Source organism: Pseudomonas sp. KB_15, from assembly GCF_052114525.1.
Taxonomy (GTDB): Bacteria; Pseudomonadota; Gammaproteobacteria; order Pseudomonadales; family Pseudomonadaceae; genus Aquipseudomonas.
Map to the genome: position 1 here is coordinate 57333 of NZ_JBFREX010000014.1, position 92019 is coordinate 149351.

78 protein-coding genes, 1 tRNA gene and 2 rRNA genes (1 of these 81 cut by a window edge) are annotated in these 92019 nt (G+C 60.0%); 32 read left to right on the plus strand and 49 right to left on the minus strand.

Annotation, left to right across the window (positions count from 1 at the left end; all coding sequences use genetic code 11):
• The 3 genes from AB4Z35_RS14365 to AB4Z35_RS14375 all read left to right on the plus strand — a co-directional run.
• On the plus strand, positions 1 to 316 hold the end of the coding sequence (locus AB4Z35_RS14365; RefSeq protein WP_007999735.1) for a methionine ABC transporter permease. It extends 329 nt beyond the left edge of the window; the window shows 316 of its 645 coding nt (coding positions 330–645); the start codon falls outside the window, past its left edge; the stop codon is at positions 314 to 316.
• A gap of 521 nt (positions 317 to 837) precedes the next feature.
• Positions 838 to 1176, plus strand: coding sequence for a DUF6124 family protein (locus AB4Z35_RS14370; protein ID WP_442097696.1), 339 nt, complete (start codon positions 838 to 840; stop codon positions 1174 to 1176).
• Positions 1177 to 1372: 196 nt separating this feature from the next.
• A complete protein-coding gene (locus AB4Z35_RS14375; protein WP_442097697.1) occupies positions 1373 to 2002 on the plus strand; it encodes a class I SAM-dependent methyltransferase in 630 nt (209 codons plus the stop codon).
• Positions 2003 to 2099: 97 nt separating this feature from the next.
• Here the strand turns inward: AB4Z35_RS14375 and AB4Z35_RS14380 are convergent, their stop codons facing one another.
• Genes AB4Z35_RS14380 through AB4Z35_RS14390 form a run of 3 tightly spaced genes read right to left on the minus strand, consistent with a single transcriptional unit; the run spans position 2100 to position 7311 of the window.
• The gene (locus AB4Z35_RS14380; protein ID WP_442097699.1) at positions 2100 to 5150 is read right to left on the minus strand and encodes an efflux RND transporter permease subunit; all 3051 of its coding nucleotides are present in this window, start codon (positions 5148 to 5150) and stop codon (positions 2100 to 2102) included.
• Positions 5147 to 6211: an efflux RND transporter periplasmic adaptor subunit gene (locus tag AB4Z35_RS14385; protein WP_442097700.1), complete on the minus strand. Its 1065-nt coding sequence runs from the start codon at positions 6209 to 6211 to the stop codon at positions 5147 to 5149. Before AB4Z35_RS14385 ends, AB4Z35_RS14380 begins: the two co-directional genes overlap by 4 nt.
• On the minus strand, positions 6208 to 7311 hold the full coding sequence (locus tag AB4Z35_RS14390; RefSeq protein ID WP_442097702.1) for an efflux RND transporter periplasmic adaptor subunit: 1104 nt from the start codon (positions 7309 to 7311) through the stop codon (positions 6208 to 6210). The genes AB4Z35_RS14385 and AB4Z35_RS14390 overlap by 4 nt, the downstream gene beginning before the upstream one ends.
• Positions 7312 to 7488: 177 nt before the next feature.
• On the opposite strand from AB4Z35_RS14390, the gene AB4Z35_RS14395 reads away from it, so the two are divergent.
• Positions 7489 to 8685 (plus strand): AAA family ATPase, encoded by a 1197-nt coding sequence (locus AB4Z35_RS14395; protein WP_442097704.1) that lies wholly within the window; start codon positions 7489 to 7491, stop codon positions 8683 to 8685.
• A 479-nt stretch (positions 8686 to 9164) separates the two neighbouring features.
• Here the strand turns inward: AB4Z35_RS14395 and AB4Z35_RS14400 are convergent, their stop codons facing one another.
• The 8 genes from AB4Z35_RS14400 to AB4Z35_RS14435 all read right to left on the minus strand — a co-directional run bounded on the left by AB4Z35_RS14400 (position 9165) and on the right by AB4Z35_RS14435 (position 17625).
• Complete coding sequence (locus AB4Z35_RS14400) at positions 9165 to 9947, minus strand: MetQ/NlpA family ABC transporter substrate-binding protein (protein ID WP_007972924.1); 783 nt, start codon at positions 9945 to 9947, stop codon at positions 9165 to 9167.
• A gap of 162 nt (positions 9948 to 10109) precedes the next feature.
• Positions 10110 to 11042, minus strand: a complete 933-nt coding sequence (locus tag AB4Z35_RS14405) for a sigma 54-interacting transcriptional regulator (RefSeq protein ID WP_442097706.1) — start codon at positions 11040 to 11042, stop codon at positions 10110 to 10112.
• Positions 11043 to 11097: 55 nt separating this feature from the next.
• Complete coding sequence (locus AB4Z35_RS14410) at positions 11098 to 11679, minus strand: alpha/beta hydrolase (protein ID WP_007999757.1); 582 nt, start codon at positions 11677 to 11679, stop codon at positions 11098 to 11100.
• A gap of 290 nt (positions 11680 to 11969) precedes the next feature.
• Positions 11970 to 12371 (minus strand): ExbD/TolR family protein, encoded by a 402-nt coding sequence (locus AB4Z35_RS14415; protein WP_007999758.1) that lies wholly within the window; start codon positions 12369 to 12371, stop codon positions 11970 to 11972.
• Position 12372: 1 nt separating this feature from the next.
• On the minus strand, positions 12373 to 13098 hold the full coding sequence (locus AB4Z35_RS14420; protein ID WP_204934118.1) for a MotA/TolQ/ExbB proton channel family protein: 726 nt from the start codon (positions 13096 to 13098) through the stop codon (positions 12373 to 12375).
• A gap of 44 nt (positions 13099 to 13142) precedes the next feature.
• Positions 13143 to 13952: an energy transducer TonB gene (locus tag AB4Z35_RS14425; protein WP_442097709.1), complete on the minus strand. Its 810-nt coding sequence runs from the start codon at positions 13950 to 13952 to the stop codon at positions 13143 to 13145.
• Between the two features lie 258 nt (positions 13953 to 14210).
• Positions 14211 to 16571: a TonB-dependent receptor gene (locus AB4Z35_RS14430; protein ID WP_442097711.1), complete on the minus strand. Its 2361-nt coding sequence runs from the start codon at positions 16569 to 16571 to the stop codon at positions 14211 to 14213.
• A gap of 133 nt (positions 16572 to 16704) precedes the next feature.
• On the minus strand, positions 16705 to 17625 hold the full coding sequence (locus tag AB4Z35_RS14435) for a TauD/TfdA dioxygenase family protein (protein WP_442097713.1): 921 nt from the start codon (positions 17623 to 17625) through the stop codon (positions 16705 to 16707).
• 183 nt (positions 17626 to 17808) lie between these two features.
• Here AB4Z35_RS14435 and AB4Z35_RS14440 point away from each other — a divergent pair, with 183 nt between their 5' ends.
• Positions 17809 to 18729 (plus strand): LysR family transcriptional regulator, encoded by a 921-nt coding sequence (locus tag AB4Z35_RS14440; RefSeq protein ID WP_007999768.1) that lies wholly within the window; start codon positions 17809 to 17811, stop codon positions 18727 to 18729.
• Positions 18730 to 18852: 123 nt separating this feature from the next.
• Here the strand turns inward: AB4Z35_RS14440 and AB4Z35_RS14445 are convergent, their stop codons facing one another.
• On the minus strand, positions 18853 to 19866 hold the full coding sequence (locus AB4Z35_RS14445; protein WP_442097716.1) for an ABC transporter substrate-binding protein: 1014 nt from the start codon (positions 19864 to 19866) through the stop codon (positions 18853 to 18855).
• Between the two features lie 402 nt (positions 19867 to 20268).
• Here AB4Z35_RS14445 and AB4Z35_RS14450 point away from each other — a divergent pair, with 402 nt between their 5' ends.
• The 3 genes from AB4Z35_RS14450 to AB4Z35_RS14460 are packed head-to-tail and all read left to right on the plus strand — an operon-like array spanning position 20269 to position 24305.
• Positions 20269 to 21867 (plus strand): ABC transporter permease, encoded by a 1599-nt coding sequence (locus AB4Z35_RS14450; protein WP_442097718.1) that lies wholly within the window; start codon positions 20269 to 20271, stop codon positions 21865 to 21867.
• Positions 21864 to 22679, plus strand: coding sequence for an ABC transporter ATP-binding protein (locus tag AB4Z35_RS14455; protein WP_442097720.1), 816 nt, complete (start codon positions 21864 to 21866; stop codon positions 22677 to 22679). The genes AB4Z35_RS14450 and AB4Z35_RS14455 overlap by 4 nt, the downstream gene beginning before the upstream one ends.
• A 15-nt stretch (positions 22680 to 22694) precedes the next feature.
• On the plus strand, positions 22695 to 24305 hold the full coding sequence (locus tag AB4Z35_RS14460; RefSeq protein WP_442097721.1) for an arylsulfatase: 1611 nt from the start codon (positions 22695 to 22697) through the stop codon (positions 24303 to 24305).
• 133 nt (positions 24306 to 24438) lie between these two features.
• Here AB4Z35_RS14460 and AB4Z35_RS14465 read toward each other — a convergent pair whose 3' ends face one another.
• Positions 24439 to 25512: a fatty acid desaturase gene (locus AB4Z35_RS14465; protein ID WP_442097723.1), complete on the minus strand. Its 1074-nt coding sequence runs from the start codon at positions 25510 to 25512 to the stop codon at positions 24439 to 24441.
• A gap of 100 nt (positions 25513 to 25612) precedes the next feature.
• Between AB4Z35_RS14465 and AB4Z35_RS14470 the strand changes: the two genes are divergently transcribed.
• Complete coding sequence (locus AB4Z35_RS14470) at positions 25613 to 26617, plus strand: AraC family transcriptional regulator (RefSeq protein WP_442097724.1); 1005 nt, start codon at positions 25613 to 25615, stop codon at positions 26615 to 26617.
• Between the two features lie 221 nt (positions 26618 to 26838).
• On the opposite strand, the gene AB4Z35_RS14475 is transcribed toward AB4Z35_RS14470, so the two are convergent.
• Positions 26839 to 27525 (minus strand): Crp/Fnr family transcriptional regulator, encoded by a 687-nt coding sequence (locus tag AB4Z35_RS14475; RefSeq protein ID WP_442097726.1) that lies wholly within the window; start codon positions 27523 to 27525, stop codon positions 26839 to 26841.
• An 84-nt stretch (positions 27526 to 27609) separates the two neighbouring features.
• Between AB4Z35_RS14475 and AB4Z35_RS14480 the strand changes: the two genes are divergently transcribed.
• Positions 27610 to 28134, plus strand: coding sequence for an Mpo1 family 2-hydroxy fatty acid dioxygenase (locus tag AB4Z35_RS14480; RefSeq protein WP_442097728.1), 525 nt, complete (start codon positions 27610 to 27612; stop codon positions 28132 to 28134).
• Positions 28135 to 28256: 122 nt separating this feature from the next.
• Here AB4Z35_RS14480 and AB4Z35_RS14485 read toward each other — a convergent pair whose 3' ends face one another.
• From AB4Z35_RS14485 to dibA, 6 genes are all read right to left on the minus strand, one after another.
• Positions 28257 to 29246 (minus strand): sulfate/molybdate ABC transporter ATP-binding protein, encoded by a 990-nt coding sequence (locus tag AB4Z35_RS14485; RefSeq protein WP_007999787.1) that lies wholly within the window; start codon positions 29244 to 29246, stop codon positions 28257 to 28259.
• 3 nt (positions 29247 to 29249) lie between these two features.
• Positions 29250 to 30119 (minus strand): sulfate ABC transporter permease subunit CysW, encoded by an 870-nt coding sequence (cysW, locus tag AB4Z35_RS14490; protein ID WP_007972954.1) that lies wholly within the window; start codon positions 30117 to 30119, stop codon positions 29250 to 29252.
• A 13-nt stretch (positions 30120 to 30132) separates the two neighbouring features.
• Positions 30133 to 30951, minus strand: a complete 819-nt coding sequence (gene cysT, locus AB4Z35_RS14495; protein WP_007972956.1) for a sulfate ABC transporter permease subunit CysT — start codon at positions 30949 to 30951, stop codon at positions 30133 to 30135.
• 181 nt (positions 30952 to 31132) lie between these two features.
• On the minus strand, positions 31133 to 32146 hold the full coding sequence (locus AB4Z35_RS14500; protein ID WP_442097730.1) for a sulfate ABC transporter substrate-binding protein: 1014 nt from the start codon (positions 32144 to 32146) through the stop codon (positions 31133 to 31135).
• A 75-nt stretch (positions 32147 to 32221) separates the two neighbouring features.
• On the minus strand, positions 32222 to 32404 hold the full coding sequence (gene oscA, locus AB4Z35_RS14505; protein WP_007975618.1) for a sulfur starvation response protein OscA: 183 nt from the start codon (positions 32402 to 32404) through the stop codon (positions 32222 to 32224).
• A gap of 286 nt (positions 32405 to 32690) precedes the next feature.
• Positions 32691 to 34631, minus strand: a complete 1941-nt coding sequence (gene dibA, locus AB4Z35_RS14510) for a phosphodiesterase DibA (protein ID WP_442097731.1) — start codon at positions 34629 to 34631, stop codon at positions 32691 to 32693.
• Between the two features lie 147 nt (positions 34632 to 34778).
• Here dibA and desA point away from each other — a divergent pair, with 147 nt between their 5' ends.
• Both desA and AB4Z35_RS14520 read left to right on the plus strand, forming a co-directional pair.
• Positions 34779 to 35963, plus strand: coding sequence for a delta-9 fatty acid desaturase DesA (gene desA, locus AB4Z35_RS14515; RefSeq protein WP_442097732.1), 1185 nt, complete (start codon positions 34779 to 34781; stop codon positions 35961 to 35963).
• Between the two features lie 252 nt (positions 35964 to 36215).
• Positions 36216 to 37205 carry a GGDEF domain-containing protein gene (locus AB4Z35_RS14520; protein ID WP_442097734.1) on the plus strand — a complete coding sequence of 330 codons (990 nt, stop codon included), beginning with the start codon at positions 36216 to 36218 and terminating at the stop codon, positions 37203 to 37205.
• Positions 37206 to 37330: 125 nt separating this feature from the next.
• On the opposite strand, the gene AB4Z35_RS14525 is transcribed toward AB4Z35_RS14520, so the two are convergent.
• The 3 genes from AB4Z35_RS14525 to gabD all read right to left on the minus strand — a co-directional run bounded on the left by AB4Z35_RS14525 (position 37331) and on the right by gabD (position 41589).
• On the minus strand, positions 37331 to 38545 hold the full coding sequence (locus AB4Z35_RS14525; protein WP_442097736.1) for an HDOD domain-containing protein: 1215 nt from the start codon (positions 38543 to 38545) through the stop codon (positions 37331 to 37333).
• 136 nt (positions 38546 to 38681) lie between these two features.
• Positions 38682 to 39959, minus strand: coding sequence for a 4-aminobutyrate--2-oxoglutarate transaminase (gabT, locus tag AB4Z35_RS14530; RefSeq protein ID WP_007994487.1), 1278 nt, complete (start codon positions 39957 to 39959; stop codon positions 38682 to 38684).
• A gap of 187 nt (positions 39960 to 40146) precedes the next feature.
• Positions 40147 to 41589, minus strand: coding sequence for an NADP-dependent succinate-semialdehyde dehydrogenase (gabD, locus tag AB4Z35_RS14535; protein WP_442097738.1), 1443 nt, complete (start codon positions 41587 to 41589; stop codon positions 40147 to 40149).
• 348 nt (positions 41590 to 41937) lie between these two features.
• Between gabD and AB4Z35_RS14540 the strand changes: the two genes are divergently transcribed.
• A tRNA-Arg gene (locus AB4Z35_RS14540) sits at positions 41938 to 42014 on the plus strand.
• A gap of 71 nt (positions 42015 to 42085) precedes the next feature.
• Here AB4Z35_RS14540 and AB4Z35_RS14545 read toward each other — a convergent pair.
• The 4 genes from AB4Z35_RS14545 to AB4Z35_RS14560 are packed head-to-tail and all read right to left on the minus strand — an operon-like array spanning position 42086 to position 43696.
• A complete protein-coding gene (locus AB4Z35_RS14545) occupies positions 42086 to 42394 on the minus strand; it encodes a type II toxin-antitoxin system RelE/ParE family toxin (protein ID WP_007994483.1) in 309 nt (102 codons plus the stop codon).
• A complete protein-coding gene (locus tag AB4Z35_RS14550; protein WP_442097740.1) occupies positions 42391 to 42810 on the minus strand; it encodes a type II toxin-antitoxin system Phd/YefM family antitoxin in 420 nt (139 codons plus the stop codon). Before AB4Z35_RS14550 ends, AB4Z35_RS14545 begins: the two co-directional genes overlap by 4 nt.
• Positions 42807 to 43079, minus strand: a complete 273-nt coding sequence (locus AB4Z35_RS14555) for a hypothetical protein (protein WP_442097742.1) — start codon at positions 43077 to 43079, stop codon at positions 42807 to 42809. The genes AB4Z35_RS14550 and AB4Z35_RS14555 overlap by 4 nt, the downstream gene beginning before the upstream one ends.
• Positions 43080 to 43135: 56 nt before the next feature.
• Positions 43136 to 43696 carry a YbhB/YbcL family Raf kinase inhibitor-like protein gene (locus AB4Z35_RS14560; RefSeq protein ID WP_442097743.1) on the minus strand — a complete coding sequence of 187 codons (561 nt, stop codon included), beginning with the start codon at positions 43694 to 43696 and terminating at the stop codon, positions 43136 to 43138.
• A 141-nt stretch (positions 43697 to 43837) separates the two neighbouring features.
• Between AB4Z35_RS14560 and AB4Z35_RS14565 the strand changes: the two genes are divergently transcribed.
• The gene (locus AB4Z35_RS14565; RefSeq protein WP_442097744.1) at positions 43838 to 45367 is read left to right on the plus strand and encodes an FAD-dependent oxidoreductase; all 1530 of its coding nucleotides are present in this window, start codon (positions 43838 to 43840) and stop codon (positions 45365 to 45367) included.
• 58 nt (positions 45368 to 45425) lie between these two features.
• Here the strand turns inward: AB4Z35_RS14565 and AB4Z35_RS14570 are convergent, their stop codons facing one another.
• The 7 genes from AB4Z35_RS14570 to AB4Z35_RS14600 all read right to left on the minus strand — a co-directional run bounded on the left by AB4Z35_RS14570 (position 45426) and on the right by AB4Z35_RS14600 (position 52931).
• Positions 45426 to 46931, minus strand: coding sequence for a YdgA family protein (locus AB4Z35_RS14570; protein WP_442097746.1), 1506 nt, complete (start codon positions 46929 to 46931; stop codon positions 45426 to 45428).
• 238 nt (positions 46932 to 47169) lie between these two features.
• Entirely contained in the window at positions 47170 to 47805 is a 636-nt protein-coding gene (locus tag AB4Z35_RS14575; protein WP_007994475.1) for a hypothetical protein, read from the minus strand.
• 93 nt (positions 47806 to 47898) lie between these two features.
• Positions 47899 to 49347 (minus strand): efflux transporter outer membrane subunit, encoded by a 1449-nt coding sequence (locus AB4Z35_RS14580; protein ID WP_442097747.1) that lies wholly within the window; start codon positions 49345 to 49347, stop codon positions 47899 to 47901.
• Positions 49344 to 50231 carry an efflux RND transporter periplasmic adaptor subunit gene (locus AB4Z35_RS14585; RefSeq protein WP_008002380.1) on the minus strand — a complete coding sequence of 296 codons (888 nt, stop codon included), beginning with the start codon at positions 50229 to 50231 and terminating at the stop codon, positions 49344 to 49346. The genes AB4Z35_RS14580 and AB4Z35_RS14585 overlap by 4 nt, the downstream gene beginning before the upstream one ends.
• Entirely contained in the window at positions 50228 to 50437 is a 210-nt protein-coding gene (locus tag AB4Z35_RS14590) for a DUF1656 domain-containing protein (protein ID WP_007987399.1), read from the minus strand. Before AB4Z35_RS14590 ends, AB4Z35_RS14585 begins: the two co-directional genes overlap by 4 nt.
• Positions 50434 to 52506 (minus strand): FUSC family protein, encoded by a 2073-nt coding sequence (locus tag AB4Z35_RS14595; RefSeq protein ID WP_442097749.1) that lies wholly within the window; start codon positions 52504 to 52506, stop codon positions 50434 to 50436. The genes AB4Z35_RS14590 and AB4Z35_RS14595 overlap by 4 nt, the downstream gene beginning before the upstream one ends.
• A complete protein-coding gene (locus tag AB4Z35_RS14600; protein ID WP_008001616.1) occupies positions 52503 to 52931 on the minus strand; it encodes a MarR family winged helix-turn-helix transcriptional regulator in 429 nt (142 codons plus the stop codon). Before AB4Z35_RS14600 ends, AB4Z35_RS14595 begins: the two co-directional genes overlap by 4 nt.
• Positions 52932 to 53130: 199 nt before the next feature.
• Here AB4Z35_RS14600 and AB4Z35_RS14605 point away from each other — a divergent pair, with 199 nt between their 5' ends.
• Positions 53131 to 53388, plus strand: a complete 258-nt coding sequence (locus AB4Z35_RS14605) for an antitoxin of toxin-antitoxin stability system (RefSeq protein ID WP_116264419.1) — start codon at positions 53131 to 53133, stop codon at positions 53386 to 53388.
• Positions 53389 to 53392: 4 nt separating this feature from the next.
• Here the strand turns inward: AB4Z35_RS14605 and AB4Z35_RS14610 are convergent, their stop codons facing one another.
• Together AB4Z35_RS14610 and AB4Z35_RS14615 are read right to left on the minus strand one after the other, a co-directional pair.
• The gene (locus AB4Z35_RS14610; RefSeq protein WP_116264418.1) at positions 53393 to 53638 is read right to left on the minus strand and encodes a DUF2789 domain-containing protein; all 246 of its coding nucleotides are present in this window, start codon (positions 53636 to 53638) and stop codon (positions 53393 to 53395) included.
• Between the two features lie 137 nt (positions 53639 to 53775).
• The gene (locus AB4Z35_RS14615) at positions 53776 to 54237 is read right to left on the minus strand and encodes an aminoacyl-tRNA deacylase (protein WP_008001619.1); all 462 of its coding nucleotides are present in this window, start codon (positions 54235 to 54237) and stop codon (positions 53776 to 53778) included.
• Positions 54238 to 54436: 199 nt separating this feature from the next.
• On the opposite strand from AB4Z35_RS14615, the gene AB4Z35_RS14620 reads away from it, so the two are divergent.
• On the plus strand, positions 54437 to 54970 hold the full coding sequence (locus AB4Z35_RS14620) for an NfeD family protein (protein WP_442097751.1): 534 nt from the start codon (positions 54437 to 54439) through the stop codon (positions 54968 to 54970).
• Positions 54971 to 54972: 2 nt separating this feature from the next.
• On the plus strand, positions 54973 to 55731 hold the full coding sequence (locus tag AB4Z35_RS14625; RefSeq protein WP_442097752.1) for a slipin family protein: 759 nt from the start codon (positions 54973 to 54975) through the stop codon (positions 55729 to 55731).
• A gap of 18 nt (positions 55732 to 55749) precedes the next feature.
• Here AB4Z35_RS14625 and AB4Z35_RS14630 read toward each other — a convergent pair whose 3' ends face one another.
• The 9 genes from AB4Z35_RS14630 to AB4Z35_RS14670 form a co-directional block, all read right to left on the minus strand.
• On the minus strand, positions 55750 to 57333 hold the full coding sequence (locus AB4Z35_RS14630) for a glycosyltransferase family 39 protein (RefSeq protein ID WP_442097754.1): 1584 nt from the start codon (positions 57331 to 57333) through the stop codon (positions 55750 to 55752).
• Positions 57334 to 57450: 117 nt separating this feature from the next.
• Entirely contained in the window at positions 57451 to 59028 is a 1578-nt protein-coding gene (locus AB4Z35_RS14635; protein WP_442097756.1) for an efflux transporter outer membrane subunit, read from the minus strand.
• Positions 59025 to 60089, minus strand: coding sequence for an HlyD family secretion protein (locus tag AB4Z35_RS14640; RefSeq protein WP_442097757.1), 1065 nt, complete (start codon positions 60087 to 60089; stop codon positions 59025 to 59027). Before AB4Z35_RS14640 ends, AB4Z35_RS14635 begins: the two co-directional genes overlap by 4 nt.
• 26 nt (positions 60090 to 60115) lie before the next feature.
• On the minus strand, positions 60116 to 61648 hold the full coding sequence (locus tag AB4Z35_RS14645) for an MFS transporter (protein ID WP_442097759.1): 1533 nt from the start codon (positions 61646 to 61648) through the stop codon (positions 60116 to 60118).
• 218 nt (positions 61649 to 61866) lie between these two features.
• The gene (locus tag AB4Z35_RS14650) at positions 61867 to 62784 is read right to left on the minus strand and encodes a LysR family transcriptional regulator (RefSeq protein WP_442097761.1); all 918 of its coding nucleotides are present in this window, start codon (positions 62782 to 62784) and stop codon (positions 61867 to 61869) included.
• A gap of 120 nt (positions 62785 to 62904) precedes the next feature.
• Entirely contained in the window at positions 62905 to 63771 is an 867-nt protein-coding gene (locus AB4Z35_RS14655; RefSeq protein WP_442097763.1) for an ABC transporter permease, read from the minus strand.
• A gap of 21 nt (positions 63772 to 63792) precedes the next feature.
• Positions 63793 to 64653, minus strand: coding sequence for an ABC transporter ATP-binding protein (locus AB4Z35_RS14660; protein ID WP_442097765.1), 861 nt, complete (start codon positions 64651 to 64653; stop codon positions 63793 to 63795).
• Positions 64654 to 64658: 5 nt separating this feature from the next.
• Entirely contained in the window at positions 64659 to 65684 is a 1026-nt protein-coding gene (locus AB4Z35_RS14665; protein WP_008003470.1) for an ABC transporter substrate-binding protein, read from the minus strand.
• A gap of 18 nt (positions 65685 to 65702) precedes the next feature.
• Positions 65703 to 66590 (minus strand): TauD/TfdA dioxygenase family protein, encoded by an 888-nt coding sequence (locus tag AB4Z35_RS14670; protein WP_442097766.1) that lies wholly within the window; start codon positions 66588 to 66590, stop codon positions 65703 to 65705.
• 646 nt (positions 66591 to 67236) lie between these two features.
• Here AB4Z35_RS14670 and bcsE point away from each other — a divergent pair.
• From bcsE to AB4Z35_RS14720, 10 genes are all read left to right on the plus strand, one after another.
• Positions 67237 to 68781, plus strand: a complete 1545-nt coding sequence (gene bcsE / locus AB4Z35_RS14675; protein WP_442097768.1) for a cellulose biosynthesis protein BcsE — start codon at positions 67237 to 67239, stop codon at positions 68779 to 68781.
• A gap of 56 nt (positions 68782 to 68837) precedes the next feature.
• Complete coding sequence (locus AB4Z35_RS14680) at positions 68838 to 68978, plus strand: hypothetical protein (RefSeq protein ID WP_238541700.1); 141 nt, start codon at positions 68838 to 68840, stop codon at positions 68976 to 68978.
• Positions 68965 to 70608, plus strand: a complete 1644-nt coding sequence (gene bcsG / locus AB4Z35_RS14685) for a cellulose biosynthesis protein BcsG (protein WP_442097769.1) — start codon at positions 68965 to 68967, stop codon at positions 70606 to 70608. The genes AB4Z35_RS14680 and bcsG overlap by 14 nt, the downstream gene beginning before the upstream one ends.
• The gene (gene bcsR, locus AB4Z35_RS14690; RefSeq protein ID WP_008003476.1) at positions 70578 to 70841 is read left to right on the plus strand and encodes a cellulose biosynthesis protein BcsR; all 264 of its coding nucleotides are present in this window, start codon (positions 70578 to 70580) and stop codon (positions 70839 to 70841) included. The genes bcsG and bcsR overlap by 31 nt, the downstream gene beginning before the upstream one ends.
• A complete protein-coding gene (gene bcsQ, locus AB4Z35_RS14695; protein WP_442097772.1) occupies positions 70838 to 71557 on the plus strand; it encodes a cellulose biosynthesis protein BcsQ in 720 nt (239 codons plus the stop codon). Before bcsR ends, bcsQ begins: the two co-directional genes overlap by 4 nt.
• Positions 71554 to 74148, plus strand: coding sequence for a UDP-forming cellulose synthase catalytic subunit (bcsA, locus tag AB4Z35_RS14700; RefSeq protein ID WP_442097773.1), 2595 nt, complete (start codon positions 71554 to 71556; stop codon positions 74146 to 74148). Before bcsQ ends, bcsA begins: the two co-directional genes overlap by 4 nt.
• The gene (gene bcsB, locus AB4Z35_RS14705; RefSeq protein ID WP_442097775.1) at positions 74145 to 76445 is read left to right on the plus strand and encodes a cellulose biosynthesis cyclic di-GMP-binding regulatory protein BcsB; all 2301 of its coding nucleotides are present in this window, start codon (positions 74145 to 74147) and stop codon (positions 76443 to 76445) included. The genes bcsA and bcsB overlap by 4 nt, the downstream gene beginning before the upstream one ends.
• Positions 76435 to 77559 carry a cellulose synthase complex periplasmic endoglucanase BcsZ gene (bcsZ, locus tag AB4Z35_RS14710; protein WP_008003482.1) on the plus strand — a complete coding sequence of 375 codons (1125 nt, stop codon included), beginning with the start codon at positions 76435 to 76437 and terminating at the stop codon, positions 77557 to 77559. The genes bcsB and bcsZ overlap by 11 nt, the downstream gene beginning before the upstream one ends.
• 35 nt (positions 77560 to 77594) lie before the next feature.
• The gene (bcsC, locus tag AB4Z35_RS14715; protein ID WP_442097777.1) at positions 77595 to 81104 is read left to right on the plus strand and encodes a cellulose synthase complex outer membrane protein BcsC; all 3510 of its coding nucleotides are present in this window, start codon (positions 77595 to 77597) and stop codon (positions 81102 to 81104) included.
• Positions 81105 to 81217: 113 nt separating this feature from the next.
• Positions 81218 to 81583 carry a tryptophan synthase subunit beta gene (locus AB4Z35_RS14720; protein WP_442097779.1) on the plus strand — a complete coding sequence of 122 codons (366 nt, stop codon included), beginning with the start codon at positions 81218 to 81220 and terminating at the stop codon, positions 81581 to 81583.
• A gap of 153 nt (positions 81584 to 81736) precedes the next feature.
• On the opposite strand, the gene lapD is transcribed toward AB4Z35_RS14720, so the two are convergent.
• Both lapD and lapG read right to left on the minus strand, forming a co-directional pair.
• The gene (lapD, locus tag AB4Z35_RS14725; RefSeq protein WP_108231398.1) at positions 81737 to 83683 is read right to left on the minus strand and encodes a cyclic di-GMP receptor LapD; all 1947 of its coding nucleotides are present in this window, start codon (positions 83681 to 83683) and stop codon (positions 81737 to 81739) included.
• 14 nt (positions 83684 to 83697) lie between these two features.
• Positions 83698 to 84390, minus strand: coding sequence for a cysteine protease LapG (gene lapG / locus AB4Z35_RS14730; RefSeq protein ID WP_008003942.1), 693 nt, complete (start codon positions 84388 to 84390; stop codon positions 83698 to 83700).
• Between the two features lie 194 nt (positions 84391 to 84584).
• Between lapG and AB4Z35_RS14735 the strand changes: the two genes are divergently transcribed.
• The 5 genes from AB4Z35_RS14735 to AB4Z35_RS14755 all read left to right on the plus strand — a co-directional run bounded on the left by AB4Z35_RS14735 (position 84585) and on the right by AB4Z35_RS14755 (position 91599).
• Positions 84585 to 85295 (plus strand): GntR family transcriptional regulator, encoded by a 711-nt coding sequence (locus tag AB4Z35_RS14735; RefSeq protein ID WP_442097780.1) that lies wholly within the window; start codon positions 84585 to 84587, stop codon positions 85293 to 85295.
• A 687-nt stretch (positions 85296 to 85982) separates the two neighbouring features.
• Positions 85983 to 86759, plus strand: coding sequence for a DUF3050 domain-containing protein (locus AB4Z35_RS14740; protein WP_442097782.1), 777 nt, complete (start codon positions 85983 to 85985; stop codon positions 86757 to 86759).
• Positions 86756 to 87685 (plus strand): diiron oxygenase, encoded by a 930-nt coding sequence (locus AB4Z35_RS14745; RefSeq protein ID WP_442097783.1) that lies wholly within the window; start codon positions 86756 to 86758, stop codon positions 87683 to 87685. The genes AB4Z35_RS14740 and AB4Z35_RS14745 overlap by 4 nt, the downstream gene beginning before the upstream one ends.
• 12 nt (positions 87686 to 87697) lie before the next feature.
• Entirely contained in the window at positions 87698 to 91108 is a 3411-nt protein-coding gene (locus AB4Z35_RS14750) for an amino acid adenylation domain-containing protein (RefSeq protein ID WP_442097785.1), read from the plus strand.
• A gap of 23 nt (positions 91109 to 91131) precedes the next feature.
• On the plus strand, positions 91132 to 91599 hold the full coding sequence (locus AB4Z35_RS14755) for an SRPBCC family protein (RefSeq protein ID WP_442097786.1): 468 nt from the start codon (positions 91132 to 91134) through the stop codon (positions 91597 to 91599).
• A gap of 105 nt (positions 91600 to 91704) precedes the next feature.
• On the opposite strand, the gene rrf (AB4Z35_RS14760) is transcribed toward AB4Z35_RS14755, so the two are convergent.
• Positions 91705 to 91820: ribosomal RNA gene (rrf, locus tag AB4Z35_RS14760) — 5S ribosomal RNA — on the minus strand.
• 110 nt (positions 91821 to 91930) lie between these two features.
• A 5S ribosomal RNA gene (gene rrf / locus AB4Z35_RS14765) occupies positions 91931 to 92019 on the minus strand; the annotation flags it as partial.

A 92019-nucleotide genomic window follows, 5' to 3' on the forward strand; every position in this document is an offset into this window, starting at 1 on the left:
CGAGGTCGACCACGGCTTGATCGAAGCGGCGCAAGCCATGGGCTGCCGGCGCTGGCACATCGTTTGGCATGTGTTGTTGCCGGAGGCGCTGCCTGGGATTGTCGGTGGGTTCACCATTACCCTGGTGACGATGATCAACTCTTCCGCCATGGCCGGGGCGATTGGTGCGGGTGGACTCGGAGATATTGCCTATCGGTATGGGTATCAGCGCTTTGATAGCCAGATCATGCTGACGGTGATTGTGCTGCTGGTGGCGTTGGTGGCAGTGATTCAGTTGGGTGGGGATCGGTTGGCGCGGGGGTTGAACAAGCGCTAGGAATGTTGCGAACACTCTTTGTGGCGAGGGGGCTTGCCCCCGTTGGGCTGCGAAGCGGCCCTAAAACCATTCAATGAGGTGTGTCAGAAAAACGAGGCAGCAGGTTTTGCGACTGCTGCGCAGTCGAACGGGGGCAAGCCCCCTCGCCACAGGTGATCACCGACTCTGGCAGGGAAGTTTTCGTACAGGGAAATCAGCAGTTTTGCAGGCCTGTTCCCTTTCCTTTGCAGGACATTTCCTAGATCATTTCGCTCGCTTGCGCCTGCCATTTTCCGTGGCTAGTCTCGGTCCGTCACTGCTCATCAGTGATCGGGTTTAGTCGCCCGGATACCATCGGGCGCACAGCGCCACCTTTTCTCAGGTGTTTTTTATTGCCTGAATTTTATGGTGGCTGTGCGCAGGGCACCCTAGGGTGCGCCGGTGTTGCCTGGTGGCCGGTCGACTAACCTGTGTGCAGCCGCCACCCCTATTCGTTTAGTCGCGATGACGGTTGGCTCCTACTAATATCAGGAGTTTTACCAATGGAAAAATCCGTACCCGATCCCCCCGAAACCTCCACCGACGACCCACTCAGGGATCGCTCAGCGCTTTACCGTGCCATCGATTTCCACCTCACCGGCAAACAACCCGCACCACCCGATGAAATGCGCTTCTACAACGTCAGCAAGGACGTGAGCTTCGAAGACACCCAACTCTATGTCGCCGACCTGCTGCGTTGCGCTTCGGTCACGGCGTATCAGTGTGGCGATCAACTCAAGGGGGCCGACCGGGCGATGGTGTACTCGATCTGGCATTTGCTGGAGATTGCCAAGGCGATGGTGGATCACTCCATTGAGTGTTTGGGGATGAAAAAAAGTTGAGTCGGACTTTAGTAATCCGTTGTCAGTGATACCGCTTTCGCGAGCAAGCCCGCTCCCACACTTGGTCTCTGGCGTACACAATCCATTTGTTCGACGCGGTTAAGTGTGGGAGCGGGCTTGCTCGCGAATGGCTGCGCAGCAGCCCCATACCTGATGGCGTATATTCGGTACATCCCACTTGCCTGCGCAGCCGACCATGAAGCAAACACCCGACGACCTCGAACAGATCACCGCCACCACCCTGGGCCATTACAACGCAGTGGCCGAAGACTTCCGTGAAGGCACGCGCGATCACGACGTCAGCCAGAACATCGAGGCCCTGTTGCGGCATATTCAGGGCGATGCGCCTTTCGACATTCTCGATTTTGGCTGCGGACCGGGTCGTGATTTGCAGACGTTCACCCGTATGGGCCACAAGGCTGTCGGCCTCGACGGTTCGGAAAAATTCGCGCGGATGGCCCGTGAGGACAGTGGTTGCGAGGTCTGGCAGCAGGACTTCCTGAAGCTTGATCTGCCGGCCGAGCGTTTTGACGGAATTTTTGCCAACGCGGTGCTGTTTCATGTTCCGCGTCAGGAGTTGCCACGGGTGTTGAAGCAGTTGTGGGGAACGCTGAAACCGGGTGGGGTGTTGTTCAGTTCCAATCCCCGTGGCGAGAATCAGGAAGGCTGGAACGGGCCGCGTTACGGGGCATATCACGACCTGGCAGCCTGGCAGCAATTGTTGACCGAGGCGGGGTTTGAGGAGCTTGAGCATTACTACCGGCCGGCAGGGCTGCCGCGGGAGCAACAGCCTTGGTTGGCGAGTGTGTGGCGTAAAGCTGTGTAGTCAGTCCCGACGCCATCGCGAGCAAGCTCGCTCCCACAGTTGACCGCGTACTCCTGTGGGAGCGAGCTTGCTCGCGATGAGCGCGCAGCGCTCGCCTCTACTGCACCTCTTTCTTCGGCTCGCGAATCTTGTACCAGGCCACATACAGCGCCGGCAAAAACAGCAGCGTCAGCAAGGTGGCGATGACGATCCCGCCGATCATCGCGTAGGCCATCGGCCCCCAGAACACTTCCCGGGCAATCGGGATCATCCCCATGCTCGCCGCTGCCGCGGTCAGCAGGATCGGCCGACGTCGATGCTCGGTGGCCTGCACCACCGCATCCCACGGCGCATAACCCTTCAGTTCGTACTCCTCGATCTGGGTCACCAGGATCACCGAGTTACGGATGATGATACCGATCAACGCGAGAATCCCGAGGATCGCCACGAAGCCCATGGGCGTACCCGTAGGCACCAGCGCGATCACCACGCCGATCAGCCCCAACGGCGCGACGCTGGCCACCAGGAACAGCTTCTGCACGCTGTGCAACTGGATCATCAGGAAGGTCGCCATCAGGAACAGCATCAGCGGCACTACCTTGGCAATCGGTCCCTGGGCCTTGCCGCTTTCCTCCACCGTACCACCGGTGGCGACCTTGTAGCCCGCCGGCAGCTTCGCAGCGAAATCGTCAATGGATGGCTTGAGGATTTTCACCAGGTCCGTCGGCTGGATCTCGTCGCGGATCGCCGCCTTGATGGTGATGGTCGGCAGGCGATCGCGACGCCACACCAGCGGCTGCTCCAGTTCGTAGCGCACCGTGGCGAACGCCAGCAGCGGAATCGACGTGCCGCCAGGCGTGACGATTTGCAGGTTCTGCAGGGTTTCCGGCGTACCGCGCTCGGAGTCCACCGCACGACCGACCACGTTGATCAGGTAAATGTCGTCGTCGACCTGGGTCACCGCCTGGCCGCTGACGATGCCGTTCATCAGGTTGGCCACATCCTCGGAAGACAACCCCAACTGCCGCGCCTTGTCCTGGGCGATGTCGATGCGCAGCACTTTGCCCGGTTCGTTCCAGTCGTAGATGATCTCGCCAATGTGCGGGTTCTTGTCCAGCTCCGTGGCCAGGTCAATGGCATGTCGGCGCACCTGGTCGATGTCTTTGCCGCTGATCCGGTACTGGATCGGACGCCCTACCGGCGGGCCCATTTCCAGTGCCTGGACATAACTGCCGATGCCGACGAAGTCGTTGCGCAAGCGCTCGCGAAGCTTCTGCATCATGGCTTCACGGGTATGGCCTTTGCTGACGATCACCAACTGCGCATAGAACGGGTTCTGCAGTTGCTGGTCCAGTGGCAGATAAAAACGGATTGCACCCTGCCCGATGTAAGTGCTCCAGCGCACGATGTCCGGATCGTCCTTGAGCGTGGCTTCGAGGCGATCGACGGCCCGGCGGGTTTCGTCGATCGAGGCGTTTTGCGGCAGGTTCAGGTCCACCAGGATTTCCGGGCGATCCGAAGACGGGAAGAACTGGTTCTGCACGTAACGCATGCTGAACACCGCCAGCACAAAGCACAGCACGGTGATGCCAATGGCCCACCAGCGATTGCGCATGCACCACAGCAGCCCGCCGTTGAAGGCCTTGCCGATACGCCCCGGTTCACCTTCATGGGGTTTCACCTTGGTGCTGAGAATGTGCACGCCAATCACCGGCGCAAACAGAACCGCCACCACCCATGACACCAGCATCGCGCAGGCAATCACCGCAAACAGCGTGTAGGTGTATTCACCGGCGGAGCTGGCGTTCAAGCCGATCGGCACGAAGCCCGCCACCGTCACCAGCGTACCGGTGAGCATCGGGAACGCCGTGGAGGTGTAGGCGAAGGTCGCGGCCTGCTCCTTGGTCTCGCCCAGTTCCAGGCGCGTGACCATCATTTCCACGGTGATCATCGCATCGTCCACCAGCAGGCCGAGGGCGATGATCAGTGCACCCAGGGAAATCCGCTGCATGGTGATGCCGCTGTACTCCATGAACACGAACACCATCGCCAGCACCAGCGGGATCGAGCAGGCCACCACCAGTCCGGCGCGCACGCCAAGGCTGACGAAGCTGACCAGCAGCACGATCACCACCGCCTCGAACAACGCGCTGGTAAAGCCACCGACGGCCTCCTCGACCACCACGGCCTGGTCGGACACGTTGTAAATGCCAACGCCCACCGGCAGGTCGGCGGTCAACTGGTCAATACGGGTGTGCAAGGCCTTGCCGAACGCCTGGACGTTGCCACCCTTCTGCATGGCAATCGCCAGGCCGATGGCCGGTTTGCCGTTGAAGCGGAATTCCGGCGAAGCCGGATCGACGTAGCCTCGGCTGATTTCGGCAATGTCGGCCAGACGATAGTAGCGGTCATTGAGCTTGAGGTTGACCTCGGCCAGGTCTTTCTCCGAAGCGAACTTCCCTGAAGTGCGTACCGAAATCCGCTCCGGCCCGGCCTCGATGACACCCGCCGGGGTCACGGCGTTCTGAGATTGCAGGCTCTGCACCACCTGACGCTCATCGATGCCCAGCGCTGCGAGTTTGCGCGTGGAGAAGTTCAGGTACAGCACTTCGTCCTGCTGGCCGACCATTTCGATCTTGCCCAGGCCCGGCACACCGCGAATTTCCATGCGCGCCTGTTCCACGTAGTCGCGCAACTGACGCAGGGTCAGGCCGTCGGCGGTGAAGGCGTAGATCGACCCGAAGACGTCACCGAACTCGTCGTTGAACGACGGCCCCTGTATGCCTTGCGGGAACTGGTATTTGATGTCGTTGATCTTTTTGCGCACCTGGTACCAGATTTCCGGGATGTCCTTGGCACTGGTGGTGTCGCGCAGGTACACGTACACCGTCGATTCACCGGGGCGCGTGTAGCTTTTCACGTAGTCGAGGGAGTCGAGCTCTTCAAGCTTTTTCTCGATCCGGTCGGTGATCTGCTTGAGGGTTTCCTCCTGGGTCGCCCCCGGCCATTTGCTCTGGATCACCATCGTCTTGATGGTGAACGAAGGGTCTTCTTCGCGCCCCAGGTTGAAATACGAGAACACACCCATCAGCAATGCGACGAACATCAGATACCAGATGAACGACTGATGCTTGAGGGCCCATTCCGAGAGGTTGAAAGGCCCTTTCATTGACTGTCCTCGTCGATTTTCACTTGCTGCCCCGGTTTGAGGCTGTTCACACCGGCACTGACCACCCGCTCGCCGTTCTTCACGCCGCCGGCCAGTACCACGGTGCTGTCGGTGCGGCTGATCACCTGGATTTCACGGGGGGAGACGGTTTTACTCTGCGCATCGATCACCCAGATACGTGGCTTGCCATCGACCTCTTGCAGCGCGGTGACAGGCAATTCGATGCGCGGCTTGATCGCCGAGCTCAGGGTGACGCTGATGGCCGTACCCAAGCGAAAACCCTGTGGCGTTTCGGCCAGGGACAGGCGGGCGCGACGGGTGCGTGTAGCGCTTTGGGCCTGAGGTTCGATTTCGCGAATGACGGCGGTGGTGTTGATGCTCGGATCAAGTTGCGCAGCGACCAGAAACACCACATCGCTGGGCAGTTGATCGACCAGGGTATCCGGCAGGTCAATCACCGCTTCCTTGATGTCCGGTTGTGCCAGGGTCACCACTTGCTGACCCGCCGTCACCACTTGCCCGGCCTCGGCGCTCCATGCGGTGACCACGGCTTTATGGTCGGCGCGCAACTCGGTGTAGCCCAGTTGGTCCTTGCTCTGGTTGACGGCCGCCCGGGCCTGATCGAGGGAGGCCTGGGTGGTTTTCAGGTACGTATTGGCCTCGTCCAGTTGCGCTTGCGCACCGACCCCGCGATCAAACAAGGCTTGCTGACGCTGGGCACTGGCCTTGGCATTGATCAGTTGCGCCTGGATTTTCGACAGGTCGCCCTGGGCCGAACGCAACTGGTTCTGCTGATCGGAAGGATCGAGGGTGGCGAGCAGCGTGCCCTTGTCCACCCCGGTTCCGACATCGACGTTACGACTGGCGATGCGCCCGCCCACGCGAAAGCCGGTATTGCTTTCATAGCGTGCCTGGATGCTGCCGGCGAAGCGGCCCAGGTCCTCTTCGCTCAAGGCCTGAATCTTGATCGACAACACAGGCCGTACCGGTGTCGGCGGCGGTTCGCTCTTGGAACAGGCGCTCAGCACCAGCCCGATGGACAACGCCCATAAAGGCTTCATGGCTTAGCTCCCCAGGTCAGATCCTTGTAAGTGTTTTCGGCAATTTCGACTTCCATGTCCGGGTGCAACAACTGTCCGCCCGCGACAATGACTTTCTCCCCGCCCTTCAACCCGTCGCTGATGATGACCTTGCCGGTCAGGTAACGGCTGACAGTGACCGAGTGCAACTGGGCCTTGCCCTTGTCATCGACAATCCAGACCGCAGGTTCACTGATGTTTTTGGTCAGCGCCGACCATGGCAACTCGATGACCGACTTGCCCGACCCCCTGGCCGTGGCACTCACCACCGAGCCCAATTGCATGCCTTCGGGCAGGCTGTTGAGGCCGACCTTGACCTGCACGGTACCGGATTGTGCCGACACCGACGGGGTGATTTCGCGCACGGTGCCGGTGGTTTTGATCGCCGGGTTGTCGAGCAGGCTCAGGACAATGGTTTCATCGCTCGGCTTCTCGGCCAGCAGCGATTCATAGACATTGAACACCGCATCCCGGTCGCCGTCCCGGGCCAGGCTGAAGATCGGCATCGTCGCCTGAACCACCTGGCCGACTTCCGCCTGACGTTCGGTAATGATCCCCGGTGCATCGGCGATCAGCGCCGTATAGCTCAACTGATCCCTGGCATTGGCCAACTGCGCCTGGGCGGCGCTCAAGGCGCTCTGGCTGCTGCGCAAGGCTGCCTGGGCCGAGTCGAATTCACTCTGGCTGGTGTAGCCCTTGGGCAAGAGCTTTTGCTGGCGCACGAACGCCGCTGCGCTCTGCTTTACCCGCGCCTGTTCGGCGACGACTTGCGCCTGGGCCGAATCGACATTGGTCTGCAAATCCTTGGGGTCGAGCCGGGCCAGCACTTGCTTGGCGGTCACTCGATCACCGACGTCGACCGAGCGCTGGATGATCTTGCCACCCACGCGGAAAGACAGCTCCGTTTGTATCCGGGCCTGGATATCACCGGTGAGGGTAACCGGGGCCGCGTAATCCGCCGGTTTGACGACTTGTACGAACACCCGTGGCAGGTATTCCTGCACGGTTTTTTTCTCTTCGCAAGCCGTTAGCAGGGTGACGACACTCAAGGCCATGACTACTTTTAATCCGGGAACCGCCATGCAAACTCCTTGGCCTTTTTTATGGACAACTCGACAGAGAGCTTAGAACAGGGTTTCAACCTTGCACGCCCCGCTTATGAAGAAAAAAATCGCACCGCTTTACCCCTGAAACACTTGCCATAGACGGCTGCGCGTGCCTGACAATGAACCCCGCCCGATCCCGCTTCAGGAACCCACATGCTCAAGACCCTCGCGGTGGCCAATTACCGCTCGATCAACAAACTGGTGATCCCGCTGGGCCAGCTGAATCTGATCACCGGCCCCAATGGCAGCGGCAAATCCAACCTTTACCGTGCGCTGCGGCTGCTGGCGGAAACCGCTCAGGGCGGTGTGGTCAATGCCCTGGCCCGTGAAGGCGGGCTGGATTCGACCTTCTGGGCCGGCCCGGAAACCATCAGCCGGCGCATGCGCAACGGCGAAGTGCCCATCGAAGCCACGGTGCGCCAAAGCGTCAAACGCCTGCGGCTGGGTTTTGCCGGTGAAGATTTTGGCTACTCGATCAGCCTGGGCCTGCCCGATTCCAATGGCCATTTCATGCTGCCCGGGCACAGCTTGCCCATACCGTCACGTTTCAGCCTCGACCCGCAGATCAAGCGCGAATGCCTATGGGCTGGAGCGTTCTATCGTCCGGCCAGTCTACTGGTCGATCGTGACGGCCCAATGATTCGCGCCCGCGCCAATCGCAGTTGGGATGTACTGGCCCAACACACGCCGACTTTCGACAGCCTGTTCGATCAGGTCGGCAGCCTGCGCGGTTCGCCGGAAGTGCTGGAGATGCGCGAGTTCATCCGTCGCTGGCGCTTTTATGATCACTTTCGCAGCGATGCCAACGCCCCGGCGCGTCAACCACAACTGGGCACCCGCACGCCAGTGCTGCATCACGACGGACGCGACCTGGCGGCGGCCTTGCAGACGATCATCGAAATCGGCGATCCCGAGGCGTTGCAGGCCGCGATCAGCGACGCGTTTCCCGGCGCGCGACTGCACATCGAACCACTGCCGGGTGGACGCTTCGCCATCGAGTTCTTTCAGGAGGGTTTGTTGCGGCCGTTGTCGGCCGCCGAATTGTCGGACGGAACATTGCGCTACTTGCTGCTGGTTGCAGCGCTGCTGACGCCGCGGCCGCCGACCCTGATGGTGTTGAACGAACCGGAAACCAGTCTGCATCCGGATCTGCTGCCGGCGCTGGCGCGTTTGATTATCCGTGCATCAGAACAGTGTCAGGTGTGGGTGGTATCCCATGCCCGGCGCTTGATTTCGGCATTGCAGCAGGATCCGCAATGCAACTGCATCGTGCTGGAAAAAAATCTCGGCCAGACCGGGATCGTGGGCCAGCGCATGCTGGATGAGCCGGCATGGTATTGGCCGGATTGAATGGCAGGTGATTTGCCGGGAAGATGGAAGACGTCTATTTTCCCTTGTACCGCAGGAAGGATCTTTTTTTCGAAACACAGCTCCAGGGACGTACCACTTTTGGCCAGATTCCCGGCCAACACCTCACAAGGACGAGAACATGGCAGACGCAAAAACGCCGCAACGGCTGGATCCGCAGGACATTCTGAAATTATTGATGGCGTTGCACAGGGCGTTGAAGGCCGGGCCGGCCTGAGCAACTCCAGAGTCAACAGGCTCTTTGTGGCGAGGGGGCTTGCCCCCGTTGGGCTGCGAAGCGGCCCGTAATAACCTCCCAAATTCTCAATGACGCTCCTTGGGACGAATGCTGCGCATTCGAACGGGGGCAAGCCCCCTCGCCACAAAAGCTCCCTCGCCACAGGTAAATCGAACGCTCAAAAAAACGCCGACGCTAAATCAGCCGTCGGCGTTTGAAACCTTGAAGGGGTTTACTTCGCGAATCAGAACGCAGGCAATACCGCGCCGCTGTACTTCTTCTCGATGAACGCTTTCACTTCAGGGCTGGTCAGGGCTTTGGCCAGTTTCTGGATGGCAACGCTGTCCTTGTTGTCCGGACGAGCCACCAGGAAGTTCACGTAAGGCGAGTCGGCACCTTCGATCACCAGCGCGTCTTTAGCCGGGTTCAGACCTGCTTCCAGCGCGTAGTTGGTGTTGATCATGTCCAGGTCGACCTGATCCAGCACACGCGGCAACATCGCCGACTCAAGCTCCTTGAACTTGAAGTTGTGCGGGTTCTTGGCGATGTCTTTCGGCGTGGCCAGAGCGTTTTTCGGGTCCTTCAACTCGATCAGGCCGGCTTTCTGCAGCAGGATCAGGGCACGACCGCTGTTGCTGCCTTCGTTCGGGATGGCAATGGTCGCGCCGTCTTTCAACTCAGCCAGGGTTTTGACTTTCTTCGAGTAGCCGCCAAACGGTTCGACGTGCACGCCGATCACGGTTTCCAGGTGAGTGCCTTTACCTTCGTTGAAGCTTTTCAGGTACGGCAGGGTCTGGAAGTAGTTGGCGTCCAGACGCTTCTGGTCGACCTGAACGTTCGGCTGAACGTAGTCGGTGAAAACTTTGATTTCCAGGTCCACGCCTTCTTTGGCGAGGGTTGGCTTGATCAGCTCGAGAATCTCGGCGTGTGGAACCGGGGTTGCGGCAACCACCAGTTTTTCGCCAGCCTGGGCCAGGCCCGCGGTCAGGGCAGCCGCCAATGCGGTGAACAACAGAACCTTTTTCATGCAGTGTCCTTATCGAAAATCACAGTCGCTTGTGGCGACGGCTTGAAGATGAGAGTGCCAGTGAAGTGCTATCGCTGGCGTGAAGCGGACAATACCGGGATTCTTTATTCCCGAACAATAACGTTTATTCAGCTTCATATTCCATTTTGTTCATACAGCGCGTTAAAGCGTCTGCGTCAGGCTTTCCAGCAAACGCTTGAGTGCCGAACGCTCGGCAGCGGTGCCGTTTTTGCTCGTATAAACAACGTGTTGCTCGATTTTTGCGAGTGAAATCGAAGGCTCCGGCAGGTTCAGATGCTCCGGTAAAATCTCGTCACCGGTGCTCACCAACAGCGCAAAGTGAATGATGTTTTCCAGCTCCCGGGTATTGCCCGGCCAACTGTGGCGTTCCAGCACAAGTTGCGCCGCTTCACTGATCAATGGCACCGGCAGGCCGAGGCGTTGGCTGTAGATGCCGAGAAAGTATTCGGCCAGCGACAGGATGTCGCCCGTGCGCTCGCGCAGTGCCGGCAGTTCGAGCTGGCCTTCGCTGAGGTAGTGATAAAGCCGCTCATGGAATTTTCCGGCGGCGACGGCCTGGGCCAGATCGATGCTGGTGGCCGCCACCAGCCGCACATCCACCGGGCTCGGCTGCTGAGCGCCGACGCGGGTGACTTCGTGGTTCTCCAGGGCGGCGAGCAGCTTGATCTGGATCGGCAGCGGCAGGTCGCCGATTTCGTCCAGGTACAGCGTGCCGCCATTGGCCGAACCGAACCAGCCTGCACGACTGCTCGCCGAACCGCTGTAGCTGCCCGCCGCATAGCCGAACAGCTCGGCGTCGGCGTAGGTCGGGCTGATCGCGCCGCAATTGACCGATACGAACAACCCGCCGCGATCACTGGCGCGATGGATATGCCGCGCCAGCAATTCCTTGCCGGTCCCGGTTTCGCCTCGGATCAGCACCGAAACTGAACGCGTGGCCAGTTGCTCCAGGTCCTCGCGCAACTTCCGCGAACGCGGATCGACAAACACCAACGCCTTGGCGCGGATGCTCAGGGGACTTTTTTCGGCATCGGGAAAGGTCAGCAGCGGCTGACCGAAGGTTTCAAAGCTCATGGCAGACTCCCGCCCAAAACCGCCGGGAGACGGGGGCGTTAAATAAAGAAAGTGTTCAAGCGCGGCGCAGGGCGTGGTGTTCCATACGGTTYTGCAGGCGATAGAGATAGGCAAAACCCTGCTCCCAGCGCTGGTGACCGGACTTCACGTTGATATGCCCCGCCCCCGCCAGAATCCCCGCCTCGGCGCCCCATTGGCGCGCCAGCTCCAGGGCTCGCGGCGCACTGACGGCACTGTCGTTGTCGGAGCTGACGACCTGGCTCGGAAAGGGCAGCAGATCCGTTGGAATCGGCGCGAAGTTGCGCAAGGCCGGCGCGCAGGCCGGGCGTTCCACATCCGCCGGTGCGACCAGCAGGGCACCACGCACTTGACGCAAAAACTGCACGGGTGCGGTCGCTGCCCAATGGGCGACAGTGATGCAGCCCAGGCTGTGGGCAATGAGAATCACCGGCGTGCTGTCGGCGGCAATCGCCTCGGCCAGCGCCGCGACCCAGTCTTCACGGCGCGGTGTCAGCCAGTCGGCCTGCTCCACCCGTGCGCTGTTCGGCAGACTGTTCTGCCAGTGGCTTTGCCAATGATCTTCTGGCGATCCTTGCCAGCCCGGCACAATCAGGTAGCGAATTGATTCGTTGCGCATGGGGGAGCTCTCCTGCTGCGTGTCTGTTCCCGGACGAGTATAGGGAGGAGAGATATATTCGTTAAGGAATAAGAAGCTATTTATTAAGATCCATATCGAATATTAAACATATAACCTGTGGGAGCGAGCTTGCTCGCGAAAGGGCCCGGACATTCAACTTCGATGTCGATTGATCCACCGCCTTCGCGAGCAAGCTCGCTCCCACAGGGAACAGTGTGTTCACGAAAGTTGAAGCAAAAAAAAAGGGCCGCACCCTGCCAAGGAGACGGCCCCGGAAAATCGAAAATCGGTTAACGCGCAGTAATCACCGACAGCCTGGTAATCCCTGCCCGCTCAATCGACGCCATGGCCCGGGCCACCTCGCCGTAATTCACCCCATCGTCCGCCTGCAACTGCACGCGCACCTCGGGGTCTTTGGCCTTCGCCGACCTGAGGTTGAACTCCAGCAAGTCCGGCTGTATCTCGTCCTTGTTGATAAACAGTTTGCCGGCACCGTCGATGCTCACCACCAACGGATCTTTCTGCTCCACCGGCGCAACCGCTTCGGTCTTGGGCAGGTTGATCGGAATGGCGTTGGTCAGCAGTGGCGCGGTGACGATGAACACCACCAGCAACACCAGCATCACATCCACCAGCGGCGTCACGTTGATCTCGCTGAGCACCTCATCGGTGTCTTGCGTGGAGAAGGCCATATCAGGACGCCTCCTTCACTTTCTGTGCGCTGCCCTGGGCCGCCAGTTTGTGTGCCGTCGGGTGAATCAGCACGCGGAACGAACTCTTCTGCGCCAGGCTGTAGAAGTCGTGGGCAAAGTCATCCAGGTCCGCCGCCGTCAGTTTCAAACGACGCAAAAAATAGTTGTAAACCAGCACCGCCGGTACCGCGACGGCGATCCCTACGCCGGTGGCAACCAGCGCCGCGCCAATCGGCCCGGCCACCGTTTCCAGACTCGCCGAACCGGCCGCGCTGATGCCCTTCAACGCTTCCATGATTCCCCACACCGTGCCGAACAAACCAATGAACGGTGAGGTGCTGCCAATGCTAGCGAGCACCGCCAACCCGGTTTCCAGCGACCGGCGCTCGCGCACGATCTGCTGACGCAAGGCACGCTCCAGACGATCCTGATGATTGATCGCCTGGCTCAAGTCCGCCGCCTGCGGCGCCTCGCCGACCTGGATCGCGGCATAACCTGCCTGTGCAACCCGGGCTGCCGCTCCGGGCCGGGTTTCGCTCAGTTCGGCCGCCGAGTCGAGACTCGAAGCGGCCCAGAACTGTTGATGAAACTTTCGATCCTGTGCCTTGAGGCGACCGAACTGCACGCCCTTGAGCAATGCCAAACCCCAGGTCGCGACGGAAAAAACCACCAGCAGCCAGATCACCGCGCTTTCGATGGATTCAAGTGGAGATGCCAGTAACGTCATGGTGTATTCCTCGTGTAAACGTTTCGCGCGAAATTGGTTTCGGTTTAATGAATCTTGAAATCGATGGGCACGCTGACCCAGCCATCCCGGGCGACATCACCTTGCCTGGCCGGCACGAAACTCCAGCGTTTCACCGCGTTCAGCGCAGCTTCGTCCAGTGCATCGCGACCGCTGCTTTTCTGGATCTGGATCTCGCCGGGCCTGCCGCTGGCCAGCACATGCACGCGCAACAACACCGTGCCTTCCCAGCCGCGACGCTGGGCCAGCGAGGGGTACTCCGGCGCCGGGTTTTTCAAGTAGCCCGCGTTCGCTGAAGCGGGTGTCACGGGAGCTGGGGCCGGGGGAGCAGGTGGCGCAGGGGCCGCTACGGGTGCTGCCGGTTTCGGCGGCGCGGGTGGTTGCTCAACCGCCTTGGGCGCCGGTTTCGGTATCGGTTTGGCAACCGGTTTGGGTTTGGGAACCGGCTTCGGTGGCGGCGGCTTCACGGCCAGTTCGTCTTCCACGGGCGGTGGCGGCTCGACCACTGGCTGGACAGGTTGCGGTGGCGGCGGCTCGACCACCGCAGGTGCCGGACGCGAGAACTCAATGGTCATCGGCGGAGTCTGCGGCGGCACGATGGGCAGCACCGGGGTCGATTGTTGATTGACCCAATAAATCACCGCGCCATGCACCAGCAACGCCAGCACACCGAGCAGGATCGTCTCCCGTCGACTCAAGATGCCTTTGGGCGCGCGCTGCAAACGCAACTGGCCCAAGGGCACCCGGTGCGGTCGGCCGAGGTCGACCAACTCACCACCGGGTGCCTGGCGCCACAGCACTTCATGTGCACTGACGGCGGTCTKGACATTGCCCATTGTTCAACTCCCTGCGGTCTCTTTGCGAATTACCGGAACGTCGTACTGAACATCCCCCGACGACGTCCTGGTAGAGCAATCATTAGCCTGAACGCTTAGCGCTTAAAGTAATGTTTAAACTTATATTTAGACCTGAAACGAATATACAAGCCATCAACCCACCGCCTGAGCCCGCCGTTCAAGGGCTCGGGCGTAGTGGAAAAAAACCGATGCTTTGCCCGCATTGAAAATATTCATTCGAGGCATGATTTTTCGCCGTCAGAAGTCATATCGACCGGTCACACCCAGCGTCCGCGGCGTGCCCAGCAGCCCTTCATACCCACCATTCGCGGCCGTCCACAGCGTCGTGTAGTAGGTTTTGTCGAAGGCGTTTTTCAGCCACAACGAAACGTCCCACTGTCCCTGGTTGAAGTCGCCGCGCAGGCCGGTGGACAGGTTGACCAGCGCATAACTCGGGATCTGCCCGAAATCGGAATCTTCCACCGTGCCCACTGCTTTGGAGCGGAACGCATAGCTGGCGGTGACGTACTCTTCAAAGCCGTTGCTCAGGTTCCACTTGTATTCGCCGTTGGCGTTGCCGATCCATTTCGAAGCGCCAACCACTTGATGCCCGGTCAGGTCGCAGGAGGCTGGAGCACCTGGCCTCAGGCTGACTTCAGGCGGGCACGGCGCATTCTTGTACGAGAGGTAACTGACGTCGTTGTACGAGCCGTTGATGTTCAGCGTCAGGCCGCGCAACGCAAGCAAGGTGCTTTCGAATTCCGCGCCACGGGAGCGTACGGAGCCGGCGTTGGTCAGGAACTGCACGCGGTTGACGTCGTCGAAGGCGTTGGTCTGATAGCCGTTTACCTGGGTCCAGAACAGGTTGGCGTTGAGTTGCAGGCGACGGTCCCACAGAGTGCTCTTGAATCCGAGCTCGGCGTTGTTGGCGCGCTCGGTGCCAATCAGCAACGAGTCGGCACCGGCCACCGGCGCCGTGCCGACGGCCAGATTGATGCCGCCGGATTTTTCGCCATGGGACAAGGTGGCGTAAGTGAGCAGATCGTCGGTGAGGCGGTAGCTGAGGTTCAACAGACCTGAGGGGCTCGAACTGTACTGATTCAAATCGCCAGAGTCGAAAGCCCCCGCACGAGCGCGTCGTGCTGCGGCCGCCGCTCCGGTGACCGCTGCACCACCGGCCGGCGCATCACGGGTCACCTGGGCGTTTTTCTCTTCATAGGTGCCGCGCAGGCCGGCGGTGAAATCAAGGCGTTCGGTCAAGTGCCAGGTGCCTTGGGCGAAAAGCGCGAAGCTGTTGGTTTCGATATGGCCGTTGCCGACGCTGTCGACGTTGTTCAGCGCACCGTTGGGTGTGCCGTTCCAGATGTCCGCTTGCGGGCCGTAAAAGGTGAACGACTTGTTGTCCAGGTTGGAGCCGAAGTAATAGGCGCCGAGCACGTAATCGAAGAGTCCGCCGGAGGGCGACGCCAGGCGAAACTCCTGGGAGTACTGCTTATCCTCCACCGAAACGCCCGCGTTGAAGAAGGTGGATACGTTCAGGCCGTCATCATTGCGCGGGGTGAAATTCCACCAGCGATAGGAGCTGATGGAGGTCAGGGTGAAGTCGCTTGGCAGCGTCCAGTTGGCCTCGACCGAGGTACCGCCCTGATGCACGGTAACGTGCTGGTCGTTGTTCAGGTTGACCTTGCGGTGCGTGCCGTCAACCAGTGTCGCGCCAGCGGCATTGGCCCGCGATTGATAGAGATTGAAGCCATTGATGGTCGGCCCGGTGTTGAACAACACGCGGGTGCCGGCGCTGGAATCTTCTTCGTTGTAGTCGCCAATCCAGCGCAGGTTGAACGATTCGTTGGGCTTGAACAGCAACTGGCCACGGAAGCCATCGCGGGAGCCACCGTTCAGGTCATGGCCGTCGAATTCGTTTTTGATGTCACCGTCGCTACGGGTGCGATACGCAGAAAAGCGTCCGGCGAGTTGCTCATTCAGCGGGCCGGAAATCGTACCCTTGGTCTGGAAGTATCCGTCCTCGCCCACCGAAGATTCGATGCTGCGTTCAGGGGTAAAGGTTGGCGCGCGGGTGCTGATGTTGATCACGCCGGCGGTGGTGTTCTTTCCGAACAACGTGCCTTGCGGACCGCGCAGCACTTCAAGCTGCTCGATGTCCATCAGGTCGAATACGGCCATGCCCGGCCGGCCGAGGTAAACGTTATCGATGTACAGGCCGACACTGCCTTCCAGGCCATCGCTGGCCGGGTTGTTGCCCAGGCCACGGATCGACACGCTGGACTGGCGCGCGTGCATGTAGGCGACGTTGACGCTGGGCACCAGTTGCTGCAAATCCTGGATGCGATAGACCCGCTGGATTTCCAGGGTCTGGCCGCTGACCACACTCATGGGCGTCGGCACATCCTGCGAACTTTCTTCGCGGCGGCGAGTGGTGACCGTCACGGTTTCCAGTTGGGTATTGTCGGCCGTGGCGGTTGTTGAGGGAGTGGATTGCGGGGTGGTGCTGTCGGCCGCATAGCCTTGGGTCCAGCTGGCACTGCCTGCCAGTAACAGGGCCAGGGGCAGGCGTTTGAGCCGTTGTGGAGAGTGGGTTGGGGCGAGATGCAACGGACTCATAAGGCGGGGTTCCCGATCAGAAAAGTTCTTTGTCGCTTGGTAGGCCGCCATCGCGAGCAAGCTCGCTCCCACACTGATCCTGTGAACACCGAAGACCCCCTGTGGGAGCGGGCTTGCCCGCGATGGCGTCAGCTCAGACGCCTTCGATATCCGGCCCTTTCACGGTCTGGCTGACCTGCCCATTCACACCCACCGGCACTTCACCCTTGAGCGTCACCCGTCGCACGATCCGGTCCTGGGTCCCGTAGTCATCCACCGCGTAATGCTGGGTGGAGCGGTTGTCCCAGATCGCCACATCGCCAGCCTTCCAGCGCCAGCGCACGATGTTTTCCTGGCGGATCACATGGCTTTGCAGCAACCCGAACAGGTGCGCCGAATCGGCCTGGGAATAGCCTTTGATGCGCTTGACGAAATGCCCCAGCAACAGGCTCTTCTCGCCACTGATCGGGTGCACGCGGACCACCGGGTGTTCGGTCTCGTAGACGGTCGAAGTGAAGATCTTGCGATAGCGCTCCAGCTTCTCGGCAGAGACGTCAGGCCTGGTACCGGCGTAGTCGTATTCATTGCTGTGCACGGCGACCAGTTTGTCGGCCAGCTCACGCAGCTCCGCCGACAACCCGTCGTAGGCAGTGGCGGTATTGGCCCACAGGGTGTCGCCGCCGAAAGCCGGGGCCACCACCGAGCGCAGGATCGAGGCTTTGGGGTAGGCCTCGACGAAAGTCACGTCGGTGTGCCAGGAGCTGGCTCGCTGGCCCTCGGCGCCGTCCAGTTCCAGCAGAAAACGCGTGCCTTCGCGCACCGGTACGGTCGGGTGCGCCACCGGTTCGCCGAGCAGGTGGGCGAACGCCTCCTGGCGCTGATCGTCGAGCAGTGTCTGCTCGCGGAAGAAGATCACTTTGTATTGCAGCAGCGCCTGTTGAATGGCTTCAACAGTGGCGGCATCCAGCTCGCCGGAAAGCTGTACGCCACGGATTTCGGCACCGATGCGCCCGGCCACCGGATGGATTTCAAGCGAGTGAACAGCGGGTTGTACTGCGAAAGCGGCATTGCTCATGGGTAGACCCTCATCAGACTGCTTGCGGTTGAACCGGCCGCGAAACACTGCTCTATCTATATTCAATTTAGATCTAATAGATATCAACATGCTTCGTTGACGGAATAAGAGGTTGCATTTAAAACCTCAGTCAACCCTCGTCGCAAATGCCTTCGAGCTATTTTTAGGATGCCGGAAAAGCATATGGATCTTCGCCAGTTGCGTTACTTCATCGCCCTCGACGAACACCGCAGTTTCGTGCGCGCGGCCGAGGCCATGGGCATTACCCAGCCTGCCTTCAGCCGCAGCATTCAGGGGCTGGAGCACGAGTTCGGCTGCGTCCTGGTGGACCGTGGCAACAAGGACTTGCGCCCCACCCCCGAAGGCCTGGTGGTGCTGCAACATGCCCGCAGCCTGGTGCAGGGTGCGGCGTTGCTCAGCTGCGAAGTGACGCAGATGACCAAGCTCGATGCGGGCGAACTGCGCTTCGGTTGCGGCCCGGCACCGGCGGTGAAACTGGTGCCGGATGCAGTGGCGCAATTCATCAATGCGCACCCGAAAGTGCGCACCTGTTTCGAGGTGGATAACTGGGAAAAACTCAGCCGCGCCCTGAGCCGTGAGGAGATCGAATTCTTCATCGCCGACATCCGCCATTTCGAGTCCGACCCGAACTTCCAGACCCAGGCTCTGACGCCCAAGCGCGGTGTGTTTTTCTGCCGCCCCGGGCATCCGCTGCTGGCCAAGGAGAGCCTGTCGACCAACGATATGTTCGACTACCCGCTGGCGACCACGAAGATCCCGCCAGGCATTCGCAAACTGCTGGCGAACCTCAGTGGCCGGGTGGATTTTTCACCGACCATCGAGACCGAACATTTCCCGGCGCTGGTGAAAGTGGTGCTGCAATCCAACGCCATCGGCGTGGGAACGCAAGAAGCGTTTATCGAGGACATCGCCCAGGGCTCGCTGGTGCTGCTGCACTGGCGCAATCTGCCGCAGAACATCGAGAGCATGAATGCACGGTGCGGGATTGTCAGTCGCACCGGGTTCCGGTTGTCGCCGGCGGCGCGGGCGATGATCGAGACGTTGGTGGCGGTGGACAGGCAGCAGATCAGCGTTGCGGTTTAGGGCCTCTTCGCGAGCAAGCCCGCTCCCACATTTGATTTCCAGCGAACACAAAATTTGTGTACGACGCAGAACCAGTGTGGGAGCGGGCTTGCTCGCGAAAGCGTCCGAATTGACGCTAGAGATTCAAAGTTTTGCCGCAGCCAACTCCGGCGCCACCCAATCGCTCACTTTGAACGACTTGCGAATCAGCTTCTGCTGCGACGCCAGATCCACCGCATCCTGCAATTTGCCGAGGAACACCGGGTCAAGCGTCGAGGGGAATATCTCGCTCAGTTTCTGATCCTTCAGATCCTGCGTGAGGATCACCGGCGGATAGCTCGCCAGCCCTGACACCAGTTGAATGTAGGCGTCCTTGTTGCTTTCCTGGGTCAGCCACGTCACGGCTTGCTGTTGCGCCTTGAGCAGTGTGGCGACCGCCTCGGGATGCTCGTCGACAAATTTTCCGGTGCCCACCAACACCGCCTGCACACTGCCGGCGTTGCCCAGATCCTTGGTGTTCAGCGGCAGTTCGGCCAGCCCCTTGGCTTGCAACGCCGTGAGCCCGGAACCGCCCCACGAGGCATCGATCTGCTTCGCCGCCAGCGCCGCGACTGCCGCGTTGAAGTCGAGGTTGATGACTTTCACATCCTTCTCGCTCAACCCCTGACTGGCCAGCGCCGCATCGAATGACAACTGGCTGGCGGTGCCACGGAAGATGGCCACGCGTTTGCCCTTGAGGTCCTGCAGGGTCTTGATCCCCGAACCCGGCACCACGCCGAGGTAATGCTTCACCCCGCGCGCCGAGGCGCTGAGCAACCGCGTATCCAGACCATTGGACTTGCCGATGATGGCCGCCAGATCGCCGAGGTAGGCCAGGTCGATCTGACCGTTAGCGAACGCCTCGTTGATCACCGGGCCTGCGCCCTTGAAGAAACTCCACTGAATCTTGATGCCTTGATCGGCGAAAGCCTTTTCGAAGATCTGTTGATCGCGCAGCACATCCACTACACCGCCACCACTGTGCTGGGTACCGGCGCTCAGGTCCGGCACGGCGATGCGGATTTCCTTGAGCTCACTGGCGTTGGCCGTGAAGGCCAGCAGACCCGCCAGGGCCGGTGCAGCGAACAGGCTGATGACACGTTTGAAGGGAAGGTTCATGGGTGCGGCTCCTTGGGGCAACGGGCGTTGAGGAGCCGAAAGTAGGCCGAAGTGGAACCAACACTTAAATACTATAAATTCACATTTTTATAGCTTTTTAATCTATATCAACCCCTACGGGCCTCTCCGCCAGCTATGCCTTGGCAGCATCGAAAATATTCTTCGAATGCATTGGATGCGTGCGCGCTCCCAAGCCTTAAATGGCCTTTCTTATCCCTAAATAGAATTAATTTTTATTTTTATAGATCAATTTTGCATACACATTAAACCCTGTGGGAGCGAGCTTGCTCGCGATAGCGGTGTGTCATCCAGCACATAAGTCGCCTGACACACCCTCATCGCGAGCAGGCTCGCTCCCACAAAAAGCAAGCTTGCATTGCAACCCGACAACGGAGGTCACCCATGGTCCGTGTTTCCCTTCTGAGCCTGCCGCTGGCCGCACCCCGGCTTGATGGTCGACGGCATTGGCCGACACTGAGCCAGCGGCTCTTGCCCTGGCTGCTGCCCTTCAGCCTGTTTGCACTCTGGTGGCTCGCCAGCCGTAATCACTGGATGAGTGAGCAAATCCTGCCGGCGCCGTCGCTGGTCTGGACCAGCGCGGTGGAATTGTCCCAAGGCGAGTTGTGGGGCCATTTGTGGATCAGCCTGCAACGCCTGTTCCGGGGGCTGCTGGCCGGGATCAGCGCTGGTGCTGTTTTGGGTGCGGCACTGGGTTTCAGCCGTCGACTGGAGCGCCTGGTGTTTCCGACCTTCGCCGGGTTGGCGCAAGTCCCGACCCTGGCCTGGATTCCCTTGTTCATGGTGTTTTTCGGCATCGGTGAAGTGCTGAAACTGGTGGTGTTGATCAAGGCCATCGTGGTGCCGGTGACCCTGCACACCCTTGTCGGAGTGCGCGATGCGCAACCCAGGCTGCGCGAAGCCGCCGCCGTGTTGCGTTTGCCCAGGCGCCTGTTGATCCGCCGCCTGGTGCTGCCCGCAGCGCTGCCGGCATTCATGGCCGGAGTGCGCCTCGCGCTGGCCGCTGGCTGGACTTCGCTGCTCGCCGTGGAACTGCTCGCTTCCAGTGAAGGCATCGGCTACCTGATGGTCTGGGCACGACAGTTGTTCATGCTCGACATCGTATTTGTGTGCATCGTGGTGATCGGCTTGATCGGCGTGGCGATGGACCGCGGCGTCGGCCTGCTCGATAAACACCTGGTGCACTGGCCGCACCCTGCCACCGCCGAAATCCGTCGCGGGCCGCGCTACCAGGGCTGGCAGCGCCTGCAACCCTGGCTGCTGCCGCTGGCACTGTTGGCGTTGTGGCAATTGACCACGGATCAGCAGTGGATTGACGCGAACATTCTGGTCAGCCCGCTGGGCGTCCTGCAGACCACTCGGGATGGCTTGTTCGACGGCACATTGATTGGCGGCATGGCCCTGAGTCTGGGTCGTACCCTGGGCGGTCTGTTGCTCGGTGGTGGTCTCGGCTTTGCGCTGGGACTGTTGCTGGGACTGTCACGTACTAGCGAACGGGTACTCGGCCCAACCCTCGCCGCCATCCGCCAGATCGCCATTTTCGCCTGGGTGCCGCTGCTCACCGCGTGGTTCGGTCTGGGGGAACTGGCCAAGTGGGTGTTCGTTGCCCTGGCCGCTTTTTTCCCGCTGTTCATCGCCACCCAACGCAGCGTCGTCCACCTCTCGCCGCAACTGAACGAGGCCGCGCAAGTGTTGCGCCTGAATCTGCGCCAGCGCCTGCGCCGACTGGTGCTGCCGGGCGCCGCGCCGGGGATCTTCGCCGGGCTCAGGCTGAGCCTGATCTATGCCTGGCTCGGCACCATCGGCGCCGAATACTTCATGCCGTCCAACGGCGGCATCGGCAGCCAGATGATCGGCGCCCAGCAACTGCTGCGCATGGACCTGATCATGGCCGGCATGCTGCTGGTGGGTGTGACCGGCGCCCTGCTCAATCTTATTGGCCAACGCCTGGAAATCCGCGCCACCCGCTGGAGACACGCATGAACGCACCAATTGTCAGCTTCAATCACGTGGGCAAAACCTTCGACGTCGACGGCTTCACACTTGAGGCCATTCGCGAATTCAACCTGGACATCGCCGAGGGTGAATTCGTCGCCATCGTCGGCTCCAGCGGCTGTGGCAAATCCACTTTGCTGCGGCTGCTGGTGGGCCTCGATACGCAGTTTCGCGGGCAGATCACCGTGGACGGCAAAACCGTCAGCGGCATCGGCAGCGAGCGCGGCATTGTCTTTCAGGAACACCGTCTGTTCCCGTGGCTGAGCGTGGCCGACAACATCGGCCTGGGCCTGGTCAACGAGCCATTGAGCGCTGCGCAAAAGCAAAAGCGCATCCATGACTTCATCGAACTGGTGGGCTTGGGCGACTTCGTCCGGGCTTATCCGCACCAGCTCTCAGGTGGGATGGCGCAGCGCGTGGCCATCGCTCGCGGCCTGGTGGCCAGCCCGCGGATTCTGCTGCTGGACGAGCCCTTCGGCGCCCTCGATGCGCTGACCCGCCAGCAGATGCAGGACGAACTGCTGGCGATCCGCACGCGGGCAAAAATCACCACCATCCTGGTCACCCACGATGTCGAGGAAGCGATCTTCCTCGCCGACCGCGTGGTGGTGATGGAGCCGCGTCCCGGACGGATCAAGCAAGTGGTCGACATTGCCCTGCCCCATCCGCGCCAGCGCAGCAGTTTCGACTTCCACCAGTTACGCGAAGAACTGCTTCACGAACTCACCAGCGACGATCACTACCAGCCTCCCGTGCCGGTGCAGGTCCGTGATTTGCCACTGTCCTTCATTGCCTACTGAAAAAGGAAATGCTTGATGCCGCAACGTCCCAACTTTCTAGTGATCCTGGCCGATGACCTGGGCTTTTCCGACATCGGTGCCTTCGGCGGCGAAATCAACACGCCGAACCTCAATGCCCTGGCCAACAATGGCCTGCGCCTGACCGATTTTCACACCGCACCGACCTGCTCGCCGACCCGTTCGATGCTGCTCACCGGCACCGATCACCACATCGCCGGCATCGGCACCATGGCTGAAGCGCTGACCCCGGACCTGATCGGTAAACCGGGCTACGAAGGGCATCTGAATGACCGCGTGGTCGCCCTGCCCGAGCTGTTGCGCGAGGCCGGTTACCAGACCTTGATGAGCGGCAAATGGCACTTGGGCCTGACCGCAGAACTGGCGCCCCACGCCCGGGGTTTCGAGCGTTCGTTTTCGCTGTTGCCTGGCGCCGCCAACCATTACGGCTTCGAGCCGACCTACGATGAAACGACGCCACGGCTGCTGAAATCCACCCCGGCGCTGTACATCGAAGACGACCAGTTCATCGATGAACTGCCGAAGGATTTTTATTCCTCCGATGCCTTTGGCGACAAGCTGCTGCAATACCTCAAGGAGCGCGACCAGACCCGGCCATTCTTCGCGTACCTGCCGTTTTCCGCACCGCACTGGCCATTGCAGGCGCCGGCCGATGTGGTGGAAAAATACCGCGGGCGCTATGACGCCGGCCCTGAGGTGCTGCGGCTGGAACGTCTGGAAAAACTCAAGTCCCTGGGGTTGATCGAGGCCGATGTCGAGCCACATCCACTGATCCAGTTGAGCGCACAGTGGGATGCGTTGAGTGATGAACAGCGGCAGATTTCCGCACGGGCGATGGAGGTCTACGCGGCGATGGTCGAGCGCATGGACTGGAACATCGGCCGTGTCGTCGATTACTTGCGTCAGCAAGGGCAACTGGACAACACGTTCATCCTGTTCATGTCCGATAACGGCGCCGAAGGGGCATTGCTGGAAGCCTTCCCGAAATTCGGACCGCAGTTGCTGACCTATCTCAACCAGCATTACGACAACAGCCTGGACAACATCGGTCGAGCCAATTCCTACGTCTGGTACGGGCCGAACTGGGCCCAAGTGGCTACCGCACCGTCGCGGCTGTTCAAGGCCTTCACCACCGAAGGCGGGATCAGGGTGCCGGCGCTGGTGCATTACCCGCAGCTGCCGTTCAAGGGTCAGATCAGCCATGGCTTCGGCACCGTGATGGACATCACGCCGACCATTCTCGACCTGGCCGGCGTGCGCCATCCGGGCAAGCAATGGCACGGCAAACCCGTGGCAGAGGTTCGCGGGAAGTCGTGGCTTGGGTTTCTGTCGGGCGAAACGGCGCAAGTGCATGACGAGCACACCGTTACCGGATGGGAATTGTTCGGTCGGCGAGCGATTCGACAGGGGCAATGGAAGGCGGTGTACATCCCGGGACCGGTGGGCCCGGCGACCTGGCAGCTGTATGACCTGGGCAATGATCCGGGGGAGATTCATGACCTGGCGCTGAGCCAACCGCAGAAGCTCAATGCCTTGATCGAGCATTGGCAGCGGTATGTGGATGAGACTGGCGTGATCTTGAGCGAGTCGCCGTTTCAGCCGGATTGAGGTTGCCTGATGTACCGCTATCGCGAGCAGGCTCGCTCCCACATTTGATCTTTGGTGAACACATTATTTGTGAACAACAAAGATCCCCTGTGGGAGCGAGCCTGCTCGCGATGAGGCCCTTGATGACAACCCATCAAGCCCTGACGGCACGCACTTCTTCTACCGCCGCTTCGTCTTTGCTCTCAAACCGGTTGGCCCGCGCAAACGTGCCGAAATCATTGAACCGCACCCCCATCTCGCGCATCACCTTGTGCCCCACCGGCACGGTCAACTGGCGGATGTAGAACGGCTCCTTCACCACAAAGTGATGGATCCCGTGGCTGCTGCCGAAGTTGAAGCAGAACGCCTGCAACGGCCACAGCCACGGGGCATTGAGCACCTGGCACTGCTGCATCACGTTGCCCGGCTCCACATCGCCGTAGTAGTGCATGTTCGAGCTGATGAAGTGCAGGCAGAACGTGCGCAACACGTTCGGGCCGATGATCACGACGGCTGCGATGTCGATCACCTGCATCACCGACAACGTCGTCGCCGACCACTCGATTGGTGCGCCCATCAGATGCGCAATGCCATTCGCTGTGTGGAAACCGAGAAACACGTACCACGCGCCCCAATGCATCAGCGCCAGGGGGGCGTAGACCTTCAGCGTGCGGTAAATGATGCTGAACTTCATTGCCCAGGTCTTGGCCCGCAGCATGCGGATGAACGACGACATGATGTTGTCGCCAATCATCAAGAAGCGCGCGAAGCCCCAAGGCTCGCCGTTGGTGATGGCGCGTTCTTCCATGTCGGCTTCAGAACCCGACACCTTGTGGTGATTGAGGTGCAGATGGCGGCGAATCCAGGGGTTGATGGTGCTCGGCCGCGCCAGCCACACCAACCCCATCATCAGGTTGTGCGGCACTTTCTGCTTGCGGAAGTACATGCTGTGGATCAGGTCGTGTTCCAGCTCATGGGTCAACGAAGCGAAAAACGCGTTGAGCAGCAGGCACGCCCACCAGGCCATGTGCCCGGTCATGTAGAGCGCCGCCGAACCGACCATGCCGACCAGGGCGAAGGTCAGAATGCCTGCGCCGAGGGCGTCCTGATGCTTGAGAATCGGGTATTGCTCACGCAGTTCGACGCCTCTGGCCAGCACCACTTCACGAATATGGGCTGATCGTTGAGCTGCATTCAGTCGTTGGGGGCTTGCAGAAGTACGGTCCATGCTTCCATCCTCTGGTTATTGATGGTTGCATCCTGCCTTGCGACCCCTCGCAACGCGGTAGCCGAAAACGCCAACCTGTTGACTGGAAGCGCCAATCAGCATGACCGAACCGACCTCCCTCGCCAGCTGGACCCGCGCCCTGCGCAAGCAACTCGACGCCCTGGGCATCGACAGCACCGCCCTGTGCCATCAAGCGGGGCTCGACCCGTTGTTGATGGACGACCCGAACGCGCGTTATCCGCTGTCGGGCACCACGCACCTGTGGAATCTGGCGGTGCAGGTCAGCGGCGACCCGGCGATCGGTTTGCGGGTTTCGCGTTTCGTCAGCCCGACCACCTTCCATGCGCTGGGTTATGCATTGGTGGCCAGCGGCAGCTTGCGGGAAGTGTTCGAACGCATCGTGCGCTATCACCAGGTGGTCAGCGATGCCCTGGAACTGGAACTGACCCGCGCCGAGGATCGCTACCATTTCCGTCTGAAAATCCCTGCCGGCAACCCGGCCCCGGCCTTCGAAGCCATCGATGCGTTCATGGCGATTTACGTGCGCACCTGCCGCAATCGCCTGGGCCGTGAATACGCACCACTGGCAACCTACCTGCGCCGCCCGGAGCCGGCAGACGCGCACCAATGGCATAAAGTCTTTCGCTCGCCCGTGCACTTCGGCGCCGACGAAGACCGACTGGAATTCGCCCTCGTCGACTTCGACAGCCACCTGGATGACGCCAACCCGGAACTGGCTGAGCACAACGAAACCGTGCTCAAGAGAACCCTGGCGCAACTCAAGCCGCTGACGTGGGAGCGCAAGGTCCGCGACGCCATTGAAGAACAACTGCCCGAAGGCGAACCCAGCGCCGAACACATCGCCAAGGCCCTGCACCTGAGCCTGCGCAGCCTGCAACGGCACCTGGCGGATGAAGGCTACCGGTTCGATACGCTGCTCAATGAAAGCCGCGAAAACCTCGCGCTGCTGCACCTGCGTGACCCGCAGGTGTCGCTGAGCGAAATCAGCTATCTGCTCGGGTTTGCCGATACCAGCAGCTTCAGTCGCGCGTTCAAGCGCTGGACCGGGATGACGCCAGGGCAGTTTCGGGATGGGTTGCGGTAATTGATTACGATGGTGAGTTTACCGATCTGGCCCCATCGTCGGAACGCCGCCCGGAGCAAGCCCGCTCCCACAGTTTTTTCGGTGACCACAAATCTCTGATTCACCCAGCCCCCTGTGGGAGCGAGCTTGCTCGCGATAGCGGACTTTCAGTCGACATACCTGGAGACTGACACACCGTCATCGCGAGCAAGCTCGCTCCCACAAGGGATATGCGTCGAGTTTCAGATTGTGGCCAGTTCCCGCAACCGGGCAGCGTCGAGGATTTCTATTTCGCCGTAACTCAGCCCGATGATCCCCTGCCCCTGCAACTCCTTGAGAATCTGGTTGGTGGTCTGGCGCGACAGCGACAGCATTGCGGCAAGCTGCTCCTGGGGCAGTTGCAGGACGCGGCGCGGTGGGGCGGTCTCGCCATAGCCTTCGGCGATCATCAACAAGCGGTGCGCCAGCCTTGCCGGGGCCGGCAACAGGCTCAATTGTTCGAGGTTGATGAAGGTCATGCGCAACTTCTGGCTCATCAGCAACGCCAGTTGCCGCCAATGCTGCGGATGCTCATCAAGCAACGCCAGCAAGGTGTTTTGGGGAATGTGCAGCAGCGTGCACTGGCCTACGCCGTAGGCATCGTGGGTGCGCGGCTGGCCGTCGAACAGGCAGATTTCGCCGAACCAGTGCGGCGGCTCCACCAGGCTCAGCAACGCTTCCTTGCCCTGCTCGCTCACGGCACCGACGCGCACCGCGCCTTCAAGCACCGCGTACAGGCCGCAGGGCGGATCGCCGCGCTTGAACAGCCGTTGGCCCGGCGACAAGCGCCGCACCCTGGCCGCCGACAGGAGACTATCCTGTAGGGAAACAGGCAAACGGCTGAACCACTGACCGCTCATCAGGCGTGGACGCCAGACCTGCATATCCATGAAAACTCCTAGAGATTGTCGCCTGGCTGACAGAGCGGGAAGTGCCCCGGGGGCATGATCAATCACCCCCACAGGAGAACAACAATGAAAAGCCTCGTCGACCACCTCAGTCAATACGCCGCCTACCACCGTGATCCGCGCAACATCGCCAGTCACTTTATCGGTATTCCGTTGATTGTGGTGGCCGTCGCCGTGTTGCTGTCCCGGCCGGAGTGGTCGCTGGGCGGCGTGTGGATGTCGCCGGCGGTGCTCGTTTCGCTGGCATCGGCGTGGTTTTACCTGCGCCTGGAGTTGCGCCTGGGCGTGTTGATGACGGTTTTGCTGGGGCTGTCCGTGTGGGCAGGTCATGTGCTGGCGCAGCAAAGCACGCTGGTCTGGCTGAGCAGTGGCGTGGCGATGTTCGTGATCGGTTGGGCGATCCAGTTTGTCGGCCATCACTACGAAGGGCGCAAACCGGCCTTTGTCGATGACGTGACCGGGTTGATTGTCGGGCCGTTGTTCGTGGTGGCTGAGTTGGCGTTCATGCTCGGGATGCGACATGACCTGAAAGAGCAGATCGAGGCGCGGGCGGGTGGGGTGCGGGTCAATCCGAAACGTGCTGCTGTCTAGATCGCAATCGCGAGCAAGCTCGCTCCCACAGGGTTTCGGGTTAACCACATGTTTTGTGGTCAACACCGATTCAATGTGGGAGCGGGCTTGCTCCGGGCGGCGATCCGACGAAGCTTTTGATTTTAAATATTCGCGACTTTCTGCCAGACCTTCGGCTTGAAGAACAGCGTCTCACCCTTCGCCAACCCGATCAGGCTGTCGTGATCCTTGACCACTTCGGCCTCGATCAGATCGCTCTGCCCTTCGACCTTCAGCGTCACCCGAGTCGTCGCACCCAGCGGACGAATATCGCGCACTTCGGCCGCGTGGTGGTCTTCCAGTTCATGCCGGGACAACGACACCTCGTGCGGGCGGAACAGCACGTGGTTGTCTTCGCCCAGGTGCAGACGGTTCGAATCACCGAGGAAGTGATAGACGAAGTCGCTGGCCGGATTTTCGTAGACGTCGCCCGGTGAGCCGATCTGCTCGATCACACCCTTGTTCATCACCACGATACGGTCGGCGACTTCCATCGCTTCTTCCTGGTCGTGGGTCACGAACACCGAGGTCAGGTTGATGTCTTCGTGCAACCGCGCCAACCAGCGGCGCAGCTCTTTGCGGACCTTGGCGTCGAGGGCGCCGAAGGGTTCGTCGAGCAGCAGCACTTTTGGTTCCACCGCCAACGCCCGGGCCAACGCAATGCGCTGACGCTGGCCGCCGGAGAGTTGCTCCGGGTAGCGATCCGAGAGCCAGTCCAGTTGCACCATGTTCAGCAGTTCGTGAACTTTGGTTGCGATCTGGCTTTCACTCGGGCGCTGGTTTTTCGGCTTCATGCGCAGGCCGAACGCGACGTTGTCGAACACGGTCATGTGGCGGAACAAGGCGTAGTGCTGGAACACAAAGCCGACGTTGCGATCGCGCACGTCATGACCGGAAACGTCTTCACCGTGGAACACGATGTTGCCCCGGTCCGGGGTTTCCAGGCCAGCGATGATCCGCAGCAGCGTGGTCTTGCCGCAGCCCGACGGACCGAGCAACGCGACGAGTTCGCCGCTCTGGATGTCCAGGCTGATGTTGTCCAGCGCCTTGAACGCGTTGAAGTTCTTGCTGACGTTACGCACTTCGATCGACATGAATTATTCCTCCGCGGCGCTGGCGCGCAGGCGGTTAATACGGTTTTCGCTCCACTGCTTGAGCAGCAGGATGAAGAGCGCCAGGATCAGCAACAGGCTCGCCACGGCGAACGCGGCCACGTGGTTGTATTCGTTGTAGAGGATCTCGACGTGCAGCGGCAGGGTGTTGGTCACCCCGCGAATGTGCCCGGAAACCACCGATACCGCACCGAACTCACCCATGGCCCGCGCGGTACACAGCACCACACCGTAGATCAGGCCCCATTTGATGTTGGGGACCGTGACGTGCCAGAACATCTGCCAGCCGTTGGCCCCGAGCAAGCGCGCAGCCTCCTCTTCCTGAGTGCCCTGTTCCTGCATCAGCGGGATCAGTTCACGGGCCACGAACGGCACAGTGACGAAGATCGTCGCCAGCACGATGCCCGGCAGGGCGAAGACGATCTGGATGTCGTGATCCTGCAACCACGGCCCGAACAGACCCTGAGCGCCGAACATCAGCACATACACCAGACCGGCAATCACCGGCGATACCGAGAACGGCAGGTCGATCAGCGTCACCAGCATGCTCTTGCCGCGGAACGAGTACTTGCTCACGCACCACGCGGCGCTGACACCGAACACCAGGTTCAGCGGCACCGAAATCAGCACGGCGATGACCGTGAGCTTCAGCGCCGACAGGGCGTCCGGTTCAAAGATCGCGGTGAAGAACGCACCGAGGCCAAGTTTCAGGCCCTGGGACACCACGATGAACAGCGGCAGCAACAGGAACAGCGCAAAAATCAGCCAGCCAAGGCCGATCAGGATTCGCCGCGAGGTCGCACTGCCACGGCGGGCAGCGTTCGAGGAAGCGGCAGCAATAGACGATTGGGACATGGGTGCCGCCTCCTTATGGGGTTTCGATGCGCCGCTGCAACAAGTTGATCAGCAGCAACAGGACGAAGGAAACCACCAGCATCAGTACACCAATGGAGGTAGCGCCGGTGTAATCGTATTGGTCGAGCTTGACCATGATCAGCAGCGGCAAAATCTCGGTTTTCATCGGCATGTTGCCGGCGATGAAAATCACCGAACCATACTCGCCGACCCCTCGGGCAAAGGCCAAAGCGAAACCGGTTAGCCATGCCGGCAGCAGTGCCGGCAGCAGGATATGGCGGAAAACCTGCAATGGTTTTGCCCCCAGGCACGCCGCCGCTTCTTCGACTTCACGAGGAATATCGGCCAATACTGGCTGTACGGTACGTACTACGAATGGAAGTGTCACAAAAGTGAGGGCAAGGGTGATGCCCAGGGGGGTGTAGGCGATCTTGAAACCCAGATCCGCTGCAAACTGACCAACCAGGCCGGTAGGCGTGTACAGCGCGGTCAGCGCAATACCGGCCACCGCCGTGGGCAATGCGAACGGCAAGTCGATCATTGCATCGATCACTTTTCGTCCAGGGAAGGTATAGCGCACTAATACCCAGGCCAGCAGCGTGCCGATGATGCCGTTGATGATCGCGGCACAAAGCGCCGTGCCGAAGCTGAGCTTCAGCGCGGCCAGCACCCGTGGCGCCGAGATGATTGCCCAGAACTGATCCCAGGTGAGTTGAGCGGCATGCACGAACATCGCCGCCAGTGGTATGAGCACAATCAGGCTGAGGTACACCAAGGTGTAGCCCAGCGTCAGCCCGAAGCCGGGTATGACGGGGGAGATACGACGCGACATAAAAGTCCCTGGTTAAAAAGCGATCTGCTAAACCCACTCATGTGGGAGCGGGCTTGCTCGCGAAAGCAGTGTGTCAGTCAACGTTAATGCCGCCTGATACACCGTCTTCGCGAGCAAGCCCGCTCCCACATGTTAAGCACCTTAGCTGACTTGCATTGGGGCTCGTAGTGGCTATTTAAGATTACTGCGCCTGGTAGATCTGGTCGAACACGCCCCCGTCATTGAAGAATTTCGGCTGCGCGGTTTTCCAGCCGCCGAAGTCCTTGTCGATGCTCACCAGTTCCAGTTTCGGGAACTGCTGGGCGTACTTGGAGGCCACGTCCTTGTCACGCGGGCGATAGAAGTTCTTCGCCGCGATTTCCTGGCCGGCCGGGCTGTACAGGTGCTTGAGGTAGGCTTCGGCGATCTGCTCGTTGCCCTTTTTCTCGGCATTTTTGTCGACCACCGCTACCGGTGGCTCAGCGAGAATCGACAGCGAAGGCACGACGATGTCGAACTTGTCGGCGCCGCCCTCTTCTTTCAGGGCCAGGAAGGCTTCGTTTTCCCAGGCCAGCAATACGTCACCCTGACCGTTGTTGACGAAGGTAATGGTCGAGCCGCGAGCGCCGGTGTCCAGCACAGGTACGTGCTTGAACAGGGTTTGTACGTATTCCTTGGCCTTGGCTTCGTCACCGCCATTGGCTTTCAGGCCATAGGCCCACGCCGCGAGGAAGTTCCAGCGCGCACCGCCGGAGGTTTTCGGGTTCGGCGTGATCACCGAGACGTCATTCTTGACCAGGTCACCCCAGTCCTTGATGCCTTTAGGGTTGCCCTTGCGCACCAGGAACACGATGGTCGAGGTGTAAGGCGTGCTCGCGTCCGGCAGGCGTTTTTGCCAGTCCGTTGGCAGGCTTTTGCCGAGCTTGGCGATTTCGTCGATGTCACCGGCCAGGGCCAGGGTCACGACGTCGGCACGCAGGCCGTCGATCACCGCCCGACCTTGCTTGCCCGAGCCGCCGTGGGATTGCTGGACCTTCACCGTGTCGCCCGCGTGGTCTTTCTGCCAGAACTTGATGAACTCGGCGTTGTAGTCCTGATACAGCTCGCGGGTCGGGTCGTACGACACGTTGAGCAGCTCGTAGTCCTTGGCAACTGCGGAACCGGCAAAAAGGGCGCTGGCCAGGGCGGCCAAAGCGAAATGACGAATCGACGACATGGTGAAAGCTCCTGGAATTCTTGGTGTGTTGGCTTTTTCTTATGGGATATCGGAAATCGCGGTGCCTGATTCGCCTCAGCCCGGCTTGTTGCCCGGCTGTTGCAAACGGAATTTTTCTTTGCGTTCGATCTGCACCACCTGGGCGTTGTGCACGGTGATTTCCACGGCCCCAAAGCGCAGGTCGCGCAGGGCACTCTGGATTTCACGCAGGATGGTGGCTTCGTCTTGACCGTCGACGCTACGCAGGGATGCGCTCATATTGCTGCTCCTTCAACCGAGAGATTGCCTCGCAGTGTCGGCACTGCTTGCGGCTTGAGAGCAATACTAGAGAGACATGGATATTCTTAAAAAGACTATTTAAGAATGTTTATATAACCATAAGACATTACTTGAAGGGACAAGGGCTTGAGATGAATCGCCCTCTTTCAAGCACACAAAAAACCTGTGAGAGCGGGCTTGCTCGCGAAGAGGCCGGCACATTCAACACCCCTGTTGCCAGACAGTCCGCCTTCGCGAGCAAGCCCGCTCCCACAGGTTTTGTGTATCAGCAAGGCGGTGAGGTAACTGCTCCGATCACCGGCGCATGAGCCCAGTTCAACTGCCCTGCCGGCACCGGCCGCCCGAACCAATAACCCTGCCCCAGATCACAGCCCTGTTCGAGGAGGAAAGCAGCCTGTTCGACCTGCTCGATCCCCTCGGCATGCACCTGCATGCCCATGCTCTGCGCCAAGGCAATGATCACCCGCGAAATCGCCGCATCGTCCTCATCCCACGGCAACCCGGCCACGAAGCCCTGGTCGATTTTCAGCTTCTGCACCGGCAGACGCTTGAGTCGCAGCAGCGATGAATAACCTGTGCCGAAGTCGTCGATGGCCAGGCGCACTCCCAACTCGCGCAGACGATGCATCTGCTCCAGCGCGACTTCCGGGTCCTCCATCACCGCACTTTCGGTCACTTCCAGCTCCAGAAAGGCCGGCTCCAGCCCGGTTTCGCGCAGTACCTGCGCCACCTGCCGATACAGCTCACGACGGGCGAACAACCGTGAAGAAACGTTGACCGCAACAAACGACAGCATCACCCCGTCCCGCTGCCACCGGCACATCTGCCGGCACGCCTGCGCCATGACCCAGGCATCGATTTCAGCGATCAGGCCGGTTCGTTCGGCCACCGGAATGAATTCCGCCGGAGACACCATTCCTCGCTGAGGGTGCTGCCAACGCACCAGCGCCTCGACACCCATCAGGCGGCTGGTCTTGAGGTCGTGAACCGGCTGGTAATGAACCCGCAGCTCTTGCCGGTCCAGGGCGCGGCGCAATTCGAAGGCAATCTCGACTCGTTGCTGCACGTGGGCCGTCAACTCTTCGGTGTACAGGGCATAATCATTGCGCCCCGTGCTTTTGGCCTTGAACAGCGCAGAGTCTGCATTACGCAGCAGTTGCTCGACGCTCAAGGCATCGCTGGGGAACAGGCTGATGCCGATGCTGGTGTTGATGAACAGCTGGTGCCCATCAATGAGGAACGGCTCTTTGAGGCCATCGATAATCCGCTGGGCCAACGCAGCGGCCTGGACCAGTTGCGGACAACTTTCGGCGAGTACCGCGAACTCATCCCCGCCCAAGCGCGCCAGGGTGATGCCCGGGCCGAACATGGCGCCCAGGCGCTCGGCCACAGCCTTGAGCAACTGATCGCCAACGCTATGCCCGAGGCTGTCGTTGATCAACTTGAAGTGATCGAGGTCGATCATCAGCAGCGCGCAGCCACACTTGTGGACCTGTGCCGAGGCCAGGGCCTGTTCGGCGCGGTCGGTGAACAACAGGCGGTTCGGCAGGTCCGTCAGCGGGTCGTGGTGCGCCAGGTGCATCAACTCGTGTTCGGAGTTCTTGATCGCACTGATATCGGAAAACACCGCCACATACTGGCTCGGCTGGCCGTAGTCGTCGTGGATCAGGCGGATCGTCTGCCATTGCGGGTAAACCTCGCCGCTTTTGCGCCGGTTCCAGATTTCCCCGCTCCACTCCCCGGTGCTTTCAAGCTCGGCGAACATCGCCCGATAGAAATCGGGTGGATGACGCCCGGACTTGAACATATTGGGCCGCTGTCCCTGCACGTCCTCACACCCGTAGCCGGTGATTTCCATGAACGCCCGGTTCACATGGACGATCACGCCTTCCCGATTGGTGACCAGCACGCCTTCGCGGGTGCAGTCGAACACTGCCGCTGCCTGGCGCAGGCGCTCGCGGTTGGTATTGCGCTCGTGCAATGTGGCGCCGATGCCCAGACACCGTAGCAGCCGCGCTCGGGCAATGAAGATCAACCCGGCGCTGAACAGCACCCAGACATAACCGTTGATCAGTTGCCATCGCAGTCGCTCGGCGGAGCTATCGAAGAAACTGTTCAATAAATAACCACTGATCTGCAGCCAAACCACAGAAAGCAATAGATAGAGCAGCGCTGCGCGCAAGGCATCGCGATAGGTGGCAGACATCCGGCGATCCATGTCCCTACAAAAAGGTTGGAATTATAGTTTAAAGACACATCCAGCCACTCTTATCTGAAAGGGCGACTGGTTTTCTGTGTGGGCTTAGTGATAATGCAACGGCTGTTTTTTTCTTTATCGAGGGCCCTACAGCCTATGTGGTACGAAGGTTTACTTGGCTTGTCGGCCTGGTCACTGGTGGCAGTCACCCTGCTGATGACCCACGTCACGATCATTGCCGTCACGGTCTATCTGCACCGTTACTCGGCCCATCGCTCCCTGGAGCTGAATGGGGGCCTCAAGCATTTCTTCCGTTTCTGGCTGTGGCTGACCACGGCGCAGAACACCCGCGAGTGGACCGCCATCCACCGCAAGCATCACGCTAAATGCGAGACCGTCGATGACCCGCACAGCCCGGTCATCAAGGGCTTGTCCACGGTGTTGCGCAAAGGCGCCGAGTTGTACCGCGCCGAAGCGGAAAACCCCGAGACGCTGCGCATCTACGGCAAGAACTGCCCCGAAGACTGGATCGAGCGCAACCTCTACAGCCGCTTCCCGCTGCTGGGCATCGCGATCATGGGCGTTATCGACCTGCTGCTGTTCGGCACCATCGGCATCACCATCTGGGCTATCCAGATGATGTGGATCCCGGTGTGGGCCGCCGGCGTGGTCAATGGCCTGGGCCATGCCATCGGCTACCGCAATTTCGAATGCCGCGATGCGGCGACCAACCTGGTGCCGTGGGGCATCCTGATTGGCGGCGAAGAACTGCATAACAACCATCACACCTACCCTAACTCGGCAAAACTGTCGGTGAAGAAGTGGGAATTCGACCTGGGCTGGGCATGGATTCAAGTCTTCAGCTTCCTGCGCCTGGCCAAGGTTCAACGGGTTGCGCCGATTGCCCATCGCGTCGAAGGCAAGGGCAACCTGGACATGGACACCGCCATGGCGATCCTCAACAACCGCTTCCAGATCATGGCCCAGTACCGCAAATTGGTGATCGGCCCGCTGGTCAAGCAAGAGCTGGAAAAGGTCGATCACTCGGTACGTCACCAGTTCCACCGGGCCAAACGCCTGCTTTCGCGGGAGACCAGCCTGCTGGATGACAAACACCATGTACGCATCCAGAACATGCTCGAACACAGTCAGGCGCTGAAGGTAATTTACGAGAAACGCCTGGCCCTGCAGCAGATCTGGGTCAAGACCAGCTCAAATGGCCACGACATGCTGGCGGCCATCAAGGATTGGGTACACGAAGCCGAAGCCAGCGGGATTCAATCCCTGCGCGACTTCGCCGATCAGTTGAAAACCTACTCCCTGCGTCCTGCCGCCGTCTGATTGCAGCGCGCTGCCGCAAAACCTGTGGGAGCGAGCCTGCTCGCGAAGGCGGCGTGTCAGTCAATATTGATTTGACTGGCACCCCCTGACTGAAAAATCGCGTCGCCAGTACCGCCCGGCGGGAGCAAGCCCCCTCGCCACAAACGGCGGGAACTTCATCCAAAAACCCCTATCTCAAAGACACTTCGCCATCCCCGGCGGGCTTGATGTTGGCCGCGATCGCGCGCGGCATGCCCTTTGAGATTTGTGTCGATGGCCCCAAAAAACCTGCAAGACTCATCTTCGCCCCATTGGCCCGAGGCCGCGCAGACCCTGATGGCGCTGATGCGCGCCCAAGGCGAAGTGGCACGCCTGAGCGAACGCGAACAGTTGTTCAGCACCTTGCTGGGGAGCGTCAACGCGGTGCTGTGGGCATTCGATTGGGAATCCCGCCGGGTGCTTTACGTCAGCCCCGCCTATGAACGGCTCTTCGGCCGCTCGGCCGATCTGCTGCTGGCCGACTGCAATCAATGGCGCGACAGCATTTACCCTGACGACCTGGATTATGCCGAACGCAGCCTGGCCGAAGTGCTGGACAAAGGTGCCGTGGAAGACCGCGAGTATCGAATCATTGCCGCCGACGGCCAAGTGCGCTGGCTCCGCGACAAATGCTTCATCAATCGCCAGGCCGAGCCGGGTCAACCGGTGATCATCGTTGGCATCGCCGAAGACATCACCGACAAGAAGCAGATGGAGACCGAGCTGCATCGCCTGGCCACCACCGACGCGCTGACCCAAAGCAGCAATCGCCATCATTTCTTCGAATGTGCTCACCGCGCGTTCGAACACTCCCGGCAACAGGGCGAGCCTCTGTCGTTCCTGATGCTGGACATCGATGACTTCAAGACAGTCAACGACACCTACGGCCACCAGGAAGGTGACAACGTGTTGCAACGCATCGCCGAAAGCGGCCGCGCAGCGTTGCGCCGTGGCGACCTGTTCGGGCGCATTGGCGGTGAGGAGTTCGCAGCGGTGTTTCCCGGCTGTACACCGCAGATGGCCCTGCAAGTGGCTGAACGCTTGCAACGGCAGATTCAGCAATTGAGTTTCAACCATGAAGGCCAGTCGTTCGGCATCACCGTCAGCCAGGGCCTGACCAGCCTGACCGCCGGGGACGAAAACGTGGAGCACCTGTTTTCCCGGGCGGATGCCGCGATGTATCAGGCCAAGCGCGAGGGCAAGAACCGGATTGTTACTGCCTGACAGGATCACCTTGGATCCCTGTGGGAGCGAGCTTGCTCGCGATAGCGGACTGTCAATCGACATTAATGTTGAATGTCAGACTCTCATCGCGAGCAAGCTCGCTCCTACAGGGGTTGGTGGTGTACTTACTTTTTGCGCAAGCGCATCAACTCCGGCAAGCCGATCTTGAGCAACCGCGCCGTCCGGCTCTTTGCCAGCTCCTCGATGCCCTCATGCTCGGTCAGGCGCGCCATCTGCGCCGCCATGTTCATCACCAACGCTTCGCGGGAGTAAACCCCGCCACCGAGCTGGTAGGCCGCGGCAATCAGCTCTCGTAACTCCAGCGGCAGGCGCCAGCGTGTGCGCAGGGCCGAACCATAGGCCGCGCCATACTCGGCCAGCGCTTCACCCACTTCCTCCAACTCGTCCAGTTCGCCGCCAGCCTGTTTCCATTCCTGCAGACAGCGCAGCAACGCCAGATCGCCGAGACGATGCAACATGCCGGCGCAATAGCAACGCTCCTGATCCAGATCGAGCAGGCGCGCCAGGGTTCGCGCGTATTCGGCGGTGTGCAGCGACAGATCCCAGTAACGCTCGGCATAGTCAGCCAATTGCGGATCGCTGAGCCGGGCACTGCGCTTGAGCGCCAGGCCGAGAATCAGGTTCATGCTCTGTCCGGTGCCCAGGCGATGCAGCGCCTGGGACAGGGTTTGCACAGCAACGCCGAGGTGCTGCGCCGCGCTGTTGGCAGCAGCGATCAGCACAGCCGTGACCTGCGGATCGGTGCGGATTTCGTCCTCCAGTACCGTCAGGTCGAGACCATTGGGGTTGAGGCTGCGCTTGACCGCCACCTGCACGTCGGTCATCAGCGGCGCACCGTCGGCCAGTTCGCGTCGACGTTCCAGATACACCGACAACGTCATGCCCGGCGCCAGCGACGGCACTTCGCACGAGACTTCTTCCCCGGCGTGCAGCAGCAACCCCTGCAACCGATGGGTCAGGCTTTCCATATTCAGGGGCTTGGTCAGGTAGGCGGCCGGCGCCAGAGGCAAGGCCTCGCGCACGCTGGCACCGTCGTTGCGGCTGCTCATCAGAATGAACGGCAGAGGTGGATTGCGTTTGCGCTGGCGAATACTGCGCAGGACATTCAGGCCATCGACGCCAGGCAACTCCCAGTCGGCGATCACCAGGTCATAGGGGTTGGTCGCCAACAGCTCCAACGCTTGCTGACCATCGGCGCACAAGTCCAGCCGCGCATCGCAACGTACGTTCAACAACACTTCCTTGAGCAGATCCCRGGACCAGGGGTCGGCCTCGGCGATCAGGACTCTTGGAACCGCGGGTAAAATGACAGTCGTCATACAGCTCTCCCTGACAATGCAGGAACCTTAGCCAATGCAGGCCATTCGATACAGCGCTAATGCGCGGGATGAGTTTCAAGGGGCATGAAAAAACCCGCCGAAGCGGGTTTTTTGTGGATCAGGTCACACCGAGTGATCAGAGCTCGGAGAAGCACTCTTCGATGATCGCCAGGCCTTTGTCCAGTTGCTCGTCCGGCGAGGTCAGCGGTACCAGGACGCGCAGAACGTTGCCGTAGGTGCCGCAGGACAGCAGGATCAGACCCTTGTCGCGAGCCTTGGCCACAACCGATGCCACAGCGGCAGCGTTTGGCTTGTGGCTGTCGCCGTTTTCGAACAGCTCGACAGCGATCATCGCGCCCAGGGCACGGACTTCGCCGATCACCGGGTACTTGGCCTGGATGGCCTTCAGGCCAGTCACCAGACGCTCGCCAACAGCCTTGCAACGATCCAGCAGGTGCTCTTCTTCAAACACTTCCATCACGGCCAGGGCCGCGGCGCAAGCGATCGGGCTACCGGCGTAGGTGCCACCCAGGCCGCCTGGAGCGATGGCGTCCATGTATTCGGCCTTGCCGCACACACCGGCCAGCGGGAAGCCGCCAGCGATGGATTTGGCGAAAGTGGTCAGGTCGGCAGCAACGCCCATCTGTTCCATGGCGAAGAAAGTACCGGTACGGCCAGCGCCAGTCTGTACTTCGTCAGCGATCAGCAGGATGCCGTGCTGGTCGCACAGGGCACGCAGACGCTTCATGAATTCTTTCGGAGCGACGTAGAAACCACCTTCGCCCTGAACCGGCTCGATGATGATCGCGGCGATGTCTTTCGGCTCGGCGTCGTTCTTGAAGATGCGTTCGATGGAAGCGATCGAATCGTCGATGCTCACACCGTGCAGTTCATTCGGGTACAGCGCGCGGAAGATGCCGCCTGGCATCAGGCCCATGCCGGCCGAGTAAGGCACGACTTTACCGGTCAGGCCCAGGGTCATCATGGTGCGACCGTGGTAGGCGCCGGTGAAGGCGATCACACCGGCACGGCCAGTGGCGGCACGGGCGATCTTGATGGAGTTTTCCACGGCTTCAGAGCCAGTGGTCACCAGCAGGGTTTTCTTGTCGAAATCACCTGGGACCTTGGCGTTGATTTTTTCGCACACTTCCACGTACGGCTCGTAGGCCAGAACCTGGAAGCAAGTGTGGGTCAGCTTGTTCAGCTGTTCGGTCACGGCGGCGATAACTTTCGGGTGCACGTGGCCGGTGTTCAGCACAGCGATACCGCCGGCGAAGTCGATGAACTCACGACCTTCAACGTCGGTTACGGTCGCGTTCTTCGCGGAATCGGCGAAGATCGGGTGAATCTGGCCAACACCACGTGGAACAGCAGCGGTACGGCGGGCCATCAAAGAAGCGTTAGTCTTGCTCATACATTCCTCATTCACCGCTCATCGGGCGGCGTGGTTCAAGGATAAAGCGACGGGGAGCAACGGCGGCAGCATGCGATGATCGACTGCCACTGCGTTCCCGGCCACCGAGAATATTCCGGTTTGAAGCGGCGCAAAGGGACAGCGCTCTCGTGCCCTTTGCGTTTGAAGCAATGCTCTTCCCGGCTTATTAGATGCCCAGGCAGAGGTATTTGATTTCCAGGTAATCTTCGATGCCGTACTTGGAGCCTTCACGGCCCAGGCCCGAGGCCTTGATGCCGCCGAACGGCGCGACTTCGTTGGAGATCAACCCGGTGTTGACGCCGACCATGCCGTATTCCAGGGCTTCAGCCACACGGAACACACGGCCCAGGTCGCGAGCATAGAAGTACGAGGCCAGACCGAACTCGGTGTCGTTGGACATCGCGATCACGTCGGCTTCGTCTTTGAAGCGGAACAGCGGAGCCAATGGACCGAAGGTTTCTTCCTTGGCCACGGCGGCGTTGTTCGGTACGTTGGTCAGGATGGTCGGTTCGAAGAAGTTACCTTCCATCGACTTGCCGCCGGACAGCACGGTGGCGCCTTTGGCAACGGCGTCAGCAATGTGCTCTTGCACCTTGGCCACGGCTTTTTCGTCGATCAGCGGGCCAGTGGTGGTGCCTGCTTCCAGACCGTTACCGATCTTGAGCTTGGCCACAGCCACTTTCAGCTTCTCGGCGAACGCGTCGTAGACCGAATCCTGAATGTACAGGCGGTTGGCGCAGACGCAGGTCTGACCGTTGTTGCGGTACTTGGAAATGATCGCGCCTTCGACGGCCTTATCCAGGTCCGCGTCGTCGAACACGATGAACGGTGCGTTGCCGCCCAGTTCCAGGGACACTTTCTTGATGTCCTTGGCGCATTCCGACATCAGTTGACGACCGATTTCGGTCGAACCGGTGAAGGACAGCTTGCGCACGATCGGGTTGCTGGTCAGCTCGCTGCCGATGTCGCCGGCGCTGCCGGAAACCACGCTGAACACGCCAGCCGGGATGCCGGCACGCTGGGCCAGTTCAGCCAGGGCGAAAGCGGAGAACGGAGTTTGCGAAGCAGGCTTGAGCACCATGGTGCAACCGGCAGCCAGAGCCGGGCCGGCTTTACGGGTGATCATTGCAGCCGGGAAGTTCCACGGGGTGATGGCAGCGGTCACGCCGATTGGCTGCTTGATCACGATCAGGCGCTTGTCTGGCTGGTGGCCCGGAATCACGTCACCGTAGATGCGCTTGGCTTCTTCGGCGAACCATTCGATGAAGGAAGCGGCGTAAACGATTTCGCCCTTGGCTTCGGCCAATGGCTTGCCTTGTTCCAGGGTCATCAGGCGAGCCAGGTCGTCCTGGTTCTCGATGATCAGCTCGAACCAGCGACGCAGCTTGTTCGCACGTTCTTTGGCGGTCAGTGCACGCCAGGCCGGCAGCGCTTTGTCAGCAGCTTCGATCGCACGGCGGGTTTCGGCAGCGCCCATTTTCGGCACGGTGCCCAGAATTTCGCCCGTTGCCGGGTTGTTGACCTTGATCGTCTGACCATTGTCCGCATCAACCCACGCGCCATCGATGAAGGCTTGCTGGCGGAACAACTGGGTGTCTTTAAGCTGCATGTCGGCTTTCCTTAACAGCACCGTAACAATACGGAGCAAATTATGATTGTAGAAAGGCGCCTCAATAGGCTGCCGTCAGGGAAATCATTCACCGGGCTGAAGCACATAAATAGCGCACTGATTGAACTCGTGCGGTTCAGCACCCAGACAAGAGCGTTTGAAATCTCAAACGAATCCTAGGATCAAAGGGGGTAAAGGACAATAGGCTGTTCGAAAAAAAGAACGAAAACGACGCTTTTGCCCATTTTTTCTGATCAACGTAGCAAACGCCTGTTACAGCTTTAAAAAAACGCAGGCGATTCAGCAGCATGGACGCCCGCAGCGCATATGCGTATCATGGCGCCCGCTGCACCAGTAGCTCAGCTGGATAGAGTACTGCCCTCCGAAGGCAGGGGTCGTGGGTTCGAATCCCGCCTGGTGCACCATACGTTGTAACGAGAAAGCCTCAGGCCTTATGGGCCTGGGGCTTTTTTGTGGGTGTTCGGAGGCTTGACGCCTAATGATCAATGCTGTTTTTTTCAAACAGCCGGCCGATGTCTCTCGCACTGTGCAGTACGCGTTCGACCTTGATCTCATCGTCCATCAGACAGTAGAAAATCAGATATCGGCCATGGGGAAGCATTCGCAACCCCTTGGCGCAATCGTCTCTTGGAACACCCAAATTCGGTTGATCGATTAATCGTGTGCACTGCATACGTAGCTCGCGCACAAACGTCCGGGCCCGTTCAGGGTTGTCTCGGGCGATAAAACGGGCGATTTGCAGCAGATCGTCCCGTGCCAGTGCAGAGAAAAGCAATTGCCTCATGGACGGCTTTGCTCGGCTGCTACCTCGTCAATCAGCGTATCAAGCTCGGCAAACACTGCATCGGCAGCAATGGCCGGACGCGGATCATTGCGGCTGGCCGCAATGGCTTCACGAAGTTCGGCAGCATGCAGTCGATCCAGCAACTGTTGATAGGCCGCGTGCGGTAGAAGATAGGCGGCTGGGCGATTGTGGTTGAGCACGGCAACAGGCTCGGAACCCGCTTGCTCGATTACCGTGCTCGGGCTGCGCTTGAGCTCGGTGATGCTGACCGAACGGCTTGCGAGTAGCTGCTCCATGATGGCTCCAAAGGTACCAAAAAAAGTACCTGATAGTGTTCCATTCTCTGCATGGGGGTCAACGAATCTCCGACCAGTGCTGTGTTGGCCCACAAAAAAACCGCCGAAGCGGTTTTTCATTCTGTCGTCCAGTCGAACTCGTCGTATTCATCGTCATCGTCCTCGTCGTCCTCAAAGAACTCCTCTTCAAGGTCGTTGTCTTCAACAACATCCTCTTCCGGCTGATTCAGCAGAAAATCCTTGCGACTCTCGGTAATCGCTCGCCGCAGTTCCTCACCCTTTTGCGGGCAGTTGAGCATTTGGGCGATGCGGTCGATTTTTTTTGCCACGGCATCCTCCAACGCATCGGCTATAGCCTGATAGTGCGCGCTTTCGGGGGTGGATGCCAAATCCCCGGAATGCTGCGCACTTCAGCTTTCTGCAAGTCCGCCGGGGCGATCAGCCTTTAGCGGTGATAGCGCCGTACCACGCTGCTGTTTCTCAGGACGTGGCCTTTGATTTTTTCCAGCAGCTGCGCACGGGTCAGGCCGGCGGGCAAGGCGTCCGGGGCCAGGTCCAGGGCGTAGATCTGGATGATGTAGTGGTGCGCGCTGTCGCCAACGGGTGGGCAAGGGCCGACGTAACCGGTGGTTGCCTTGCTGTTGGTACCGCCGACGCCCTCAAGGCCGGGTTTGCTCCCGGCGCCGGCCGGGATCTGGTGAGTGCCGGCCTTGATGCCGTAATGCACCCACTGATCGACGCCCTGGCCCCTCTGACCGTCAGGGTCGTGCATGACGATGGCGTAGCTTTGGGTGGCTGCCGGGCCGGCGTTCCAGTTCAATGCCGGGGAAATGTTATGTCCGCCACAGCCCGCGGAATCGCTGGCGGCGGCCGACGTGAACAGACGGTCATCGGAAACACCCGGAATGTTCAGGGTGAAGCGCTCCTGGGCCTGCGCCGGAAACTGCACGCAAAGGGCAACGGCTACGGCCGCGAGCCAAGGGTTCAATGAGGTCAATCGGGTCATACCGGAGCACCTTGTGCGTGTTGGGCCGTCGTCGGCGTGCAAACTATAGCCGGACCGTTCGCGCCTTGGCAGGGGGCAAATTGGCTGAACCTCGTGATAAGCACCAGACTCATAAGTGAAACGTTTGTCTGGAGAGCAATCATGACTCTGCATCGCGTTGCGCGTGTCGCCAATGTGCCCGAAGACCGGGGTCTGGAAGTGCAAGTCCAGGGCAGCAAGATTCTGCTGTTGCGGGCCGGTGAGCAACTGCGCGCTTATCAGGCCGAATGCCCTCATGCCGGAGCCCCGCTGGCGGACGGGGCGATATGTGATGGGCGCCTGACCTGTCCGTGGCACAAGGCGCAGTTTCGGATCGAGGATGGCGGGCTGTGTGAACCGCCAGCTCTGGACAGCCTCAAGCGCTATCCCCTCGAAGTCCGTGACGGCGACATCTGGGTCGGCGACCAGCCGTTTTCGGACGCCCACACGCCACCGGCCGACGATCCACGAACCTTCATTATCATCGGCGCTGGCGCGGCAGGCACGGCGGCGGCAGCGGCGTTGCGCGAGAAAGGTTTTGGCGGCCGGTTACTGTTGATCGACCGCGAAGCCGACGCCGGATACGACCGCACCGCGCTGAGCAAATACGTGATCGCCGGGGAGATGCCCCTGCAAGAAGTCCCGCCACTGCGTGACGAGGACTTTTACCGCGAGCAGCGGATCGAGCGCCTGCGAGGCGAAGTGGCAAGCCTGGATGCGCCAAGCAGGACGCTGCGCCTGACTGACGGCCAATCACTGACATACGACGCCGCGCTGCTGGCCACCGGCGGCTTACCCAAGCCGCTGACGCTGCCCGGCGCCGACCTGCCTCAGGTGTTCGTCTTACGCTCTAAAGCCCATGCGCAGCAGATTCTGGACAGCGCCAGTGCCGGCCAGCGAGTCGTGATCATCGGCGACAGTTTCATTGCCATGGAGTCCGCCTCGTCCCTGCGTCAGCTTGGCCTGAATGTGACCGTGCTGGCCCGCCACGAAGTGCCGTTTGCCAAACAGTTCGGTGACACGGTCGGCAAGGCCATTCGCGCGCGGCATGAAGCCAATGGTGTCGTGTTTCATACCCGGGGCAATGCGGCACAGATCGAAGGGACGGACAAGGTCGAAGCCGTGCGGCTGGACAACGGCCAACGCTTGCCGGCAGATCTGGTGCTGGTCGGCATTGGCGTCACCCCGGCCACCACTGCTTTCACCGGGCTGGCGAAAGAGCAGGATCACTCGCTGCGTGTCGACGGGGGAATGCGCGTGGCCGACAGCCTCTGGGCGGCCGGCGATATCGCCACGTTCCCGCTGAACAACCAATACTTGCGCATCGAACACTGGCGACTGGCCCAACAACAGGCGCGAATCGCTGCGGCCAATATGCTTGGCGGTGACGAGCATTATCTCGATGTGCCGTTTTTCTGGACCTGGCATTTCGGTAAAACCTACGAATACCTCGGGCACGCCGAGGCCTGGGACGAAGTCGAGTTCAAGGGCGACCCTTACGATCCGCCTTTCATAGGCCTGTTTGGAAAAAACGACGTGGTGTCGGCGGCGGTAGCCTGCGAGATGGACCGGGCCATGGCGATGCTTGCCGAGCGGATGAAACAACCGTTGCCCTGGGAAGAGGCATGGCGCCTGATCCGTGACGTACCCTAGTAAACGCCCGGCACCTGCGCGATGCAGAGGCCGGGCGTTACCGGGTAAACGGCCGCCGTTACTCGGTGGCGCCAGTATCAGCAAACTTGCTCATGACAAAACCGGCAAACTCTTCGACGGTCATTTTCTGGCCGTTGAAGTCCACCTGATTGTTGGCGTAATGCAAATTGGTGACGATGTTATTGCCGTCCAGTTTCGCCAGTTGGCTGCCGACCGCCATGCTGCTGAACATGTCTGCGGTGGCGGTGGCCTGGTCGGCAATCAGCTTGGCGTCGGTCTGACCGTCGATTTGCGATTGCACGGTAAGCACATCGACCAGCATGGGCTTGGACACTTGCAGCTTGAAGTCCAGCAGTGCGATCAGCTGCCTGACCAACTGATCGGTCGGTAGATCGATGGCCTGTGGCTTGGTCAGGTCGAGCACCATATTGGCGCGGCTCTCACCGTTGGCGGTGTTGAACGACAGGTTTTCCAGGGCCACCTGCGGGCCGGCCGCCAGCAGTTTTTCCAGGCTGGATTTGAGCAGCGCTTCTTCGGCTTCAGTCAGTTTCAGCTCCGGCGCCGGCAGGCCGGCCGCCGTTGCTTCGGCCGCCGCCCTTTCATACGGCTGCAGTTTGCTTTGGTAAACCTGCATCAACGACATCGTGGCCGGAATGTCGAGGTTCTTCAGGCTCATGGCCAGCGCACCGGAACCGATGGTCTTGCCATTCAGGGACACTTCGCCGACCTTGTAATCGGCACGCCCGGAGGCGCTGCTGCCCTTTTCTTCGGTCAGGTTCTTCATCTCGAATTTCTTGAAGTCCAGCACCGACTGCTTGACGCCAAAGGTCGATTTTCCGCTGGTCAGCTCAAGGACGTTTTCGCCGGTGTAGAAACCGTAGGTACTTTTTGTCAGGTTGCTGGCCAGGGTCAGGCCGTTCAACTCAACCTGCACCGGTGCCTGGTCTTCGGACACGGTGGTCACTTTCAGGCTGTCCATGTAGCCGTTGGCCTTGACCTTCTGCGCCTTGGCGCTGGCGGCGACGTCGATGCTCAGGCCGGAGAATTTCATGCTCGACTTGTCATCCAGTGCCATTTCCAGCGGCTGCAACTCAAAGGTGCCATTGGTCGCGTTGTCATAGCCGATATTGACCACGCCGGTCAGCGGGGATTTGTCCTTGGCGGCGGCAAACCACTTTTCGGTGAGCGGGGTCTTTTCCAGTTCGTAGTGACTGGTCGCCAAGACCGGCAGCCACTTCAGCGCCATCAGCCGCGAGAACGGCAACGGGCCGTGTTCGATCTGATCGACAAACAGCAGCTCGACCGGCGTTTCGCCGAACATTTCACCTTCACCCTTCAGGCGATAGTGCGCGGTACTGCTGAATACATGACGTTCCAGCGATACCAGTTCCAGCGACGCAGTGCCGCTGGAACCGACCATGGCCGCTTGCAGTTCCTTGTTGGCATCGGCAATCGAGGTGTTCAACACACCTTCGAGCCTGGTGCCGGTGAACCAGGCTCCACCTGCACTGATGGCACCGATTGCGACAACAATTCCCAGTAGCACGCCTGCTGATTTATTCATGTATGACCCGTTCAGTGTCCGTTGTTGAATGTGAGGTCGTCTTCCCTGAACCCATGACGGGTTGCGGCTCGACTGCGCTGAAAGTGGAAAGCAGATTAGCACCGGGCACGACGAGCGGCCCAATGATTAAAGGTGAAAGAGTGTCTTGGGGGGTGTTCACAAGGTTGGAGATATTCGCAATCAATGCAATCGCCATCGCGAGCAGGCTCGCGAAGGCGTCAGAACAGCCAACACAACATCAGGAATACTGGACTTCAATCTCATCCAGCTGATGATCAAAGCTTTTGAGCCGCGCAGTCCAGGTGTACACCAGCACTTCGAAGTCGCGGTTGATCACCGCCCCGCCCGTCACCTCCGCGCGCGGGTCGCAGACGTCCAGTTGATAGCGTTCGCGGGCCATGGCCGTGGCGACATCGGCCAGTTCCCGGGCATTGCTGAGCCAGTGCCGACCGTCGTCAGCCACTTGCCGGTCCAGCGCCAGGCATTGTTTTTTCAGGGTCTCGAGGCTTTTTTCCAGCGGCGTGCCGGTCAATTCGCCCATGACTTCCTGAAACGTGCGCCCCGGTTGCCAGTAACTGCCCCAGAAATAGCGGTCGAACACTGTTTCGACACGACGTAACGCCACCTTGGTGTCCCAGATCAGGACCAGGGTCTTGCCTTGTTCGAGTTGTCTTTTCTTGATGCGTTGACTCTGGACCGAAGCCCAGGCCACCACCACTACGGACATCACCGCAATCAGCGCGACGGCACTGTCGAGGAACGCCAGAGCCTTGTCGATCTGGTGGGCCAGCATGATGCCGTAGAAATAGGTGGCCGACAGCAGCACCAACGCCACGATGGCGCACCAGAAGCCGAGAGCATAAGGGTTTTTCATTACTGGTTTCCCCCTGACCTGCGCGAGCCTTGTGCGAAGAAAGGACGCTTTGCACGGGGCGCCCTTCCAACACTTCAAAGCATAGCAACGGCCTCAGGGTTTGTCGGAGTTCGACGCTTGCGTTCGTCCGCTTTCCCAACCGCCGCCCAACGCGAGGAACAAATCGATCTGGCTGGCGGCAACCTGAGTGTTGGCAGCGGCCAATTGCGCCGTGACATCCGTGTAAGTGCGGGTCGCTTGCAGGTCCGCCAGGAACGATTCGCGGCCAGCCTGGAAGAAACGGTGAGTCTGGTCGGCGGCCAGTTTTGCCGATTGCTCGGCGTCGGCCAGTGCGTCGCGACGTTGCAGCAATGCCGTGTACTGGGCGAGGCCGGTCTGGGTTTCACGAATCGCGTTGAGTACCACCCCATCGAAATGCGCCAGCGTCGCCTGGGTCACCGCTTCGGCTTCGCGGATGCGCGCCCGGGCGCCGTTGGTCGGCACGTTCCAGGTCAGCGACGGACCGAAGCCCCAGCGATTGGTGGACGGTTCACCGAGGTTTTCCAGGATACCGACGGTGCCGACCGTCGCCCCGATGCTGATGTTCGGGTACAGCTCACCCGTGGCGACACCGATACCGGCAGTGGCGGCCGCCAGTCGCCGCTCGGCCTGCCGCACATCGGGGCGACGCTTGAGCAATGCGGCGCCATCGCCCACCGGGATCAACTGCGCAATTTTTGGCAGTTCGTCGCAGGTAGCGGTGCCGGCCGGGAGTTGATCTACCGGTTTGGCCAGCAGCATCGACAAGCGATACAGCCCGGCCTGACGTGCTGCCTCATAGCGCGGCATGTCGGCGCGCAGGGATTTGAACTGGGTTTGCGAGCGGGTGACCTGGGTTTCGTCGCCACGTCCGGCATCGCGCAAGCGCTGGATCAGCGTGGTGCTTTGGGCTTGCAGGTCGAGGGAATGCTGGGCGATTTCCCGCTCTTCATTGGCCGCGCACACTTGGGTGTAGGCCCGAACCACATCGGCCACTACAGTGATGCGTGCCGTATCGGCGGCGGCCTGTGTCGCATCGGCATTGGCCTTGGCCGCTTCGATGCCGCGTTGCAAGGTGCCAAACAGGTCGAACTGGTACGACGCACTGATGCCGATATCGCCGATGTTGGCCACCGGCACTTTTTCCGGCAACAGGAAGGCTTCGCCCGATTCCTGCAAGCGCTGGGCGCCCATCTTCACACCGCCGCTCCAGCCGCCCGCCGCCTCGGCCTCATCGACCTGAGCGCGAGACCGCGACAGACTGGCCGCCGCCACGCGCAAATCGGTGTTGGAAGCCATGGCCTGCTGTACCAACTGGTCGAGTCGCGGGTCCCGATACAGGCGCCACCAATCGGCCGGCACCGGTGCGGACACCACCGTTTTGCCGTCGACCGCCAGATCGCCCTGGAAGTCTGGACGATGGACAGCCGCCTCCTCAGGCAAGTGATAATCCGGCCCGACCATCTGACACGCCGACAGCAGCAAGCCTAATCCGGCGACCGCCAAACCCGAGGCCTTGCTCATTGCGCTGGCTCCCGTTGCTGATCGTCGATGATCGATACCGTGGCGGTGCGCCCGGCGATCATGCGGAAATCTTCCGGCACGTCATCGAAGGCGATCCGCACCGGAATCCGCTGGGCCAGCCGCACCCAGCTGAAGGCCGGGTTGACGTTGGGCAAGAGGTTATTGCCGCTGGTGCGGTCGCGGTCTTCGATACCGGCGACAATGCTTTCCACATGCCCGCGCAGGCGCGCATTGTCGCCGATCACCCGGATGTCGACGCTTTGGCCAATATGGATACCGTTCAGTTTGGTTTCTTCGAAATAGCCGTCGATGTGGAACGAATTGCTGTCGACCACCGACAACACCGGACGCCCGGCGCTGACGAACTCCTGGGCCCGTGGCGCGCGGTCGTTGACGTAGCCGTCTACCGGGCTGCGGATCACCGAGCGATCGAGGTTGAGTTGTGCGCTGTCCACCGCCACCTGGGCTTCCATCAAGGCCACCTGGGCGCGGGCGACTTTCGACTGGCTTTCTTCCAGTTGTTCACCCGGCACCAGGTTACCAAGGCCTTTGTTGCGCTTGGCCTCGCGCTGGGCCTGGGCCAGGGTTTCTTCGCGGTCGGCAACGGCCGCCTTGGCCTGGCGCAGGGCCAGCTTGAAGCGGTCCGGATCGATGCTGAACAACACCTGGCCACGCTTGACCAACTGGTTGTCGCGCACCTCCACTTGCTGGATCAACCCGGAGACATCCGGCGCGATTTGCACGATGTCGGCACGGATGTGCCCGTCGCGGGTCCAGGGCGCGAACATGTAATACATCACCATGCGCCAGACCACGACCACGGCGAAGCTCACGATCAGCAGGGTCAACACCACGCGACCAAGGGTTAGAAACGGTTTTTTCATGTCATCAGGTATCGACTGAGTGAATCCACAGCGCCAAGCAGCAAGGCGTAGAGGGCCACGTTGAACAATGCCCGGTGCCAGACCAGACGGTAAAAGTGCAGGCGCGTCAGCACCCCGTGCACCAACAGGTACAACACATACGTAATGCCCATCAGCACCAGCAGCGTGGGCAGGAACACTCCGCTGAGATCCAGGTCACCGATCATAAAGGCGCTCCATCAATGCCATGGGGAAGCGGTTCTTCTGGCTCGGCGGCACCGACGAACTCGACGCCGGGCAACAGTGCCAGGCGCAGGCCGCTCAGGGCGTGCAGCAGATGCCGACGGGTTTCATCATCGCCGGCACCGCTGAGGGCGCGACGCGTGCGGTCGAGGGTCATCAGCAACGGGCTCGGTGCCGGCAAGCGTTCACCGGCCTTGAGACAGGCCTTGAAGTACTCGCCCACCTCGGCCACCACCTGGCGCAGCAGCACCTGCGGCACACCGAGGACCCGCGGCGTATAAGCGAGCAGGTCCAACAGATTCAGTGCCACCCGCACTTCCCGCAGCGCCACGCCGGAGTCCTGGCCGGTCATGGCCAGGCGCGGCAGATGCTGCATCAGCCGATCGAGCATCCGTATGCCCAGAAGCCGATGCTCAGACAGCGTGGCCGGTTCAGAGAGGCCGACAATGTCACGCCAGCTGAAACGGGTCAGGCGCTTGGCCGCCAGTTCGGCACCGAACGGCCGGGCGATCAGGGTCCAGATGAACGCGAACAGCAGCCCCATGGGACCGGCCAGGTTGGAGTTGGCGAAACTGAGGAAATCCGCGTCGTAAGCGCCTTGAATACTGATAAAGGACGAGGTGTTGACCAGGGTCAGCAGCATGCCCAGGTAAAACTGCGGTTTGACGGTCAGGGTGCCGACGCAAATAAACGGCACGGCGAACGCCARCACCAGCATCGGAAAGTCATGCAGATTGGGCAGCACCAGAAACAGATAAAGGCTGGCGAACACCACCGACATCGCCGTCCAGAAAAAGAACCGGTAAATCTGCGGCGCCGGGTCGTCCATCGAGGCGAAGAAGCTACACGCCACCGCCGCCAGGATCACGGCGCTGCCGCCATCGGTCCAGCCCAGCAGAATCCACAATACCGAGGCGACAATGATTGCCGTGACCGTCGACGCTGCGGAATAAAACATCAGGCCGCGATCCAGAAACGGGGACAGCCGCCCCAGCCGCCAGTGCCGATACACCGCGCGCCAGCTGTCCTGGCTTTCGCACTGGATGGCGTATTGCAGGCTGCGGCAGTCCTGCCACAAATCGATCCACTCGCCGAGACGGTAAATAGCGTTGGAGAACAGCAGCTGCTTGCGATCATCCAGCGCTTCGGGAGCAGGTTGCAGGGTCTCAAGTTGATCCTTCAGTGCTTGCCAGCGGTCGAGATCGGCATCCTTGTGCCCGAGCCATTCGGTGGTGGCCGTCAGCAACGGAGCGAACTTATCCACAAGCTCGGGAGTGCGTCGTTCCAGGGCATAAAGCGCGTCGTCGAGGGCATCGACTACCGGCAGCAGGTGAATCATCCGCCCACGCAACTCCTTGGTGTTGCGCACCGTCTGCGGACGCGAACCTTCGTGGGGCAACTGACCGATCATCAACTCCAGGGAGTTGAACGTGGCGACCATCGATGCCCGCAACGCGCTGACTTCTTCAGGCTGCACATTGCGACTGAGGAATCGCAGGCTGTAGGTCGATGCATCGGTAAACCATTTGCTCACCGAATCATTGAACACCGGCGCCAGGCGCCGCGGCCAGAACATCGCACCGACCACTGCCGCCACGGCGATGCCCAGAAAGATTTCCTCGGTCCGTGCTTCGGCTACGTCCCACACCCCCAACGGGTTATTCACCACCGGCAGGGCGATCAACGGCAAGGTGTAACCGGCGAGCATCAAGGCGTAGTTGTTGGCCGTGCGCAAATGCAGGGACAAAAACAGCAGCGTCCCGGTCCACAGCGCAATCACTACCACCAGCACGTAAGGGCTCTGCACGAACATCGGCACGAACAGAACGGCCGCCGCAGCGCCGATAAAGGTGCCGACCGCCCGGTACAGCGCCTTGGAGCTGGTAGGGCCGAGAAACGGACTGGAAACGATGTACACCGTGGCCATCGCCCAGTACGGACGCGGCATTTGCATGAGCAGGGCGATGTACAGCGCGATCATCGATGCAGCGAAGGTGCGGACCCCGTAGAACCAGTCCCGCGCCGGGGGCATGCCAGAGAAAAATCCGTTCAAGAGTTGGCCACCGATGGCGGCGTGGCCGCTTCAAAAGCTCTCAGTACCCGCAGCGTAGCTTCCAGATCACCTTGGTCAATGCCTTCAAGTACTTCGTGGCGCAAGCGCACCAGCTCCACTTCGACCGCCTGCACCAGGTCCCGGCCGGTTTCGGTCAGGCTCAGGCATTTAGCGCGGCGGTCCTGTGTGTCTTCGGTGCGGCAGACGTAACCGGCATGGCACAACTGATCGAGCAAGCGTACCAGCGAGGGGCTCTCCATCCCCGCGGCCTGCGCCACCGTCACCTGCCGCACGCCCTCACCCAGGCGCCCGATCATCAACAGCGGAACGGCGCAGGCTTCGGAGATTCCATAGTTGACCAGCGTGGTCTGGCAGATTTTGCGCCAATGCCTGGCGGCCACCACCATGGCGCTGCTGATGTTCATCTGGAGAACGTCGAGGTTATTCGGCACGAGGGAAAACACACACTGTTAGTTTGCTAACTATCAATATTGCATTGGAGGGGATTTTCCGTCAAGTTTTGAAACATATTGGCTTCCATCCGTCGCGAAGCCATGGGGGGTGAATCAGCCACCGTACTGAAGATGTATATACTTTGTCATTACGACAACCGAGAAGGCAGCCATGTCGAAACAAGCCGTTTTTACGATGAAACTTGAATCTGAATTGCGCGAACAGTTCATGGCCGAAGCAGAAGCTGCTCATCGTCCTGCCTCGCAAATAGTCCGGGAAATGATGCGTCAGTTCGTTCAATCCCAGCAGCAAGCTCGCGAGTACGAAGAGTTCCTGCAGCGCAAGGTCGACACCGCACGCGCTTCGATGCGCGCCGGCGACGGGCTGACAAATGATGAAATTGAGGCAGAGTTCGCTGCCGGACGATGACGACTCACACCCCCCGCCCCTTCCTCAACATCACATCCAGTTGATCCACCACCTCGGCCCAATCCGCGTCATCGAGAATCTCGTCCCGCAGGAAATCCGCCTGGCACTTGCTCCAGAAGAACGCATCCGCCAGTTGCAGATCCGGTTTGAGCGGTGAGTGGGTGGCGATGAATTTATCGATGCTTTCGGCATCGTCCGGCAGGCCGAGTTGTTTGAACAGCGAAGGTAGGTTGTGGGTTGGGCTTTCCATGTTGAACTCCTGATGACCAATTTAGGGACCGCTGCGCGGTCATCGCGAGCAAGCTCGCTCCCACAGGATTTGTGTCGATCACAAAACTTGTGGGAGCGAGCTTGCTCGCGATGACGGCAGCATTGGCAGCACAAAACTCAATGACTCAACTCCCGCACCTCGGCATGCGGCACCATTTTCAGAAACTCGGGCATGTCCATACGTACCAGGTTGACGTGGTTGCCGGCCTCCAGATAGATGTCTTTCTGCCGGGTCAGCAACGGATCGATAACCACCTCCAACCCATAGGCCTCACCCAGCGCCGGTACGGCACCGCGTTCGCAATCTTCGAACAGGTGCGCCAGGTTGCTTTCGCGGGAAACCTGCCATTCACCGCTGCTGCGGACTTTGCTCAGGTCAAGGTGACGGCTGGCGGGCAGCACGGCCATCAGGTAATGCCCATGGTGATCGTCGAGGATCACCGATTTGGCCACCCGTTCGGCAGGAATGCCTGCGACCCGTGCCGTTTCGAGGCTGCTGGCCGAGTGTGGGTGGCTGACGATGTCATATTCGCATTGAGCCTTTTCCAGGCTTCGCTGCACGGTTCTTGCCATACGCATGATGCACCTCGGTGTCCGCCATGACCGCCGGCAGACGATGATTAAAGCTTTGCTTGCGTAGTAAAAGTCTAGGCCCGTCAGCGCGTTCCGGCGGGAAATCCGCCCATCGGACGACGACGGCAATTGAGCAAAATTCATACCGGCCGAGGCTCAACTAAACTGTGTACAGAGCCACTCCACGACTCTCCCGGAGGGTCAAGTGAACATGCGTTGCTGTGCAGTTGCGTTGCTGTTGGCGTTGAGCGGATCGGCCTGCGCCACCGACACAGTTGTGTTGCTAGTGCCCAACCCCATCGGGATCTGGCTGATCACCTTCGGCCTCGCGTTCCTGATCGCCGAGGCGGCCCTGCCCAATTACGGCGTGATCGGCCTGGGCGGCATCGTGATGTTCGTGATCGGCGCGGTGATCCTGTCCAACACCGAAGTGCCCGTGCCATTGATGATCGGCCTGGGACTGATCAGCGCGCTGTTGCTGATCTACCTGGTGATTCACGCGCTGAAGACCCGACCGCGCCACACCGTCAGCGGTGATGCCGGGCTGGTCGGCAGCGTGACGGCGGTGACGTCATTGCAGGCCGGCAACGCCTATGGCGGCTGGGTGCATCTGCAAGGAGAACGATGGCAAGTGCTCAGCGCGACGCCGCTGCAACCCGGGCAACCGGTGCGGGTAGTGGGACGCAAGGGTTTGCTGCTGCAAGTGGCCGCGGCTGACGCGGCGCCGGGCGGAGAATAGTCATGGGTTTGCAATTGGGTCTTGTCGCGCTGCTATTGTTGCTCATCGCACTGGCGGGGGCGACGTTTCGCATCCTGCGCGAGTACGAGCGCGGGGTGGTGTTCCAGCTCGGACGCTTCTGGCAGGTCAAGGGGCCCGGCCTGATCCTGCTGATTCCGGTGGTTCAGCAAATGGTTCGCGTCGATTTGCGCACGGTGGTCCTCGACGTTCCGGCGCAAGACGTGATCACCCGCGACAACGTTTCGGTGAAGGTCAATGCGGTGCTGTATTTCCGCGTGCTCGATCCGCAAAAGGCGATCATCCAGGTCGAAGACTTTCTGATGGCCACCAGCCAATTGGCTCAAACCACCTTGCGGGCGGTGCTCGGCAAACATGAACTGGATGAACTGCTCGCCGAGCGCGAACGGTTGAACATCGATATCCAGCAAGTACTCGACGCCCAGACCGACGCCTGGGGCATCAAGGTCGCCAACGTCGAGATCAAACACGTGGACCTCAACGAATCGATGATCCGCGCCATCGCCAAGCAGGCCGAGGCCGAACGGGAACGGCGAGCCAAGGTGATCCACGCCGAAGGCGAATTGCAGGCCTCGGAAAAACTCATGCAGGCCGCTGAAATGCTTGGCCGCCAACCGGGGGCCATGCAGCTGCGCTACATGCAGACCCTGAGTTCGATTGCCGGCGACAAGAGCTCGACCATCGTCTTTCCGTTGCCGATCGAGTTGCTCAAGGGCATGGCGGACTTGTCGTCGAAACCCTGAAGGTTGCGATGAGGCCACTCATTGCCCGGCATTGCCGGACAGGTACAACCTCGCACCGGCACCACCGGCCTTCATCTGACGAGCGATATGCCACTGCGCCGGCAAAGGTGCGAATTCGTCCGGCACGTCAGCGGTGCCGATCAACCAGATTCGTTCAGTGCCCTTGGGTAGATCGCTCAAGTGGTCCAGATACACGTCTGGCGTAGTCAAGGTACCGAAACCATATTCGTTCGGCCGGCTCGAAGTGCCATCGGCCCGTGGCGGGGTGTACAGCAGAGGCTGAGTTTCGGTGCGGTTGTAGTAGACGTAACTCAAGTACCAGAGCATGTCGCTGGTGACGATCCGGTCCCCCGGCTGAAAATGCAGGTTGACGTCTTCCACCAGGACATTGACCTGATCATGGACGTCCACCGTCGCATTGTTTTTCAGGCCCACCAGTTCCACACCGACGAACAGCACCAGCACCGTCAGGGCCAGCACCCGGGAACCGGAGTACAAGCGATCGATCGCCAATGCCGCCAGCAACGGCAGGCCAAGGGCATACGCGGTGAGGTAGCGCTCGATGAATATCGGCGAAAAAAACGACACCGCAAACACCAGCAGCATCGGGACAAAGGTGTAGACCGCGAGCAACGCACTGCCGCGGGACACGCTTCGGTCACGTGCCAGCGCCACCCACACCAACAGCGGCAAGGCCAGCGGCAAGGCAATAAATACCAGTGACGGCAGGTTTTCGCCGTCGTCCTGGGTCAGCAACGACCAGACCATCGACGGTAAGGAATCCAGGCTGACGGGCAGTTCCCAGCCAACGTCGCCATTGGCCTTGAGCTGATCCAGGTGCCGTAGCAGGTCGACAAACCCCGGCAACCACGGCAGATACAGCGCCACGATAGCCACATTGGCCAGCCACCAGTCACCCCGCTGGATGTGCCGCAGACGATGGCCCGACTGCACGCGGATGATCCCCAGGTACAACCAATGGCAGAGCACACACAGGGCCGTGAAGTAATGGGTGTAAAACGCCGCGCTCATCAGCACGACATAGATCACCAGATAGCGCCGGCGCTGCGGCTTGCGGATCCAGTACACCAGCGCAATGGTTGCCCCCAGCAACCACAACCCCAGCAGCGAATACATGCGCACTTCCTGGCTATATCGCACCGCCGTGGGTAGCAGGGCCAACAGGAAACCGGCCAGTATCGCGGCTCGGCGGGTGGCGAGCCGATCGACCAGCCACACGCCGAGCCCTACCGAAGCAATCCCCGGCAGGGCACTGAGGCAGCGGATCGACAATATGCCGTCGCCAAACATCGCGATCCAGCCGTGCAGCAGCATGAAGTACAGCGGCGGGTGCACGTCGTAGGCGGCGTGCACCCAGATGTCAGGTATTGAGTAACGGGCCAGCAACAGGCTGGAACCCTCGTCGCCCCAAATCGCGGCAGCGGTCAGATCGTAAAAGCGCACCAGTGCGGCCAATATCAGAATCGGCACCAGCCAATGCTCTCGCGCCCAGCGGATCAGTGGTTGCGCCCCCCTGGCGAAACCAGGATTGGCGTGAGGTCCCTGAGTGTCGCCCATCGGCGTTTCTCTGCGCGCCTCCATTGCTTCCCCTTGCAACGTTCAGTGACCAGCCGGATTGTTTGCACTTCACTTTAGCGCTTCAAGCCAAGCAACGTCGATGCTGGCCCGCTAATGGAGCGATAGTCGGCGGCTGAAACGTCAGCGCTGCGCCGTCTCGGCCAAGGGATACACCGACTCCCAGCCTCCACCCAACGCCTTGTACAACCCGACGGCCGCCAGCGACACGCCGGTCGAGCTCTCGACCCACTGCTCCTGCGTGGCCAGCAACGCCCCTTGTACGGTGAGTACGGTGACGAAATCCACCACGCCCTCCACGTACTGCTGTTGCGCGGTGTCCAGCGCAATGCGGTTCTGACGCACGGCCTCGGCCAGACTGTCACGGCGTAATTGGCTGGCGTTGTAGGCGGTCAGCTGGTCATCGATTTCATGCCAGGCGCGCAACACGGTTTGCTGATAGGCAATGGCCGCTTCCTGTTGTTGTGCTTCACGCAATTGGAGCACGCCACGCAAACGGCCTCCGTCGAACAACGGCAAGCTCAATTGCGGGCCGATCCCGAACGAACGTGAACCCCAGGAGCCGAAATCGCTCAGTTGCATGGCCTGGGAACCGATGCTCCCCGACAGGGTGATTCGAGGATAGAAATCGCCCCTGGCCACGCCAATGCTGGCTGTGGCGGCATGCAGCCGTGCTTCGGCCTGGCGAATGTCCGGCCGACGTTCAGCCAGTTGCGAGGGCAAGCCGATGGCGACCTGACGCGGCGTTTGTGGCACCGGTGCGTCTGTGGATAACTGCGCCGCCAATGCCTGGGGCGGTTCGCCCATCAACAGACTCAAGGCGTTGATCAGTTGCCACTGGCGCTGCTCCAGTGCGGGCAGGCGTGACTCGATGGCCGCCACCTGCGCGGCGGCTTCGGCGACATCCAGATCCGTCGCGACGCCGTTGGTCAGGCGCAGTTGTGAAAGTTTCAGGCTATGCCGGGCGACGTCGAGGTTTTGCTCCGTGACGGCCCGGGTGTTTTGCACACCGCGCAATTGAATGTAGTCCTGGGCAGTTTCGGCCAGCACCGACAGCAGCACACCGCGTCGGTCGTTCTCGGCGACTTCCAGGGTGGCGTCGGCAGCTTCGGTTTCCCGACGCACGCGGCCCCAGAAATCCAGCTCCCAGGAGGCGGAAAAGCCGGCATCCCACAGATTGAAGGCGGATTGGCCGTTGTGGCCTGACGGGTCGTTCAAGCCTTCACCGCTGTTGCGATTGCGTCCGTAACGGCCGCTGGCGGCCGTGTTGGGGTAGCGCTCGGCGGTGATGACCTGACGCACCGCGCGACTTTGCTGCAAGCGGCTGCTGGCCAATTTCAGGTCGAGGTTGTCGGTCAGGGCGCGCTGGCTCAGGGCCGAGAGTTTCGGGTCGTGGAACACTTCCCACCAGCGCTCGTCCATCGTTTCGGCGACGGCCTGGCTGGCGCCGGATTTGGCCGGTTTTGCCCATTCGGCGATTTGTGTGGTTTCGGGCTTTTGGAAATCGGGGCCGACGGTGCAGGCACTGAGGCTCATAGCGAGCAAGACACTCAAGGTAAGTTGCGACAGTTGGCCCCTTCGCGAGCAAGCTCGCTCCCACAATGGACTTTCTGTGATACGAAAATCCTGTACATCGCGAACAACCCTTGTGGGAGCGAGCTTGCTCGCGATGGCGTCCGCACCGTCAACACAGGTTTTCATCGCTGAGTCACCTCACGCGATACATCACTTGCGGTATCAATACTCGCCTCCACCGACATCCCCACCCGCAAGCGCTCGGTCAGCGCTTGTCCCGGCTCCAGCACGATTTTCACCGGAATCCGCTGCACCACCTTGGTGAAGTTGCCAGTGGCGTTATCCGGCTTGACCGCGGCGAACGTCACCCCGGTGGCCGGTGCAATGCTTTCGACACGACCGTTGAGTGCCGCACCGCCCAGGCTGTCGACGCGCACTTGCACAGCCTGCCCCGGTTGCACATCCGTCAGTTGGGTCTCCTGGAAATTGGCCATCACATAAGCCTGCGCCAGCGGCACCACGGCGAGGATTTTGCTGCCCGGAGTGACGTAGGCGCCGACTCGCACCGCGCGTTCGCCGACCATACCGTCCTGTGGCGCAACGATCCTCGTATAGGACAACTCGTAGCTGGCCATTTCCAGCTTCGCTTGCGTTCGTTTCAGGCCACCTTCTGCCGCATCGCGCTGGGCCGTGAGGATGTCCACTTGCTTGCGTTCCGCCGCCAGCACCGCCGTGGTATTAGCCAATCGCGCGCTGGCCTGGTCGATGCGCGTTTGCGCTTGTTGTGCATTTTGCACCGTGCCGGCGCCCACCCCGGCAAGGTGGTTGTAGCGGCTCAACTCGTGTTCGGCAAACGCCATTTCCGCCTTGGCCGAAACCACCGAGGATTGCGCCTGGGCAATCACCGACGCCTGGCGCTCAAGGGTCGCCCGGGCGTTTTGCAGTTGCGCCCTGGCCACCAGCGTTTCGGCGTCAGCGGCCTCGGCGGCGGCGCGTAGGTCCCGGTCATCAATCAGTGCCAGCAACTGCCCGGCCTTGACCTGCTGATTGTCCTCGACCAGCACTTGCTTGATAAACCCGGCAACCCGCGGCACTACCAAAGTGAAATCCGCCGAGACATAAGCATCGTTGGTGCTCTGCTGGGTGCGCTTGCCGAACAAGCCGGGCATCGCCAGGTACAGCAACACGCCGACGGCCACTGCGGCGGCCACGGCAACCGCGACTTTCTGCTTTGCTTGAGTGTTCATAAAAACCTTCTGTATCAATGGAGCATTCAGGTCGGTGCGCGCGGCGGATAGATCCGCGTCGGCAGCCAGAAAATCAGCAGAATCAAGGTCACGGCGATACCGGCCATGCACAGGTAAAGATCAGAGGAAGTGAGCACCACCGCTTGCTCATGCAGACGATGAGCGAGACCTGCGCTGTCGTGTTCGGCCAGTGGCGAGTTGCCGAGGCGGTCGACCAGCATGGTCGAGTGAAAATGCAGTCGTGCCGTGGTCAACGCCTCGATCACCCCGGTGGCGATGACCACCGACAGGCCTTTGACGGTGTTGAACCAGGCCGATGCGAACGGCCCTTCCATCGGGTTGATGCTGCCGGTGGACAGCATCAGCAGCGGCAACACCGCCATGGGCTGACCGAAAATCTGCAGCCATTGCAGCACATAGAAATCGTCGCGAATCCACACGGATGTCAGTTGCGATCCGCCAACGCACGACAGCGCCAGCATGCTCAGGCCGATGCCCAACACCCAGCGGCAATCAACCCAGCGAAAGTTGCACAGCGCCGCCACCAACGGCAGCGCAATCAATTGCGGCAGCGCCGCCAGCAGCATGATCGGTGCGGTCTGCACCGGGCGATAACCCTGGACCTGTGCCAGGTAGCTGGACGGAATGATGATCACCGCCTGCAACACCACCAGCACGCCCGCCAGGGTCAGCAGGGCAAAGGACAGGTTGCGGATGCCGAGCATCTGCATCTTGAAAAACGGCATCGCCTGCGACCACTCGCCGGTCAAGAACAGCACCAGCAGTAACAGCCCGCCACCGAGCAATCCGCAGATCAGATTCGACTCGAACCAGTCCAGGCGATTGCCCTGCAGGATGCCGATCACCAGCATGCAGATCGCGGGAAAACCCAACAGCACACCGCGCCAGTTGAAGGACTTGAAGCGCTCCAGACGCAGCGGGTCCCGGGGCAAGCCATACGCCACCGCGGCCATGGCAATCAGGCACGGCGCGATGATTTGCCAGAAGGTCCATTGCCAGCCGACATACTCGGTCCACAACCCGGCCAATGGCGTGCCCAGACCCGGGCCGAACGTTGCCGTCAGGGCATAACCGGCCAGGCCATACAACTTCACGTTGGCGGGCAGAAACCGCAGGGCCACGGTCATCAGCATGGGTGGCAATGCACCGCCCGCCAGGCCTTGCAAGGTGCGCAGCAACAACAGGCTTTCGTAATTCGGGGCAAAGGGGCACAAGGCACCCAACAGGGTGAACAGGCTGATGGCGCACAGGGTGAAACGCCGCAACGAGAACGTCACCGCGCACCACGGCGCGAAAGCCATGGCCGCCACCGAAGTCGCGGTGTAACAGGCGACCAGCCAGGTGCCCTCGTCGTAGCCGATGGCCAATGCACCGCGGATATCGGCCAGGGCGACTTTGGTCACCATCTCGTTCAGGCCCGACACCAGCACCGCCAGCAGCACGCCCGCCAGGCCGACGATGATCCGCGGGCCGAAGACCGGCGAAGCGGCTGCCGTGCTGGCCGTAGCGACAGGTGCCGTGACCGTAAGGGAAGTCATGTACTGCGAGCTCCGGCGTGGAAAGACCGAAGCATTCTAAAAAGCGTGATGCCTGACGAAAATCAACTTATTGGCAGGTTATAAGTGTGCCAGACGCAACAATACAAAACCCTTGTAGGAGCGAGCCTGCTCGCGATGGCGGTGGCTCAGTCAATGCAGATGTCGAGACTGCCGACCTCATCGCGAGCAAGCTCGCTCACACAGGGGAACTGATCAGTTCATGGTTGCGCAGCCAGCCACGTTTCATCGCAGCAGGCTTTCAACGTTTCACGCAGCCAGCGGTGTGCCGGATCCTTGTCGAAGCGCGGATGCCAGGCCTGGGTCAGCATGAGGGTTGGCAACGGGACAGGCAGGTTGAACGAGCGCAGCTTCAATCCCAGCCGCCGCACACTCAGCAAGGCTTCCTTGGGCACCGGCAGAATCAGGTCGGAATCGGGCAAGGCAAACATCGCCGCATGAAAGCTTGGCGCGATCACCGCCACCCGCCGCTCCAGCCCCAGGGCATTGAGCGCGGTATCGATCGGCCCCCGGGCAATCCCGCGCCGGGACATGCTGATGTGGGAATAACCCGCGTACCGCTCCGCCGTGATCTCTTCGTCCAGCAGCGGATGATCCTCGCGCACCAGGCCAACGAAGTGGGTGGAAAACAGGTTCTGGACCTTCACTTCCGGGGTCAATGGCCGGGTGTTGCTGACGCTCAGATCGATCCGCCCTTCGCGCAACGCTTCATCATCACCATCGCCTTCCGGGACGAAACGCAATTCGCAATGCGGTGCCTGCCGGTCGAGGGTGTCGAACAGCTTGCCGCCGTAGACGCCGACAAAAAAGTCGTTGGCCCGAATACTGAAACGCCGCCGCAGCGAACTCAGCTCCACTGCATCGGCCGAACGAAACAGCAACCCGGCCTGCTCCACCACACTGCGCACCTGCTCGCGCAACGCCAGCGCCTTGGGGGTCGGCACCAGGCCACGGCCGGCACGCACCAGGATCGGATCGCCAATGGCTTCGCGGATGCGCGTCAACGTCCGGCTCATGGCCGCCGGGCTCAGGCTCATCCGCCGCGCCGCGCCCACCACACTGCCCTCGTCGAGCAAGGCGTCGAGGGCGACTAGCAGGTTCATATCCGGAAATTGCATGGTGAGCACTCGTGCCTGATCTTTATTGATTCAGGCGCAATGCTAGCAAACTCCACTCAGCCATTGTGCAAGCGGACTGGCCCGCGAAGAAGCCAACGCGGACATCACACAATCAGACATTCAACGCACCATCCCCCAGCGCCTCACCGTCACTCGCTCCAACGAATCAAACACCAGATTCTCCACCAGCAACCCAATCAGAATCACCACCGCCAACCCGGCAAACACCTTGTCCGTGTACAGCTCATTGCGATTCTGAAAGATGTACCAGCCCAACCCACCCTTGCCACTGGTTGCGCCAAACACCAACTCAGCAGCAATCAGCGTACGCCAGGCAAATGCCCAGCCGATCTTCAGTCCGGCGAGGATCGATGGCAGCGCCGCCGGGATCAGGATGAACAACACGAAACGCATGCCCTTGAGGCCGTAGTTGCGCCCGGCCATGCGCAGGGTTTCCGAGACGCCGAGGAACCCGGCGTAGGTGTTCAGCGCCAAGGCCCAAAGCACCGAATGCACCAGCACGAAAATCAGGCTGTTCTGGCCTAATCCAAACCACAGCAGCGCCAGCGGCAGCAGGGCGATGGCCGGCAGCGGGTTGAACATCGAGGTCAGGGTACTGAGCAGGTCGCGACCGAATTGCGTCGACACTGCCAGCGTGGTCAGGGCGAATGCCAGGACGATGCCGACCAGGTAGCCCTTGAGCAGCACCCCCAGGGAAATCCACACTTTGTCCAGCAATTCGCCACTGAGCAGGCCGTCGTACAGCGCGTGAGCGGTTTGCACAAAGCCCGGCAGCAGCAGATCGTTATTCTGATAGCGCGCAACGGCTTCCCAGAGCACTGCGAGCAACACCAGGATCAGGCTTTTACGCAACCAGCCCTGTTGCCACAGGCGTTGACCGAGCGGCAGTTCACGCTCCAGCGGCACGCTGGTCAGTGGCTGCAAAACGGTTTCGAACTCTTCACGCGGGGATGATAAATGGCTCATCGGGCCCTCCTCTCAACTGGCTCAATAAGCGATGCGGATGTCGGCGAAATCCAGCTCACGCTCGGTTTCCGCCGACTGACCTTCATCAAACAGCAAGCGATGAATGCGTCGCGCCGACTCCTGAAACGCCACGCCGCCGAGGCTGTGCAAATCATATTGATGGGAATGGACTTGCGCGCGCACGCGCCCCGGATGCGGCGATAGCAGCAGGATGCGGTTGCCCACCACCAACGCCTCTTCGATGGAGTGGGTGACGAACAGCAGCGTGAAACGCACCTCTTCCCAGAGCAGCAGCAATTCTTCCTGCATCTTGCGCCGGGTCAGGGCGTCAAGGGCAGCGAAGGGTTCGTCCATCAGGAGGATTTTCGGCTGCATCGCCAGCGCCCGGGCGATGGCGACTCGAGCCTTCATGCCACCGGACAAGGTGTGCGGATAGGCATCGGCAAACGCCCTCAGGCCAACTTTTTCCAGATAGTGCAGCGCTCGTTCTTCAGCCTCCCTGCGTTTGAGGGTTTTCGAGGCCAGAAGTGGAAACATCACGTTCTGTTTCACGGTTTTCCACGGTGGCAGTTGATCGAACTCCTGGAACACCACGATCCGGTCAGGCCCCGGGGCATCGACGCGCTGACCTTGCAGACGGATCTCGCCCTCGACGGGCTGGATGAAGCCGGCGGCGGCCTTGAGTAATGTCGACTTGCCGCAACCGGACGGGCCGAGCAGGACAAAACGGTCCGCCGGATCCACTTCGAAACTGACTTGATGGGTCGCCCGCACCACGCGCTGCGGCGTGCGGTACTCCAGGCTGACGTTATCGACCGACAGCAGCGCCTGGGCTGCCGCGATCGGTTTGCTGACCGTGTGGCCTTGCAAAGGAGCGTTCATGGCGATCAGCTCCCTTGCAGCGGTTTGGCGTCCTGGAAGAAGTARTCCTTCCACGAATCCGGTTTGTTTTTGATCGCGCCGACGCGGTASAGGAACTCGGCCAACGGGTAAGTATTTTTCGGCGTGACACTGAATTCGAACTGCGGGTTATCGATGATTTTCAGCAACGCGGCGCGGTCGATTTTGGCCTTGGTAACGCGGATGTAAGTGTCCGCCGCCGCGCCTTTGTCGTTCTGGGCAAAGGTGGCCGCTTCGGTCAGCGCATCAATGAATGCCTTGTAGGTTTTTGGGTTCTCGTCGCGGAATTTCTCGGTGGCGAACAGCACCGTCGGCGAGTTCGGACCGAGCAGGTCATAGGTGTTCAGCACCACGTGCACATTGGGATTGGCCAGTTCCTGATCCTGGAACGGCGGGTTGGAGAAGTGCCCGCTCAACTCGGTGCCGCCAGCCACCAGCGCCGCTGTCGCGTCGGGATGCGGAACGGCGATGGTGTACTTGTCGAGGCGATTGAAGTCTTTGTCACCCCACTGTTTGGCCGCCGCGTATTGCAGGAAGCGCGACTGCACCGACACGCCCACCGCGGGCACCGCGATGCGGTCCTTCTCGGTGAAGTCGGCGATGGTTTTGACCTTGGGGTTATTGCTCACCAGGTAATACGGGAAGTTACCCAGGGAAGCCACGGCCTTGACGTTCTGTTTGCCATGGGTGCGATCCCAGATGGTCAACAGCGGGCCAACACCGGCACCGGCAATGTCGATCGAACCCGACAGCAACGCATCGTTGACCGCCGCGCCGCCCGAGAGCTGGGTCCAGTCGACCTTGATGTCGATGCCTTCCTGCTTGCCGTATTTCTCGATCAGGTTCTGATCGCGCACCACATTGAGCAGCAAGTAAACGATGCCGAACTGCTCGGCGATGCGAATTTCACCTTCAGCATGAGCCACGGTCGGTGCCACCAGGCTGCCGGCGATCAGGCTGAAACCCAGGCCGATGGCCGCGGCCAGCGGTGCGAATGGAAGACGTTTGGACATGATCAGATCTCCGACAAATCAGAAAGGCGCATCGCCCTGTATGGTGGTGCGAWACARCTTGCGGCGCAGATGGCTGGGGCATCCGGCGGCGAGGTGRATCAGYGAACGGTTGTCCCAGAACACCAGGTCRTGGGSCTGCCATTGATGGCGGTARATGTTTTGTGGCAACACGCTGTGGGCGTAGAGCTCGGCCAGCAGTTGCTGGCTCTCGTCGTCCGGCAGTCCAACGATGCGGGTGGTGAAACCCTCGCTGACAAACAATGCCTTGCGACCGTTTTCCGGGTGGGTACGCACGACTGGGTGCACCACTTCAGCGACCTGGGCAAGTTGCTCAGGGGTCAGGGTCGGGCGCCAGTTGCCTTCGAATTTGGTCTCGCTGTAGCGCGCCGTGTAGGAGTGCGCCGCCGAGCGGCCTTCGACCGCTTTGCGCAGCGCTTCGGGCAGGCTGTCCCAGGCTTTGTGCATGTCAGCGAACAGAGTGTCGCCACCCTCGGACGGCAGCTCTTGGGCATGCAGCATCGAGCCCAGGCTTGGCAGTACCTTGTAGGAGAGGTCGGAATGCCAGAACTTGCCGGCATCGCCCAGACCAATGTTCTGGCCGTTCTCGACGATGTTGGAAACGATGAGGATTTCCGGGTGCCCGGCCAGCAGGAATTGCTTGAGCACGTGGATCTGCAAGACGCCGAAACGGCGGCTGAAATCGATTTGCTGCTCTGGGGTAATGCGCTGGTCGCGGAACACCACCACGTGATGATCCAGATGCGCGCGGTGAATGCGGGCGAAGTCCTGATCATTGATCGGACTGGACAAATCGAGGCCGATGATCTCGGCGCCCACCGCACCGCTGAACGGACGGATTTCAAAGAATTGTGGCGCGATGGCTGGCGATGCTGAAACGGCTGACATAAATCACTCCCACGCACGGCACGCTCAAGGGCGCGCGCGTCGATCAGAAACTCACGGAGGTCCCGTGTTGGTTCGTGTCGTGCGGCGCGCCGATTGGTCGGCAGGTACGCAGGGGTGTGACTTTATAGGTATAAGAAGCGCAATTTAAATACCCTTATGGAATAATCATATGGCTTTTGTTGTCTGCTGCTTTAGACATTGCCATCCCTAAGAACGCCTTCCACAAGGGTGGGTATAAATCTGCTGGAGTGGGAATCCAAGTATGCACAGAATTCGCCAATTGGCTGACACACTGCATTCAACGTGCTACGAGCCCTGATGACGACAAATGTTTAATTCGCCAAAAACATGACGGTATTTTGCCAATAATTCACTACCAACGCTATCAGTTACAAAATATTGACACAGGCACTTTGATATCCCATCATTTGCGCGCTGAAAATGGCCCATATTTTGATTGGTCCCATGACAGCTCTTTCCGGGTTAGTCGCCCGAGAGTGATTTTCATCATTTCATTGAGACCCGTGTCGAGGCGACAGCAACGCCTGGATACCTTTGTTTCTTAGTGAGCGGCCTTCAAATTTTGCCGATACTTAACCGTTCGGGCTGAGTTTTTGGTGCATTCGGACAGTTGGAGTAGAAGGCGTTGGGTCATGTCACGTTAGCCATCCGGCATCTGCAAGATGAGCAAATGTTGCTGCGCCAGGGGCGGTTATATTGGGTCACCCTGGACCGTGCAACCGATGCGGAAATTTTAGCTCGCCAGTTGTTATCAGGTTTGTCGCAAGAGCATATTGCCACGTTGGTATGCAGCGGCACCGACCCTCAAGCTGTCGTCGAGTCTATGGCTGCTGATTGCGGGCCATCTGAGCTGCGCATGTTTGACATGCCTCACGATGCCTCTACCCGTCTTGCCTTCACAGTCCTGACCTCGGATTTACAGCGAACTAAAATCACGCGCGACAGCTATCTCGTGTTAATGCTGAATTCGGTCCATTTGGAAACGCTGGGCACTAATCAGTTACAACGCTGGTGTGAAAGTACCCGTCAATGGTTATTGAGCATTGACTGCACGTTGTTAGTACTTTGCAGCGGTCAGGCGCCCCTGTTGCACGAACGCCTGTCAAGTCTCAATGAGCAACTTTCCGGCTTGGCACAACTGTATCGCCAAGATGGTGCTATTCATTACCAACTGAACTTCTGGCACAGCCAACTGGGTGTTTGCGCTGCTCAAACCTTTGACCTGGAAACGACCGACAGTGGTTTTTCCTTGAGTGCTTCGCAGCTATCCAACCCCTCGCAAACCCGTACCGACGACCAGCGTATCTACCTGACCGAGCGTTCAGCTCTGGAAGGGACGGCGCCGTTGTCAGAGCAATGGCGCCTTTTCGAGCACCGCGTCGATCTGCTGCAGCAGGCTTCCCACGCGCGCGCAGCCTGCGTGATCGTGACGTTGGAAAGCAACCAGGATGTAGAGCCACTGGCTCGGCAGTTACACAAGTTACGAGAGCAATGTGGTGCTGCCCTGAAGATCATCGTGCGGGAAATTGAAGCTTGCCTGCGCTACCGCGACGAGCGCCTGTTACTGACCTGCGGAGCCAACCTGATCGTTCCGGCCAAGACCACGCTGGCGAACTTCCTGAGCATGGTGGAAAGCGCCCAAGGCCAGATCTGGCGCCATCGTCAGACAGCTGATATCCAGTCGTTGTTTGCACGACTGCGTCCTCCTGCACGGCGCGGGATATTGCCCCCAAGTGAATTTATTGACCTGCTTGATGAGGTCTACAGCGGTGCTTCGGGCGAGCTTGCTCATCAATTATTGCGATTACGCCCACGGGGCGATCTGAACATCGACCAGTACTTGAGCCAGATCACCTTGCGTCGCTTCGGCGATGTCGCATGCGTTCTTGATGGCGTGTTTTATCTTTTCCTGTTCGCTTGCCGCGCCGACGGGCTGGAACCAGCGCTGGGAAACATCTGCCGTTTGCCATGGCGGGATATTTTCAGCGATTGCGAGGTGCTTTCCGGTGCGGACGTACTGCCGCGTCAGGATTTCATCGACGCCCCCCAGGATCTTGAACTTTCACGTCTGGCCACCGGGCAGGCAACCGCTGATTTGACACACGCCATCAGCCAAAGCGGCTACGCGCCACAACGCATTACGCTGCCGCTGTCGGAGCCTTGTTCATGAATTACACCCAATTGCTACAGGTCATCGCGGCAAGTTGCCTCATGACTGTAGCGTCAATGCTTGTGCTGCGCAGTCTCTTGCAGCGCATCAATCGCGGGCTTCAACGATATATGCCACCCCGTTATCTGCAGTCGCGGGGTGTGCGTCGGCGCAAACCTGTAGCGCCCGTTGTGAGAGATGTACATGAACAGTCCTGAGCGATTCGAGGTAAACCCGACAGCAACGCAAAGCGCCTGGACCTGGCCAGGTCTGGGATTGTGGAATCTTTATTTCCTCATCAAGTTGGCGCTGCTGTGGAGCGGTCATCTGAACTTGCAGATCTTGCCGAACCTGGTTTTCGCCGCTGTATTGCTTGTGCCGCTTCGCAATCGATACTTGTCGCTGCTGCGCACGTTGATCGCCATACCGTTGAGTGTGGCGCTGTTCTATCAGGACACTTGGCTGCCGCCGTTCAGTCGGTTGCTGGACCAGCCTGGCGTACTGAATTTCACCGGGGATTATCTGCTTGACCTGGCCGGTCGTTTCATTGACCCGCACCTTTGCGGCGCATTGCTGCTGTTGGTGGTGGCGTATTTCTTCGTGCGCCAGTGGCTGCGCCTGACCACTTTGACGCTGGCCGGTTTCGCCTGGCTCGGCGGAGCAGGGCTTATGGCAATGCATACCCCTGCTCAACAAAGCACGACGCAGGCGGCCGTATCCGCAGGTACGCCGATTGTTAGCGCGGAGCCGGACAGCCCGACGCTTGACGCTTACCTGCAAAATTTCTACAGCACCGAGGCCGGTCGGCAAGTGGTATTCCAACCGTCGCAATCGGCTGCTCAACCGTTCGACCTGCTGCTCATCAATATCTGTTCAATGGCATGGGACGATCTGGACGCCGTTGGTTTGCATGACAACAGCTTGTTGCAGCAGATGGATGTGGTGTTCGAAAACTTCAATTCGGCGACTTCTTACAGCGGGCCGGCTGCCATTCGGTTGCTGCGCGCAAGTTGCGGCCAGCAGTCGCACAGCAAGCTTTACGACGTGGCACCCGAGCAATGCCTGCTGATGGATGATCTGCGCAAACTGGGCTACAACAGCGAAGTCATGCTGAACCATACGGGTAAGTTCGAAGGATTTATCGACGAAGTTCGTGCCCAGGGATCGTTGCCGGCGCCGGAGGTCAATATCACCAATCTGCCGCGCGCCCTGGTGGCTTTCGATGGTTCGCCGATCTGGCGTGATCGTGAGGTCCTGGACAAGTGGTGGCAGCATCGCGAGGGGCAGAACGATTCAAGGGTGGCGTTGTTCTACAACACCACGACGTTGCATGACGGCAACCGCGCCCTGACCCTCGATGGCGGCACGAAGAGCGCCGATTACAAGGCGCGCGCCCAAACAATGATCGATGACCTGAGCGCGTTCCTCAAAGAGTTGGAGAAGAGTGGACGCCGCGTGGCGGTGGTGATCGTGCCTGAGCATGGCGCTGCCTTGCACGGTGACCGCATGCAGATTTCCGGCATGCGGGAAATTCCGAGCCCGTCGATTACCCATGTGCCGGTCGGCATCAAGTTGGTAGGCATGGGCAAGAATCCGCGATCGGAGCCGATTCTCGTCAAAGGGCCGAGCAGTTATCTGGCCCTGTCGGAAATCATGTCTCGCTTGTACGCCGCGCCAGCGCAAGGTGAAGGGTTGGGTCCGGACTGGCAGGCACTGCTGGCCAATCTGCCGCAAACACCTGCGGTCTCGGAAAACGCTGGAACCGTTGTCCTCGACTACGCCGGCAAGCCTTATGTACGGATCAAGGAGAATGGAACATGGCTTCCTTACCCGCAAAAATTCAACTGAAAAACCAGGCGCCCTCGCGCAACGAGCGGGCCGATGATATCGCCCGGCTTAAAGTCGAACTGCGCCTGCCTAGCTTGGAATACGTCGATGTTTCGGCGCAGCTTGAATTGAGCCGGGCGCTCAAACGCTGGCCGTTGCTGGCTGATTTCCCTATCACTGACGACCGTGGCGACCAAGTGCCTTTGCCGGTTGTCCAGCCAGTGCGACAGGGCAAGTTCGGAGCGCGTAAGTGACATCGCTGAGTATGCGCGGGGTACGTGGGGGTGTTGGCACCACTTCGTTGATGGCGGCGCTCGGTTATGCCTTGGAAAGCCTCGGTGAGCGGGTATTGCTGATCGACATGTCCCCGGAAAATCTACTGTCACTTCATTTCAATCTGCGCGATTCCGGGAAATCGGGTTGGGCGCGAGCGATGCTCGATGACCAGGACTGGTACAAGCAGGCCTGGGGCCTGACGCCGACTCTCCACATCTTGCCTTATGGTCGCCTGAGTGCCCAAGAGTCCATGAGTATCGAGCAGCAACTGATCCATGACCCGCAGATATGGGCACGGCGTCAGGCGAGCCTGGCGGCCAACTATGACTGGCTGCTGTTCGATCTGCCACAGCGCTTGTCGGGGCACGCGGCCATTGGTCCTTGCCTGCTCCCGATCCAGGTGGCCGAGGCAGATGCGGCTTGTCATGTGCTGCTGTTGCAGCAGGCGGGCAGCAATCCCGTGCTGGTGAACCGCTACGATCCGGGCAGCCAGCTGCAACGCGATTTGCTGCTCATCTGGCGACAATACTATGCGACTCGTCTCTTGCCGCTGACGGTGCACGCCGATGAGGCTATGCGCGAAGCATTGGCATTCAAGCAGCCAGTAGGACAATACGCGCCGGAAAGCCTTGCGGCGCAAGATGCGTTGAGTCTGGCGACCTGGTGCCTGGCACGACGCCGAGAGATGGCATGATCGAGCACTGCTTCCCTTACCTGAAACTGCGTCGTCGTTACGACTGCCACCCACTGACCGCTTTATGGCTGGCCTCATTCACCGCCATGGCGTGGTTGTTCTTGCGGCTGGAGTCGCCGGTCTGGCAGCGCCTCAGAGAGGAACGCCAACGCTGGTATCCGCACTTGGCCGGCAAGGCGCCAAGTGTTGGAGACCCTTTGCGTATTGCCCTGCAAAGCTTGTGGTTGCTGGTATTCCGCCCCTGGCCGCAAGCCCGACGGCGCACTGCACCGCAATGGGCGCGCCGTGTAGGTCAGTCGAACCAGCGGTTGTGGAGTCGCATTGGTGCGTTTCTCACTGAGCTGCCGCGGCACGCCAGTGAGAGCAAGGCCATGCATGAAGGCGCCCGGTGGCGGCGCAACCTTGATACTCGGCAAAAACATTGGCTTGACTTTACCTGCGCTGCAGTCGGGTTAGTCTTGGTGGTGGTGTGTATCACCCAGCCCTTCAACTACGTATCGCAGTTGGTTTATGTGATTTTGCTGTGGGCCGTAGCGATGGTGATTCGGCGCATGCCCGGCCGGTTTCCGACGCTGCTGCTGATCATGCTGTCGATCATCGTTTCCTGCCGTTACCTGTGGTGGCGCTATACCGCGACCCTGAACTGGGACAGTCCGCTGGATCTGGCCTGCGGGGTATTGTTACTGATTGCCGAAACGTACTCCTGGCTGGTGCTGTTGCTGGGTTATATCCAGACCTGCTGGCCGTTGAACCGCCCGCCTGCACAACTTCCTCGCGATACACGACTGTGGCCTACGGTCGATCTGTTGATTCCGACGTACAACGAGGACTTGTCCATTGTGCGCAGCACTGTATATGCCGCCCTCGGTATCGACTGGCCTCACGACAAGTTGCGCATTTCGATACTTGACGATGGCAAGCGCGAAGAATTTCGCTTGTTTGCCGAACAGGCCGGCGTGAATTACATCACTCGTAACGACAATAAACATGCCAAGGCCGGCAATCTCAATCAGGCGCTGAAGCAGCTTGATGGCGAGTTGGTGGCAATTTTCGACTGCGATCACGTGCCGGTGCGTTCATTCTTGCAACTCACGGTGGGCTGGTTCCTGCGCGACCCCAAGCTGGCGCTGGTGCAAACACCGCATCACTTCCTGTCGCCGGATCCTTTTGAACGCAACCTCGACACCTTCCGGCAACGGCCCAATGAGGGCGAGTTGTTCTACGGTTTGGTACAGGATGGCAACGATATGTGGAATGCCGCGTTTTTCTGCGGCTCCTGCGCAGTGTTGCGGCGTTCGGCAATTGATGAAATCGGTGGCTTCGCCGTGGAAACCGTCACCGAAGACGCCCATACCGCGCTGCGCCTGCACCGAAAGGGCTGGAACTCGGCTTATGTGCGCATTCCCCAGGCAGCAGGGCTGGCCACTGAAAGCCTGTCGGCACACATCGGTCAGCGGATTCGTTGGGCGCGGGGCATGGCGCAGATTTTCCGCACTGACAACCCGTTGCTGGGCAAAGGCCTGACGATCTTTCAACGTATTTGCTACGCCAACGCCATGCTGCATTTTCTGGCGGGCCTGCCGCGTCTGGTATTCCTTACCGCGCCTTTAGCGTTCCTGCTGATGCACGCCTACATCATCTATGCGCCGGCCTTGATGATCATGCTGTATGTGATTCCGCATATGGTTCACGCCAGCCTGACCAACTCACGCATGCAGGGAGAGCACCGCTTGACGTTCTGGGGAGAGGTCTATGAAACGGTACTTGCCTGGTACATCGCGCGGCCAACCACCGTTGCGCTGTTCAATCCCAAAAAAGGTAAATTCAACGTGACCGCCAAAGGCGGCTTGATGACGGAGGACCAGTTCGACTGGGGTATCGCCAGGCCGTATCTGGTTTTGGCGGTGCTGAACATAGCCGGCCTGTTTTTTGCGGTATGGCGTTTGTTTTACGGGCCGGCCAATGAAATCGGTACCACGTTGRTCAGCAGTCTGTGGGTCATTTACAACCTGCTGATCGTGGGCGCTGCCGTGGCAATTGCCGCTGAAGTACGTCAGGTGCGGGAGACCCACCGTGTGCAGGCCAAATTGCCGGCGGCGATACGTCTGCAAAACGGGCGCTTCTATCCCTGCCTGCTGGTGGATTACTCCGACGGTGGTACCGGCGTCCAACTGGACGTTGAGCTTTCCCTGCCAATCGGCGAGCGGGTTTTCCTGATGATGCAGCGTGGAGAACGGGAATTCCTATTCTCGGGCATCGTCAGCCGCAGCCATAAAAACTTTATTGGCATCGCGCTTAATGAGCTGACTGCGCAACAGAAAATCGATTACGTGCAATGCACTTTTTCCCGGGCCGACGCCTGGTTGAACTGGAATGAAGACTTCGCTCCAGACCGGCCGCTGCACAGTTTCATCGATGTGCTGCGTCTTGGCGCCACCGGCTATTACCGCCTGTATCAATACTTGCCCGCCTGGACACGAACCCTGACCCGACCGTTCGTGCGTTTGCTCGCCTGGCTGATCAGCTATGTGCCGCGCTTCGCCAAAGCGTCCCCTCTTTCTCCAACTTCTCGATCGGAATGCGCACCATGAGTCGCTATTTCACTTTCACGCTGGCAAGCCTGCTGTCGCTGGCAATGAGTTGCGCCCACGCGCAGCCCGTCAAAGAGCAAACTTCCAAGGTGCAGCCACCGGCGCCAGTGTCAGTACCGGAAACCGTCACCAACGTGCCGAGCTGGGATGTGTCGCGTAATTTCACAGAGCTGGGGCGGGTGGCTGACAGCCTGTTGCTAGGCACGCATAACACCGATCAGTTGGAATTCACCATGCGGCGCGATCGCATCGCCAACGATGCGAAGCTACAACTTGTGTACACGCCATCGCCGGCGCTCCTGCCAACGCTGTCGCACCTGCGGGTCTACCTTAATGACGTGTTGATGAGCGTGATCCCCATCGACAAGGAGCAATTGGGTAAAAAGACTGTTCGCCAGGTTGATCTTGATCCGCGTCTGATCAGCGACTTCAACCGTATACGGTTGGAGTTTGTCGGCCATTACACCGACATTTGCGAAGAGCCTTCCAATAGCGCGCTGTGGGTCAATATCAGCCGGGCCAGCCTGGTATCCCTGAAAGAGCAGGCGTTGATCGTGCAGAACGATCTGGCCTATTTCCCGATGCCTTTTTACGATGCGCGCGACTATGACAAGCCGGTTCTGAACATGGTTTTCGCGGCTTCGCCGACGCTTGGCGAACAGCGCGCGGCGGGTATTCTCGCCTCGTACTTCGGCAGCCTGGCTGCGTGGCGCGGCACGGAATTCCCGGTGCTGTTCGATCAACTGCCCACAGCGACAGCCGCTACGCCAATTACCGCGTCCATTGTGTTCGCCACCAACAATCATCGCCCGGCATTCCTGGCCGACATGAAGCAGTTCCCGCCGGTTGAGGCGCCTGTGGTGCAGATGATCGACAACCCGACTGACCGCTACAGCAAGGTGTTGCTGGTGCTGGGCCGGGACGAGGCCGACCTGGCCGCCGCCGCGCAAGCGTTGGTATTGGGTGGTGATCTGTTTCGAGGTGAGCGGGTTGTCATCGACAAGGTGCAGCAGATTCAGCCGCGCCAACCCTATGACGCGCCGAACTGGATGCGTACCGATCGGGCCGTTCGGTTCTCCGAGCTGATCAAGTACCCCGAGCAGTTGCGTACCAGCGGCGTGCAGCCACTGCCAATCAGCCTGGATATCAACTTGCCGCCGGATCTGTTTGTCTGGCGCAACCAGGGCATTCCGCTGCAAACCAAATATCGCTACACGCCATCGGCGACCAATGACGGTTCGCGCCTGAACATCAGCCTCAACAATCAGTTCATCACCAGCCTGCCGCTGCTGGCCAACACCAATGACCGACTGGAAGAATTGCGCCTTGCGGTGTTGTCCAGCGAGTCGGCGAACACCAATGAAAACCTGTCGGTCCCGGCGCTGAAAATTGGCGACCGCAACAACCTGCGGTTCAATTTCAGCTTCGCCACGACGACCAGCAGTTCCCAGCGCGATCGCTGCCAGACTTCTTTAGTAGTGGACACTCAAGCAGTTATCGACGATCAGTCGACCATTGATATGTCGGGCTATCACCATTTCATCGCCATGCCTGACCTGGCGGCGTTCGCCCGCAGCGGTTTTCCTTTCAGCCGCATGGCCGATCTTTCCGAGACCGTGGTCATCGTGCCGCCGCAGCCGAGTGCCTTGCAGCTGAGTACGTACCTTGAAGCGGTAGCCGGAATTTCGGCTCGCTCGGGTCTGCCCGCCATAAACCTGACCTTGAGCGATAACTGGGACGAGGTATCGAAGCGCGATGCAGACCTGCTGATCCTCGGATCTTTACCGACTGACATCCACGATAACCGCGACATGAATCTGCTCCTGGACAGCTCCCGAAACGGGTTGTTGAAAGCGAACATGCAGGGGCCTGGCTCGTCGCAAAACAAGGACGCGGGCAAACCTGCAGCCAGTCGTGTCGAGGTCTCGGCCACCGGTCCCATTGCAGCAATCGTCGGCATGCAGTCGCCTTCCCATGAACAGCGCAGCATCGTGGCCTTGCTGGCCACTGAAGATTCCGGCTACCAGTTATTGCGCGAGACGCTCAATGACAGCGGCAAGCTCGATGCAGTGGCTGGCTCTGTGGTGTTGATTCGCAGCAGTGGCGTTCAAGGTCAGATGGTCGGCGATCACTACTACGTCGGCAGCCTGCCATGGTGGTTGCTGCTCTGGTTCAAGTTGTCCGAACACCCGATCCTGCTGGCAGTCATGGCGGTGTCTGGCGTACTGCTCAGTGCATTCCTGACTTGGCGCATCCTGCAATGGGCGGCTCGTCGTCGTCTGGCTTATGAAGAATAAGTCGGCCCGGTCACGGCTCCTTGCGGCGTTCTTGCCACTGCTGGCATTGCCTGCGCAGGGAGCGAGCCAATGTGTATGGCCGGCCTGGGAAAATTTCAAACAGCACCTGATCAGTGATGATGGACGGGTAATAGACGCGTCCTCCCCACAGCAGATAACGACGTCTGAAGGGCAGAGCTACGGGCTGTTTTTCGCGCTGGTGGCCAACGATCGAAAAAGCTTCGATCGGCTGTTGACCTGGACCCGCAACAATCTGGCGGACGGCGATCTGGGCGCTCATCTGCCAGCCTGGCAATGGGGGCGCGACAAGGATGGTCAATGGGGCGTGCTCGACGGCAATAACGCCAGCGACGCCGACCTGTGGATCGCCTATAGCCTGCTGGAAGCCGGTCGTCTGTGGCGCAGGCCGGATTACCTGGCGCTGGGTAATCACCTGCTATGGCGCAGCGCCGCACAAACGCTGCGCAAGCTGCCGGGTCTTGGCCTTATGTTGCTGCCAGGGGATGTTGGTTTCGAATCCAGCCAAGGCTGGCGCCTGAACCTCAGTTATCTGCCGCCGCAACTGTTGACCCGATTTGCTCTCATAGCACCGGTTTGGACCGAAGTAGCGCAAAACTCCCGGCGCGCGCTGATCGAAGGTTCCCCCAAAGGCTTTGCACCCGACTGGCTGATGTGGCAGGCCGGACAGGGTTTCTCATCCGACGCGAAAGGCTCGGACGGTAGCTACGACGCGATTCGTGTCTATCTGTGGGTCGGCATGCTGGCGGCTGATGCCCCCGAGCGCACCGTTTTGCTCAATCACTTCAAACCCATGATTGAAGCGACCGCGCGCCTGAGATACGTGCCGGAACACGTTGATTCCGCCACTGGCGAGAGCATGGGCGCAGGCCCGGTCGGGTTTTCGGCAGCACTCTTACCGTTATTGGCCAGCGATGCGTCGGCTGCTGCCGCACTGTCTGCGCAACGTGAACACCTGCGTCAATCTGCGCCATTGGCCGATGCCTATTACAACCAATCGCTGGTGATGTTTGGCCAGGGTTGGGACGAACACCGCTATCGGTTTGACAAGGATGGGCGGCTGCAACCGAACTGGACGAGTCCATGCACGCACTGAATCGAGCCCCCCGAATTGGCGCCTTCAAGATTTTAATGTTGCGCTCCACACTGTTGCTGTCCTGCTTGAGCGGTGCCACGCTCGCAGCGACTGTTCCTGTTACTCAACAAGAGCAACAGCAATGGCTGCTGCAACAAATGCGTATCGGTGAGGCCTTGCAGCGCGAAGATCTGGTCCGCGACTCTTTGGCACGACTGAGACTGATCGCCCCCGACGATCCCCAGGTTCTGGTGGGCGACATTCGTCAGGCGTTGGCTGACAAGACTCAGCCACAGAACAGTGCCTGGATCGAGCAGCGATTGACGCGCCTGCGCCAACTGGCGCCGGACTCTGCGCAATTGCGCCAGGCTCAAGCACTTATCAAAATGCACAGCCCGGACGGCGTGCGCCAATTGCAGCAGGCACGGTTACTGGCTGCTGCCGGGCGCTTTGACGAGGCCAGTGAGGCCTTCGAAAAGCTGTTCGCAAAAGAGCCACCGGACCTCGCGTCGGCTCTGGAATACTGGAACGCGCGCAGTCGCATCAGCGGCCAGCGTGCAGCTGTGATTGGTCATGTGCAGGCCCTGGACCGGGATTATCCAGGCAATGCCGCCTTACGCCAGATGCTGGTCGGGCTATTGTTTGCCGAAGATCGCAACGACGAAGCCCTGACCGTGCTGCATCAATTGGCGGCGGACCCTATCGCCAGTACCAATGCCGCCGAACGGGAATACAACTACCTGATCACGCTGCCAGTTGGCTCGCAGACGGCGCAGGCGTGGCAGGCATTCATTCGCTATTACCCGTATTCGCCGCGGGCTAAAGAAGCGACGAAGCAGCTGGCGATGCAACAAGGCCTGTTGGCCGATCCTGCCTGGCAGGCCGGCGTCAAAGCCAAGCGCATGCTTGAGCAAGACAATGCCGAGCAGAGTGCGGCTGCCGAGAGCTTGTTGCGCAAGGCCTTGAAGGCTTATCCGCAAGACGCGAGCCTTTATGGCGCATTGGGTACGGCGTTAATGCGCCAAAGCAAATACTCGGCGGCGCATGAGGCTTTTTCCACGGCGTTGAGCAAAGAACAAGACACTGCTTACATTAGCAAATGGCAGGATCTACAGGCCGTTACTCGCAACTGGATGATCCTGCAACAAGGTGACGAAGCCCTGCAGCGCAAGGACTACGTGGCTGCACGCAAGGCCTATCAGCAATCGCGAACCCTCAAGCCTGACTCCGCCGACCCATTGATCGGCCTCGCCAATGTCGCCATGGCCGAGTCCGATGAAATCGCGGCTGAAGCGCTGCTGTTGCAGGCGCGCAAGGTCGAACCAGGCAATGGCAGCGTGGTGCGTGCCCTGATGCGGCTGTATCGGGGTCAGTCCATCGAGCGTGCCGAGGCCTTCCTCAATACCTTGCCGGCTACAAACCAGAAGGAGTTTGTCAGCCTGCGCCGGAGCATTGAACTTGAGCGGCTGAACCTGCAAGCGGACCTCGCCAGTCAGCATTCGGACTGGGCTCAGTTGGCGTCGCTGCTGAAGAAAATCCGCCAGTTGGAACCCGATAATCCATGGCTGACCTATCGCCTGGCCGCCGCCGAAGTTGCCATGGGCCAACCGCGAGAGGCTGACAAAGCGTTCAGTGAATTGCTTGCCCTGCAAGGCCGCAATCCCGAGGCTCGTTACGCTCATGGTCTGTACCTGGCCAATGAGAACCGCGACAGCGAAGTGTTGGCCACCCTTGGACAGATTCCGGTCGCCGACTGGACCGAAAACATGCGTGAGCTGGACACCCGGATCAAACGTCGGCAGTTGATGACTCAGGTCGAACAACTGCGAGACGCCGGGCACGAGTCTCAGGCCATTACCCTGTTGCTGCGTAATCCAACCGTCGATGATTTTGGCACCCTCGCCGACTGGGCCGCGCAACGTGAAGACTATGCCGGGGCCGAGACCTACTATCGCAAGGTGCTCAGCGTACAGCCACAAAATGCCGAGGCACAGCTGGGCTTGATCGAAGCGCAGATTGCGACCGGGCACATTGATCAGGCCCGTGCCGGCCTGGATCGAATTGTCGTGGCCCCTGCTGCTCCCGCACCCTGGCAACGACGGTTCTTCAATGCCTGGTCTGCCGTGGGCGAAAAAGATAAAGCCAGTGCGATGTTCGCCAATCTGTTGAAAACGCCGCAGACCGACCCACTGATCTATCGCGATGCAGCGCGTCTTATGGCAAAGGATCAGCCGCAACTGGCACTGGATAATTACGCCCGCAGCATGGCCGCGGCTGGTTTGATTTCACCTGCCCAGGCCAATCCCCGCGACAACGTAGCGATGACTGAGGCCAGCCGCGCCAAGGACAGCGATGATTGGCTGCCGCGCAGCCTGCGCAGCGACGTCGACGAGCTTTATCAACAGCAGAACCCGACCGTCAATCTTTACCATGACTACGCCTGGCGCAATGACAACACGGCACCGGGGATTTCCGACCTGACGACGCAGCTGACCATTGTGCGTATCGACTCGCCGTTCGCCCAAGGCCAGGGTTTCGTTCAGGCCGAACAGGTAGACCTTGATGCCAGCAACTTCGACACTGACGCGGATGGTTTGCACCGCGAACAGTTCGGCACCTGCGCCGTCCAGCTCCGCGACCGCGCCACGGGTGCGCTGGTACCCAATGGCTGCCGCAGCACCTCGCAAAGCACTAGCGGTCCAAGCCTGGCCGTGGGCTGGAAGAACGCTCAGTGGGCACTGGACCTGGGCCATTCGCCGCAAGGTTTCGAAGTGGGTAACTGGCTCGGTGGCGTCGCTTACAGCAGTGACTGGAAGTCCATTGGCTGGACGTTGACCGCCTCACGTCGCCCCATGACCAACTCGGTAGTGTCGTACGCCGGTGCCGTGGACCCACAGACCGGTATACGCTGGGGTGGCGTCACCAGCAACGGGTTAACCTTGAGCCTGAGCCATGATGAAGGTGGCGTTGACGGTGTGTGGGCCAGTTTCGGCAGCCATTGGCTGCGCGGCAAGAACGTGGTCGACAACCAACGCCTCTCGGCCATGACCGGTTACTACTACAGACTGATGGATCGTGCCGACGAGCGTATGCGTACCGGCTTGACCCTCATGTATTGGGGCTACGACAAGGACTTGAGCGAGTACACCTTTGGCCAGGGCGGTTATTACAGCCCGCAACAGTATTACTCGATTGGCGTTCCATTCAGCTATGCCTGGCGCAATGCCAATTGGTCGGCACAGCTGGAAAGCTCGGTAGGCTGGTCATACTCAAAAACCGACAGTAGCAACTTGTATCCGCTGGGCGGCCCGGCGGGGTTTGAAATCATTCCCGACACCGCCCTGACCAACGGAAGCAGCAGCACTGGCGCCAGCATTCGCCTGCAAGCGCTGGTCGAACGACGCCTGACGAATCACATGGTTGTGGGCTCGGGAATCACCCTGCAACACAGCGAAGGCTACGCCCCTAGCCGCGCTATGCTGTACCTGCGTTACACCTTCGATGAATGGCAAGGCAATCTCCCTATGCCGATCGAACCGGTAACACCCTATGCAGATATGCGGTGACGGCGGGGGATGTGTGCTTGATTTGTGCGCAGGATATGAAGCACACCCTCTACCGGCGCGATGTTGACTATGCTGCTGACAGCATGACGCCGTTCACTTTTGAGGGATGCTTGATGTTCTACGTGCAACGCAGTACAGACGGCCAACTGATGCGCGTCGAAGCCGAAGCCTACGCCGAATCCACGGAAACGCTGCCGGCCGACCACCCTGACCTCCAGGCCTGGTTCGCCAATGAAGTCATGGCCACCAGCCTCAAACAGCTCAAGCAGATTAAACAACTCAAGCAACTGCGGCAGAGCGACCTGGAAATGATCCGGGTACTCGACGACTTGATCGAGGTGCTGATCAGCAAAGGCCTCATCCTCGTCACCGACTTGCCAGCCCCCGCACAAGCCAAGCTCATGGATCGGACCCAGGCCCGGGAGGCGTTGGGCGGGTTGAGTCATTTGGTTGATGATGATGAGGAGGGGTTTATTTAAGCCTTTGGCTCTTCAGCGCCGGTACTGACGCCTTCGCGAGCAGGCTCGCTCCCACAGTTGACTGGTGGCGGTTGCTGGATTTGTATTCAACACCGATCCATTGTGGGAGCGAGCCTGCTCGCGAAGGCGACATCAAGTACAGCTAGATTTTCGCTACTGCCAAGGCTTCGGCTCCCCCACCAACCGCCCCTGCACCCCATAAACCCCCATCTCCCGAATCACCGCCAGCTCGCCCTCGGTTTCAACCTGTTCGGCAATCAACGGCAAATCGATGCTATGGGCCGCACGCTGAATGGCTTCGATGAACAGACGCTTGTCGCTCTCCTGATCGATCGCGCGGATGTAGCTGCCGTCGATTTTCAGATACGCCAACCCGAGCCGGGCGAGATTGCCAATCATGCTGAAGCGCCCACCGAAATGTTGCAGGCTCAACGAGAACCCTAGCCCACGCAATCGCCGCGTCAGGTCTTCAAGCATGGCTTGCTCCGGCAATTGTTCTTCGCCGATTTCCAGGGTCAGCCGCGACCCAAGATGGGAATGCGAGCGCAGCCGTTCGAAAAGTGCATTCAAGCCCTGCGGGTCTTCCAGCGTCGCCGATGACAGGTTCAGCGCCAGCGGTGCTTCGTGATCGGCCATCTGCTCCAGCACCAATTCCAGCATCAGGTGATCCAGTCGCGCAGTCCAGCCGAACCGCTGCAACCACGGCAGGAAGCGCCCGGCCGGTATGCTTTGGCCCTGATCGTCGATCAGGCGTGACAGTACTTTGTGGTGCAGCACTCGTTGTGTGTCCTGGCTGGCCACCACCGGCTGGAAAAATAACTTGAATTGCCGCTGCTTCAGCGCCCGATCCAGTAGGTTGTGCCAGGCATGCTGGTCATCGCCGACACAGGCCAGGGTGCTTCGATCCAGACAGACCCAATTCGAATCAACCTGGCTTTCGGCCTGCGCCAATGCCTGATCCGCCAGCCCGAGCACTGCTTGCGGCACGTCACCATGGACAAACGGCGCCAACCCGATCGCGGCGACCGAGACCACGTCGGTGGCGCCGGTCGCATGCAGGCTGGCCAGGGCTGTGTCGAGGTGCTGCGCCAGTTGCAGTGCTTCTTCGCGCATCAGCCCAGGCGCCAGCACGGCAAATTCGCCACCCCGAATCCGCGTAACGAGGTTTTGCGTTGCCGGATATCGGGCGCATTCGCGCGACAGCTGCTCGCCGACCGCCCGCAGCAATTCGTCCGTGCGTTGTCCGCCCAGGCGCTGGTTGAGGCCCGCCAGATCCTGAACCCGCAACAGAAGCAAGTAACCGGAGCTGGCCTGTTCAGGGTTGCTCACCCGCGCGTTCAATTGCATCTCGAAATAACGCCGGTTGGCCAACCCGGTCAACGAGTCCTGATAGGACTCGACCCGTAGTTTTTCACTGCGCTCGGCCTGCTCCTGGAACAGCGCCTTGAGCTTCTCGACCATCTGGTTCATGGCCTGCACGACCCGGCGAAGCTCGGGTGTGCGCGGCAGTTCCGGCAGGCTGAGGAATTCCCGCCGGGCGATGGCGTGGGATTGCTGGACCATGTAATCCAGCGGTCTCAATTGCTGGCGCAGTAACAGCGCGCCGAGTACCGCACTGACCGCGCCACATAGCAGCAACCAGCTCAGGCTGCCCAAAGCGCTTTGCCACAACTTGGCCAGTGCGAACATCGGGTGGCTGACCACCTCGACCCGGGCAGCCTGCTCCCAGCCACGGCTGACGATCGCATCACCACCGGCGGGCTCCAGGCCGATCAGTCTGACGAACCAGTCCGGAACATTGTTCACCGCCGGGATACCCGTGCGCTCAACCAGGGTCTGGTCGGTCTTCAGATCGACCACGCGGATGCTCGCGTAGTAACCGCTGTCGAAAATCGAGCTGACCAGCAACTCGACCATCGCCGGGTCGTCGATATTCGGTGTCAGGGAAAGCGCCAGCGCCGTCGCGGCGTCCTGGGCATGGGAGCGCAACTGGTTGACGTACTGAGTACGCGAGCTCTCCAGACTGACCATGAAACTGCCGGTGAAGGCGACCACCAGGAACAGACAGATAGCAATCAACAGCTGTTTGAACAAAGACATCTGAGCACGTGCTCCTAGTTAGTCGTCTCGACCGGGAATCCTTCGGCCTGCATTTTTTTCAACACATCCTGCCAACGCGAAAGGCGTTTGGTATCGCCGGCCTTTTTATTGCCCTTGGCGCCCGGTAACCACAGTCCCTCTGCATTGAAAGAGTAGACCGGCAGCAAATCCTTTCGTTGGCTGGCCGGCTTGATTGCATCAATCAGGCTGTCAAGCACCAGGGGCTCGGCCTCCGGACTCGAGTAGTAGGTCAGCACCATGTGCGCGCGGTTCTGGGTCAGTGCCTTGACGTAAGTAATACGCAGCTTTTCACTGGCTACACCGAGGTGACGCAGGCTGAAGTACTTGGCAATAGCGTAGTCTTCACAGTCGCCGGCGCCTTTCCACAGGGCTTCGATCGGGGTTTCCCAGTAGTCGACTTCATGCCACAGATCGATGTCTTCAACGTATCGCAGCTGTTTGTTGAAGAAGCGATTGACCACGTTGAGTTGTTCCAGCTCGCCGAGCTGCTTCTGACTGGCCAACAAGTATTGCCAATCATTAATGCGCTGCTGACCTTCTCCCAAAGGTCCGTACAATGCCTGCGCCCGCCGGCTGATCAGGGAAAAATCCCAATCGGCACTCAAGCTGCCCAGCATCACGCCAGCCAGCAGCAATGCGCCGCACAGCCAGCGTAAAATCCGGGGGATTGTTAAACTTGCCACCAATGCGAGGCATCCTGGATAGGCAGGAGGGAGTCGTTTGAATGGTGAAGGTTAGACCGGGAAAAGACTATGGCACAGTGAGATCACTGGCTGCGCTAAACTTCAAGAAAGGCACTCGAGAGCTTGTTTGACAAGCCGTCGGTCAGTTACTAGTGTCATTTGGATCCAAAAATATTCCATCAATCAGGGTGCGTTTAGTGACACAAAAGCCCAACCCTCTGAGCAGTATCAAGGTCAACGGGCCGATTCCCGCTCATATGGCACGCTCGGTGATCGAAGAAACCCTGCGCGCTGCGATACTTGACGGACGCATTCCTTGCGGTGCGGCCCTGCGCCAGCAAGACCTCGCCGACCTGTTCGGCGTCAGCCGCATGCCCGTACGCGAAGCCTTGCGCCAGCTCGAAGCACAATCGTTGCTCAACGTGATTGCCCACAAGGGTGCCGTGGTCGCGCCGCTGGTCCAGGGCGATGCCGTGGAAACCTATGCGCTGCGCATCCTGCTGGAATCCGAAGCCCTGCGTCTCTCGGTGCCACTGCTCCAGGACGAAGATCTCGAACAGGCTGCCCGATACATCGACGAACTGGAAACGCAAAACGACTACACCGAAATCGGACGGCTCAATCGCCTGTTCCACATGACGCTTTACAGCCGGGCGCCCAATCGTCGGCTGTTGAAACTGGTCGAAGACGGCCTGATCGAAGAAGAGCGGTTCCTGCGTTTCAACCTGGAAGCCATGGGCCTGGGCAAACTGTCCCAGGACGACCATCAGGCACTGTTGCGGGCCGCCGAAGACCGGGACGTCGAACGCTCCGTGAAACTGCTCGAACATCACCTGAACCGAGGGGTCGAGGTCATTACGCGCTATCTCAACAGCCCTGAAGTCCAGGCCAGAAACAAGTCGAAGTAACCCGCAGCGGCATATCCGGGGAAGCGTACCGAACGGCTCACCCTCGCTTGCCGCGTATTCCCCGAAGTGCTCCGCCCTCGCGGCGCCATACCGCGCTCCAATGCCCCGCCGTCTTCAAACCTGAGCATTGCAACGATTGCGTGATGCCTCAGTAATGGCGGCCGCCTCGATTTACGCCCACTCTGGGTAATCAGGACACAATAAAACGGGGGACGCTCCGTGCAAATGGCGTAGTCCCCGTCCCCAGAAGCGAAGGAAGGAGCCTCATCACGGGAACGGAAGGATCGGCATCACTTGCGACCCGCTTCCACCCCCTCAGACACCCCCAACGACGCCCGCTTAAAAGTTACTTCGAGTGAGGCATTCACTCTTTATTCAATTCTGACTTATATAAGCCGGAAGGAGTAACTACGCCAAAATAAAACTTATATAGAAAGTTTTATTGGAACTTATCACCCATCAAAAAGTTGAATATCAAAATAATACCGAAACAACTTGATTGACACTTTATATGTGTATTAGCTTTTCTTCGCTGCCAGCCACAAGCGGCAGCAAAGCCTCAATTACTCGGCATCCATAGCACTTAAAAAGATCAATTCGTTTGAGGTACCCGTTCGCCAGGAGAAAACTTCCAGCGAACTTCAGTGCTTGATTACTTCTCACCTCAGTTCATTTACAGGCTCATCCATGAAACCAACTAAAGAACGCCTTATTCAAAAAAAAGCCGAACTTAGCGAACATCCGATTTTCTCTGAAATACACTCGCTGCCGGTCCTGCGACGCTTCATGGAAACCCACGTGTTTGCCGTATGGGACTTCATGTCGCTGACCAAACGCCTGCAACAGGAACTGACCTGTGTGCAGTTGCCCTGGTTGCCGCCGCAGGACCCCCAGGCAGCGCGGTTGATCAACGAGATCGTGCTGGGTGAGGAATCGGATGATCGCCCGGACCAGGGTCACTACAGCCACTTCGAGTTGTACCTGGATGCAATGCGCGAAGTCGGCGCCTGCACCGTTGCCATCGAACGCTTCGTGGCCCTGCAGCAAGAAGGCGTGAGCTACGACGTGGCCTTGCAGAGCGTCAACGTCGACCCGGCGGCCGCACATTTCGTTCGCCATACGCTGCACACCGCACTGCATGCGCCGGGTCACAGTGTAGCGGCGGCGTTTCTGCACGGTCGCGAGAGCGTTATCCCGCAGATGTTCCAGCGCATCCTCGACGATTGGGGGATCGGCATCGAGCAGGCACCGACCTTCCGTTACTACCTCGAACGGCACATTGAGGTCGACTCCGAGGATCACGGCCCGGCGGCGGAAAAGCTCCTGTCGCGACTGGTCGATAGCAACCCGCAACGGCAGGAAGATGTGTATGCCAGCGCCATCGCTGCCGTGGAAAGTCGTATCGCCCTGTGGGACGGGTTGCGCCTGAGCATGAACGAATCGGTTGCGCAGGTGAGCGCATGAACGCCGCCGACTACCAATCCTTCGCCGACGCCTGGGAGAGCCGCGCGACCATCCGCACCCGCCCGCGCCGCGTGCTGGAGAACGACGACAAACTGATCTACCCCTTGAGCCGCCAACCGTTGGTGCTGAGCGAAACCTTTCTGCGCGAATGCCCGGAACAGCGCGACTTTGCCTTGGTGCAAACGCTCTACAAGTTCATCAAYGACGTRGTGATTTTCGAAACCGAGATCGTCGACAARACCGCCCGCAGCATCGCYAARAAYCGCTTCRSSGTSGMGTTYCCGTTCGCCTGTCGCTACGACGCCATGACYGTSGTGGTRGACGAGGACTACCACGCGCTGGTGGCGATGGATTTCATGCAACAGACCGTCGCCATGACCGGCATCGCCCCGATTGAGTTGCCGGATGAGATCGAGCTGAGCCGAGCGATACCGGCGGCCGTGGCGCTCGCACCGGAGCACCTGCGTAGCGCTGTTGAACTGATCTGCGTGGCCATCGCCGAAAACACTGTGACCGGTGATGTCGCCGCGTTCGCCAAGGACGACACGGTCAAGCAATCGATCAAGGGTCTGATGGCCGATCACTTGCTGGACGAGGGGCGTCATTCCGGTTTTTGGGCGCGGCTGGTGCGCATCTACTGGCATACCGCAAGTGCAGACGACCGCCAGTGCATCGCGCAGATCCTGCCGGTGTTCATTGGCCATTACCTGACCAACGACATCCAGAAATCCTTCGACTTCCGCTTGATCGACGCATTGCAGATCAACGACACGGCACGCCACGCACTCAAGAGCGAAGTGTCGGCACTGGCGTTCCCGATCAATCGCCATCACCCGTTGGTGGCCAACATTGTGCGGTTTTTCCACAGCAGTTCGCTGCTCGATTCGCCGTGCGTACAAACCGCCCTCAGCGACTACCTGGTTTGACGAGGAGCCATCATGAGACGTCTCGACATTTTGCTCACCGGACAAAGCCAGGCCCTGACCGACCTGGCGCTGGAACTCGAACAACACGGCCACTCACTGACGCGGATCTGCGCGCTCGACGACATGCCTGGACAGGCTGATCTGCTGATCGACGATGACACGTCGCTTCAGTTCACCTGTCAGGCGCCACGACTGACATTGCAATTGGGTCTTGGCGTGCCACAGGCGTCCGGCCTGCCATCGCTGGACTTGTTGTGCTGCCATGGCTCAACGCTGCTGACTCGTGTACCCATCGCCGATGAACCGTCGGGTAACGGCCAGGCTTTACATGTGCAGGCCGTGACAGCACTGGTTGACCACGTGGCGCTGCTGGTCAGCCGCTACTCGCGTGATGCCGACTATTTTCGACTCGCCGAACCCGCCGTTGCTGCCCGTTACGAGCGCATCGAGAGCCTGCGGTTCCTGGACAGCCTCGCGTTCGTGCATCGCCTGAATGCCACCGCCGACCCACGACTGCTGCAACTCGCGCAAACGCCGATGATCGAAAAGCTGGAACAACAATGCATCCAGAGCGCTAACCGTCCGGCCTTGAGCATTTCCGGGAGCACCCTCGACTATCACCAACTGCACGCCCAAAGCCGCGCCATCCAGCAACGTCTGCGACCGCTGCTGGTTCAGCATCAAGGCCCGGTAGTCATCGGTATCTGCCTGCCCAAATGCAGCTCGCTGTATGCGGGAATCCTGGCGATCCTGGGCAGCGGCGCGGTGTACTTGCCGCTGGAGCCGAGCCATCCGCTTCAACGTCAGCAGTACATCCTGTCGAATGCCGGCGCGGTGTTGTTGCTGCATGACGGCGAGCATCCCCTGGCGAGCGAGATGCCAGGGCTGGACATCAGCAGCATCGATGTCCATGACGCAGACCTCACTCAACCGTTGATGCGCCAACGCCCCGACCTCAATGCGCCATGCATGGCGCTCTACACCTCGGGTACCACCGGCCATCCCAAGGGCGTGCTGCTCAGCCAGGCCAACCTCGCGCACTTCACCCACTGGTACGCCGACTATGTGCAGTTGACCAGCCAGAGCCGGGTGCTGCAGTTTTCTTCGTTGGGTTTCGACTCATCACTGATCGACATCTTTCCGACCCTGATGCAAGGCGCGGAGCTGGTCGTGCCCGGCGAAGACCAACGCCGCGATCCGCTGCAACTGGTGGAACTGATTCGTCATCGACAACTGACCCACGCCTTTTTACCGCCGGCCTTATTGAGCGTCCTGCCGCTGGAGCAATTGCAGTGCCTGGATCATGTTATGACCGGCGGCGATGTCTGCGAGCCGTGGGTCATCGAGCAACTGAGCCGTCAGGGAAAGCTCTACAACCTCTACGGGCCCACCGAAGCCACGGTGCTGATTACCGCGCGTAAACTCCAGGCAGGCGACAACAACCGCTCGCTGGGCGCTCCAATCGCCAACAGCCAGGTATTGATTCTCGATGATGACTTGCAAACGGTGGCCGAACAGACCGTCGGTGAGTTGTACATCGCCGGCCCGGGTGTATGCCTGGGTTACCTGAACAACCCGCAGCAAACCGCCGAGCGCTATCTGGATCTGAACTTGCCTGATGGCCGGACCCTGCGCACCTATCGCACCGGGGACATGGCGAAGTGGACGCCTGAAGGGATCGAGCTGTGCGGTCGGCGTGATAATCAGGTGAAGATTCGCGGCTTCCGGGTCGAGCCGGAAGAGATTGAGCGCTGCCTGCGCGACAGCCAGTTGTACCGCCAGGTTGCCGTGGTCATTGATAGCCAGCGACGGATTCTGGCCTTCCTCGCCCAACCCCGGGAAGACCTCCCCGGCACCGCTCGCCAAGCGTTGAAGGCCCACGCGGTACAGCAACTGCCGGACTACATGCACCCCGTTGCATGGACCGAGCTGGCAAGCATGCCCTACGCCAGCAATGGCAAGGTCGACCGCAAGGCGCTGCTGGATCTGCCCGTGAGCGTCACCGAGAACCCTCAACGGCGCCTGCCAGCCAGTGCCGATGAAGCCCTGCTGCTGGAAATCTGGGCCGAGTTGCTGGAGTTGCCAGCGAGTGGCATTTCCACCGACGAAAGCTTCTTCAACCTGGGCGGGCACTCGATTCTGCTGTCGCGCATGCTCTTGCGATTGCGCGAGGAGTTCGGGCGCAGCATCTCGATCAACCGCTTCATCGAACTGCCTACCCTCGCGAAACTGGCGACACTGGTACGCGGCTCCGGCAGCGAAGAAGTGCTGAGCGAACAGGCCATGCGCGATGCCTTCCGCGAACTGGATGTTCGGCCGCTACCCGTTAGCCGTATGGGCGATGTGCACAAGGTGATCGTTACCGGCGCCAACAGTTTTGTCGGTGTACACATCGTCGAGGCGTTGTTGGCCTGGGGTGCCAGCGAAGTCGCCTGCCTGGTTCGCGAAGGCAACGGGCAATCGGCGGACGGGCGCTTCACCCAGGCATTGCGAGAGAACCGTCTCGAGCATCTGGATATGAGCCGGGTGCGGGTTTACGCGGCTGACATCACGCGGCCGGAACTCGGGTTGGCGGCTGAGGTTTATCAGCGCCTGGATCGAGAATATGGCGCATTGGTGCACAACGCGGCCAACGTCAATCACGTCCTCGATTACGAGTCACTGGCGCGGGACAACGTCGAGCCGATTTTCGAATGTTTGCGCCTGTGCGAAGGACGCAGCAAAAAAATCTTCAACTTCGTCTCGACGCTCTCGGCCTCCAGCACGATGTCCGCCGACGGCCGAGTGCTTGAGTTACCGGCTGCAGTGACGCCACCGATCTACATCAAGAACGGCTACAACCTGTCCAAATGGGTCGGTGAGCGAATCCTCGAACGGGCGCGGGAGCTTGGGGTGCGGGTCAATCTCTACCGCCCCGGCAACATCAGCTTCAACAGCCTCACAGGTGTGTGCCAGCCGCACAAGAACCGCCTGATGCTGATGCTCAAGGGCTCGCTCCAGCTTGGCCAGGTGCCGGAGTTCGCCTTGAATTTCGACTTGATGCCGGTGGACTTTCTCGCCCGATTCATCGCCTTCCACGCCAGTCGTTATCAACCGGAACAGGCGGTGTTCAACCTGCACAACCCCGAGCCCCTGAGCTGGGACAACTACGTGGCGTCCTTCCGCGAGGCAGGGCGCGAATTCGCGATGGTCAGCGTCGCCGACTGGCAACAGCAACTGAGTCGGGTTGACAGCGACAACGCGTTGTTCGGCGTGCTGGGGTTCTACCTCAACGGCTTCGAGGAGGACATCGGTGATATCTCGATGATCGGTCACGACAACGCCCAGGCAGGTGTTCGGCTAATGGGTGCGCACTACCCGCAAAAGTCCCCGGCGCTGCTGCGACGCGGCTGCGATTACCTCAAAGAAATCAACTTCATCTGACTCAACCCCAACGGAGCAAAACCATGAGTACTCTGCATCCCGATACCCTGATCAAAAACCCCCAAGGCTGCCACGTTGTGTCCTCGATGGACGTGCCCGCCGATGCTGCGCAGGTATGGGCCGTAGTCGGTAACTTTGCCGGCTTCGATCGCTTCATCCCGGCGCTGTCACACATCGAGATGACCGGCGAAGGGGTTTCATCGCTGCGCAAAAAGTTCTTCAAGGACGGTAACCTGGTGGTCGAACAGCTCAACTCCCGGGACGATCAGGCACGGCACATGACCTGGACCACCATCTACAACACGCTGGGTGTGGCCAATCTGTGGGCAGCGATGAGCGTTGAACCCCTGGATACGAACAAGTCCCGAGCCACCTGGACCATCATCGCCGACCCGGCACAGGGTGGCGTCGAGGCGCTGCCGGGCTTCAAGGATTTCGTACAGGGCTTTGCCGATGATGCAATGAACAATGTGCTGAAACTGTTTGCGTAGAATGTGAAAAAGCCTGCTGTGGAGAGGCTTCACAACGGGCTTTTCAGTACCCCTGAAACGACAAAACCCCTGTCGGCGTTAGCAGACAGGGGTTTTGGAATTCAATCTTGACGATGACCTACTCTCACATGGGGAAACCCCACACTACCATCGGCGATGCATCGTTTCACTGCTGAGTTCGGGATGGGATCAGGTGGTTCCAATGCTCTATGGTCGTCAAGAAATTCTGTGTGCCGATCCGTCTGTAGTGACGTGCCAGCGAATTCTTGATGCTTCTACTCTATAGACAAAACCCCTACCTGCATACGCAGATAGGGGTTTCGGAATTTAATCTTGACGATGACCTACTCTCACATGGGGAAACCCCACACTACCATCGGCGATGCATCGTTTCACTGCTGAGTTCGGGATGGGATCAGG

Coding starts and splice junctions, on each gene's coding strand:
- AB4Z35_RS14400 (WP_007972924.1), bottom strand. CDS start 9,947: ATGAAAAAGGTTCTGTTGTTCACCGCATTGGCGGCTGCCCTGACCGCG.
- AB4Z35_RS14520 (WP_442097734.1), top strand. CDS start 36,216: ATGGCCCCAAAAAACCTGCAAGACTCATCTTCGCCCCATTGGCCCGAG.
- AB4Z35_RS14740 (WP_442097782.1), top strand. CDS start 85,983: ATGAAACCAACTAAAGAACGCCTTATTCAAAAAAAAGCCGAACTTAGC.
- bcsR (WP_008003476.1), top strand. CDS start 70,578: ATGGCTTCCTTACCCGCAAAAATTCAACTGAAAAACCAGGCGCCCTCG.
- AB4Z35_RS14475 (WP_442097726.1), bottom strand. CDS start 27,525: ATGGATATGCAGGTCTGGCGTCCACGCCTGATGAGCGGTCAGTGGTTC.
- AB4Z35_RS14390 (WP_442097702.1), bottom strand. CDS start 7,311: ATGGCGGTTCCCGGATTAAAAGTAGTCATGGCCTTGAGTGTCGTCACC.
- AB4Z35_RS14430 (WP_442097711.1), bottom strand. CDS start 16,571: ATGAGTCCGTTGCATCTCGCCCCAACCCACTCTCCACAACGGCTCAAA.
- AB4Z35_RS14625 (WP_442097752.1), top strand. CDS start 54,973: ATGGGTTTGCAATTGGGTCTTGTCGCGCTGCTATTGTTGCTCATCGCA.
- AB4Z35_RS14570 (WP_442097746.1), bottom strand. CDS start 46,931: ATGAATAAATCAGCAGGCGTGCTACTGGGAATTGTTGTCGCAATCGGT.
- bcsG (WP_442097769.1), top strand. CDS start 68,965: ATGAACAGTCCTGAGCGATTCGAGGTAAACCCGACAGCAACGCAAAGC.
- AB4Z35_RS14385 (WP_442097700.1), bottom strand. CDS start 6,211: ATGAAGCCTTTATGGGCGTTGTCCATCGGGCTGGTGCTGAGCGCCTGT.
- AB4Z35_RS14440 (WP_007999768.1), top strand. CDS start 17,809: ATGGATCTTCGCCAGTTGCGTTACTTCATCGCCCTCGACGAACACCGC.
- AB4Z35_RS14420 (WP_204934118.1), bottom strand. CDS start 13,098: ATGACGTTACTGGCATCTCCACTTGAATCCATCGAAAGCGCGGTGATC.
- AB4Z35_RS14585 (WP_008002380.1), bottom strand. CDS start 50,231: ATGAAAAAACCGTTTCTAACCCTTGGTCGCGTGGTGTTGACCCTGCTG.
- AB4Z35_RS14610 (WP_116264418.1), bottom strand. CDS start 53,638: ATGGAAAGCCCAACCCACAACCTACCTTCGCTGTTCAAACAACTCGGC.
- bcsC (WP_442097777.1), top strand. CDS start 77,595: ATGTTGCGCTCCACACTGTTGCTGTCCTGCTTGAGCGGTGCCACGCTC.
- cysW (WP_007972954.1), bottom strand. CDS start 30,119: ATGTCCCAATCGTCTATTGCTGCCGCTTCCTCGAACGCTGCCCGCCGT.
- AB4Z35_RS14755 (WP_442097786.1), top strand. CDS start 91,132: ATGAGTACTCTGCATCCCGATACCCTGATCAAAAACCCCCAAGGCTGC.
- cysT (WP_007972956.1), bottom strand. CDS start 30,951: ATGTCGCGTCGTATCTCCCCCGTCATACCCGGCTTCGGGCTGACGCTG.
- AB4Z35_RS14565 (WP_442097744.1), top strand. CDS start 43,838: ATGACTCTGCATCGCGTTGCGCGTGTCGCCAATGTGCCCGAAGACCGG.
- AB4Z35_RS14445 (WP_442097716.1), bottom strand. CDS start 19,866: ATGAACCTTCCCTTCAAACGTGTCATCAGCCTGTTCGCTGCACCGGCC.
- AB4Z35_RS14630 (WP_442097754.1), bottom strand. CDS start 57,333: ATGGAGGCGCGCAGAGAAACGCCGATGGGCGACACTCAGGGACCTCAC.
- AB4Z35_RS14485 (WP_007999787.1), bottom strand. CDS start 29,246: ATGTCGATCGAAGTGCGTAACGTCAGCAAGAACTTCAACGCGTTCAAG.
- AB4Z35_RS14375 (WP_442097697.1), top strand. CDS start 1,373: ATGAAGCAAACACCCGACGACCTCGAACAGATCACCGCCACCACCCTG.
- AB4Z35_RS14645 (WP_442097759.1), bottom strand. CDS start 61,648: ATGACTTCCCTTACGGTCACGGCACCTGTCGCTACGGCCAGCACGGCA.
- AB4Z35_RS14615 (WP_008001619.1), bottom strand. CDS start 54,237: ATGCGTATGGCAAGAACCGTGCAGCGAAGCCTGGAAAAGGCTCAATGC.
- AB4Z35_RS14500 (WP_442097730.1), bottom strand. CDS start 32,146: ATGTCGTCGATTCGTCATTTCGCTTTGGCCGCCCTGGCCAGCGCCCTT.
- gabT (WP_007994487.1), bottom strand. CDS start 39,959: ATGAGCAAGACTAACGCTTCTTTGATGGCCCGCCGTACCGCTGCTGTT.
- bcsB (WP_442097775.1), top strand. CDS start 74,145: ATGAGTCGCTATTTCACTTTCACGCTGGCAAGCCTGCTGTCGCTGGCA.
- AB4Z35_RS14655 (WP_442097763.1), bottom strand. CDS start 63,771: ATGAGCCATTTATCATCCCCGCGTGAAGAGTTCGAAACCGTTTTGCAG.
- AB4Z35_RS14455 (WP_442097720.1), top strand. CDS start 21,864: ATGAACGCACCAATTGTCAGCTTCAATCACGTGGGCAAAACCTTCGAC.
- AB4Z35_RS14635 (WP_442097756.1), bottom strand. CDS start 59,028: ATGAAAACCTGTGTTGACGGTGCGGACGCCATCGCGAGCAAGCTCGCT.
- gabD (WP_442097738.1), bottom strand. CDS start 41,589: ATGCAGCTTAAAGACACCCAGTTGTTCCGCCAGCAAGCCTTCATCGAT.
- AB4Z35_RS14545 (WP_007994483.1), bottom strand. CDS start 42,394: ATGAGGCAATTGCTTTTCTCTGCACTGGCACGGGACGATCTGCTGCAA.
- AB4Z35_RS14470 (WP_442097724.1), top strand. CDS start 25,613: ATGACCGAACCGACCTCCCTCGCCAGCTGGACCCGCGCCCTGCGCAAG.
- AB4Z35_RS14450 (WP_442097718.1), top strand. CDS start 20,269: ATGGTCCGTGTTTCCCTTCTGAGCCTGCCGCTGGCCGCACCCCGGCTT.
- lapD (WP_108231398.1), bottom strand. CDS start 83,683: ATGTCTTTGTTCAAACAGCTGTTGATTGCTATCTGTCTGTTCCTGGTG.
- AB4Z35_RS14680 (WP_238541700.1), top strand. CDS start 68,838: ATGCTTGTGCTGCGCAGTCTCTTGCAGCGCATCAATCGCGGGCTTCAA.
- AB4Z35_RS14660 (WP_442097765.1), bottom strand. CDS start 64,653: ATGAACGCTCCTTTGCAAGGCCACACGGTCAGCAAACCGATCGCGGCA.
- AB4Z35_RS14575 (WP_007994475.1), bottom strand. CDS start 47,805: ATGAAAAACCCTTATGCTCTCGGCTTCTGGTGCGCCATCGTGGCGTTG.
- AB4Z35_RS14480 (WP_442097728.1), top strand. CDS start 27,610: ATGAAAAGCCTCGTCGACCACCTCAGTCAATACGCCGCCTACCACCGT.
- dibA (WP_442097731.1), bottom strand. CDS start 34,631: ATGTCTGCCACCTATCGCGATGCCTTGCGCGCAGCGCTGCTCTATCTA.
- AB4Z35_RS14395 (WP_442097704.1), top strand. CDS start 7,489: ATGCTCAAGACCCTCGCGGTGGCCAATTACCGCTCGATCAACAAACTG.
- AB4Z35_RS14405 (WP_442097706.1), bottom strand. CDS start 11,042: ATGAGCTTTGAAACCTTCGGTCAGCCGCTGCTGACCTTTCCCGATGCC.
- AB4Z35_RS14600 (WP_008001616.1), bottom strand. CDS start 52,931: ATGAACATCAGCAGCGCCATGGTGGTGGCCGCCAGGCATTGGCGCAAA.
- AB4Z35_RS14605 (WP_116264419.1), top strand. CDS start 53,131: ATGTCGAAACAAGCCGTTTTTACGATGAAACTTGAATCTGAATTGCGC.
- AB4Z35_RS14580 (WP_442097747.1), bottom strand. CDS start 49,347: ATGAGCAAGGCCTCGGGTTTGGCGGTCGCCGGATTAGGCTTGCTGCTG.
- AB4Z35_RS14560 (WP_442097743.1), bottom strand. CDS start 43,696: ATGACCCGATTGACCTCATTGAACCCTTGGCTCGCGGCCGTAGCCGTT.
- AB4Z35_RS14415 (WP_007999758.1), bottom strand. CDS start 12,371: ATGGCCTTCTCCACGCAAGACACCGATGAGGTGCTCAGCGAGATCAAC.
- AB4Z35_RS14460 (WP_442097721.1), top strand. CDS start 22,695: ATGCCGCAACGTCCCAACTTTCTAGTGATCCTGGCCGATGACCTGGGC.
- AB4Z35_RS14435 (WP_442097713.1), bottom strand. CDS start 17,625: ATGAGCAATGCCGCTTTCGCAGTACAACCCGCTGTTCACTCGCTTGAA.
- AB4Z35_RS14720 (WP_442097779.1), top strand. CDS start 81,218: ATGTTCTACGTGCAACGCAGTACAGACGGCCAACTGATGCGCGTCGAA.
- AB4Z35_RS14750 (WP_442097785.1), top strand. CDS start 87,698: ATGAGACGTCTCGACATTTTGCTCACCGGACAAAGCCAGGCCCTGACC.
- AB4Z35_RS14640 (WP_442097757.1), bottom strand. CDS start 60,089: ATGAACACTCAAGCAAAGCAGAAAGTCGCGGTTGCCGTGGCCGCCGCA.
- bcsZ (WP_008003482.1), top strand. CDS start 76,435: ATGAAGAATAAGTCGGCCCGGTCACGGCTCCTTGCGGCGTTCTTGCCA.
- AB4Z35_RS14650 (WP_442097761.1), bottom strand. CDS start 62,784: ATGCAATTTCCGGATATGAACCTGCTAGTCGCCCTCGACGCCTTGCTC.
- AB4Z35_RS14380 (WP_442097699.1), bottom strand. CDS start 5,150: ATGAAAGGGCCTTTCAACCTCTCGGAATGGGCCCTCAAGCATCAGTCG.
- AB4Z35_RS14550 (WP_442097740.1), bottom strand. CDS start 42,810: ATGAAAAACCGCTTCGGCGGTTTTTTTGTGGGCCAACACAGCACTGGT.
- AB4Z35_RS14465 (WP_442097723.1), bottom strand. CDS start 25,512: ATGGACCGTACTTCTGCAAGCCCCCAACGACTGAATGCAGCTCAACGA.
- AB4Z35_RS14370 (WP_442097696.1), top strand. CDS start 838: ATGGAAAAATCCGTACCCGATCCCCCCGAAACCTCCACCGACGACCCA.
- desA (WP_442097732.1), top strand. CDS start 34,779: ATGTGGTACGAAGGTTTACTTGGCTTGTCGGCCTGGTCACTGGTGGCA.
- oscA (WP_007975618.1), bottom strand. CDS start 32,404: ATGAGCGCATCCCTGCGTAGCGTCGACGGTCAAGACGAAGCCACCATC.
- AB4Z35_RS14590 (WP_007987399.1), bottom strand. CDS start 50,437: ATGATCGGTGACCTGGATCTCAGCGGAGTGTTCCTGCCCACGCTGCTG.